Raw genomic sequence first — 115343 nt, 5'->3', positions numbered from 1 at the left:
CGACGTCGGCGATCAGCGGAGTCTTGGCCCCGGATTCGAGGTCGACCTGCCAGCCGCGCCGGTCGTCCGCCGGGCCTTCCAGAAAGGCGAGCGACTTGCCGTCCGGGGACCACACGGGGAGGATCGCTCCGCCGGTGACAAGCTCCCCGAGACCGTCGAGGAATCGGTCGAAACCCGGGTGACCGGTGGGCATCGGCATTCTCCTTACGTGGTGCGCCGGCAAGTCCGGGATGGACGGTCGGCGTTCGAGCTGTACCCGAACCTATCCGTCCCGGTGGCCGGTGCGGCACCGACAACGGTTGCGTGTTCCTCGCGCAGCGCCGGCACATCTGTCGCATGCGACAGATGTCGGGGCCCCTGCCCGGAATCGCGCGACGTTCGCCCAATTCCCATTCGCGACGCCGCCGCTCAAGCTGCTACGAGCTTCGACGTCGCCGGCAACGGCGCCCGCGTTCGTCGTCACCAGGAGGTATTCATGGCAGCACCGGAAGTACCCGGCACCACCGTGCCCCGCCCGATCGACCTCGTCACCCGCAACGTCGTCGAGATTGTCGCCGAGCCGGCCACGATCTGGCCGTTCCTGCTCGACACGGACAGCTGGAAGCAAGGCGCGAAACCGGTCCGGGAGTCCGGCGAGCCCGACTCAGTCGGGGAGATCCGGGTCGCCCGTCAGGTGGTCGACGGCGTCGAATACACCCTGACCATCGAGACCGTCGTGCTCGAACCGCCCACCCGTAAGGTCGTGAAGCTCCTGACCGGTTCCTCCGGCGATCCGGGGTGGGCGGCGTGGCAGCTCGTCCCGCTCGGGGCCTCGACGCTCGTGAGCTACGACGTCTACAGCCGGCACGACGCCGGTGGCACCGGGATGACTGCGGACGATTACCTTGCCGCGCAACGGAACCGCTTCGACGCCGAGCTCGCCGAGCTCAAGCGGCTGGCCGAGGCGGAGGTGCCGGTCCGATGAGCAACGAGACTGCGGTGAGTGCTCCGGCAGTGGTGCGGGGCCGCGCGCGTTCGGTGAGCGTGCTGCTGATCGGCTCGGTGATCGTCTACGGCCTCCTCGAATCGATGATCGCGCCCGCCCTGCCGCTCATCCAGCAGGGGATCGGTGCCTCGCCGGCGCAAGCCGGCTGGATCCTGTCGGCGATGGCGCTCGCGGGCGGGGTCGCCACGCCGGTGGTCGGCAGGCTCGCCGACGTCCGCGACCGCCGGATCGTGCTGCTCGGGGTCCTCGCGGTCACGTTCGTGGGGATCGCGATCGCCGGGCTGGCCTCCTCGGTGTGGATGTTCGCGATCGGCCAGGGCCTGCAGGGAGCCGGGGTCGGCCTCGTGCCGCTGGCCATCGGCATCGTCCGCGACACCGAGCCACCCGACCGGCTGCGGCGGACCAACGGCCTGCTCGTCGGCGGGATGGCCGTCGCGAACGCGGGCGGGGTGCTGCTGGCCGGGCCGATCCTCGCGGTGCTCTCGTACCCGTGGCTGTACTGGATCGCGCTGATCGTGCTCGTTCCGCTGGTCGTGCTCGCGATTTTCGTGATGCCGTCGTACCCGCCCGCGGCGCGGGGGAGGGTCGACTGGGCAGGCGCCGCACTGCTCAGCACCGGGCTGGTCGCGCTGCTGCTCGGCCTCACCCTGGTCGCGACGACCGGGTGGACCTCGGCTCCCGTACTGGGGCTCGGCGCGCTGACCGTCGTTGCGCTGGGCGCGTTCGTCCTGGTCGAGCGGCGGGTCGCGGACCCGCTGGTCGACCTGCGGATGGGCGGCCGGGCGGTGCTGATCGTCTACGTGGCCGCCTTCGTCGCCGGGATCTCCGCGGCGGTGCTGTCCATCGCCATCCCGACGATCGTCGCGGCACCGGCGATGACCGGGTACGGGCTGGGTTCGAGCCCGGCCGTCATCGGGCTCGTGATGTTCCCGCTCGGGGTGCTCGGCGCGATCGCCTCCCCGCTGACCGGCCGCTTGGAGAACCTGGTGGGGTCGCGGCTGGTGATGGTCCTGTCCGGGGTGCTGCTTCTCGTGGCGGGGCTGGTCATGATGGGCGGCCGGGCGAACGCGGTCGTCCTCGGCACCGGCGCCGGCCTGGTCGGCGTGGCGGTGGGTCTCGGGCTCACCCAAGGCATCAACATCATCGCGCTCACCCTTCCCGCGGACCGCGTCGCGAGTGTCTCCGGAGTCGCCTACGTCATGCGTGCCGTGGGTGGCGCGGTCGGCGTCCAGGTGGCGGCCACGGTGATGGCGCTCGATCTGGTACCCGGCATCCCGCTGCCGAGCTGGAACGCGATCACCTGGACGTTCCTCGGTGCGGCCGCCGTGGGGGCCCTCGTCGCCGTCGTGTCCTTCGGGCTCCCCGCCCGCCTGAACCGCGCCCACTGAACCAGCAAAGGAGCCGACCACTGTGCCGACCATCGCAACCCTCGCCGACCGGGTGTGGGACTACGTCCTCCGTACTCAGCCGTTCTACGCACTGCGCGCCGGGCAGGTCGTCGACCGGCTGCCGAGCGGGTCGCTCGCCGAGGCGGAAGAACGGGCCGCGCTGGGCCGGTCCGTGCGGGAGGCGCTGTCCGAGGCCGTCCCGCTCGACCAGGACGAGCGGGACACGGCCGCGTTGCTCCGCTTCATCGCCGACGACTGGGCGCGCGGCGATGAGTCGTGGTGGTGGCACTTTCCGGTGGCGCCGTACCAGATGTACGAGTTCAGCCTCACGGCGCCGCAGGCGTTCGGGGCGATTTCCTTTGCCGACCCCGCCGCCGACGTCGAGCGGTTCCATTCCCTCGCCGCGGACCTCGCGCGCCGGGTGCGGGGAGCAGAGGAAAAGCTTCGCGCCCAAGCCGAACGGGGCTGGGTGATGCCGCGGGAGGCGTTGCCGGGATTCGGGTCGACGGTCGAGGGCGTGCGCATTTCGATGCGCCGGTTGCTCACCCTCGACGAATCACGCCTCGAACCCCTGTCGCCTGCGTTGCGAGGCAAGCTGCAGGACGGGCTGCGGCGCATCGAAACGAACGAGCTGGCACCGGCGGTCGAATCGCTCATGCGTTACCTCGACGGCCCGGGCCGCGACACCGCGGCCGACGGCGCCGGGCTCGGCCAGTACCCCGGAGGTGAGCGGGCGTACCGGGAACTGGTGCGGCAGTACGCCTCGTTCGACATCTCGCCGGAGGAGGTGCACGAACTCGGGCTCGCCCAGGTCGCGGAGCTGACCGAGAAGATGGCGAAGGTCCGGGCGGAGGCCGGGTTCGACGGCGGCGAGGCTGCGTACCGGAAGGCACTCGAAGCGGACGAGCGGTTCCACGCCCGCTCCGCCGCCGACGTCGCCGCGACCTACCGGAAGCACCTCGCCGCCATCGAACCGGTGGTCGGGCAATGGTTCTCGGTGCTGCCCAAAGCCGGGTACGACATCGAGCGGCTCGATCCGGAGCTCGAAGCCGGACTGTCCTACGGCTACTACGAGGTGCCCGGCCCGGCCGGCCCGGTCGGCCGGTACCGCTACAACGGCTCCGGCCTCGACACCAGGTCGCAGATCAACGCGGCGAGCCTGATCTTCCACGAACTCGTGCCCGGGCACCATTTCCACCTCGCCCGCCAGGCGGAAGACGCGGCGCTGCACCCGGTCCGCGGCGTGTTCGCCCCGGAGCTGCTCGGGGCGTACACGGAGGGCTGGGCCGAGTACGCCGCGTCGCTCGGGATGGAGATGGGTCTCTACGAGGACCCGTGGGACCGGTACGGCCATTACGTCCACCAGCGTTTCACCGCGCAACGGCTGGTCGTCGACACCGGGCTCAACGCGCTCGGCTGGTCCGTGGGGAAAGCGGCCGCGTACATGGCGTCGACGACCATGGAGTCGCCGGAGCAGATCCGCACCGAAATCCTGCGCTACTCCACCGACATGCCCGGGCAGGCACTCGGCTACCGCCTGGGCTGCCTCAAGTTCCGGGAACTGCGCAACCGCGCCGCGGACGCGCTCGGCCCCGCTTTCGACCTCCGCGCCTTCCATGAGGTCGTGCTGGCGGCGGGCGCACTTCCGCTGACTGCTGTCGGAGAGAACGTGACGAGGTTTATCGGTTAGGCGGGTCTTCGCGCAGGGCCGCCTTCTGTACTTTTCCCGACGGCGTAAGGGGAAGGTGCGGCCGGAGCACGACCTCGCGGGGCACCTTGTAGTCGGCGAGCTTGCTTGCGCAGAAGGCTTTGAGGTCGTCGCCGGTGAGCTGGGCGTCCGGGGTGAGCACGACGTAGTAGCGGCCGATTTCGCCGAGTACCGGGTCCGGGACGCCGATGCCTGCCGCCATCACGACCTGGGGGTGCTCGGCGAGGACGTTTTCCACCTCGATCGGGTAGATGTTGAATCCGCCTTGGATGAACATGTCCTTGGCACGGCCGTGCAGGATGATGAAGCCGTCCTCGTCCAGCCAGGCCATGTCGCCGGTGTGCAGCCAGCCGTCCGGGTCGATGGCGGCGGCCGTTTCGGCGGGCAGGCCGTGATAGCCCGCCATCGTCGATGCGGTGCGGACGAGGAGTTCGCCGGTCTCCCCGGGGCCGGCGATCTTGACCTGCACGCCCGCCAGCGGTTTCCCGATCGAGCGTTCGGTCTGCTCGGTACCGGCGCCCCACGGGGTCATCACGACCGTGCCGGAAACCTCGCTGAGCCCGTACAGGTTCATCACCGCGGCATTCGGAAAGGCCGCGGTGAGCCGGTGCACCAAAGCCGGTTCCGCGTTGGCGCCGCCGGTGATCACGAGCCGGATCGCGGAAGTGCCGGCATCGGCGAAGCCGGGGTGGCCGAGCAGCAGCGTGTGCATGGTGGGCACCCCGGCCCACACGGTGAGCCCGGCGGTGCGGACCAGATCAGCGGCGGTACCCGCGTCGAAGGACGGCACCAGGACCGCCGGCGAGCGCGGCCAGTACGCAGCAGGTGATGCCGCTGACGTGGTTGAGCGGAACGGTGACCGGCAGCACGTCGCCGGGCCCGAGCCGCAGGTGCTCGGCTTGCGCGGTGGCCGCCGCGAGCTGGCCGCGATGGGTCAGCGTCGCGCCCTTGGGCAGTCCGGTGGTCCCGGACGTGTAGATGATCATGACCGGGTCGTCGCCGGTGACCGCTTTCCCGGCGCCGTCGAGCAGCCCGCCCTCCACCGGCTCGGACTCCAGTTCGGGAAGCGTGCCGTCCGCGGCGAAACTGACGACGGATTCCAGGTGTGGCAAGCGCTCCCGCAGGTCCGCCAGCAGCGCGAGGAAGTCGACGTCGTCCCCGGACGGCTCGGTCACCACGAGCCGGGCACCGGAATCGCGGAGCAGGTGGGCGAATTCGTGCTCCCGGTACCGCACACTCAGCCCCACCACGACCGCGCCGATCTTGGCCGCGGTGAAGTACACCGCAAGCCATCCGGGCGTCGTGCGGCCGTTGACCGCGATCCGGTCGCCGCGGCGGATGCCCCTCCGCAGGAGCCCGCAGGCGATCCGGTCCGAACGCTCGTCCATCTCCGCGAACCGGATGTCCCGGCCTTCGGCCGTCCAGCCCACCGCATCTGCCGCTGCCCGGCGGAGAACGTCATGTATGCGCACCGTCGGATCCTCTCACCGGCATTCCGGCCGGAAGGCTTGCGCATGGTGCCCTGTGGTGTCCGGAGGCAACGCCTCTGCACGACCGGCGCGGAGAAACCCGGCGCCCTGATGCCGGGTGAATTCCGCCCGTGCCGCCGGTACCCTGCGAGGTGCCCGAATGCGCGTCGCAACCTTATTTGCTCATCAAGTCCGGGCCGGGCCGGGGAACAGTCTGATAGAAGTTTTTCATGACCGGTTCCCTTCGGGTCGAGGATTGATTCTTTCCCCGGGAATCGGCTGGATTCTTATTTTCCGCGACCGCCGGTTCGGGTAATGATGATGAACGGAGATGGACGCATGCTGTCTGCTGAGATCGGCTCCCGCTCGGTCCGTAAGCGCAGGCTGAGATTACTGGCGTTGGCGTCGCTGGTCATGGTTGCGGTTGTCTGGGGTAGTACTTACGTCGTCGTCAAAGACGTGACCCGGGATGTGTCTCCGATGGACTTCCTGGCCGCGCGGTTTCTGATCGCGACTGCGGCGCTGGCAGTCCTGCGGCCCCGCGCAGTGTTCCGGCTGGACCGGAGTCAGCTGATCCGCGGGGTTCTTCTCGGGCTGGCCCTCGGTGCTGCCTACATCGTCATGACCTATGGCCAGCAGTACACGTCTTCCTCCATGTCGGGGTTCATCATCGGAATGGCGGTCGTGCTGACGCCGCTGGCCGCCGGATTGCTCTTGAAGCAGCGGATCACCCCGGCGACCTGGACCGCAGGCGCGATCGCGACGGCGGGCCTCGGTGTCATGTCGCTTCACGGTTTTTCGATCGGCCTCGGCGAGGGGCTGACTTTGCTCAGCGCGCTCTTGCTCGCGTTGCACATCGTCGCGGTCGGCGAATGGTCGACGAGCCGCGACGCGTACGGGCTCGCGGTGGTACAGCTGGGGGTGGTCGGCCTCCTGTGCCTTGTGCTGGGCGGGTCCGACGGCATCGTCCTCCCCGCGGAGCGGGAGTTCTGGCTTCCGGTGATCGGGCTTGCCGTGATCGCGACCGCTGCGGCGTATCTTCTGCAGACTTGGGCGCAGACCCGGGTATCGGCTTCGACGGTCGCCGTCGTACTGACGCTGGAACCTGTTTTCGCCGGTGTCTTCGGCATTCTCGTGGACGGCGACACCATGACCCCCCGCATCGTGATCGGTGCGATTCTGGTGGTCGGCGCGATGTATCTGACCGAATTGCGTTCTCCGGCACAGGATCCGGAACCGGCCGCCGAAATCCGTGCCGAAGAGCGCCGGTGCGTCCCTACTTGATCTCGGTGTTGCGGACGATCTTCCCGTTCTCGACCCGGTAGGTCCACACGGTGGTCCGGGTCAGCTCGCCCTTGTCGTCCCACTTGAACCTCTTGGTGAGGCCCGGCCCGTCGTAGGTGCGCACGAACTCGAGCAGGGCCGCCCGGTCGTGCTTGCCGCTGTCGATGCCTTTCAGCAGGATCGTGGCGAGGTCGTAGGCCTCCGGCGACGAGGTGCCGGGTTCCTTGCCGGTCAGCTCCCGGTAGGCGCCGGTGAACGCGGCGAACTGGTCGGACGGGACGCACGGGCAGGTGAAGAACGCCTTCGCCGCCGCGTCGCCGGCGCCCTTGACGAACTCGTCGTCTTTCACCCCGTCCGGTGCGATGAACCGGGCTTCGACGCCCCGATCGGCCAGCTGCTGGGCAAAGGGCGCGGCCTCGCGGTAGTAGCCGGAATAGAAAATGGCCTGCGGTGCCTTCCCCTTGATGGTGTTCACGACGGCCGAGAACTCGCTCTGCTTGGACTTGACCTTTTCGGTGCAGACGGCCTTCGGGCCGAGCGCCTGCTTGATCGCGGCCGCCAGGCCCACCCCGTACTCGGAATCGTCCTCGACGACGCAGACCCGGTCGGCCTTGAGCTGTTCGGTGATGAACTTCGCGGCGGCCGGGCCTTGGGTGTTGTCGTTGCCGAGGCCGCGGAAGAAGGTTTTCCAGCCGTTGGCCGACAGCGCCGGCCCGGTGGCGGACGGGGTCAGCTGGACCAGCCCGGCCTGGTCGCAGAGCTTGCCGGTCGCCTTGGACTCACCCGAGAACGGCAGGCCGACGACCCCGATGATCTCCGGCGTGGTGACGATCTGGGTGACGGCACCGGGGGCCCGGTCGGGCGAACCCTCGGTGTCGAACTCGCGTAGCCGCACCTGGCAGCCCGGGTTGGCCTGGTTGTGCTGCTGTACCGCCAGCTTCACACCGTTGAGCACATTGCGTCCGAGTGCCGCGTTGTCCCCGTTGATGGTGCCGGCGTAGGCGATTGCGGTGGCGGCGGGGCACTGCGCCTTACCGTCGCCGCGGGGGTCGGCGGCCTGGGCAGGAGCGGGCGCCGGTGGAACCGGCGTGGTGTTCCCGCCGGTGCCACCGCGCTCCGCGCACGCAGTCAGGAGCAGCATGGCTGCGGCCGCCGGCATCAGGAATTGGTTGATTCGTGTTCGTGACACTTGTTTCCTCCATTGCGCCGAATGGCAAGATTCCGGTATCGCCGGTGACGTGAGAGTTCGGCCGGATGGTGAGCCGACCGTCAACGTGGTGGAGATGATGGATCACGGGGCAGCGGTTGCTGAACGAACTGCTCCCGCACGTGCCCTTTCTGACCTCGACTGCTGCCCCGCACTCGGCCGGTGTCGAGGGGGATGAGCCAGGCAGCGACCTGAGCGATGGCACGAAAATCCGCCTCGAAACCAGGGGGTACGGGGGTTGTTTCCCTCAACGAGGAGATGAAAGAGGAATTCGATTCCGGCCTGGCCGAAACACGCCGAGCCTCCCGTGTTCCGGCTTCGCCGCACTCGGTAGGTACGCTTTCATGGTCCCGCCGACGCCGGAACTTTTCGAAGGCATTCCCGGCGGGCGATTCGAGGTTTACGAGCGGTCCGGGATTACTCGAAGTACCGGCGCGGGTTATCGACCAGGATCGTGTCGATGTCGTCTTCGCTGACGCCCGCTTCCCGCAATGCCGGGAGGACGTCTTCGCTGATGTGGCGGAAGTTCCAGTTTTCGCCGAGTGCCGTCGGGTCCTCGAAGAAATCGAGGTAACAGGACGCGTCGTGGGAGATGACGATTTTCCCGGCGTATCCGCGGCGGATCAGTTCCACGACGGTGTTCACGCGTGGTTCGAAGGGCAGGAATGCGTCCAGCCCGAAGCGGTCCATGCCCAGCAGCGAGCCGTTGTCGGCCAGTTCGGTGAGGTAGCCGAGGTCGGTGGAGTCCCCGGAGTGGCCGATGATGATCTTGGCCGGATCCACGCCCTCCTCGAGGAATAGACGCTGGGCCACGAGACCCGACCGGGACGCGGCATGGGTGTGGACGGTGATCGGGGCGCCGGTTGCCACGCTCGCCTGCGCCACCGCGCGCATGGTGCGTTCCACGCCGTGGGTGAGACCCGGTTCGTCGATGGCGCATTTCAGGAACGCGGCGCGGACGCCGGTGCCGCCGATGCCCTTGGTGAGGTCGTCGATGAAGAGTTCGGTGAGAGGTTCCGGGCCGTCCAGGGTTTCGCCGGGGCCGCGGTAGGCGAACTGGAACGGCAGGTCGTTGAAGGTGTACAGCCCGGTTGCGACGATGATGGTGAGGTCGGTGCGCCAGGCCACGGACTGGATCCGGGGAAGGTAGCGGCCGAGGCCCAGCACGGTGGGGTCCATGATCGAGTCGATCCCCAGTGCCTTGAGCCCGTTGAGGTCGGCCGCCGCCTTGGCGACCATTTCTTCCTCGTTCCATTCCGTGTAGTTGACGCGGTATTCCTCGCCGAGGCAGAAGACGTGCTCGTGGACGAGGGTGCGGCCCAGCTGTGCCGAATCGATGGCTCCCGCCGCGGTGGGGATCGTGCTCATGTCTTCTCCGGTTCCGAGGTCCACGGGGTGCCGCCCATCAGCCGGCTCGCCGTGGCGGCTGCTTCGGCCACGACGGCGACGAATTCGTCGTGCGACCGCTCCATCCGGAAGGTGGGGGTCACCAGGCCGATCGCCCCGTGGATCTCCCCGCTTGCGGCGAAGACCGGAGCTCCGATCCCGGTGACGCCCAGTACCGACTCCTGGTCGTCGACGGCCCATCCGCGGGCACGGATGGCCGCCTGCTCCTCCTCGAACTGCGCGCGCAGCTTCGCCCGCTCGCGAGCCGGGTGGTCGCGCAGGTTGCGGTTGATGATCTCGTCGCGGCGCGGTGCCGCCAGGTGGGCCAGGACCGCCTTGCCGGACGCGCGCCGCATTTCGTCCCCGGCCCGGCCGACGTGCAGCGCGCTGACCCGCAGCTGTTGCGTGCCTTCGACGCACGCCTTGACGATCACGTTGCTGCCGTCGAGGGTCGACAGGTAAGCGGTCTCCGAGGTGTCGGCGGCGATCCGGCGGACGATGCCGGCCAGTTCGCTGTCGACGTCCAGCGTGGACTGGTAGGCGTGGAACAGCGCCCCGACCGAGCTGCCCAGCGTGAGCGTGGCGTCCGGGCGGCGCTCGAGGTACCCGCGCGCGCTGAGCGTCCGCAGCAGGTGGTAGCCGGTGGCGAGGTTGATCCCCAATGCCTCCGCCACTTCCTTCACCGTCTGCGGCTGCGGTGCCGATGCGACGTGTTCGAGGAAGTTGAGCGCCCGCTCGACGGTCTGCAGCATGGTGGGCTTGGGTCCGTCATCCATGGACGGGAGACTACTCACCGTCGTCATCGGATCGCCGGGATCGGCAGCTCGAGGACGTTCGCGCCGCGCAGGGGCGGTACGGCGTCCGGGTCGACGTGGACATCGAGGACGGTGGTGGTGGCCGCGTCGAGCGCAGTCGCCAGTGCGTCGTGCAGATCGGCCGGCTCGGTGACGACCACCCCGATGGCTCCGGCCGCTTGCGCGACGGCGGCGTGGTCGACCGGAGCGAAGTCGACCGCAGTCGTCGTCTCGCCGAAGGTCAGCAGTTCGGTGTGCCGCTGGGCGCCGAGGACCGCGTTGTTGAGTACCACGACGGTCACCGCGATCTTCTCCCGCACTGCAGTTTCGATCTCGGACCACCCGTGCGCGAACCCGCCGTCGCCGACGAGAGCCAGCACCCGTTGCCCGGGCCGGGCGAGCTTGGCGCCCATGGCGAGCGGCAATCCCCAGCCGAGCCCGGCGATCCCGCGGGGAAGCAGGAAGCGCTGGCCCGCGCGACGGGCGGTGAGCAGCGCCGCCACCCAGGACGACGAGTAGCTGGCGTCCGCGGTGACGATGTCGTCGGGCCGCAGCAATGCGTCGATTTCCGCCAGCACTCGCTCCGGGGCGATCGGCGTGCCCTCCGGCTCGGCACTCCGGACGGCCGAGGTGCGGTGGAGCTCCCGGCCGATCTTGATCCGGGTCTCGAATGCCGTCGAGAATTCCTGCCTGCGGGTCAGATCGCGAAGCTGCAGCTCGTCGGTGAGGTCGGTCAGCGCCGACTGCGCGTCGCCGACGAGCCGGACTGCTTCGTAGTTGCGGCCGATCTCGACGCCGTCGACGTCGATGTGGAGGTACGTGGCATCCGCCGAAGTCAGGTCCCAGCCGTCGGTCCCGTTCTCATTGGTTCTGGTGCCGGCCAGGAGCACCACGTCGGCTTCGGCGAGAAGCCGCCGGTAGTGATGGGCTCGGCCACGCTCGCCCGTCAGGTTGGCCACGACGCCCAGGCTCAGCGGTCCGGTCTCGTCGACGGCGCCTTTGCCCATGCTGGTGGTCGCCACGGGAAGGCGCGCGACGTGCTGAAGCCGGGCCAGCGCCGTCGCCGCACCTGACGCGTGGATTCCGCCGCCGGCGATCACGACCGGAGCCCGGGCGGCGGCCAGCAGGTCGGCCGCGCGGGTGACGGCGGCGCGCGCCGGTCGCGGCCGGTCGAGGGGGAAGGTGCCGAGATCGGCCGTGCGGGGAAAGGCGTTCTGCTCCGCCGGGAGGTGGAGCACGTCCTTCGGCAGGAGCAGGACCACGGGCCCCGGACGTCCGCTGTTCGCGGCTGTGACAGCGAGGTCGACCGCGTCGGCGGCGCGGGATGGCGCGTCGATCCGCCGCGTCCACTTCGAAACCGCGGAGAACAGCGCGACGTGATCCATCTCCTGGAAAGCGTTGCGGTCACGGTGCGCCGCGGGCACGTCCTGGACCAGGACGAGCATGGGGATCGACGCCTTGAGCGCTTCGGCCATCGGGGCGACCGCGAGTGCTGCGGCAGGTCCATTTTGGACAGCGAGGACGGAAATCCGGTTGGCCGCCCTCGCATAGCCGTCGGCCATCACGCCACCGGCATTCTCGGTCCGGTACAGGATCTGGCGAATCCCCCGGCGCTCCGCGGCAAGCAGCAGCGCCGTGGGGTTGCTCTGCCCGAAGATCACCTCGGCGCCGTGGCGGCGCAAGGTGGCAGCGATGACGTCGGCGACCGTGTTGACCATGAGGCTCCCCTCGTGACTGACCCGCCCAGGCTATTCAGATTCCGAAACTCATGTCAAATATTGAATTTCGTTATTTGAAATCGATGTCAGATATTGACATCTCGCGGCGGCCTGGGTAGCTTGCCCGTCGGGTGGGCCGTCCTCCGCCGGAATGTCCTTGCCCCGACGACGAAGGAGACCTCGTGCTCGACACTGGTGAGCCACACCTCTTCCCGGTGCTGTGCCTGCACTCGCTGTTCCTCGACCCGCGTGCGTTCGACGGGCTGGCGGAAGCCGGGCGAGGTCGTTTCCGGTTCGTCGCCCCGGACCTGCCCGGTCAGGCGGGCCGGGTCGGGGAAGCCGATTCGACGATCACGATGGACGAGGTCGCCGAGGACGTGCTGGGGCTGGCCGGCGATCTCGGCCTCACCCGGATCGCGCTGGTCGGGCAGAGCATGGGGGGCGACGTCGCGGTCCGCATCGCGGCCCGCGTGCCCGGGCTCGTCGAACGCCTGGTGCTCATGGGGTCGTCGGCCTGCGCGGAGTCGCCGGACAACGCTGCCGCCTTCGGCGCGATGGCGGATTCCGTTGCGGCGCAAGGATTCGAGGATCAAACCGTCGACGAGCTGATGGGGATTCTCTTCGCCCGCTCCGTGCTCGACGACCCGGCGCGGCACGATGTGCACGTCGTCTGGCGCACCCGGCTCACCGAGCTCGAACCCCGGCTCGTGCACGCCGCCAGGGGAGTGGTGGAGCGCCCTGATGTGACGTCTCTGCTGCCCTTGATCAGCGCGCCGACCCTGATCGTGTCCGGGGTGGAGGATCTCGTCCGCCCGGCGGCGTGGTCGGACGAGATGTTCGACGCCATTCCCGATGCCGAGCTGTGGCGGATCAAGGGCGCGGGGCACAGTCCGCTGATCGAAGCCCCGGACCGGGTCATCGCCCGGGTGCTCGACTTCCTGCTCGGTGCCGGGCGGCCGGCCACCCCCGTGGAGGCGTGACCACCGGTGCCTGCGGTATTCGTCCACGGCAATCCCGAGACGGCGGCGATCTGGGATCCGCTGCTCCTCGAACTCGTCCACCTGGTGCCCGGGAACAAGCTGATCTGCTTGTCGCCACCGGGTTTCGGGGCCCGCTTGCCCGCCGGTTTCGGCGCGACCGTCCACGAGTACCGGGACTGGCTGATTGCCGCACTGGAGGCCATCGGGGAACCGGTCGACCTCGTCGGGCACGACTGGGGTGGCCTGCACGTGCTGAATGTGGCGCTGTCCCGGCCGGACCTCCTGCGGAGCTGGGCGAGTGACACGGTGGGGATCTTCCACCCGGACTACGTGTGGCACGAGCTGGCGCTGCGCTGGCAGACGCCGGGGGCAGGCGAAGCCGATGTCGCCGTGCGGTTCCACGCACCTGCCGGGTTGCGCGTCGCCCGTCTTGCCGCGGCCGGGATGAGCAAACGGGTGGCCGAGCAGGTCGTGCCGGCGCACGACGAAGCCATGGGCCGCGCCATTCTTGCGCTCTACCGTTCTGCCGCACAGCCGGTGATGGCGGAGCTCGGCCGGTCCCTGGAGCGCGCGGCACAGCGGCCGGGCCTGGCGTTTCTGGCCACCGAAGACCGGATGGTCGGGACCGATCGGCAGCGGCGGAGCGCGGCGCGGCAGGCCGGTGCCCGGGTCGAAGTCCTGGACGGGCTCGGGCATTGGTGGATGACCCAGGACCCGGCGGGGGCCGCCCGTGCGCTCGCCGCCTTCTGGCAGCAGGTCGGTTTTCTTCCATGACAAAGAATGGAGTACTTGAGATGTCCATTGCGCTGGTGAACCCGGATGGGCTGCCGGAGGTCGACGCCTATCGGCAGGTCGCGGTCGCGACCGGGTCACGGATGGTTTTCCTGGCCGGTCAGGTCGCCTGGGACGAGGACGGCAAGGTCGTCGGTGAAGGTGACCTGGCGGCGCAGATCGAGCAGTGTTACGTCAATGTCGGTGCGGCGCTGGCAGGTGTCGGCGCGAGCTTCGCGGACGTGGCGAAGATGACCCTTTACGTCGTCGGCTGGAGCCCGGAAAAGATGCCGTCGCTGATGGACGGGATCGGCCGGGCGGCGGCGAAACTGGGCTTCGCCGTGCCGGGGGCACCGGGCACGTTGATCGGGGTCGCGGCGCTGGACATCCCGGAGCACCTGGTCGAGGTGGAAGCGATCGCGGTACTGGACTGAGGTTGCAAAGATTAGGCGAGAGGGCGAGCGGCCCGGCGGGAGCGCTCGCGCTGCGGGTCGTGCTGGTCGCGGCCCGCAGCGCAGGGGACGGCGAGGCTGATCCCGATCAGTGCCGCGCACGTCGACAGCTGTCTCTACCACGGGCCGTCGAGTCTGGACTTCGTCCGGCGGTTCGCCTACCGGGGGCGTCCGGGTCCGGGTCCCGGACGACGCTCAACGTCGGCTTGATGGAGGCGTACACCGGGCTCGGTTGCCTGCCGACGTTGTCCCGGTGCACGTTCGGATGCACTGCCGCATCGACGAGGATCTCCTGCGTGCGCTGCTCGGGTACCACGTCAGCGGCAGGTGTGGCACTGCGATCCCGGCGCTGAACGCACTGCAGCCGATCCCGGTCGACGACGACAGGGGCAGAGCGTTCGGCGACTGCGTCAACCGGTACCCTTCTGGGCGGGGTCAGCCTCGGCACCCCGCACCTGTCCGCGGCCCAGCTGACCGTCCTCGCCGACGACCTGGCCGGGCGCACGATGAAGGTGCCGACTTACGCCACGACCAGCCGGTCCGCGGCGTCGGGCGTCACGGTTGTCCTCGACACCTGCATTCACGGCCCGGCAAAGGTGATCGACCCCGAGGGGCCGATGATGACCAACTCGGCGAAATGGGCTTACTACGCGCCCGCGCACCTCGGGTACGACGTCGTACTGGCCGGGCGGCGCGACTGCGTGGAAAGCGCGGTCCGCGGCACGATCGTCCTGGAGTCCGCGCATGGGTGACGCGCCATTGTGGGCGGCCGGGCAGCTGCTCGTCGGCGGACCGGCATCCGGCGACCTCGTCGCGCTGGCCGAACCGATCAGCTTCTGGGGCGGGGTCGACGAGAACACCGGCCGGATCATCGATCCGCACCACTCGCAGCGTGGCACGGAACTGGCGGACGTCGCGCTGCTTACCGGCGTGAGCCGCGGGTCCAGCTCGTCGGCGAGCACGCTGCTCGAATGCGTGCGCCGGCGCACCGCGCCGTCGATGCTGCTCCTCGACCCGGACCCGATCCTGATCATCGGCGCGGCCGCGGCGTGGGAACTGTACGGCCGTGGTCCGTCTGTGGTTCTGCTCGCCGAACGCCCGACCCGGGCCGGGGCGCTGCACCTGACGCTGAATTCCGACGGCCGCCTCTATGCCGGAGGCGGCTGGTGATGCCGGTGGCGAAACCCAGGCACAGTCCCTGAATTGCGTCCGGTGGGCGATCCCGGAGCACGGGCAGAGCGGCCGCACGAGGATCGCATCCGGTCCGACGTCGTGGGTGGCGCACCACCGGTGGTATCCGGCGATCGGGCGGGTCCACTCCCATGGCATATCCAGCACGGTCACCCGCGCGCACCGGCGGCGGCGAGGTGGTCGAGCAGATCGGTGACCGATGTGGTCGGTGTCCGGGGCGACCTGGCGGGGCAGGCAGCCGCTCGCGTCGCGGACGAGGGCGACTGCGGGGATTCCGGCTGTCTTCCTGGCGATCGAGGACCGACCCTCGTTGCGCCTGTGGATCGCCCGCTGGCGACCGGAAACTGCCTGAACCGCTGTCTCCCGCACCGGCAGCGAACATGATCCGGGGCGGGCTCCGGCTGCGACGCGCATCCGCAGGGCAGCCGGACTGACCCTGGCGCGGCCCGGCTGGCGGATCGCGGGCGGAGACCTGCACGATGGACCGATTCGCGCCAGGTGCCCCGGGAGGCCGACGATGGAACTGCACCAGCTGGAGTACTTTCTCGCCGTCGTCGACCACGGTGGGTTCAACCGGGCGGCCGAGGCGCTCCACCTGGCGCAGCCGTCGTTGTCGCAGGCGATCCGGCGGCTCGAATCGTCGGTGGGGACGCCGCTGTTCGAGCGCAGCAAGCGGGGGACGGTGCTCAACGACGCCGGGCGGTCCCTGGTCGACCCGGCGCGGCAGGTGCTCCGGAGCGTGGCGACCGCGCGGCAGGCGGTGTCCGCCGACGCGGCCGACCTCGCGGGCACCGTCGAGCTGGCCGGAAGCCCGGCGGCGACGCTGACTCCGCTGCCGCAGGTGATCCGGGAGCTGCAACGGCATCATCCGCGGGTCGTGGTGCGGATCCAGCAGTCCGTCACGACCGCCGAGGTCATCAAGAAAGTCCGGACCGGGCTGTGCGAGGTCGGCCTCGTCGCCGGGCCGGACGGCGGCGAGATTCCGGGGGTCCGGCGCATCCGGCTCGGCCGGACCGAGGTGATCCTGGCGATCCCGCCGCAGGTGGACCCACCGGCGGCGGGCCGCGTGCGGATGGAGACGCTGGACGGTGCCCGGTTCATCGTCGGGCCGGCCGGGAGCCAGGTCCGCGAGCTCTACGAAACTCTGGTGCAGAGCGGGATCGGGCTGGTCAAGGTGGTGGAGGCAGCGCACCGGGAGAGCGTTCTGCCGATGGTGCACGCCGGGGTTGGCTATGCCTTTCTGCCGCAGGCTTGGGCGCCCATCGCCGCCGGGGTCGGAGTGCAGGTGCGACGGCTCGACCCGCCGCAGCCGTACGGCATGTGGGCGATGGCCAGGACCGGGCCGATGACCCCGGCCGCACAGGCATTTCTCACTGCCGCCGAAAGGCTCGCGCTGCGCGCGGACGATGACGGCTGACAGTCTCCGCCTATGACCGGAGAGGAAACACCTCGTGGACGACGGTCTCCTCGGCTGAAAGGCTCGATGCGTGCGCAGGTCCGCCTGCACCGCGCAAGACCGCTCGAGGAGACGCACTATGCCGATGCGACCGAACATCCTGCTGATCACCGCGGATCAGCACCGGGCCGACGTACTGGGGGTGGAGGGGCGGAAAGTCTCGACGCCGCACCTCGACCGGCTCGCCGGGTCCGGGGCACGGTTCACCTCCTGCGTCACGCCGAGCCCGGTCTGCCAGCCCGCGCGGGCCTCCGTGCTGACCGGGTTGCTTCCGCTCACCCACGGGGTCTGGGACAACGGCGTCGAGCTCGACGAGGCGGTGGCCGACCGCGGGTTCGCCGGGGTGCTGGGGCGAGCCGGTTATCGCACCGGGCTGTTCGGCAAGGCGCATTTTTCGAACTACCTGCCTTTCGGTCCCTCGGACCGCCCCGAGGCGAAATCGGGGAGCGTGCACTACGGCGCAGAATGGTCCGGCCCGTACATGGGGTTCGAGCAGGTCGAGCTCGCGGTGATGCCGCACAACCTCGACGCGCCGTTGCGGCCGCCGGGCGGTTTGCATTACGAACGCTGGCTTGCCGCCCAAGCGGGGCAGCAGGAAATCGACGACCTGGTGTTCCGGAATCTCGACCCGGACGTCACGGCGGCGCAAACCTGGACGTCCGCCCTTCCCGCGGCGTGGCATTCCAGTACCTGGGTCGCCGACCGCACCATTTCCTTCCTCCGGGACTGCGCCGAGGAACCCTTCGCCGCCTGGGCTTCGTTCCCCGACCCGCACCACCCCTTCGACTGCCCCGAGCCGTGGAGCAGCCTGCACGACCCCGCCGAAGTCGACCTGCCGCCGCACCGCGGCCGGGATTTCGAGCGACGGCCGTGGTGGCACGAACAGTCGCAGCTGAACGAACCGGCGATGGACAACGCCGAACTGGTCGATCTCCGCAAGAACTACTCGCGGATCTCCGAACAGCCGGACGACCAGCTGCGGCAGCTGATCGCCAACTACTACGGCATGGTCTCGCTGATCGACCACAACGTGGGCCGGATCCTCGCCGAACTCGCCGCCACCGGTGCGCTGGAGAACACGTATGTCGTGTACACCTCGGACCACGGTGACTGGCTGGGCGACCACGGCTTGGTGCTCAAGGGGCCGATGCTGTACGAGGGGCTCTGGCGGGTCCCGCTGCTGATGTCCGGACCCACGGTTCCGGCCGGTGCGGTGGTCGAAGACCCGGTGTCGACCGTCGATCTCGCCGGGACCTTCCTGGACTGGGCCGCGGTACCGGCCCAACAGGCCCTGCATTCCCAGCCGCTTCAACCGGTTCTCGACGGCGCGGCCCGGTCCCACGCACTCGGCGAGTGGACCCTGCATCCGTCGCGCTGCGGAGTCGAGCTCGACCTGCGCGCGGTGCGGACCACGACGCACAAACTGGTCGTCGACCGCATTTCCGGCGCTGCGGAACTTTACGATCTCGCCGCCGACCCCCACGAGATGGTCAACCTGGCGGAGTCCCCGGAGCACAAACCCGTCCGCGAGGACCTGGAGAACCTCCTCGCGACCCGGCCCGGCGACCACCTCGACGAGCTTCCCGAACCCACCGGCACCGCCTGAGCCGGATCGAGCCCACGCAACGACGCGAGAGGACGACCACCGATGTCCGAACTTCCAGTGCCGCCCGGCGACCCGCTCGCCGGTCACTATGTCCGTGCCCTCGAACCGGTGGCGGTCCGGCCCGGCACCACCGCGCTGATCTGCATCGACCTGCAGAACTTCGACGCCGACCCGGCCGGCGGGCTTTTCGCGGGCGAACCCGATCCTTTTCCGGAGTACTTCGCCGCGCTCGAAACCACGGTGCTGCCCAACGTGCGCCGGCTGCAGGACGGGTTCCGGTCCGCCGGCGCCGAGGTGATCCACACCCGGATCCGCAGCCAGGTGGCCGACGGGCGCGACCGCGGGCTGCGGCACCGGCAGCGGGGCATGCTCATCCCGCCGGACAGCCGCGACGCCGAGTTCGTCGCCGCGGTGGCGCCGGTGCCGGGCGAGCTGGTGTTCGACAAGACCACGTCCGGCATGTTCGCGGGTACGGCGGTCGAGGCGACGCTCCGGCGGATCGGGGTCACGACACTGGTTTTCACCGGTGTCGCGCTGACCAACTGTGTCGAGACGTCGGTCCGCGAGGCGGCCGACCGGGACTTCGACTGCGTCCTCGTCCCCGACGCCACCGCTGCGTTCAGCAAGGAGATGTACGACGCGTCGTTGCGGGTGCTGGGTGATTCCTACGCCCGGCTCGCCACCACCGGCGAGATTCTCGGGCAGCTCGGCTCGCGGCCGGCGCCAGGACGAACGGCGGTACCGAAGTGACTGCCGGACACCACACCGACGACGGACGGTTCACGTCCCGGCAACGGTACATCGTCATCACCGCACTGCTCGGCCTCTTCATCGACGGCTTCGACATCCTCATCGTCTCCGGGGCCCTGCTCGGGCTCGTGCCGGCGATGGGACTGAGCCCGGGGCAGGTCGGACTGGTGAGTGCGGGCGCGTTCGCCGGCATGGTCGCCGGTTCCCTCGCGTCCGGGCCGCTGACCGACCGGTTCGGCCGCCGGATCGTCTTCTTCGGGGACATGCTGCTCTTCATCGTCAGCTCGGCGTTGATGTTCTTCGCCGAAACCCCTGCGCAGCTGATCGTTCTCCGGGTGCTCGCCGGGGTGGCGATCGGTGCCGACATGCCCGCGGCACTGGCCATGATCGCCGAATTCTCCCCGCGCGCCCGGCGGGGTACGGTGCTGGCGCTGGGCAACGCGTTCTGGCCGGCCGGATTCGTGGTCGCCGGGGCGCTCTCGATCGTGGTGTACCAGTTCGCCGACCCGGCGCAGGCCTGGCGCTACCTGCTGATGACCCCGCTCGTTCCCGCAGCGGTACTGGTCTTTCTCCGCCGCGAGGTCCCGGAGAGCCCGCGGTGGCTGCTCAGCCGGGGACGGACCGAGGAAGCCCACCGGGTCTTCGAGGAATGCGGTTTCCCTGCTGCGGTCGGGGAAACTCCGCCACCAACGGGGTCCCGGCCGGGTCTCTCTTCGCTGCTGCGCCGGGGACGGCCCCGGACCCTGCTCCTTCTGGTCTCGGCATTCTGGCTCGTCAGCAACATCGTCGGATCGGCGATCCTGATCTACACGCCGACCGTGATCAAGACCGTGGCGAAGGGCGGCGTCTTCACCCCGCTGGTTTTCGCGACGGTGGTGAATGTCGTGGTCGTCGTGGTGAATGTCGCGACGAGCCTGTGGGTGGTGGACCGGGCGGGCCGCCGTCCGCTGGCAATCGTCCCGAGCGTCGTGGTGGCCTTCGCGCTGATCGCGGTCGCGGCGGCGAGCGGGAACCCGATCGTGATCGCGACCGGGTTCGCCGTGGTGTCGATTGCGACGTCCGGCATGCTCGCCGGGGTCTACTACGCGTGGGGCAGCGAGCTGTTCGCCACCGGGATCCGGGGACGCTCGCTGGCCATCACCAACGCCATCGGCAAGCTCGGCAGCGTGGCCGGGGTCGCGCTCTTCCCGACGCTCTTCATCGCGGCGCCCGCGATTTCCTTTGCGGTGCTTGCCGTGGTCGTCTTCGCGGTCGTCGCCGCACTCATCCGGTGGGCACCCGAGACCAAGGGGCGGTCACTGGACGAACTTGAGTACCTCGGTGCCGGGGAGATACCGGTCGAACCAGCCGGTGATCCGTTCCAGCCGGTGGACCCGGGCCCTCGGCGGGCCGCTGGCCGAGAATGAGTGCGGCCCGCCGTCGAACACGAGCAGCTCGGTTTCGGTGCCGTGGGCGCGGAGGCCGTGGTAGTACCGCTGGGCCTGCTCGACCGGTGTCCGGAGGTCGTTGCGGTAGGCGATGATCAGCGACGGGGTCCGCACGTTCTTCGCCAGCCGCAGCGGCGAGCACCGCGCCCAGTCCTCGGGGTTCGCGCCGACGAGTTCGGTGATCTGGTGGCCGATGTCGCTCGTGGCGACCATCGAGTCCCAGGAATAGATACCGCACTCGGGGACGGCGGCGCGGAACAGCTCCGGGCGGGTGGCGCTGAGCCAGGCAGTCATGAACCCGCCGTACGACCGGCCGGTGACCCCGACCCTCGACCCGTCGACCTCCGGCCGGTCGGTGGCCATTCCGAGTGCGGTCAGCAGGTCGTCCACGTCGCAGGTGCCGAGGCGGCCGTTGATTGCGGTCGCGTGCGACTGTCCGTACCCCGCCGAGCCCCGCGGGTTGGCCATGAGCACCGCATATCCGCGTCCGCACAGCACTTGCGCGTCGATGTCGAGACAATGGCCGACCTGGGTGTCCGGGCCGCCGTGGACGAGCAGCACGAGCGGCACCGGGCCGCGGGCGGCTGGCGGCAGGTACAGCCAGCAGTGCACCTGCCCGGCCCACAGTTCTTCGGGAGCCACCGTGAGGTCGTGGTACGCGTCCGCGAAGTGGGTGATCCGTGCGGTGGTTCCGTTCTGGGCGCTCGCATAGAGGTCACCGGCGGAGATGGCGGTGGCCAGCACGGCGCTTACCGTGCCGTTGTGTGCGTCGTGCGAGAGGACCTGTGCTCCGTGCCGGGACGGGGCAACCGGCGTATCCGGATCGTGGGCCGCGGACACGAGCAGGGTGGAGCCGTGCCGGTGAGCGGCCACGAGCGGTTCGTCGGCCGGGGCCAGCGGGCGCAGCTGTGGATCGTCGAGGTCGACCGGCTCGGGGTCCGTCAGCGAGTGGAGCTGCGCATCCTCGGACAGCGGTACCTGGAGCAGCGAAACGTTGCGGCCACGGGTGCGGTAGCCGTGCGCCGGGTCCATGCCGAGGAAGTGCAGGATGGTGCCGTCGGAGCTGAAGGTGGGCAGGCTTGCGTGGGGCAGGCCGGTCGCCGGAACAGACTCGGAGCCATCGCCGAGGTGGTAGCGGACGAGTTCCTGCAGCATCGGGTCGCCCGCGCACGGCCGGACGGCAACCACGGAAGTGCCGTCGGGATGCCAGCTGGCATCCCAGTGGTCTCGGTGCCCGTCGCTGACCCGGACTGCTTCCGGCGAATGGGGGACGGTGAACAGGTGCACGGTCGCGTCGCTGAGGAACCCGCGTCCGTCCATGAGGTAATGCCCGCGGGCCGCCCGATGCCAGGCGCCGGGCTCGGTGTTCGGGACCAGCGCCGGGTACAGGATCCGGGTGCCGTCGGGGGACCAGGCCGGTGGGGTGGTGCCGCGCAGATGCCGGTCGCTGACGGCGAATCCCAGCGGGTACGGCTTCGAGTCGAGCACCTCGATGACTCCGCCGGGAAGGTCCGCGACACACAGCTCGGTCACCGCGGCCTGGTCACCGTTGCGGTAGAACGCGATCTTGGACCCGTCGGGGGAGAACGACGGTGCCCATGCGTCCGTGCCGGTGTCCAGGGGCGTCGCGTCGTGCGTTCCCGAAGCCGGGGCCAGCCACAGCCGCCGGTGGTAGCCGTGTTCGTGGGGCGTCCGGGTCTCGTAGCAGACCTGCGTCCCGTCGGGGCTCAGGGCGTGCGTGGAAATGTCGGTCACGAGCAGGAGATCGCTGGGCTGCATGGGGTTACGCCTCGGCGTTCATGGTTTCGGCCTGGTGCCAGCGGACCAGGGGAGCGGTGAGCAGGCGCATGGCTTGCACGGCCGCGGTCGAGATGAGCACGAGCAGCAGCAGGACCGCCAGGAACTTGTCGAGTTCGAACGCGTTGGAGTACGTCGTCAGCAAGACCCCGAGTCCTGCTTTCCCGCCGATGATCTCACCGGACACCGCCCCGAGGAAGGAGTAGACGAGCGAGAGTTCCAGCCCGGCCAGGAGGGTCGGCAGCGCCGCGGGAAGCATGAACCACAGCACCTGTTGCCGCCAGGAGACGCCGAGGCTCCCGGCGAGCAGTTCGAAGTCGGCGTTGGGCTGGGTGAATCCGGCGATGGTCGTGGTGAGCATGACGAAGAAGACGAAGCTGACGACCAGCGCGATCTTTCCGGACGGCCCGAGCCCGAACCAGAGGATGAAGAGCGGGGCCAGCGCAACGCGCGGCAGGCTGTTGGCGGCGGTGATGAGCGGGGAGACCGCCCGGTGCAGCGCACGGATGCGGCTCAGCACCACGCCCACGAGGAACCCGGACGTCACCGCCAGCGCGAACCCGACGATCGTCTCGACCAAGGTGGTGTACAGGTGGATGGTCACGGTCGAGGTGCCGAACTGGGCCACGAACTCGCGCAGCGTACCGCCGGGGGTGCCGACGAAGGTCGGGTCGACGAGTCCCCAGGAAACGGCCGCCTGCCAGACCGCGACGAACACCGCGACGAGGCCGATCCGCAACGCCCATACCCGTCCGGAACCGGCTGTCCGGCGGGCGCGCACCGAGCCGGGCTCTCGTGTCCTGACGTCACTCATGGCTTCATCTCCGCGGAAATGTCGGACCAGATCTCTTCGAACAGTTCGCCGAACCTGGGTTCGGCGCGCAGCTCCACAGCGTTGCGAGGGCGGGGGAAACCGACCGGGTACTCCTTGATGACGTGCCCGGGGCGCTGGGAGAAGACGACCACGCGGTCGGCGAGGGTGATGGCTTCGCCGATGTCATGGGTGACCACGAGCATGGTGCCGTCGAATTGTTCGAGGAGCTCCAGGAGGTGCTGCTGCATCAAGAGCCGGGTCTGCGCGTCGAGTGCGGCGAACGGTTCGTCCAGTAGCAGGAACGACGGCTCGGTCACCAGGGTCCGGGCCAGCGCCACGCGCTGCCGCATCCCTTGCGAGAGCTGGGATCGGTACCGGTCGGCGGCATCGCCGAGCCCGACGCGCTCCAGCGCCGCTTGGGCCCGCTCACGGCGTTCGGCCTTCTTCATCCCGCGCACTTGCAGGGCAAGCTCCACGTTGCCGCGCGCGGTCCGCCACGGCAGGAGTGCGTCCCGCGCCAGCGCGTACGCCGCGTCCGGGCGCCCCCGGCGGGGAGGTTCGCCGCGCACCAGCACCTCACCCGAGGTGTAGCCCTGCAGACCGGCGACGATGTTGAGGAACGTGGTCTTGCCGGACCCGCTGGGTCCGACGAGCGCGACGAACTCGCCCTTCCGCACGTCGAGCGACACGCCGCTGATAATGGGCAGGTCGTGGCCGGGCACGGTGAGCCCGACGTCGTGCGCGTGCACGGCAGGCTGCCCGGCGGTGTCCCGGGCAGTTTCCTTGGAGTGGCTGAGAAATTGCGTCATTTCTTGCCTGCCGATACTTGCGCACGGACATCCCCGGCGTTCTGCGCGACGCCGTCGGCCAGGAGCTTCGCCACGTCCAGGTGCTGCTTGGTGATGCCGTTGTCCGCGTCGAACCGGAGCCAGGTGGCGAGGTCGTTCCGCGGAAAGACCGAGGTGAGGACGTCGAGCTGGCTGCTTGCGTACTCCTCGCGCTCGGCGGCGGGCGCTCCGTCCCCGAGCTGGCGGCCGATGAACCCGACCGCCGCGGCGCGGTTCGCGGGATCGTGGACCCAGGCGTCGGCCCGCGCGATCGCTCCCTGGATCTTGGTGACCTGCTCGCCGTGCCCCTTCACCCACGACGCTTTGGCCCACATGCCGACCTGGGCGATCCCGCAGGGGGAAACACCCGCCGGACACGATTGCGGGGTCCGCAGGTCCACCACCGGGACCGTCCCGGGGCGCAGGACCCGCTGGATCTGCGGCCCGGTGACCAGCGCGGCGTCGACCCGGCCGGCCAGCAGCGCCTTGTCGACCGAGGCGCCGGCCGCGACGAAGTCGACGGAGTCCGGCGCCATCCCGGCCGCCTTCAGCAGCATTTCGACCAGCCGCTGGGTCGTCGAGCTGAGCGCGGTGACGGCGACCTTCTTGCCCTTCAACGCGCGAACGGACGCCGGGAATTTCTCCGATCCGATCACGTTCTTCGTGGCGGCCAGCATTCCCACCGTGCGGGTCTGGCCTGCCACGAGCTGGAGGTCGGTGCCCTTGTCCACCATCGGGGTGAACACCTCGGGTGCGTTGGTGGCCACGTCGACGCTGCCGGAAGCGAGTGCCGTCGCCGCGCCGGGCCCGGCCTCGACGGTGGTGAGCTCGACGTCGAGGCCGGCGTCGGTGAAGAACCCTTGCTGGGCCGCGATTTCGATGAGGGTGCTCACGCCGGTCCCGGGTTGTACGGAGAGGGTGACCGGGTCCTTTCCGGAGCTGCCTGCAGTGCAGCCGGACACCAGCACTGCGGTGGCGAGCGTTCCCGCGGCGAGCCGGAACGCGAAACGGCGGTGTCGGTTCATCGGGAACTCCCATCCGCGGAACGGAGGTCGACGAACAGGGGACTGCTCCAGGCGCGGTGCCCGTCCTCCTGGGTGACCCGGACCAGCCAGGCATTGCCGCCCGCGCGATGGCGGGACGGGGTGAGGGCAGTTTCGACGTCCGCCGGGGACGACGGCTCCGGGAGCCAGCACACCTCGACCGCGCGGTCGACCCCGCCGTCGAGTGCGTACTCCACCGGATCCGGTCCCAGCTCGGCCATCGGGACGGTCAGGTCGACGTCACCGGCGTGGAGACGGATGTCCTCGGGTACCTCGTCGAAGGTGAGGATCAGGCCGTCGTGGTCCCCGTTCGTCGAGCTGCGCCACGACACGGTTTCGTTGTCCTGCTTGACGATGCCGTGGTCGGGATGGTCGAAGGCCCATTCGGTGGCGCTCGTGATACGGGCACCGCGGACGTGCAGGGTGCCGTCCCAGTTCTGGACCCGGTTGCGGTAGCGGCTGCGGGCACCTCGCCAGGACACGCGCAGGCGCCCGCCGCGGATACCCGGGCCAGGCCGCCAGGTGTCCACGACCCCGCCGGCATCCATCAGGTCGATCCGTTCGATCCCGCTCGTGCCGTGCACGGTGACGTCGAACCGCGGCGGCTGGTCCGACGGCGCGTCCCAGGCGTCGCCCATGCGGTGGCCGCCGTGGCGGACGTCGAGGACGATCCGTTCTCCGGTGGTCGCATAGCAGTGCCGTTGTTCGAGTGCGCGGAGGATCCCGGTCCGGGTGAGGTCGCCGCCCCGGACGGCGGCGAGCCCGCTGCGGACGCCGAAGAGGGGCAGGCTCGGGAAGCTCGCCCCTGGCCGCCCGGAGTGGTCGTCACTCGCGCCCACGAACCCGACCCGGTGGCCCAGCCGGAGTGCGTCGAGTGCGAACCACTCGAACCAGCCGTGCACGGACACGATCTCCAGCACCGGGGTGACCGCGGGGTCGATCTGGGCCAGGTCCGCGACGCGGCCGCCGACGTGGGCGACACAGATGGCGTGGATCCCGTCGCGCCGCAGGGTTTTCGCGACGTCGCCGATGGTGCGGCGGTCGGTTCCGTCCTCCGGGCTGTCCTGGACCAGCGCCCGGCTGGACCGCAGCAGCGGCGCGTGCTGGTTGTCGGCGTAGAGCACGTTGTGGTCGCCGCCGACCGGCGTGTTGCCGGACCACTCGAATCCGGCGAAGGCCACGAACGTCCCAGCGGCGGTGAACCGGTCGGTGGTGCGCAGTACTTCGGCGTAGAAGGCGTCCTCGACCTGGAAGTCGTTCGCGCTGTGCGTGACGAAGTCCAGCGCGGCCGCATCCTTGGCGTAGTGGAAGAAGTCGTCCAGCGAGCCGGAGCCCACGGTTTCCCCGGTCTGTCCCTGGGTGTCTCCCCAGCGGAGGGGCATTTCGCGGCCGACCACCAGGGGATTGGTCTCGGTGGTCAGCCCCGAGCCGGGATGGTCGACCCGCAGGCGGAGCACCCCGCTCGCCGAGATCGGTACTTCGACGCGAGTCATGCCGTCCACGAGGGTGCCGGTGGCGACCACCGCACCGCCGGCACGGACCGTCAGCGCGCCGGAGACCTGGGCCGCCACATTGCCGTAACGGTCGATTGCCCGGACGGACACGGCGGCCGATTCCCCTTGGCGGGCTTGGGAAGGCGCGATCGCCACGAGGGCCGTGGCCGGACCGGCGACGACCGGGTGCCCGGTGCTGCCCGGGACGTCGTAGTAGACGTTGGTCGCGAACGGGTCGACCATCACCCTGATCGTGGCCGCCGGTTCGCGATAGCTCTGGACCGCCGCGCCGGGGCTGCCTTGGCCGGTGTCCCCGATGACGACCTCGATGATGTCGCCGGGAGCGAGCGGACCGTCCTCGACGTCCACCGCGATGCCTTTCACCCACGGCCGGGTGTGCAGTTTGGTGGCGTAGCGGGCGCGGACCCGGGCGGTGCCCGAAGTGCGGACGGTCGTGTAGTCCGGCCCCGAGGGGCGGGTGAACTGGGGGACTCCCCGGTCCGACGGGATCGGGAAGAGCAGTTTCAGCCCGCCACCGTCGTCCATCCCGTACGGACCCACTTCGTAGCGCACTGTCCACGTCGCGAACCCACCGGCCACGACCGGGTCGGCGGGGGTGAGCGCGACCCGTCCCACCTGCCCGGACGGCCAGGGCTGTGCTCGGCTCGTGGTGAGCGCGCGAGCCGCATCCACGCTGCTTGTCATTCGTGCCTCCTTGCAGTGGAGCCCAGTAGACAGCCGGTCCGGGATAACGTCTAATGCCGTTTGGTAGGCCTGTGCATAACCGGTGGGTATTACGAGAGGTGCGTCGTGGAGCGGTATCAGATGAGCTACCTGGTGGCGCTGGTGGAGCATCGCAACGTCACCAGGGCCGCGGCCGCGATGAAGGTGTCCCAGCCCGCGGTCACGCGAGCCATCCGGCGGCTCGAACGGGAATGCGGTTCGGCGCTCTTCCGCCGCACCAGCACGGGCCTGATCCCCACCGAGCTGGCCGAGGAAATGGCGGCGCGGTCCCGCGTCGTGCTGCGGGAGATCGAGGCACTGACGTCACTGGCGGCCGGCGTCCGCGGGGTCGCCGGACGGGTCTCGGTGGCGGTGACGTCCGCCCCGTCGATCGAACCGCTCGTCCCCATCATCAAGTCCTTGCAGCACCGCCATCCGGGAGTCACGGTCGAGGAGGTCAGCGCGGAGAACGCGCGGCAGGTGGTCACGCAGGTCCTCTCCCGCCGCTGCGATGCGGGCATCCTCGGCCACGAGGCCCGCCCGACCGGCAAGGATCTCGTGGCGACCCAGCTCGGGGACGCCGAGATGATGTTGTTGCTGCCCCCGGATTCCGACCTCGCAGGCACCGGCAGGGTCCCCGCCCCGATGCTCCGCGGGCGGCGCTTCGTGGTGGCGCCACCGGACACCCTGATGCGGGGTCTGTTCGACCGGTTCAGCGTCGAAGTGGGTGATCTGCAGGCAGCCGTGGAGGTCGGGCACCGGGAAGCGATCCTGCCACTCGTGGTGGAAGGAATCGGGGTGTCGTTTTTGCCCAAAGCCTGGCGAAGCCTGGCCACCGCCGCCGGCGCGCACATGGTCGGCCTCGACCCGCCGGTCCGGGTCCCGCTGTGGCTGGTGCACCACCAGACGACGAGCCCACCGGTGACCGCACTGGTGGACGAGGCTCTGCGGTGGGCGGAGGGGCTCTCGAGCTGACGATGACTCGCGCGGTGCCTCCTTGCGGGCGGACGTCGCGCGAGGACCCAGCCACGATCGTCGACGAGGCACGCGGTGTGATGGTCCACGCGCGGGCTGGGTGCCGGTCGGTCTTGCCATACGAAGCTCGGACGTCAGTCCGGAAGCCGCTGCGGCACAACGGTTCCCGCTCCGACGCGGTCAAGGCCACAGGCATCGTGTTAAACGATTTCGACATCAGCGCCGCATGACCGGAGACCGGAGAGATCCGGCGACCGGCGAGGGAGGCCGGAGCCGGGAAACCCGGGACCGGGGACCGGCGATGCGGCCGGTGTGGGAGACCCGGGACCGGGGACCCGAGGATGGACGCCGGGGGCGAGATTCGGGGGCCGATGGCCCCGAATCTGGCCCAGGGGAGGCGACGGTTCACGGCACCGTCACAGATCCTGGCCATGAACCGTGGCCATGAACCGTGGCCATGAACCGTGGCCACTAACCGTGGCCACCTAAGGCCCACCCGCCCAGCACTGCGCCAGCCGCCGCACCAGTCATCGCTCCGGCCGCCCCCGTCCGGCCCCCTAGCCGCCACCCATCCGGCTCCTCCCGCCACTCCTCCCGCCGCCCCTCCAGCCCACCTCTTCGGCCGCCTGCCCAGCACTGCTCCGGCTGCCCCTCCGGTCGCCTCTTCGGCCGCCTGCCCAGCACCGCTCCGGCCGCCCCTGCGGCCGCCCCTCCAGTCACTCCTCCAGCCGCCTGCCCAGCACTGCTCCCGCCGCCTCTTCGGCCGTCCGCCCAGCACCGCTCCGCCCGCCCGCTCAGCACCGCTCCGCCCGCCCTCCATTCGCCCGTCCGGTAACCGCCCCAACCCCATCATCGCCCTCGGCGGGTCTCTCCCCGGCCTCTTGCGCACCCAGCCTTAAACGATTACGGTCTGCGTCACCAACGAATGTCCCCCCAGCAAAGAGGCTGGTCATCATGAGACTCGTGTCCTGTTCGGCGGGTTCCGCCGTTTCCTTGCGCGTCCGCCGGAGGTTGTCTGCCGTCGGCGCGGTGATGTTGTTGTTCCTTGCCGCTGCCTGTTCGGGCAGTAGTGGTGCCGCTTCGGGTGGGGGCTCGACGTGGAAGATCGGGGCCATCGTCGACCAGACCGGGCCGGGGGCTGCCGCTTATGCCGGGACTGCCCAGGTTCTGCAGGCGTGGGTCAAGCACACGAACCAGCAGGGCGGGATCAACGGCCACCAGCTCGAACTGGTCCTCAAGGATTCCAAGAGCACGCCGGCCGGGGGGCTGCAGGCGGCGGGCGAATTGGTGCGGGACAAGGTCATCGCGCTGGTCCAGGGTGGTTCGCTGGTCGCGAGCGCGTGGGCGAAACCGCTGGCCCAGGCGGGAATCCCGGTGATCTGTGGCGCACCGGCCGCGTCGCCGCCCTACGGTACCGAGAAGAACTTCTACCCGTGTGTGCCGAGCGCTGCCACGTCGACCGGCCTGATCGCGAAGGCTGCACTGCAAAGCGGGTACCGGTCGATCGGTGTCGTGGCGTGTGTCGAGGCACCGGTGTGCGGGCAGACTGCGAAGGCGATGCAGGAGTCCGGCGAAAAGGCGGGTGTCCCGGTGGTCGTGCAGTCGACCTCGCTGAGTGCACCCAGCTTTGCCGCACCGTGTCTGGCGCTCAAAGACGCCCACGCCGAACTCGTTTTCGCCATCGCCCCACCGGATACCACGTTTTCGATCATCGACTCCTGCGGCCAGCAGAACTACCGGCCCGCGTACGTCGCAGGCCAGCTGTCGAACAAGTTCCTCACGAACAGCAATCTCGGCGGGTTCGTCGGGCTGACCGAAACTGCGCCGTATTTCGCCGATCTTCCGGCGCTCAAAACCTTCCGTGACGTGATGCAGGCCGAAGCACCAGACGCCTACACCGGGCACCCGGACACGAGCGCGACAGTGTGGGCCAGCGGTGAGCTGTTCAAGCGCGCGGCCGAGACGGGCAAGCTCGCCGACGCGCCCACTGCCACGGACGTCGCTGCCGCGCTCGACAAGCTGTCCGGGGAGACCGTCGACGGCCTCACCGCTCCGCTGACTTTCACCAACGGGAACCGGACCGTGTCGTGCGGTTTCGTGGTGTCCATCAAGGACGGCAAGTTCGCCGATCCGTTCGGCACCAAGCCGGTCTGCCCGCCGGCGTCCTGACGCCGTGGTTTCCCCGACCGGGATGAGGAGTTGACCCGTGAACGAACTGCTTCCGTACCTCATCGTGGGACTGGCGACGGGCTCGGTGTATTCATTGGCCGGGGTGGGCCTGGTCCTCACCTACAAGACCTCCGGCACGTTCAATTTCGCCCATGGCGCGCTCGGAACCGCTGCGGCGTATGTCTTCTACACCCTGCACGTCGAGAACGGGCTGCCATGGCCGCTCGCCGCCTTGGTCGCGGTCGCCCTGCTGGGCCCGGCACTCGGCTTCGGTTTCGAGAGGTTCAGCCGGGGCCTGTCGCGGACGCCGATGAAGTGGCGGATCGCGGCCACGGTCGGCATTCTCGTGTCGGTACAAGCACTGTTCTCGATCCTGCACGGACCGAATGTCCGCCCGTTCGGGCACTTCCTGCCGACCTCGACCTTCCGCGTGGCCGGCGCGAACATCACCTGGGAGCAGCTGATCGTCGCGGTCACCGCGCTCGTCGCGACCATCGGGCTGTGGGGCTACTTCCGGTTGACCAGAACGGGGATCGCGATGCGTGCGCTCGTGGACGACCCCGACACCCTGGCGACCACCGGGATCAGCCCCAACACGGTGCGCCGCAGCGCCTGGGTCATCGGCTGTGCTTTCGCGACACTGTCCGGCTTGCTGCTCGCCCCGAGCGTCAACCTCGACCCGGTGGTCTTGACATTGCTCGTGGTACAGGCGTTCGGCGCGGCGGCCGTCGGCGGGTTTTCCAGCCTGCCCCTGACCTACGCGGGCGGGCTCGTGATCGGTGTCGGGACGGCGATCGCGACGAAGTACAGCGGCGCACCGGGTTCAGTGCTCGGCGGCCTGCCCCCGAGTCTTCCGTTCATCGTGCTGTTCGCGGTGCTGCTGTTCTCGCCGCGGGCCCGGCTCGCGGTGAAGGAAATGGCGGTACACCGGCGCCCACTCGCCTGGCGGGCGCCGAACCGCGCACAGCTGCTGCTGGCGGTCGTCGTGGTGGCAGTGCTGGCGCTGGCCCCGCTGTACGCCGCGGACGCGATCGACCAGTGGACGCTCATGCTCACCCAGGTGATTCTGTTCCTGTCACTGGGATTGCTCGTCCGGTCGTCGGGACAGGTTTCCCTCTCGCAGGTCACGTTCGCCGCCATCGGCGCGGTGGTGTTCTCGCGGCTGACCGTCGATGCCGGGGTGCCGTGGCTGCTGGCGCTGCTGTTGTCCGGGATTGCCGTGGTCCCGGTGGGAATCGTGCTGGCCATCCCCGCGATCCGGCACTCCGGCCTGTACCTGGCGCTGGCCACGCTCGGCTTCGGGCTGCTGGTGCAGAGCATGTTCTTCCAGACCGACCTGATGTTCCACGCCGACGGCTCCGGCCTGCAGATACCCCTCCCCGGGATTGCTGCGCTGGCGACGCCGGAGGGGTACTACTACACCGTTCTCGGCATCACCGTCGCGTGTGCGGCGCTGGTCATCCTGGTGACCCGGACGCGGCTGGGCCGTCTGCTCGGCGGGATTGCCGACTCCCCGCTGGCCTTGCGTGCCCAGGGGACGAGCACGATCGTCACGCTGGTGCTCGTGTTCTGCCTGTCGGCGTTCCTGGCGGCGCTCTCGGGTGCGCTCGGCGGCGGGGTGCTGGGAATCGTGACCGGGGCGAACTTCGATCCGTTCCAGTCGCTGGTGGCGTTGGCAGTGCTGATGATCTCCGTCGGTGGTGCGCCGTGGTACGCCCTGGTGGCCGCCGTGCCGCTGGTGCTCGGACCGGTCTATGTGGACGCTCCGGGCACGCTGCAGTACCTGCAGTTGCTGTTCGGTGCCTCGGTTGTCTTCGTGGCGCTGAACGGGCAACCTTCCCTCGCCGCGGCCCAGCGGTGGATCGACCGGCGGTTCCGGCCGCGGCGCAAGCGGGAACGCCCGCTGGTCGCGGTGGTGGAGCCGGAAAGCGAAGCCGCGGCGCTCGAGGTGCGCGGCGTGGTCGTGCGGTACGGCGGGCTCGTCGCGAACGACCGCCTTTCCTTCCGCGTGGATCCTGGCCGGGTCACCGGTCTCATCGGTCCCAACGGAGCCGGGAAGACCTCGGCGCTCAACGTGTGTTCCGGGCTGGTGCGGCCGGACCGGGGGAGGGTCGTCTATGGCGGCCGTTCGCTCCGGCGTACGGCGCTGCCCGCGCGGGCCCGGCTCGGGATCGGGCGGACGTTCCAGCACATCGAGCTGTTCGAAACCCGCACGGTACGGGAAAACCTCGAGCTCGGGTGCGAAGGTGCCATGGCCGGTGCCGGGGTGCTCAGCCAGCTGATGGTGACGCCTGCGCAACGCCGCCGGATCGATGCGCGCGTCCGCGACACGGCCGACCGGGTGGGGTTGACCCACTTGCTCGATGCCCAGGTCGGGGCGTTGTCGACCGGGCAGCGGCGGCTCGTCGAGTTCGCCCGGTGCCTGGTGGGTCCCTACCGCACGCTGCTGCTGGACGAACCGTCGAGCGGACTGGACCACCACGAGACCGCGGAGTTCGGCCGGGTGCTGCGGGAAGCCGTGTGCGACCGGGGAATCGGCGTCCTGCTGGTCGAACACGACATGAACCTGGTGATGAACGTGTGCGACAAGATCTACGTGATGGAGTTCGGTTCGGTGCTCTTCGAAGGGACGCCGGAGGAGGTCCGCGCCAGCGAGCTCGTCCGGGCGGCCTACCTCGGCGGCGAGCACGAGGAGGACGGTCTGCCCCCGGACACGTCCGCGAGTGACCCGGAGTTCGCCCGATGAGCCGCGTACGGGCGGCCCTCGCGCTGGCGGGCGTGCACGCCGGATACGGGCGGACCGAGGTGCTTCGCGGCGTGAGCCTGACCGTTCCGCCGGGCAAGATCGTCGGACTGCTGGGCGCCAACGGCGTCGGCAAGACGACGTTGCTGCGGGTGGCGGCCGCGCTCGTGCGTCCGGCGGCGGGGGAGGTCAGCCTGGGCACGGCGGACGTGACCCGGCTCGGCGCACACCAGCGTGCGCGGTCCGGGGTCTGCCTGATTCCCGAGGGCCGCGGGATTTTCCGGTCGCTCAGCGTGCGGGACAACCTCAGGATGTTCCTGCGCTCGGGCGCGGAGGCGGACCTCGGGACCGCGGTGGACGCGTTTCCCGTTCTCGGCCGCCGGATGCACCAGCGCGCCGGGACGCTTTCCGGTGGGGAACAGCAAATGCTGGCCGTCGCGAAGGCGTTTCTCTGCCGTCCGGCCGTCGTGCTGGCCGACGAGCTGTCGCTGGGCCTGGCACCGAAGGTCATCGAGGAGATCTACGCCGCGTTGCGGCTGCTGAACGACCAGGGCGTGGGATTGCTCGTGGTGGAGCAGTACGTCCAGCGGATCGTCGAACTGGCCGACTCGCTTGCCGTGCTGTCCAAGGGGCAGGTCGCGTGGTCCGGGCCGGCCGGGGAGCTCGACGAGCAGGCGTTGCTCGACAGCTATCTGGGTACGCGGGCCGATTCCGCGGGCTAGCGGGCCCGGTTTTCAGGAGGGGTGGCATGGCACAGGGTTAAACGTCATAGGCAATCGGGCCGACGGGCCCGGGCAACACTCGAACTTTCGAAAGGACGTCGTCATGAAGGTGGGCGCCTTCTTCAACTGGCAGAACACGCTGGACTGGGACCGGTTCAAGGCCCGCAGTCCCGAGCCTCCCGCGGTCCCCGACGCGCAGATCTACGACGAGGAACTCCACCTCGCCGACCTCGTCGAGCCACTCGGCTTCGACTCGTACTGGGCGGTCGACCACTACGTCACGCCGTACGGCATGACCGGTGGCGTGTTGCAGCATCTGTCCCACATCGCCGGGCGGACCAAGCGCATCGACGTCGGGTCGATGGTGCTGGTGCTGCCCTGGTACCACCCGATGCACGTGGTGCACGCGATCAGCGCACTGGACAACCAGCTGCAGGGCCGACGGCTCACACTCGGCGTCGGCCGGGGCGCGGCGGTACGCGAGTTCGACACGTTCGGCATCCCGATGGGCGACGCCCGCGACCGCTACGACGAGACGCTCGAAGTGATCATGCTTGCGCTGAGCGAGGAGTTCTTTTCCTACCAGGGCAAGCATTTCACCATCCCGCCCACGTCGGTGCGGCCGCGACTGCGCAACCCGGAGCGCATCCTGGCCGGGATCAAGTCCGGCTGGGCCAGCCCGCAGAGCCTTCCGCTGGCGGCCAACGCCGGGGTCGGCATGCTGCTCACCAACCAGAAGAGCTGGGCCGACTACCGCAAGGACGTGAGCGACTTCAACCGGATCCGGCGGGACAACGGCTGGGTCCCGCAGCAGCCGACCGTGGTGGTACGGGCGACCTGCCTGGAGGACGCGGACGAGGCGTGGCGGGTGATGTCGAAGCACGTGCTCGAGGCGCAGTACGCGAGCACCAACCACTACCAGTTCGACGACGCCGAACGATTCCGCGCGACGAAGGGGTACGAACAGTACGCGGCGGCCGCCGAGGTCAAGATCACCGATGAGCAGATGATCGAGATGGCCGCGCGCCCGCAGGCATGGGGCACGCCGGACGACGTTTACCGGCAGCTGCTGCACATCCAGGAGATGACCGGTGCGGCGGAGTTCGTCCTGACGTTCCGCTTCGGCACGATGCCGGTGGAAACCGCGGAGCGGTCGATGCGGCTGTTCGCGCAGGAAGTACTGCCGCGCTTGCAGTCTTTCGACGCCCGGCTGACTGGTGCGACGGATGGGACGGCTGGCTGAGTTAGCGGAGACAGACCTGGCCCCGGCAGGGTGGACTGCCGGGGCCAGGCCCGTTTTTCCGTGGCTGGGGGATGATCGCTCGGGTGTGCGCCCGCGGATCGCCCGCGGCAAAGACTTTGTCACCTCGCAGCCGATCGGGGCGGGTGCGTGTCCGGCCGCGTCCGGCGATGCCAGGTTCCCCCATCGCCGGGCATCAGAGAACGGCCGCTCCCGTCTGCCAGTGTGAACCGGCAGCAAATCCTCGATCAACGCCGCTGCGCCTCTGGCAGCAAACGAAACCGCGACACGACCGACAACACACCACAGCTTTTGCCAGATCCGGCCCAGGGGACGAGCCCGAGACCGGACCCATCCCCGGAGACCGGAGCGGTCACAAGCACCGGAGGCGGCGGAACTGGCTGGCGTGGAAGACAAGCGGGGCGCGGTCCGGGTCCGGGTGTACGCGGTGGGTGTGCACGCGCAGGAGGACGATGTCGTGGTCACCGGCTTCGATCAGCTGCTCGACGGTGCAGTCCAGCCACGCGCTCGCCTCGCCGAGCAGGACTGCGCCGGTGCTGGTGGCGCACCACGGCACTCCGGCGAAGCGGTCGCCCGTTTTTGCGGCCAGCTGGCGGCAGAAGTCGCTCTGGTCGTCGCTCAGTACGCTCAGTCCGAGGTGCGCTGCCGTGCCGAGGTGGGGCCACGTGGTCGACGTGTGGGCGACACAGACGGACACCAGCGGCGGGTCGAGCGAGACCGAGGTGAACGAGCTCGCCGCCAGTCCGACGGGCTGGCCGTCCACCAGGGCCGCGAGGGCGGTGACGCCGCTCGGGAAGGCGCCGAAAAGGTGGCGCAGCTGTGCTGGTGCGAGGTCGGCGACGAGCTGGTCGTCGACCGGGACGGACTGGGTCGGCAATTCGCTCATCGGTGATCTCCTTCGTGGCGAAGCGGGTGCAGAGTTCACAGCCGGGCCCGGGCGACAATGCGGTCGAGTGCGGACAACGTCTCGGCCGGGGTCGGCGGTTTCCCCGTGCAGGCCTGCAAAGCTGCTTCGTAGTACTTGTCAGCGGGGACCGGATCACCGGGGTGGCCGTACAGCAGGGCGATGAGCCGATCCGCCCCCGCCTCCTCGTAGGCCTCGCGCAGGGCCGGGTCGAGTTCCCACACTCCGGCCGAAATCTCGATACCCGACGGGTCCCGCCCGATCTGCTCGCACGCCCGCGTCAGGCCTTGCCGGGCCGCGCGCACGTCGTCGACTCCCGCGCCCATCGCGATCCATCCGTCGCCATAGCGGGCAATGCGGTTCCACAGCCGGTCCGACGGCAGCCCGCCGAGAACGATCGGCGGATGCGGCTTCTGCGCGGGCAGCGGGTCGACGATGACTTCGGGGAAATTGACGTGGTCACCCTCGTAAGCCGCCGTCCCGTTGTTGGCCCACAACGCTTTCAGCGCTTCGATCGTTTCGCGGGTGAAGGACCAGCGTTGCGCGAAGTCCACGCCGAACAGCTCGATTTCCTCGCGCATCCAGCCGAGCCCGGCACCCAGCAGCAGCCTGCCGCGGGAGAAATTGTCGAGGGTGCCGATCATTTTTGCCAGCAGGAGCGGGTGCCGTTCCGGGATGATGCACACGCCGGTGCCCAGCTTGAGTTCCGTCGTCGCGGCAGCGACGAACGAAAGCAGCACGAACGGATCCGCCATCTCGCCGTAGAGCCGCGGCGTCTCCCCGCCGGTCATCGCGAACGGCGTCGTCGGATTGGTGGGCAGCACCGCGTGTTCGGGCACCCAGAAGGACTCGAACCCGGCCTCCTCCACCGCGCGTGCGATCGTGACCGGGTCGATCGTGTATCCCGTCACGTAGAAATGAACGCCAAGTTTCACCGCTGCTCCTCGTCGAACGTGCGCGGGGACTCCCGTGTGCGGTACCTTATACGTTTAAGGCTCCGAGCGGAACAGATTTCCCGGCCCGACGCGAAAGGTGCCACCTATGCCACTCGAACCCCTGCTTACCGGTCTCAGCTTCGCCGAGTGTCCGCGGTGGCACCGCGGACGGCTGTGGTTCTCTGACATCTTCGCCCGCCGGGTGATGACGGTGGACAGCCATGGCCAAGCCGACGTCGTAGTCCAGTTCGGCGAGGGGGATCTGCCCGCGGGGCTCGGCTTCCTCCCCGACGGGCGCCTGCTGATCGCCGATATGGCGCGGCCGGTGCTGCTGCGCGTCGAGCCCGACGGGTCGGTCGTGACCCACGCCGACCTCGCCGGGCTCGCGGTGGGCCCGCTCAACGACATGGTCGTGGACCCCGAAGGGCGGGCGTACGTCGGGGCGAGCGGCACCGACGAGATCACCGCCGCGCGGCCGCTGAGCGGGACGGGCAGCATCATCCGGGTCGATCCGGACGGTTCGGCGCGCATCGTGGCCGAGCGGATGGATGCGCCCAACGGCCCCGTCCTCTCGCCCGACGGCACCCAATACGTCGTCGCGTCGTTACCGGCCCAGGAGCTCACCGGGTTCGACGTGGCCTCCGACGGCACGCTGTCCGGGCGGCGGGTCTGGGCGGACCTGAGCCCGGCCGGACCCGACGGGATCACGATCGACGAGCAGAACGGCATCTGGGTGTGCGCACCGATGCAAGCCGAGGTGCGCCGGGTGGTCGCCGGGGGAGAGGTCACCGCCGTGATCCCCACTCCCGGCCGGATGCCGATCGCGCCGTGCCTCGGCGGAGACGACGGCCGTACCTTGTTCGTCTGCAGCGTCACCTCCGACCCGTCGACCCTCGCCACGATGACGAGCGATTCCGTGATCGAGACGGTGCGCGTCGACATCCCGGCCGCGGGCTGAGCGCGATCATGGACTTCGGCCTCCAGTTCACCCACCAGCTTCCGCGCCCGTGGCACGACGGCGCGGAGCACGACCTCTTCGCGGCCTCGCTCGACCAGGTGCAGCTCGCCGACGAGCTGGGGTTCGCCTATGCCTGGGTCGTCGAACAGCATTTTCTCGAGGAGTACTCGCATTCCTCGGCACCCGAGGTGTTCCTGGCGGCGGCGAGCCAGCGGACCCGGCGGATCCGGCTCGGCCATGCGATCGCGCTGCTCCCGCCCGGCTACACCCATCCCGCGCGGATGGCCGAACGCATTGCGGCGCTCGATCTCGTGTCCGGGGGCCGGATCGAGTTCGGCTTCGGCGACTCCAAGTCGCGGATGGAGCTGGAGGGCTTCGGGATCGATCCGGCGCTGCGCCGGGACATGACCCTCGAAGCCGCCGAGCAGATCGCGCACATGATGGCGGTGACGCCGTATCCCGGCCACCGCGGCCGGTTCTTCACGATGCCCGCCCGGAACGTGGTGCCGAAGCCGGTGCAGAAACCGCATCCGCCGCTGTGGATGGCCTGTTCCGACGACGCATCGGTACGCCTGGCCGCCCGGCTCGGGGTGGGCGCGCTCATCCACACCTTCTTCGACGCCGACGAGGCGCGGCAGGTCGTGACCGAGTACTACGAGACATTCAAGCGCGAATGTGTCCCGATCGGACATACGGTGAATCCCGCGGTCGCGACCCTCGAACCGTTCTACTGCCACGAATCGGCCGACATCGCGCGGCAGGTCGGGCGGGCTGCGCACGGGTTCTTCACCTACGCCGTCCGCCATTACTACGTGTTCGGCAGGCACCGCCCCGGCTACACGGACGTTTCCCGGAACAAGGAGCAGGTGGAGGCCGCGCTCGGCGGGGAAGTCCCGATCCGCGGCGGGCATTCGATCGGGACGCCCGAGGACATCGCGGTGCGGCTGGAGTCGCTCGCCGCCGCCGGAGTGGACCAGACCATCCTGCTGCACGCGGCCGGTGCGATGACCCATGAGCAGGTGACCGGCTCTCTGCGCCTGTTCGCCGAACGCGTGCTGCCCCGGTTCGAGTGCGAGGACCGGCGCCGGGCGAGGGCCGAGGAGCTGGCGCCGTACATCGAGGCGGCGCTGAAGAGAAAGCGCACGGTCTCCGCTCCGGCGGCCGACGAGGTGCCGGTGTGCGACGCGTACGGCCTGTCCCGGCCGGACCTCGAGTTGCCGACGATCGCGCAGATGCCCCCGGCAACGCAGGAAATCCTCCTCGAACTGCAGCGCCTCAAAGCCCTCGCCCGCGAGCTGGACGCGTGACACGTGCCAATCGACGACATGGGCAGGTTCTGTTGCTTGCGATGGACGGCCATCTGCAGACCCGGGTAGCGTGGCGATACGCAATCGAATTAAACGTGTAACCCCGAGTGGTGAGGAGGGAATGCCGGTGGCCGGGTGTTCACTGCCCCTGCAGGGCGTCCGCGTCCTGGAACTCGGGGGAGGCAAAGGCGAACTCGCCACGCGGTGCCTTGCCGATCTGGGCGCGGATGTCGTGCTGGTGGAGGACCCGGCGGGTTCCCCGGCCCGCCGGTCGGGGGATCTGCACACCTGCCACGAGACGTTCAACGCGAACAAACGGTCGGTGCTGCTCGATCTCAAGACGCCCGCCGAGCGGGACACGTTCGACCGGCTGCTGTCCCAAGTGGACATCCTGTTCTGCTCCCTCGAACCCGGCGAGCTGGCCGCGGCCGGGCTGGACCTGGGTGCGCTGCCGGAGCGTTTCCCGCACCTGGTGGTCACGGCGTTCACGCATTTCGGCCTCACCGGCCCGTGGCGGGACTGGACCGGGTCGGAATGGGTGCATTCGGCGCTCGGCACGGGGCTTTCGCGGTCCGGCGCGCCCGGGCGGGAACCGCTGGTACCGCCGATGGACATCGCCCTGCAGAACGCGGCGGTCCAGGCGGCCTGGGCCACCCTCGTCGGGTACGCGCAGCGGTTGGTCCACGGGCACGGCGATCTCGTCGACGTCGCCGTGCTGGAGGCAGTCGTGCAGGTGTCGGACCCGCCGTACGGGATGGCCGGTTCGGCGGCGGGCGGGCTGCCCACTGCGGGCGGGCCCCGGGGCCGGGTGGACTACTCGTTCCGGTACCCGTACTACGAAGCCGCTGACGGATGGGTCCGGATCGCCGTGCTGAGCCCGCGGCAGTGGGCCGGGATGTACGCATGGCTCGGCAAGCCGCCCGCCTTCGCCGACCCGGCTTGGTCCTTGCTGGCACACCGGTACGACCACTTCGAGCCGCTGCGGCAAGCGATCGCCGCGCTGGTCGGAAACCTCCCGCGCGAGCAGGTGATCACCGAAGCGGCTCGCTTCGGGGTACCGGCTGCGTCGGTCCTGACTCCGCCCGAAGTACTGGCCGAGCCGCATTTCGCGGCTCGCGGATTCTTCGTGCGGCGCACGATCGGACAGGGTGAACTGACCTGCCCCGACGGCGTGGTGGAACTCGACGAGCGGCGTGCGGGCATCCGGACGTGCGCACCGGCTCTCGGCGCGCACACCGAGGAGGTACTCTCCGAATTCTCTTCTCCGGCACCGGATCGGCACGAGAGCGGCACCGCGCTCGGGTCCGTCCCGGCCTCGGCACCACTCCCGCTGGCGGGGGTCCGCGTGCTCGACTTCGGGGTGATCGTGGCGGGCGGTGAAGCCGGGCGGCTGCTGGCCGACCTGGGCGCCGACGTCATCAAGGTCGAGAACAAAGCGATTCCGGACGGGTCGCGGCAGTCGCTCGACGGCTCCACCATCAACGTGCTTTTCGCCTGGGGCAACCGGAACAAGCGCAGTATCGGGATCGACGTGAAGTCCGGTACCGGGGCTGAGCTCATCCGCAGGCTGGTCAAGAATGCCGACGTCATTCTCTCGAACTTCAAACCGGGCACGCTCGGCAAGCTGGGCCTCACCTACGAACAGGTGCGTGAACTCAACCCGGGTATCGTCGTCGTCGAGTCCAGTGCATTCGGGCATACCGGTCCCTGGGCGCAGAATCCGGGTTACGGGCCGATCGTGCGCGCGGCGGTCGGGGTTTCGCACCTCTGGCGTTACCCCGACGACCCGTCGCGGTTCTGCGACGACGTCACTTCCTATCCCGATCACGCTGCCGCACGTGTGGTCGCGATTTCGGTCCTCGCGCGGCTCATCGCACGGCGGCGCACCGGGCTGGGCGGAAGCGTCCACGTGGCCCAGACCGAGGTCTCGCTGTGGCAACATTCGCACCTCTTCGCTGCGGCGGGGTCGGGTGAAAAGCTCTTGCGCTCCAAGGGAAACGGTCCGTTCGTCCGTGGCGTGTTCGCCGCGCGGGGTGACGACGAATGGGTGGTGGTCGATGTCCGGACACCTGACCAGCAGATCGCACTCGAACAGGCGACAGAGGCGGGTGGTGAAAACGCGGTGCGCGCATGGCTGGCCGAAACGGACCCTGATACCGCGATGGCCGTTCTGCAGGCAGCAGGGGTACCGGCCGCGAAGATGATCCGTGCCGAGGATCTGCTCGGCCTCCCGCAGCTCGTGGCCCGCGGGACCTTCCGGGTCGAACGGCATCCGCTGGTCCGCGATCCCATGCCGAGCGAGGGGGCACCGGCCTTGTTCCGGCGGTTGCCCCGGATCTCGGTGACCCCGGCGCCGGTACTCGGCCAGCACACCCGGGAGATCGCCCGCGACCTGCTGCAGCTGACCGGAACCGAGATCGACGCCCTGCTCGGACAGGGGGTCCTGCAAGAGGACACGGCCGGGCTCGCGGAGCTGGCCGCCCACGACCCGGCGAACTGGGATGAGGTGACCAGTGACGCAGAGCGGCGAAACCACGCGGCGAGCGGAGATCGTGCGTGAGCTGACCGGTCCGGGCGGCGAATTCGCCTTGCGGACGATCGAAGTCCGCGGGATCGAGCTGCCGGTGTACGACGCGGCGCCGGGCAGCCTGCGGGAAGTGTTCGCGCTCGGGGACCGCTGGGGCGACCGGCCCGCGATCACGTACGAGGACGAGCAGTACACCTGGGCGGAGCTCACGCGGGCGGTCGCCGCGTGCGCCGCCGCGCTTCACCACGGTTTCGGCGTCGGCAAAGGCGATCGCGTCGCCATCGCGATGCGCAACTATCCCGAGTGGATCATCGCCTTCACCGCGGCGGCCAGTATCGGCGCGATCTGCGTTCCCCTCAACTCCTGGTGGTCCGGCGAGGAACTCGGGCACGTGCTCGCCGACTGCGCGGCCAAGGTGCTCATCGCCGACCGCGAGCGCACCGAGAGCATCCTGCCCCGCCGGGCGGACCTGCCTGCATTGCAGTACGTCGTCGAGGTCCGGCCCGGGACGGCCACGCGGGGCGATGTCGCCTGGACCGCTCTGCTCGACCACGATTGCCCGGAGTTCGACCCGGCGTCGGTCCCGCTCGATCCGGACGACGACGTGACGATCCTGTACACCTCGGGGACCACCGGCAGTCCCAAGGGCGCGGTCGCGTCCCATCGCGCGCACCTCACGAATCTGGTCAACGTGCGGGTGCACGGCGTCGTCGAAGCGCGGATGGCGGAGTGGCGAGGTGAGCAGCCCGTGAAGCCACCCGCGCGGCCGGTGACGCTCATCCCGGGCCCGCTGTTCCACGTTTCCTACCTGCCGAAGGTGATCGGGGCAGCGGTGACGGGAGCCCAGCTCGTGCTGATGTACAAGTGGAATGCGGCGCGGGCAGTCGAGCTGATCGAGCGGGAGCGGGTCGACGGGCTGATCGCGGTGCCGACGGTCATGCGGCAGCTGCTCGACGAGATCGAACGCCGCGCAACCGTTCCGCCGTCCCTGCGCACCCTCAGCACGGGCGGAGCGCAGTCGACGGCGGCCCTGATCGACCGGATCCGCACCGAGGTGCCCACGGCCGTGGGCACCGGGTACGGGATGACCGAGACCTGCGGCCCGATGGTGATGATCGGCTCGCGGGACTACTTCGGGCGTCCGCTGTCGGTCGGCCGCCCGCTGCCGGCTTCGCAGGTACGCGTGGTTACCGCGGATGGACGTGAGGCCGCCACGAATGAGGTGGGGGAAGCGTGGTTCCGGGGCGCCAGCCTCGCGCGCGGGTACTGGAACCGATCCGGCGACGCCTTCACCGATGACGGGTGGCTGAAGACCGGCGACCTCGTGAAGCGCGACAGCGAAGGTTTTCTTTCGATCGTGGACCGGATCAAGGACATCGTCATCCGCGGTGGGGAGAACGTGTACTGCACCGAGGTCGAGGAGGCCTTGAGCGGGCATCCCGCGATCGAGGAGAGTGCCGTTTTCGGGATTCCGCACGAGTTGTGGGGGGAGGAGGTCGCGGCGGTCGTCCGGGTCCGGCCCGGCCGCGCGGTGACCGCAGCCGAACTGCGCGAGTACGCCGGAAACCGGCTGGCGCGGTTCAAGGTTCCGACCACGATCGCGCTGCAGACCGGTCCGCTGCCGCGGAATGCCGCGGGCAAGGTACTCAAGCGCGAACTCCGCCGCATTCATCCGAAAGAGACAGGAACGCCGACATGACCGAGCCGACCTACCAGGAAATTCAGTACTCGGTCGCCCACCGGGTCGCCACGATCACGCTCGATGTCCCCGAGAAGCGCAACCGCATCAGCTACCTGATGCGTCGGGAAATCATCCAGGCGTTGCGCAGCGCGGAGGAGGACGACGCCGTCACGGTCATCCTGATCCGCGGGAACGGGCCGTCCTTCAGCGCCGGGTACGACCTGACCACCGCCCCGAAAACGGACACCGGCGCGCGGTCGGGTGCGCACTACTACCGCGACGACGGCGTCCGGCCCGAGGGGTGGGTCAACGCTGCCGAGTTCAACGGCTGGACCGATCAGTGGGCCCGCAGCTGCGTGCGTGACTGGTACACGATCTGGAATCTCCTCAAACCCGTGGTGGCGATGGTGCACGGGCACTGCGTGGCCGGGGGCACCGAGCTCATGTCGATGTGCGACATCGTGTTCGTCGCCGACGACGCCCGGATCGGGTACCCGCCGGTCCGCGGCATGAGCACCCCGGACGTCCCGTATTTCCCGTGGAAGATGAGCATGGCGCACGCGAAGTACCTGCAGCTCACCGGGAATTCGGTGACCGGTGCGGAAGCCGCGCGCCTCGGCTGGGTGGTGAAGTCGTTCCCGGCCGACCGGCTCGAGGCGGAGACCGGACGCGAGCTGCGGGCGATCTCGTCCATCGCGCCGGCGTTGCTGGCGGCCAACAAGCACTGCGTCAACCAGGCTTACGAGATCCAGGGGATGAAGACCCATCTGGACCAGTCGTGGTCGTGGCGTTCGTTCAGCGGGAACGTGCGCCCTGGCGCGAGTGCGTTCCGGGAACAGCTCGAACAGGGCGGTCTGCCGAGCGCGCTCGAATGGCGGGACGGGGCCTTCCGCAAGGAAGGGTTCGCCTGATGACCGCCAAGCTCGTCGCCGACCGGACCGAGGACCTGCTCCGGACCCACCCGCCGGGCACTACGGGACGGCACGCGTTCCTGACCGCCCAGTACGAGGCCGGATTGGCGTGGGTGCACTTCCCGGAGGGCCTGGGCGGGCTGGGGATGGCCCGCGCCCTGCAGCGCGAGGTGGACACGCGGCTGGCCGCGGCGGGCGCGCCCGACGGTGCTTCGGCCAACCGCCTCGGGTACTCGATGGGGGCAGCCGTTCTGCTCGCCTACGGGACCCGCGAGCAGCAGGAACGCTTTCTCCGGCCGATCTTCACCGGCGACGAGCGGTGGTGCCAGCTGTTCTCCGAACCCGGCGCCGGATCGGACCTCGCCTCGGTGACGACCCGCGCGGTGCGGTCCGGTGACGAATGGGTGGTCAACGGGCAGAAGGTGTGGAGCTCGATGGCGAACATCTCCGCGGTCGGCATGCTGCTCGCCCGTACCGATCCGGACGCGCCGAAACACCACGGGCTGACCTACTTCCTGGTCGACATGCGGTCGCCGGGGGTGGACGTGCGCCCGTTGCGGCAGATGACCGGCGAGGCGGAGTTCAACGAGGTGTACCTGACCGACGTCCGCATTCCGGATTCGGCGCGGATCGGCCCGGTCTCGGCGGGCTGGCAGGTCGCGCTCGCGACGCTCATGAACGAGCGGGTCCTGTTCAACCGCGAACGCCCGGAAAAGGGGCCGGTCGACGAGGCGCTCGACCTGTACCGGCAGCGCGCGGTGCCCGATCCCGAACTGCGGACCCGGATGATCGACCTGTGGATCAGGGCCCGGGTGCAGCGGCTCGGCACCGCACGGGCGGCCGCCAACCTCGCCGCGGGCACGCCGGGTCCGGAGGGTTCCACCGGCAAGCTGGCCTACACGCACCTGATCCAGGAAGCCTACGAACTCTGCCTGGATCTGCTCGGGGACGAGAGCATGCTGTACGACTCCTACGCCATGACAGCGTATTCCGAGGAAACCTTCGCCGGACGGGTCGAACACGATGTCCGGCGCCGTTTTCTCCGGTCGCGCGCCACCACGATCGAGGGCGGCACGTCGGAGATCCTGCGGACCATCCTTGCCGAACGCACCCTGGGCCTGCCCCGAGCTTCCCACCCACCAAGGACGAACCGGTGAGCACGAACGACGAACGCGCCGAACTGCGGCGCACCTTGCGCACGTTCCTCGGCCGCCACTGCACCGAGGCCGACCTTCGCCGCCTGATGGACGACGAGCGCGGGTACGACCCCGCCGTCTGGTCGATCATGGCCGGGCAGCTCGGGCTCCCCGGGCTGGCGATCCCGGAGGAGTACGGCGGCATCGGCTTCGGGTACGAGGAACTGTGCATCGTGTTCGAGGAGATGGGCGCAGCGCTGGTCGCGTCGCCGTTCTTCGCCACCATCGCGCTGGCCGCGAATGCGCTTCTCGAAAGCGGCGACCGCGACGCGATGGGCCGGTATCTGCCCGCGATCGCCAGCGGAGACCTGCTCGCCACCCTGGCGGTGAGCGAGGAGCACGGCGGCTGGGACGCGTCGGAGAGCGAACTATTCGCGGACCAGCGTGCTGACCGATGGACGCTGACCGGCGCGAAGCGATTCGTGGTCGATGCGCACGTCAGTGATCTCATCCTGGTTGCCGGGCGCAGCGCTGATGGTATCTCGTTGTTCGCTGTTGAGCGCGGTGCACCGGGTTGTTCGGTGGAGGTCGAGCTCACGATGGACCTGACGCGCAAGCTCTCGCGGGTCCGCTTCGACGAAACCCCGGCCCTGTTGATCGGCGTGAGCGGGGAGGCTGCGCCAGGTCTACGCCGCGCGCTGCGGTTCGCCGCGGTCGCGCTGGCGGCCGAGCAGGTCGGTGGTGCGCAACACGTGCTGGAGATGACCGTCGAGTACGCGAAGCTGCGCCACCAGTTCGGCCGGGCGATCGGGTCTTTCCAGGCGGTGCAGCACCGGCTGGCCGATGTGCTGGTCGATATTGAGGCCGCGAAGTCCGCCGCCTACGACGCTGCGCGCGCGGTTGCGGAACGGGACCCGGACGTGGAACTGACGGCGAGCGTCGCGAAGGCGTTCTGCTCGCAGGTGTATTACCGGTCGGCTGCGGCGGCGATCCAGTTGCATGGGGGGATCGGATTTACCTGGGAGCATTCGGCGCATTTGTATTTCAAGAGGGCGAAGAGCAGTGAGTTTTTGCTGGGGAGCCCGCATTATCATCGGGACCTGGTCGGTCGCGCGCTCGGGATCTGACCTCCCGCTCCTCATTTGATGGCGAGCGGGTTGATCGGCGATCCGACGGCTTTGGCGAACTTGATCGGTGGTGCGGTGAAGAAGAACTCATACCGCCCATCGGCAGCGCAGTCCTCGGCGAGTTCTTCGAAGTCCAGCATCTCGCCCAGGGTCATGCCCAGGTCGCGGATCAGCACGCAATGTACCGCGAACTTCTGCGTTTCGTCCGCGGCCGGAACGGCTTCCACCGCCCAGTTGTCCGCGCACAGCGCTGCGACGTCGTGGTCGTGGAGCCATTCGGCGCACTCCAGGCCTATTCCCGGTTCGCCGTCCATGAACCTGTGGGCGTCGCCGGTGACTGTGTACATGCGGCGCCAGCCGGTGCGTAGCAGCACGATGTCTCCGGACCCGAGCCGTACCCGGTGTGCCTCGAGTGCCGCATCCAGGTCGGCCGGGGTGATCACCTGGCCTCGCTCCAGCCACTCGACATCTTGGCACCGCGCCAGGTCCAGCAGGACTCCGCGGCCCGCGATGCCCTTGCCCTGCTTGTCGATGGCGAGTTTCTCTGCACCGCCCGGGCCGACCGCCGACGCCGGATAGCCGTTGTACAGCCGGTCGTCGTAGTACACATGCGACAGTCCGTCCCATTGCGAGGCGCTCTGCAACGGCATGAAGATGTAGTCGTCGGCGTACCGGAATCCGCTGGCAAAGTCTTGTCCTGCCCCGGTTTCCCGCATCAGGTGGACCGGATTCGACCGCGGGTTGCCCAGCTGCGGGCCGTCGGCCGCGAACGGGATGCCCAGGTCGAAGATCCGTCCATCGTGGACTAACCGGGCCGCGGCGGCGACGGCGGCGGGCGTGATGAGGTTGGTGGTGCCCTTCTCGTCGGTGGCACCCCAGCGGCCCCAGTTGCTGAGGCGGGCACCGATTTCCCGGAACGTTTCCATCAGCGGACCCCGCTCCGCGCCAGGTATTCGACCTTCAGCTGGGTGAACTCCTCATAACCCCACCGGCCGCCCTCGCTGCCCACCCCACTCCACTTCGCGCCCCCGAACGGACGCGCCGGGGCGAGGGCGAGATGCGAGTTGACCCAGGTGGTCCCGCAGTCGAGCTTGGATGCCACCTCCGCGGCCCGCTCCACATCGTCGCCCCAGACGGATCCGGCCAGGCCGTAGTGCGAGGTGTTGGCCTGCTGCACGACCTCGTCGAGATCGTCATACGCGACGACGGGGAGAGCGGGACCGAACTGCTCCTCGTCGACGATGGGCATGCCGTCAGAAGCGCCCGCCAGCACGGTCGGCGCGAAGAAGTACCCGGCGCGGTCGAGCCGGGAGCCGCCAGCGGCCGCGACGGCACCGCGGCGCACCGCGTCCGCCACGAGGTCGGCGACGCGTTCGAGCTGCGGCCGGTTGTTGATCGGGCCGAGCAGCACATCCGGATCGCGCCCGTCACCCATTGTCGCCGTCGAGGCCTCGTGGACGAGCGCGTCGACGAGGTCGGAGTAGAGCCGCCGCGGCGCGTAGACGCGCTTGACCGCGGCACAGACCTGTCCGCTGTTCGCGAAGGCGGTCAGGAAGAGTTTGCGGGCGGTGCCAGGGAGGTCGGCGTCGTCGAGGACGATCGCCGGGTCGTTGCCGCCGAGTTCCAGCGTGACCCGTTTCAGGTCGTCCGCGGCGGCGGCGAACACTTTCCGGCCGGTGGCGGTGGAACCGGTGAACGTGATCTTGCGGGGTACCGGATGACGGGTCATCAGCGCACCGAGCGCGTCGCCGCCGCTGATCACATTGAGCACGCCGTCGGGCAGCACGCCCCGCAGCAACTCGCCGACCCGGAGCGTAGTGAGGGGTGTATAGGGCGAGGGCTTGACCACAACGGTGTTACCGGCGGCCAGCGCGGGCGCGATCTTCCACGCGGCGAGGCTGATCGGGTAGTTCCACGGCGTGATCGCGCCGACGACCCCGAGCGGGCGGCGGACCGCGACGGCATGGGCTTCGTCGTCGTCCTGGATGACCTCGGGCGGGGCCTCGTATCCCGCGAAATGGCGCAGCCACCGCACGGCCGTGCCGATCTCGGCCCGGGCCTGCGCGAGCGGCTTGCCCTGCTCGGTGGTGAGCAGGAGGGTCAGTTCGTCGGTGGCCTGTTCGAGGGTGCCGGCGGCCGCGGTCAGGCAGATGCCGCGCTCGGCGCTGCCCAGGCGGTGCCACGCCGGGAAAGCCGTGGCGGCGGCGGCAAAAGCCGCGTCGAGTTGTTCCGCGGAACAGTCGGGCGCCTGGCCGCAGACGCGCTCGGTGGCCGGATCGGTCACGTCCAGATGCGCCGGCGTGTCCACGGCCTGCCCGCCGATGGTCATGGTGACTCTCATCGCCCGGTTCTCCCTGTCTTACGGGCGTTCTGGGCGAACGCCTCGACGATCCGGCCGTGCAGCTCGACCGGGAATTCGTGCCCCATCCCGGGAAAGACCACCAGTTCGGCGCCGGGAATCGCGGCGGCGGTCGCCTCCCCGCCGCTGAGCTGAACGAGCGGGTCGTCGGCCCCGTGCACGACGACCACCGGGATCCGCAACCGGCCCAGTGCCGCCGTGCGATCGGTCGCGGACCGGACCGCTTGCTGCTGCCGAAGCCGTCCTTCCGGGTAGTACGAGCGGTCATACGCTTCCTGCGCGCGCTGGCGGGCGGCTTCCTCGTCGACCGGGTAGCCCCCGCCGGACACCAGGTGATGGTTTCGGACGGCTTGGTCCGCCACTTGCGCCCGGCTCGCCGGTACGGGGGCGGCCATCGCTTCGAGCACTCCGGGCCGAGGACTGCCGACCCCGGGTGCCCCGGTCGTGGACATGATGGAGCACAACGAAAGCACGACGTCAGGGTGCCGGATCGCCATGAGCTGTGCGATCATGCCGCCCATGGACGCGCCCAGCACATGCACCTGCGTGATGCCCAGGGCACGCACCAGACCGATCCCGTCGTCGGCCATGTCCTCCAGGCCGTACGAGAGTCCGTCGAGTTTCGCCGACAGCCCGGTGTCGCGATGGTCGTAGCGGATGACGTGGAACCCGGCATCGGCGAACGCCGCGACGAAAGCCCGGTCCCACTCCGTCATCTGCACCCCGAACCCCATCACCAGCAGCAAGGCCGGATCGCCGGGGTCGCCGAGAGTTTCGTAGCACAGTTCGAGCTCGCCCACCCGGGCCGTGGCGGTCATGCCCCGGCACCCGCCAAGCCGAGCGCAGGCGCGATCTGCACGAGATGGTCGACGCCCTCGGCGAAACCGGGGTCGATCGGGTCGAGCCGTACGTGGTCGGCACCGGCGGCGAGGTGGGCTTTCACCTGCCGGGCGATGTCGGCGGGAGTGCCGTGCGCGACGAGGTCTTCGGTGGCGATGGTATCCAGGTTGGCGGCGGAGTACCCGAGGCGTGCCAGCTTGGCCGCATAGGGCCCGTCGAGTGCCAGCAGCCGGCCGAGGAACGCGCGGGCCTGGTCCTCGGCCTGAGCGGGATCGTCGGCGAGCGCCACGGGAATACCCACCGCCAGCAGCTTGTCCGGCCCGAGGATCTCGCGGACTTGCGCGGTGAAGGACGGCGGGTGGATCACCGGCAGTGCCCCGTCGGCACCGTCCCGCGCGGCTTCGAGCATTTTCGGGCCGTTGGCGGCGAGGACGGTGGCGTACGGCGCGTCCAGGGCCGGGGTGATCGGCGGGACGACGGCCATCCCGTCGAGGTAGGTGCGGGCGGTCGCCACGGGCCGCCGGTACTCCCGGCCGACCGCCTCCGCCTGGAACGGGTACCCGATCCCGAGCCCGAGGACGAACCTGCCCGGGAAGGCGTCGGCGAGGAACGTGGCTGCGCCGTGCGCGGTCTCCGGCGGCCGGGCCCACATGTTCGCGACCCCGGTGGCGAACGTGAGGCGTTCGGTCGCCGCGAGCAGGATGGCCAGCTGGGTGAACACATCCCGGCCACCGACGCCTTCGTTCGTCCACACCGTGGGATAACCGGCTCGTTCGAGGCGGCGCACCGCCTCGCGTTGCGCACCGACGGCGGGCTGGGCCGCGAACGGGATGTTGAGCAGCAGTGCTCCGACGGGTCCGAGGGAGCGCTTCGCGGCCTCGACCGTCTCGGTGTCTGTCATGCCGGTCCTTGTCGTAAACGTTTAAGGTATCGTCACCCTAGCGCAGTCCGGACGCCACGTCACGCCGGTTCCCGGCCTGGGAACGAGGCATCCCGCGCCGGGAACACGTGCCAATCCGGGGCAGGTGTTTCCGTGGCGGCGGGGCACCGAAGACCACTGGAGAATGCGATGTACGCGCCGCGGGTTGCCGGTCAAGATGCGAAAAGACGTCCGGCTTTCGAGGAGACACGGTGACAGCTCTGGTGGAACGGGAGCCGATGGAGATCGGCGGGAACGGCGCGGTACTGGCCGAGAAGCGCGGGGCGGTCGTCCTGATCACCCTGAACCGCCCGGAAGTGCGCAACGCCGTGAACCCCGACGTCTGCGTGGGGATCGGCGAGGCACTGGACCTCGCCGACCAGGACGGCGAGGTCCGGGCAGTCATCCTCACCGGCGCGGGCGACCGGGCGTTCTGCGCCGGAGCCGACCTCAAGGCCGTGGCCCGCGACGAATTCGCCCGGCTGGACCCGCAAGTGCGCGGATGGGGGTTTGCAGGGTTCACCCGGCACTTCATCGGCAAACCGGTGATCGCGGCGGTCAACGGCTACGCACTCGGCGGCGGGACCGAACTGGTGCTGCAAGCCGATCTCGCGATTGCCGCTGAGGGGGCGAGGTTCGGTCTGCCCGAGGTGACCAACGGCGTCGTCGCCGGTGCGGGCGGCGCTTTCCGGCTCGGCAGGCAGATTCCGCCGAAGGTCGCGATGGAGATCCTGCTGACCGGCGAGATGGTCACGGCGCATCGTGCGCTCGCGCTGGGGCTGGTGAACGACGTCGTGCCGGATGGTGAGGTCGTACCCGCTGCGCTCGCGCTCGCCGGGCGGATCGCGGCCAATGCACCGTTGGCAGTACAGGCTTCCCGCCGGATTGCGCGCGGTATCTCGGAAGGACAGGCCCCGCAGGAGGACGGGGACTGGGTGCGGACGGCGGCGGAAACGGCGGTGGTGGCGCGGAGTGCGGACCTGCACGAAGGGCTGCGGGCGTTCGCCGAAAAGCGAGCGCCGGTCTGGAGCGGGCGATGACCGCGCCGCAGGTGGCAATCGCTGGTCTGGGCCTCACCGAACTCGGCAAGGTCTACGGCCGCACGGCGCCGGAGTTCGCGGCCGAAGCGGTGCGCCGGGCGGTTGCCGATGCCGGGCTTGCGCTCTCCGACCTCGACGGTCTCCTGCTCAGCGGCGGGCTCAGCGAACTGCTCGGCCCCGAACACGCGATGACCCCGGGTCTGGCTGCGGACCTCGATCTGCGGGACCTCAAGCTCCTCACCGTGATGCAGGGCTACGGGTCGACCGCGGTGCAGATGGTCCAGTACGCCGCCATGGCGATCGAGGCCGGTGCCGCAGAAACGATTGCGGTCGTATGGGCGGATGCGCCACTGAGAAACGACCGCGGCGCCGGAGCGGCCTACGCCCAGCATGCCCGGGAGGCCGGTGCGGGATGGCGGGCCATTACCCGGTCCGGTGGCTCGTTCACCGCGAACAACGACTACGCGCTGGCTGCCCGCAGGCACATGGACCGCTTCGGGACCACGAGCGAGCAGCTCGGCGCCATTGCGGTGGCACAGCGGGACTGGGCCGCGCTGAACCCGCTCGCGCAGATGCGGGCGCCGATCACGATCGAGGACCATCAGGCGTCGCGGATGATTTCGGAGCCATTGCGGCTGCTGGATTGCTGCCTGGTGTCGAACGGCGGTGCCGCGCTCGTCGTCACCAGTGCTGAACGGGCGGCGGACCTGCGGCAGCCGCCGGTCGGGGTTTACGGGTGGGCGCAGGCGCACCCCGGGCGCACGTTCCGCCGGAACGACGACTTCGGCATCGTCTCCGGCGCGGCGCAGGCCGGACCGCGGGCGCTGGCGATGGCCGGGCTGAGCGTGTCCGACATCGACGTCGTCGAGCTCTACGACTGCTACACCTTCACGGCCCTGATCACCTTGGAGGACTACGGTTTCTGCCCCAAAGGCGAGGGCGGCCCGTTCGTGGCGCAGCCCGGCGTGCTCGGCCCGTCGGGGTCGCTCAAGCTGAACACCGGCGGCGGCCAGCTTTCGTCGTACTACCTGTGGGGCATGACGCCGTTGTCGGAGGCGGTCCTGCAGGCGCGCGGGCAGGCCGGTGCGCGGCAGGCGGAGCGGCACGATCGCGTGCTGGTGTCGGGCAACGGCGGAACGCTCGACTACCACGGCACTCTCGTCGTCGGAACCCTCTAGGAGGCCGCAATGCCGTTGCTCCCGATCACGAGCACCCCGGAAACCGCGGACTACCTGGCCGGTGCGGCCCGCGGCGAACTGCGCATCACCCGGGACCTGCGGACGGGTGCCTGCTGCGAGCCGTCGGTCGACCCGCGGCAGGACCCGGCGCGGTACCTGCCCGGCCCGGCAGGCGGCGAGGCGACGATCGTGTCCTGGTCGGTGGCGCACCGCCGGGCCGCGGACGGGGTGGAGCGCACGTTGTTCGGCATCGTCGAGCTCGACGAGGGGCCGTGGCTGTGGGTCGAACTCCGGGGCCCGGAGCCGTGGACCGGTCTCTCCGGGCGGCGGGTGCGGGCGGCGTTCGTCAAATCCGGACCGCGGCCCGAGCACGCGACCCTGCCGGTGTTCGTCCTGCCGCAGCCGTGACTGTCATCCGACTGGTTCGAGGAGTGCCATGACCGACAACGAATCCGCCATCCCACCCACCCCCGGTGACACCCTGCTGTTCGAGAACGACCGGGTCCGCGTGTGGTCGATGACCCTCGGCCCGGACGGCGGCATGTTCGACTTCCACCAGCACCACCACGACCACCTGGTCATCTGGCCGGATCCCGGACGAGCACAAGGCCAGACCTACGGTGATGAGGACTGGGGGCTCACCCAGACCGCCGAGGCCGGTTTCGTCATGTTCAAGACGGTGGGCTCCGCCAAACCGCTGACGCCGCACCGGATCCGCAATCTCGAGGACCACGCCGTCACGCATTACATCGTCGAATTGCTCGAACCGTCGCCCAGCGTGGCGGAGCTGCCGTGGGAGACGAACGACCGCGGTCGCCTTGAGGCACAGTCGTGACCACGTTGACGGGCAGCGCTCGTGCCGTGCTTGAGGCGGTGCTGGAGTGCCTCCATCCTGCCGACGAGCTGGGGCCGGGGGCGACGGAGGTGGGCCTGCCGGGTTACCTGCTGGGCCAGCTGGAGGGGCCGCTGCGGCGGTTCGTGCCCTGGTACGTCACCGGCCTGTCCGCGCTCGATCGGCATGCCAGGACCACGACCGGGAAGCCGTTCGCCGACCTCGCCCCCAGCGGACAGGAAGCCGTGCTGAGCGAGTTCGAGGCCCTCGGCGCGGAACCCGAGTTCTTCGACCTCCTCATCGAGCACGCCTACGAAGGGCTTTTCGGCGACCCGGCCTACGGCGGCAATGCGCAGGGCGCCGGCTGGCGGCTCGTCGGCTATCCCGGCCCGCAGCCGGTAGTTTCGGCTCAGGAACAGCAATTCGGCCATGTCCGGCCATCCTCCGGTACCTCGATCTACGCGCTTACCCTGTTCGCCGCGGGCAGGCCCGCATGAGCGCGCGGCAGGCCGACGTCGTGGTGATCGGGCTGGGCGCGGCGGGCGGTCTCTGCGCATCACAGCTGGCCTTGGCCGGGCTGCACGTCGTGGGCCTCGAAGCGGGGGACTGGCACCACGCCGGGGAGTTCGCGATGGACGACATCGCCCAGCTCGGCCGGAACTCACTCGGCGCGGCGAAGGTCAACGGCGAAGTGCCGACGTTCCGCCAGGCGCCCGGCCAGGAGGCCGAACGCGCGCTGCTCAACGTCGGCAACCTGATGATGAACGGGGTCGGCGGCTCGAAAACGCATTCGACCAACATCAGCTGGCGGCTCTCGCCGTGGAACTTCCGGGCACGGTCCGAGACGATCGAGCGACACCAGGCGATCCCCGAGCGTTCGACCCTGGTGGACTGGCCGTTCGGCTACCACGATCTCGAACCGTATTACACGCGCGTCGAGCGGTGGTACGGCGTATCGGGCGTGGCCGGCAATGTCGGGGGAGTCCCGACCGGCGAGGGCAATCCGTTCGAAGGCAAGCGCAGCGAGGCCTACCCGAGCCCGCCGCTGCGCCGCTCGGGCTGGACGGAGCTGATGAAAGACGCGGCTACCTCGCTGGGCTGGTCGCCGTTCCCGACTCCGGCCTCGATCCGCAGCGTCGAGCGCGGCGGCAAGAAAGCTTGTCAGTACTGCGGATTCTGCACGTGGAACGGCTGCTGGGCCGACGCCAAAGCCGTGCCGTCGTCGATCGGGATCCCGGAAGCGGTCGAGACCGGACGCCTGGACGTGCGCACCGGCGCGCGCGCCGTCTCGATCGACGTGGACCGGCACGGCGCCGCGAGCGGGGTCACGTATGTCCGGAATGGACAGACTCACCGGATCGACGCGCGCCTGGTAATTCTCGCCACGTTCACCTACGAGAACGTCCGGCTGCTGCTGCTGTCGGAATCTGCGCGTTTCCCGCACGGGCTGTCCAACGGCTCGGGCCAGGTCGGCAAGCACTTCATGACCCACACCTTCCTCATGGGCTTCGGCCGGTTCCCCGGCAAACAGCTCAACGCCTGGTCGGGCTCGAATGCGCAGGGCACCGCGGTCGCCGACTTCGACGCGGCGAACGCGGACCACCCGGGTTTCGTCGGCGGTGGCGTGATCATGGCCGGGCACGAGATCCGCCCGATGCTGCACCACCGTTTCGCGCCGCCCGGGGTCCCGCGCTGGGGCCGCGAGCGCAAACGCTGGCTGGCCGAGAACCTCGGCTCGCTCGGCTGGACCTACACGCTGCCGGACGAACTGCCGTACGAGGACCACTACCTCGACCTCGACCCGCACGTGACCGACGAGCACGGCCTGCCGGTCGTCCGGGTCACCCAGTCGTTGCGCCCCAACGAGATCCGCCAGTACGAGTTCCTCCTCGCCCGGACCCGGGAGTGGTTCGAAGCAGCCGGTGCCGCGCAGTTCTGGCACTCGCCGATCGCCCATTCACCGGTCACCACGCATGCGTACGGCGGCACGCGGATGGGTGAGGATCCTGCCACGTCGGTGGTCGATCCCTACGGTTTCTCGCACGAGGTACCGGGGCTGGTGATCGCGGGCGCGTCGACGTTCCCGACCTCCGGCGGGGTCAACCCGACCGAAACCGTCGAGGCGCTGACCTGGCGGACTGCCGACCGCATTCTCGAAACCTGGAGCGGCGTATGACAGTGCTGGGCGTACACCATTTCGGGCTTTCGGTGGCCGACCTCGGCCGGGCCAGGGCCGGGCTGGCCGCGTGCGGGTTCACCGGCGGACCCGCGTTCGAGCTGACCGGCGCCGACGCCGCCCGGGGCAACGGCCTGGAGTCGGTCCGCATGCGGGTCGCGTTCGTCGGCAATGGCCCGAACACCCTCGAACTCATCGAGCATCTCGACGGCACCGGCACTCCCGGACCCGCCGAAGGAGACAGCGGGTTCCAGCGCTGGCCGATCCTGCCCGGCGGCGCCGATTGTCGGCTACCCGGAGTCTCGGCCGCGCCCATCGGGGAAGGCCCCGCGGTCACGGTGACCGCACGGGATATCGAGGGGACGTCTGCTCTGCTCCGGAGTATCGGCGTCCGCGAGCTGAGCGCGGGGAGGTTCACCGCACCCGGCGTGACGGTCGCGGTCGAGCGAGCCACGGCCGAGCAGGCGGCGCCACCGGTCACCGCGGTCGGGCGCAGCCACCTGGCGTTCCAGGTCGATGATGCGCAGGCGACCTACGCGCAGTTGGTCGCCGACGGTTTCGAATGCGTGTCGGAACCGATCGCGCACGGCGAGGCCGTCTGGTGGTTTTTCGTCCGGGATCCCGGCGGATCGGGCGAGATCGAAGTCGTCGAGGACATCACGAAGGGACCTGCGGATGCTCGAACTGACTGAGGAAGAACGGGCCATCGCCGAACTGGTCGAGGTCTGGGTCGACCGGGAAGTCCGTCCCGTCGTCCGGGAACTGGAGCACGCCAACACGTATCCCGCGGCGTTGTTCGAGCAGATGAAGGACATGGGGATCTTCGGCCTTGCGGTCCCCGGGCAATGGCAGGGCACGCCCGTCTCGGTGCCCTGCTGTGCCGCGGTATCGGAGGCACTGGCCCGCGGGTGGATGACGCTCTCCGGAGCCATGGGCGGGCACACCGTGGTGTCGCACCTCATCGCGACCTTCGGGACCCCGGAGCAGAAGGACCGGTATCTCCCGCGGCTCGCCACCGGCGAGATCCGGGTGGCCTTGGCACTCACCGAACCGGGTGGCGGGTCCGACCTGCAGGCCCTGCGGACGACCGCCCGGCGCGACGGCGGCGACTACGTCGTCAACGGCAGCAAGATGTGGATCACCAACGCCCGCCGCGCCCAGCTCACCGCGTTGCTGTGCCGCACCGATCCGGACGCCTCGCCTGCCCACCGCGGGATGAGCGTCCTGCTGATCGAACCGGGGCCGGGCTTCGAGGTCTCGCGCGAGCTGCCCAAGCTCGGCTACAAGGGCGTCGACAGCAGCGAACTGTCCTTTTCGGACTATCGCACCCCGCGGTCGGCGTTGCTCGGCGGGGAGGAAGGCCGGGGCTTCGCCCAGATGATGAACGCGCTCGAACTCGGCCGCATTCTCGTGGCGGCTTGCTCGGTGGGCCTCGGTCAGGCCGCCCTTGACGACGCCGTGCGGTACAGCAAGCAGCGCGAGGCCTTCGGCCGTCCGATCTGGCAGCACCAGTCCGTCGGCAATCATCTGGCCGACATGGCCACCCGCCTGCACGCGGCGCGGGCGCTCACGATGCAGGCTGCGCGCAGCCACGGCACGGGCGCGCGGTCGGACATGGAAGCAGGCATGGCCAAGCTCTTTGCCTCGGAGACGGCGATGAGTGTCGCGATCGACGCCCTGCGCGTGCACGGCGGCTACGGCTATTCGACCGAGTTCGACGTCGAGCGGTACTTCCGCGACGCGCCACTGCTCATCGTGGGCGAGGGCGCCAACGAGATCCAGAAGAACGTGATCGCGCGGCAGCTCGTTGCGCTCCAGCCTTAAACGTTTTACCCTCAGTGGTGACAAGCTTTTCCGGATAGACAGCGAGGTCTCGCCATGGACGGCGTTACGGGGGTCCGGGCCGGGGACGGCGTTGCGGCCGCCCTCGAGGAACTGCGACGGGGGCGGATGATCGTCGTCGCGGACGACGAGGGTCGCGAGAACGAGGGCGACCTCATCATGGCCGCCGAGTTCGCCACGCCGGAGGCGCTCGGCTTCATGATCCGCCACACGAGCGGGGTGGTGTGTGTTGCCATCACCGAGGAACGTGCCGACGAACTGGACCTTCCGCTCATGACCAATGCCGCCACCGACCCGCGGGGCACCGCATTCACCGTGTCGGTCGACAAGCGCGCCGGTACCACGACCGGCGTTTCGGGCGCCGATCGCGCGGCGACCGTACGGGCATTGGTCGATCCGGCCACCGAACCGGCGGACTTGACCCGCCCGGGGCACATTTTCCCGCTGCGGGCCCGGCGCGGGGGAGTGCTGCAGCGCCCGGGGCACACCGAGGCCGCGGCCGACCTGTGCCGGCTCGCCGGGCTCGCCCCGGCCGGGCTGCTGTCGGAACTCACGAACGACGACGGCACCATGATGCGCGAGCACGATCTGCGCTCGTTCGCGGCGGCACACGGACTCGTGATGATCACCGTTGCTGACCTGGTGGCGTACCGCAGGCGCAGTGAATCGCTCGTCCGCCGCGAATCGGCCGGACGGGTACCGCTGGCCGGTCGCGATTGGTGTGCGGTGGCGTACCAGTCCACTCCGGACGGATTGGAGCACGTCGCTTTCGTTCTCGGCGACGTGGATCAGCGCCGGGCCGACGGCTCACCGGTCCTCGTGCGCGTCCACTCCGAATGCCTGACCGGGGACGTGTTCGGCTCCCAGCGTTGTGACTGCGGGGAACAGCTGCGTGCTTCGCTCGAACGCATTGCCGAGGCAGGGCGCGGGGTGGTCGTCTACCTGAGGGGCCATGAGGGCCGGGGCATCGGGCTGGCGCAGAAGCTGCGGGCGTATGCGCTGCAAGACCGTGGCATGGACACTGTGGACGCCAACCTGGCTTTGGGGCTCCCGGTCGATGCGCGGGATTACGTTGCCGCCGCCTGGATTCTGCGGGACCTCGGAGTCCGCGAGGTATGCCTTCTGACCAACAACCCGGCCAAGCTGAGCGGATTGTCCGGCCCCGGTGTGGAGGTCGTGGCCCAGGAGCCGGTACCCGCCGCGCCCACCCCGGCCAACATCGCTTATCTCGTGGCGAAACGCGATCGCATGGACCACACGCTGCGGTTGTCCGGGACGTCATGACGGACACCACCTATTGGGATCCCGAATTGCGCGCTGCACTCGACCTGGCCCGGGCGGAACTGCCCGCGACGATCACCCCGGACCTCATTCCGCTCCTGCAGGAAACCTCCGCGCGGACTGAACAGGCGATGGCCGACCTCTCCGCGCGGTTCGGGGTGGGCCTGCGCGGCTACCCGGTCGAGGCTGGGCTCGAAGTCGTTGTCGCCCGTCCGCCCCAGGCGGGGCCGCGAGCGCCGGTGCTCTATTTCGTGCACGGCGGCGGGATGATCATGGGCAGTGCGGTGTTCGGCCTGGACCTCGTGCTGCCGTGGGCGGTCGAGCTGGGCGCGCTGGTGGTGTCGGTCGACTACCGCCTTGCACCGCAATTCCCCGATCCCATTCCCGCGCAGGACTGTTTTGCCGGTCTCCGCTGGGTGCTTGCCCATGCGGGTGAACTCGATGCCGACCCGAGCCGCATCGTGCTCGTAGGACACAGCGCGGGCGCGGGCCTGGCCGCCGGTCTGGCGCAGCGGGTCCGCGACACCGACGGTCCGGCTCTGCGCGGCCAGCTGCTGATGTGTCCCATGCTCGACGACCGGGAACGCACGCCCTCCAGCGTCGAGCTCGACGGCGATGGGGTGTGGGACCGCACGTCGAACCGGACCGGCTGGACCGCCCTCCTCGGCGACCGGCGCGGTGGACCGGACGTGCCTGCGTATGCGGCCCCGGCGCGCGCCCGCGACCTGGCCGGACTGCCACCGGCGTACCTCGATGTGGGTTCGGCCGAGGTGTTCCGCGACGAAGTCGCCGACTACGCGAGCCGCATCTGGCAAGCCGGGGGCGCCGCGGAACTGCACGTGTGGCCCGGGGCCTATCACTGCTTCGAAATCGTGGCGCCGGAGTCGCAGCTGGGCCGCGCCGCGCGAGCCGCTCGGATCGCCTGGCTCCGCCGCGTGATCGCGTAACGCCGACTTGCCCGCCGTCCCAACCGCCGAGGTCCCGGAGGAGCACATGAACCTGACCAACCCCGACGCTGTGCACGACGTCGTCATCATCGGAGCCGGTCCGGGTGGCATCTGCGCAGCGATCATGCTCGAACAGCGCGGTGTACGCGATGTGGTCGTCCTGGAGCGGTCCGCGGGGATCGGCGGGACCTGGTACAACAACCGTTACCCGGGACTGGCGTGCGACGTCCCGAGTGACCTCTATTCGTACAGTTTCTTCCAGGACTACGACTGGTCGCGGGCCTTCGCCCGGCGCAGTGAGATGTGCCGTTATGTGGAGGAAGCCGCACAGCGCTTCGGGGTTGCCGACCGCGTGGTGCTGAACGCCGGTGTCGAATCCGCGCGGTGGGATGAAGCTGCTGCGCAGTGGGTCGTGGTGAGTGCGGCCGGGACCTATCGGGCGCGCACGGTGATCGGCGCGGTGGGCATGTTCAACGAACCGTCCCGGCCGGAGATTCCCGGGCTGGACAGCTTCGGCGGGCCGCTCGTGCACACCGCGGAATGGCCCGGCGACGCGGACGTTTCGTTCCTGGAAGGCAAGAGCGTGGGCGTGATCGGCGCCGCGGCCTCCGCCGTGCAGCTGGTCCCGGCGATCGCGCCGGTCGTCGGCGAGCTGTCGGTGTTCCACCGGACCCCGCAGTGGGTGTTCCCGAAGGACGACCAGGTGTACGACGACGCGGTGCGGGCGGAGCGCCGGGCGGATCCGTCCATTGTGGCCGGACTCCGCGTGGCCAGTACCGACTTCGTCGACCGGTTGTGCGACTTCGGCAACGCCACGCTCATGGCCGAGCTGCGGGAGAAGGGGCTCGGCAACCTCGATGCGGTGAGTGATCCGCGCATGCGCGAGAAGCTGACGCCGGTGCTGCCGATCGGCGCTCAGCGCACGTTGCTGTCGTCGGAGTACTACCCGGCTTTCAACCAGGACCACGTCCGGCTCGTGACCGACCCGATCGCCGAGGTCCGGCCGGACGAGGTCGTCACGTCCGCCGGGGCACACCGGGTCGACGTGCTCCTCCTGGCGACCGGCTATGCCGCGCACCGCTTTCTGTCCGTGATCGACGTCGCCGGGCGAGACGGTACGGACCTGGCGAGCGTGTGGGAGGACGGCGCGTACGCCTACAAAGGCATCACGCTCGACCGGTTCCCCAACCTCTTCATGCTCTACGGCCCGAACACCAACGGCGGCTCCATCATCGACAAGCTGGAGAGCCAATCCCGTTACGCCGTCGGGAAAATCTGCCACCTCCTCGAACACGACCTGGCGGCGCTCGAGGTCAGCAGCGACGCGGTGACGGCGTACAACAAGCAGCTGGCGATCGATCTGGAGCGCGTCGAGGCGTGGCGGGTCGAGGGAAGCCGGTACTTCCGCGCCCCGTCGGGCCGCGTCGTGACGCAGTGCCCGTACCCGCCGACCGAGTACGACGCTTTGACGCTGGCCGACGACCTCGCGGATTACGTCACGACGGCCCGATGACGCGCGGGGGCGGGCCGCACGCCCGCCCCCGCGGTTCAGTCCAGTTCGGCGTCCGGGAGGCCGCCCCCTTCGTAGGGGTTGCCGGTGGCGCGGAGGAACCGCTGCCATTCCGCCGGATCGTGGCGCACGAGGTACCGCACCACCAGGCCGTTTTCGACCGTGTAAGTCGCCTCGCTGTGCAGGTGCAGTGGGCCGTCGGGCAGGGTGCCGGTGATGGTGTAGTCCGCCACGAGCGTCTCCTCCGTGCGGGCGGTGGCGGTTCCGGCGACGTCGATGTCCGGGATGGTGCGCCGGAGGAACGCGCCGTAGTTGCCGCTTCCGGCGACGCCGTCGTGGTCCAGTTCGAGGTACTGGTGCTGGTCCGGGGTCTGCTCCCAGTGCGCCAGCGCCACCTGGATCACCGGGGCGAACAGAGTGCGGTGCACGCTCGAGTACATCTCGAAACCGCTCCGTAGCGCGGTCCGGATGCGGTGCGCCATCTCGGTGGTGTTCTCGGGCGTGTTCATGGCTTCGGACGTCCACTTGGGAGCGTCGGCGGCCGGGTCCGTTGTCGTTGCGGTTGTCATTGCGGTGCCTCCTCGGGGCGGTGGCGGACCGGCGCGGGCGGGTGCCCGGCCGGTGAGTGGTCCGGGGCGACGGCGGCGAGCAGTTCGCGGGTGTAGGGGTGCCGGGGGAAGCGCAGCAGCTCCCCGGTCGCGCCCTCCTCCACCACGACGCCCTCTTTCATGACGAGCACGCGCCCGCACAGCTGGTTGATCACCCCGAGGTCGTGCGAGATGAAGAGCAGTGCGACGCGGAGGTCGCGGCGGAGCGCGTCGAAGAGTTCCAGGATCTGCGCCTGGATCGAGACGTCGAGGGCGGAAACCGGTTCGTCGCAGACGAGGATCTCCGGCTGCGGGCCCAGCGCGCGGGCGATCGCCACGCGCTGGCGCTGTCCGCCGGAAAGCTGGCTGCCCCGCCTGCCGAGCACCGTCCGGTCGAGCCCGACGCGGTGCAGCAGCTCGACGATCCGGGACCGGTGGGCGGCAGCACCGCGGCGGCCGGGACGGCCCAGCGCCTCGCCGATGATGCGCTCCACGGTGAACCGCGGATCGAAGGAGCCGAGCGGGTCCTGGTGGACCGGCTGGATGCGTGAGCGCTGCGCCCGGCGCTCGCGTTCCGGTAGCCGGGACCACGGGCCGCCGTCGAGCAGCACGTGTCCGTCGTCGGGCGGAAGCAGGCCGAGGACAAGCTGTGCCAGCGTCGACTTGCCGGAGCCGGACTCTCCGACGACGCCGAGAGCTTCGCCCGACCGCAGCGAAAACGAGACGTGGTCGACTGCTTGCCTGCTCCCGTCCGGGGTACGGAACCGCTTGGCGACGCTCTCGGCCTGGAGCACGACCGGACCGGGCGGCGTTGCGGCCGGGGGCAGTGGTACGAGCTCCGCTGGGCTTTCCTCCCCGGCGTGCCAGCATCGGGTGAGCGATGCTCCGTCGGCGTGCAGCGGCGGCAGCTCCTCGTGGCACCGGCTGTCGGCGATCGGGCACCGGCTGCGGTACGGGCAGCCGGGACCGGGCGCCGGTGGGGCGAGGAGACCGGCCGGGCGGGGCGCTGCCTGCGGTGCGTGGATGGTGGGCGCGGCGGCCAGCAGTGCCCGGGTGTAGGGGTGGACGGGCTTGTCCAGGACCTGCGCGGCGGGACCTTCCTCCACGATCAGCCCCGCGTACATGACGGCCACGTGGTCGGCCATGCGGGCGACGACGGTCAGGTCGTGGCTGATCAGCAGGACCCCGGTACCGGCGTCGCGCATGGCCGAGAGGAGGTCGAGCACCTGGGCCTGGATGGTGACGTCGAGGGCGGTGGTGGGCTCGTCGGCGATGACCAGCGACGGCCCCGCGGCAATGGCCGACGCGATGAGCGCGCGCTGCCGGAGCCCGCCGGACAGCTGGTGCGGATACTGGCGGGCCCGCTGTCCGGGATCGGGGATTCCGACGTCCCGGAGGAGGGTCCGGATCCGTTCGCTGCGCTCTTCGCGCCCGAGCCCGGTGTGGATGTCGATCGGTTCGGCCACCTCGTCCCCGACGCGCCGGAGCGGATTCAACGACGTCAGCGCGTCTTGCCCGACGAAACCGATGCGGGCACCGCGCAACCGGCGCCAGTGCCGTTCGTCGAGGGTGAGCAGCTGCCTGCCCTCGAAGGTCATCGACGAGGCCTCGACCGTCGCGTTCCGGCCGGCGAGGCCGAGCAGCGAACGGGCCGTCACGCTCTTGCCCGAGCCGGACTCGCCCACGATCGCGAGGCACTGGCCGGCCGGTACCCGCAAACTCACCCCGCGGACCGGCGTGACCGGCCCGTGGCGAGTGGTGAAGTGCACGGAGAGATCGCGTACGGACAGCAGTGCGGTCATCGGTCGTCTCGTCCTTCGAAGCGGGCCTGGACGGCCCGGCCGGCCACGCTGATACTGATCACGGTCAGCGTGATCGCCAGCCCGGGGAACACAGCAGGCGCCCACGCGTCCTGGAGGTAGTCACGGGCCTGCGCGAGCAGCGATCCCCATTCCTCCGACGATTGCTGCGGCCCGAGCCCGAGAAAGCTCAGCGACGCACCGGCGATGATGGACTGGCCGACGTTCATGGTGGCGAGCACCAGCATCGGCGGCAGCACGTTGGGCACGATGTGGCGCCCGATGATTTCCCGGCGGCGCAGGCCGAGCGCGGTGGCCGCCCGGACGTACCCGGCCTCCTTGACGACCAGCGTCTGCACCCGCACGATCCGGGCGAATCCCGGCGCGAGCGACACCGCAATGGCCACCGCGACGCTCGGCCCGCCCGCCCCGAGGATGGCGACGACCAAGAGCGCCAGGAGGACCGGGGGCACGGACATGAAGACGTCGGCGGCCCGCATGGCGGTCTCGTCGGCGAACCGCCCGCCGAGCCCCGCGACCAGCCCCCAGGCGATCCCCGCGGCCGCCGCCAGCGCGGTGGCGCCGATGCCCAGCGCGAGTGACGCGCGTGCTCCGTGGATCACGCGGGTGAAGATGTCGCGCCCCAGCTGGTCGGTACCGAAGAGATGACCGGCACCCGGGCCGCGCAAGGCGTTTAGCGGGTCTACCCCGTCGGCGTGGCCCGCCAAGAGGTCCGGGAAGGCGGCGGCCAGGACGACCAGTACGAGGAACAGGACGGCGAGTGCCGGGGCGAGGCGTCGCGCGCTGGTTGTCGGGGGGAGCCCGGTGGTGGCGGTCACGCTGGTCCCTCCCGGAGCCGGGGGTCGACGACGCGATACAGCGCATCAAGACCGGTGTTGATCACGACGAAGGCCGTGGTGGCGACCAGGACGACCCCCGTCACGACGGGGAGGTCGCGGCCGGTGACCGCTGTGACTGCGACCTGTCCGATGCCGCCGCGGGCGAATACCGTTTCGACTACGACCACGCCGCCGAGCAGGGTGCCCAGCGTCCAGCCGGACAGGGTGAGCACCGGCAGCAGCGCGTGCCGGAGGGCGTGCCGCAGCCGCAGCTTGGTTGCGGTGGCCCCGCGAGCGCGCACGGTCAGGGCGAACGGCTCGTCGAGCGCACGTTCGAGGCCGTCGCGCATGACGAGGGCGAGGGTGCCGGCGATGGGCAGGGCCAGCGTCACCCACGGGAGGATCAGCGCGCCGATGCCGTCGTTGCCCAGCACCGGAAACCAGTGCAGCCGGAACGAGAAGACGGTCAGCAGGAGCATGCCGATCCAGAAGCCGGGGGTCGAGACGAGCGCGAGTTCGAGCGTCGAGAAGATCGCCCGGGCTCGCGGGCGTCCCGCGGTGCTCACGGCCAGCGCGAGCGCCAGGCCGAAGCCGAGGACCGCGGCACCGGCCGCCAGGGAGACGGTCGGGCCGAGCTGCTCGGCGATGACCGTCGAGACCGGCTGGTTCCGCTGGTACGACGTGCCGAGGTCCCCGGTCACGAGCCGGCCGAGGAACCGGCCGTACTGGACGATCAGCGGCTGGTCGAATCCGTACTCCTTGCTGATCCGCGCCAGCAGCTGCGGGGACGCGCCGCTCAGCACGCCGGTGCCCGCGATGACCCGTGCCGGATCGCCCTTCACGAGATGCAGCCCGAGGAAGGACAGGGTGGCCGCGCCCCACAGGACGACGGCACCGAGCCCTGCCCGGCGCAGCCACCAGCGCAGCGGGGAGATCACTTGGCCAGCCAAGCGCCGGCGAACCGGGCGATGCCCTGCGCGTCGACGGTGAGGCCGGAAAGCTTCGCCGTCGTGCCCACGAGCGAGGTCTGGACGTAGCCGGGCAGGACGTAGCCGTTCTTCAGCACGTAAGCCTGGGCCTGCGCGTAGTCGCGCGTGGCGACCGCGGGATCGGCCGTCCCGGCCGCTTCGTCGAGCCAGCCGTCCAGCTCGGGGGAGGCGGCGAGGGAGAGGTTGGCCCCGCCGCGGGCGAAGGTCGCCTGCGAACCGAAACTGAAGCGCAGGATGTCGGCGTCGGCGCGGACGTTGCCGGTGTCGAGGATCTGGTACCCGCCGTTCAGCACCAGATCGGTGTAGGCACCGGCGTCGAGGTTCGGCCGGTCGATGCGGATCCCCGCCTTCTTCGCCTCGGCCTGGATGGCCTGCCCCAGCACGTCGCGCCGGTCGCGGTTGATGAGCCCGAGGTACGGCCAGGTGAGCGTCAGCTCCCGGCCGTCCTTGGTCCGGTAGCCCTCCGCGTTCCGCCCGGTCCAGCCTGCCCGGTCGAGCAGCTCCGCGGCTTTCGCCGGATCGAACTGCGGCAACGACCCCTCGGCGGCCCGGTCGTAGCCCGGGGTCGTCGGGGACAACACATTCTTGGCCGGCGCGTACTGCCCGGAGTAGATGTTCGCGACGAGTGCGGGAACATCGATCGCCCGCTGCACGGCCTCCCGCACCGACGGGTCGCTCGTCGGCCCCGTGCGGACGTTGAAGTAGAGGTTGTAGCCGGTGCCCGGCAGCTCGTTCTTGAGGACCCGGAACTTCCCGCCCGCCTGCAGGGAATCGACCCGGCCGGACGGCACCGCGGCGATGGCCTGTGCCTGACCGCTGGTGAGTGCGCCGTAACGGGTGGTTTCCTCGGCGACGTAGCCGAACTTCAGCGTCTGGAGGTAGGCCGGGCCCGGGTGCGGTGCACCGGCGGGCGCGGCGGCGTAGGCGGGATTGCGGGTGAGCGTGATGTCCTTCTGCTGTTCCCACGAGACGAACGAGAACGGTCCGGTGCCGACCGGCTTGTAGTCGGCCGCGGGAACGCGGAGCGCTTTCGGGCTCTGGATACCCAGATACGGCGTGGAAAGGGCCTGCAGGAACGGCCGGAAAGGCTTGCTCAGCCGTACTTTCGCGGTCAGATCGTCCACAATGGTCGTACTCTCGTAGGGCGCGATGAGCGACGCCGCGTACTGCGACTTGCTCGCCGGGTCCACCACGTGGTCGAGCGTCGCTTTGACGGCGGCGGCGTCGAACGGCGTGCCGTCGGTGAACGTTATACCACGTTTAAGGTGAAACGTGTAATCCCGGCCGTCGGCAGAGATTTCCCACTTCGTCGCCAGCCAGGGGCCGAAGGTCGTCGGCGAGGTCTGCTCGACGAGTGAATCGAAAATCGGGCGCGTGACCAGGCCGGTCACGGTCGCCGGGCTGACCGCGGGATCGAGGGTGAGCTGGGTCTGGTCGACGAGGTAGGTCAGTTCCCCGCCGGAGACCGGGGTGCCGGTGCCAGTGTTGGTGCCATCGGCTTCCCCGGCCGAGCAGGCGGCGAGAACCGGGACGAGGAGCAAGCCGGCCGCCACGACGGCGCGCCGGAAAGGGATGGGGTGAGCAGACATCTCGTGGTCCTTCATCGGGAGTTCCGCGACGCCGATCGTCCATTGTGCACAGACGGGGCGTACAGGCCGGAAGTGGGGGAGCGTCCCCGTGACTCAGGAGAGAGTAAGCGAGAACATCCCGATGCGAGGGTAGTTCCACCCGTTGAGACCAACGGGCCCAACGGGAATCAGCGCTTCGGCACCGGACCCGTGGAGGCGCGGGGAAGGTACTGCGCGGAGTCCTCGACGATGGCGTCCTCGACGGGCTTGCCGGCCAGCGCGTCGAGCATGGCGACGGCAGCGGCTTTGCCGAGCTTGTCGTAGTCGGTGCGGATGCTGCTGAGCGGAATGCGGAACAGCGAAGCGTCTTCCGGGTCGTAGTACGAGACGACCGAGAGGTCCTCCGGGATGCGCAGCCCCAGCTCGCCGGCCACGGCCAGCAGCTGGTTGGACACCGGAGGCGCGGCGAACACCGCGGTGGGCGCGCCGGGGCCGACGAGCCGCTCCTTCACGATCTCCCGCAGCTCGTCGCCGTGCTTGATGCGGATCTCGTGCCATTTCATGCCGCGCAGGCGCGGGTACATCGAGAACAGCGGTTCGGTGCGGTCGACGACGATCTCGGCGAGGTCGCGGTGCCCGAGCGACCTGAGGTCCCGGCAGGCCGCGGTGAACGCGGGCTCGGCGTTGACGGTGACCAGCGGCAGCTGAGCCACGGCCGAGTGCCGGAAAACGACGGCGATCACCGGGATTCCGGAGCGTTCGTACCACGCCAGCGACCGGATGGGGCGGGCGTTCCAGTAGAACAGCCCGTCGACCCGGTGCGCGAGGAAACGCTGCAGCAGCGTGTCGACGTCGACACCTTCGTTGCGCACCAAGGAGAGCAGCACGCTGTAGCCCTCGGTCTCCATCTGCGCGATGAGGTCCTGGAACGTGCTGAGCAGCTCGCTGTGCGGATGGCCCTCGAAGTTCACGACCATGCCGACGGTCATGGTCTTTTCGTTGCGCATCGCGCGCGCGGCGAGGTTCGGGACGTACTCGAGCTCCTCGGCGGCGGCGAATACGCGGCGCAGGTTCTCGGCGGAGACCGGCAGGCCGTTGAGTGCTTTCGACACCGTGGCCGTGGAACACCCGGCCAGCTCGGCGACGGCCCGCAGCGTTGCCGCCTTTTTGCGGGGGGTGGCGCGGGTCTTCCGGGTGGACGCTTCGCGAGCTGGCACGACGCCATCGTAGCAACGGAAACGCGCTGAGTGCGCTACGACATGGCGAACGCGCATGGCAATACGCGACCGGAGCGCTTGCCAACCGGTGGCGCAGGCAGTTCCCGGCGCTTGTGATGGACAGGCACGCGGTCCGGCGGTTATGGTCGTAGCCAGGCCTTAAACGTGTAAGGTCAGAGTTGTCCCCGGAGGCGGCCCGCGTGGCTGCCACGGCCGGTCCGGCCGCCGGGTGAAACGTTCTAGGGAGCTTCAGGTGGCCAAAGACGTCTTCCGGGAAGTCCTGCAGCATCGGATCGACGCCGGTGACTGGTCGGTCGGGCGGTGGTGGGACGAGTCCCGCATCCCGCTCGGCAGCATCGACCGGCGGCTGTCCGACCTGATCGATCTGCGCGGTAAGAAAGCGCTGGTCACCGGCGGGGCCGGGATCAACCTCGGGCAGGCCTGCGTCAACCGCCTGGCGGGTTCGGGCGCCGACGTCGCGGTGGTCGACCTGTCCGCCGCCGCGGTCAAGGCCGCCGGTCGCACGTACCACCGGGAGCCGCCGGACGCCGCGGCGGTCGCCGATGCCGCGGCGCGGAAGTGGGGGGCGAAGGTCATCGCCGTCGAGGGCGACGTGCTCGAATGGGACTCGCTCACCCAGGTGTACCGCGAAGTCGCGGAACGGCTCGGGGGCATCGACATCGTCGTGAACAATGCGATCGACGCCGCGGTGGGCGATTTCGAAACCCTCTCGGTGGAAGACATCGACCGCACGATCCGGGGCACGCTGCGAGGCACCCTGTATTCGTCGCGGATCGCCCTCGACTACCTGATTCCGCAGCGCAGCGGCCGGATCATCAACGTGGGCTCCGACGCCGGTGGCACGCACGTCCCCTGGCTCACGCTGTACGGCTCGCTGAAGGCCGGTGTCGCCCAGTTCACCCGGTTCCTCGGCCGGGAGGTCGGCCACCACGGGATCCAGGTCATGGGCGTCGCGCCGGGGTCGATGTGGGGGCCGGGACGGCCGCTGCCGCCGGAGGTACCCGAATCGCTCGCGCCGCTGGCCCGCACCGCGCTCGAACGGTTCCAGCTGCCGGAGGAGATCGCCAACATGGTGGCCTTCCTGGCGTCCGACGCGAGCAGCGCGATGAACGGCGTGATGATCGAAATGGGCGGCGGGCTGTCGGTCTAGCGGGTTCTCCCGCGGTTACGAAAGAACGGAGTGCACATGGCAGCCGGTAACCCCGATTCGTCGTGGGCGGCGGAGGGTTACGACGCCGAAGCCGTCCGGAGGAAGTACCGGGAGGAACGGGACAAGCGGGTCCGCGCGGACGGGCCGGACCAGTACCGCGTGGTCGCGGGCGATCCGGTAGTGGGCAAGTATGCCGAGGATCCCTACGCCGAGCGTGCCGAGCGGGCGCCGGTGACCGACGAGGTCGAGGTCGCGGTGATCGGGGCCGGGTTCGCGGGCATGCTGCTCGGCGCGCGGATGCGGCAGATCGGCGTCGAGCGGGTCCGGGTGGTCGAGGCAGGCGGGGATTTCGGCGGCACCTGGTACTGGAACCGTTATCCCGGCGTGGCCTGTGACGTCGAATCGTACGTGTACCTCCCGCTGCTGGAGGAGGTCGGCTACGTCCCGACGGAGAAATACGCCAAAGGGCCGGAGATTTTCGAGTACTGCCGCCGGTTCGCCCGGCACTTCGACCTCTACCGCGACGCGTTGCTGCACACCAGGGTCACCGACCTGCGGTGGAACGAGGAGGACGCGGTGTGGATCGTGTCGACCGACCGCGGCGACCGGTTCCGGGCCCGCTACGTCTGCATGACTTTCGGTACCTTCCTGCACCCGAAACTTCCCGGCATCCCCGGGATCGAGGACTTCAAAGGCAGGAGCTTCCACACCTCGCGCTGGGATTTCGGGTACACCGGCGGGGACAGCTACGGCAACCTGGAGCATCTCCGCGACAAACGGGTCGGCGTGATCGGCAGTGGCGCAACGGGTGTGCAGGTCGTGCCCATGGTCGCCAAGGACGCCAAGGAACTGGTGGTCTTCCAGCGCACGCCGGCCATCGTCGACGTCCGCGAAAACCGTCCCACCGACCCGGCATGGGCCGCGGCACTGGCGCCGGGCTGGCAGCGCGAGCGGATCGAGAACTTCTCCGCCTGCATCGCCGGGGAAAGCCCCGAGGTGGACCTGGTGGACGACGCCTGGACGCGGGTGTTCCACAACTTCCGCAAGACGAGGTCGGTGACCGAATCGGAAGCGGAGACGATGGAACTGATCGACTTCCGGCACATGGAGACGATCCGCGGCCGCATCGCGGGTCTCGTCGACGATCCGGCGACGGCGGAGGCGCTCAAGCCGTACTACCGTTTTCTGTGCAAGCGCCCGTGTTTCCACGACGAGTACCTGCAGGCCTTCAACCGGCCGAACGTGACCCTGGTGGACACTGCAGGCAAGGGCCCGGACGCGGTCAGCGAAAACGGGGTCGTCGTCGGCGGGAAGGAATACCCGCTCGACTGCCTGATCTTCGCCACGGGATTCGCGAGCATCCGGCAGAACCTGCGCGACCGCCTGGGTTACGACGTCCACGGCCCGAACGGGCAGGCGCTGAGCGACAAGTGGAAAGACGGGATTTCGACGCTTTTCGGCACGCAGACCCACGGATTCCCGAACTTCTTCATCGTTTCCTATTTCCAGTCCGGGATCGCGTCGAACCAGGCGCATACTTTGGATGTCTTGTCGCAGCACATTTCGACGGTGGTCCGTGAGGCTCGTGACCGCAATGCCCGCACGGTCGACATCACCGAGGACGCCGAGGACGACTGGGTCCGGACGGTGGTCGCATCGTCCACCGCTTCGGCGGAGTTCCTGGAGTCGTGCACGCCCTCGTACTACAACAACGAAGGCAGGCCGAACGTCGCGCTGTTCCGCCGCAATGGTCCTTATGCAGCAGGCATCCTGCCGTTCAGCCGGTTGCTCGAGAACTGGCGGTCCACCGGGGACTACGCCGGGCTCGTGTTCACGCTGTGACCACGGGGGAAGAGATCGACCGATGCGTGCGAGCCACTTACGCCGAGTATTTCGCCGCCTTCCAGCGCGATCCGCCCTCCGCCGGCCGGTACTTCACGGTGCCGGTTTTCCGGGTGGCGCAGGGTCGGGTCACGGTTTTCGCCACGCGGTGGGAATTGTGTTCTTGGCTGCGGAGTTTCGGGGAAAGCCTCGCCGTCCGTGGCTACCGTTCGTCTCTCATGGAGACGCTCGAGGTGACCGCGCTCGACGGGACTCTCGCGCAGGTACGAGCCCGGGGCACCCGGCATGATCAGGACGGGGTTGTCTTCGGGCGGTTCGATGTGCTGTACACCTTTGCCCGCCCGGATCCGGGTGGGGAATGGATGATCGCCGGCCTCACTTCGGCCGGCTCGAGCCGAGGTGACGGGCGGCCGGTCCGGCAGGGGGCCGGACGATGGCCGGGCTGACGTCGGTCGACGCGGGTCGAGGCGTTGGGGCAGGAGACGGTCAGCGGCCCCGGCCCGGCCGGGGATCCCCGGGTTCACTTCGGCCGACCAAGGCCGACGTTGTCGGATCGGACGACGGCGGGCCCCCGGCTCGGGCGGGGAATGGACTGTCACGGGGCTCATGCCGGTCGACGCGGGTCGAGGTCTTGGCTCAGGTGACGGGTGGGTGGTCCGGACCCGGCCCGGGATGGGGCGATCGCTGGGCTCACGCCGGCCGGTCCGGGTCGAGGTCGTCGGATCAGACGACGGCGGGTGCCCGGCCCGGCGGGGCGAGCGTGTCGGCGAGAGTCGTCAGGCACCCGGTCTTCGAGGCGTCCGTCGCCCGCCATGCGACGCCCAGTTGCATGCGCTCGCCGTGGTCGTCGAGTTCGGTGAATTCGAGTTCGTCGAGATCGAGCAGCGCGCCGGTCGCCGTGTCCTTCGCCTTCGGGATGACGAGGAGCTCGCCCGTCCGGCGCAGTCGCGATTGGACAGTCACGAGCTCGGCGAACTCGATCTGCCCGACGCGCCGGTGCCCGGCTTCGGTGAGGTGCCGCACCATCCGCTCCGTGGCGTCGGCGTTGAGCACCGCGGGCAGCACGAGCACCGGCCGGTCCTGCCGGTTTCGGTCCGGCAGCGGATATCCGGCGAGATAATGCCGGTACTCCGCGACCACCCGGCACTTGATCCCCGGCACATCGAGCGGCAGATGAACCAGCGCGAGATCCAGCTCCCCGAACTGCAGCCGGCGGATGAGCTCACTGGACATCGCCTCGTCGATCTCGAACTGCGTCTGCACCTCGGCCGCCGCCCTGCGCAGCCGATCGGCAAAACGCTGTGCGGCCCAAGGTGTACTGCCCAGCCGGAGCGGTTTCGGCTCCTCATCCCGCACGACGCCGGCAAGGCGAAGCATCTCGAGCGCAGTCGGGAGGATTTCTTCCGCGGCCCGGGTCATGACCAGCTCGTGGTACCGCCGCTCGAACAACACTTTCCCGAGCTCCCGCTCAAGCTCCCGCACAGTCCGGCTGACCGGTGAAGGAGTCAAGTCCAGCACTGCAGCGGCTTTGGTGACATTTTGCTCCCGCGCAACAGTGACGAAGACCTCGAGATGCCGAAGTTCCATCTGTAGATGATAGGCCGGATGCCACTGGGTAGCCCGTGTTTCCGGGAATCGTTGCGGTGAACACGATGTGGAGTCGGAGATGCCTGGGCGACGCGACGGTGGCTCGCCGCGTCGGCGGCAGGATTCGCAGTGGCGGCCGGGCGCGGGCAAGACCGTCCCGGTGCGATGGGCACCGGTGGCTGATGGCGGAAGCCTCCGGCAGCCGGCCGGAGCAGGAGGCGGAGGACAATGGCGATGGGGATGTACACGGGCGGTTCCGGGGGAGGAGCATGACGGCCCGGGCGGCGGCTGATCCGGCTATCCGGGTCCGGGGTCTCGAGAAGTCGTACGGGAAGCTGCCGGTCTTGCGGGGCGCGGGCAGCATTTTCGCGTTGCTCGGGTCCAAACGGGGCGGGCATGACCACGACGGTGCGGATTCTCGCGACGTTGCTCAACGCCGATGCGGGGACGGCCGGGGTCAACGGTTTCGAGGTCGCGACGCAGCCGGCGAAGGTGCGGGAGTCCATCAGCCTCCCCGGGCAATTCGCTGCGGTCGACGAGATCCTCAGCGGCCGGGAGAATCTCGTCCTGGTCGCCCGGCTGCGGTGCCTCGGGAATCCGGGCGCGGTCGCGGACACTCTGCGGCAGCGGTTCTCGCTGGCCGACGCGAGCGGGCGGCGGGTGGCGACCTGTTCGGGGGGCATGCGCAGGCGGCTGGACATCGCGATGAGCCTCATCGGGGGTTCGCCGGTGATCTTCCTGGACGAGCCGACCACCGGGCTCGATCCGGCGGCGCGGACCGGGTGTGGGACGTCGTGACGGGCCTCGCCGCGAGCGGGACCACGGTGCTGCTGACGACCCGGCACCTCGACGAGGCCGAGCAGCTCGCGATCCTGCATGAGGGCCGGATCATCGTGAACGGCACCCTCGCCGAGTTCGAGCGGCTGCTTCCTCCTGCCGAGGTCGAATACGTCGAAAAGCAGCCGACGCTGGAGGACGTCTTCTTCGCCGTCGTCGGCGCGGGCAAGAGCAAGGCGGGGGAAGAAGGATGACCACGTGACTGGGTCAAGCGGACGCTTGCCCCGGGCGCGACCATCGCCACCTTCGCCAACGGCGCGTTGTCCTACCGGGCTGGGGTCGGTATCACGGTTATCGACGTTCTGGGCTTGACCGACGAGCACATCGCCCGGAACGGCGTCCGGGGTGTGAACGCGGTCGGGCTTGCCGGGCACATCGCGAGTGATTACCGGTACGTCACGAAGGTCAGGAAACCCGCCATCGCCCTCGACACCGGTGCCGCCTAACACCGGACGTCTACGCCGATGACTACGAAACCGCGACGTTCCGACGAACCGGAACCGGCGGCTGGGTCTCGGTTCATGTCCGCCACTCACCGCATGCGCCACCGGCTCGGCACCTGCGACGAACTGAGCCGCATCACGGATGACGGCCGGGTAACCAATACTTCTTCAGCTGCTCGAACACCTCCACCACCTGCGGACGCCGATCGTCGCGAAGCCGCACCAGACCCACTTCCACCGGCTCCAGGTCCTCGATCGGCACGAACGCCAGGTCGGCGCGCTGGTAATGCTCGGCCAGCATTCCCGACGTGATCGCCATTCCCTTGCCCGCGGCCACGAACGCGCACATTTCCTCGACCGTCCGCACCGGGGGCCCCACCACGACCGGGCCGTCGCCGTGGTGGGGGCGGGGTTCGCCGAGCCAGTAGTCGCGGTTCATTTCCGGGGTGTCGCCGAATCCGGGGTCCAGGATGGGCTCACCGGCGATGTCGAGGACCGACACCGAGGGCCTCGTGGCGAGGGCGTGGCCGGCGGGCAGCAGGGCGACCCGCGGGGAAAGCGCCATTCCGACGGCGGCGTAGTCCGGCGCCGCGGCACCGACGGGGTATTGCATGAAGGCGACGTCCACCCGCCCCGATCGCAGCGCTGCGTGTTCCTCGCCCCACACCAGGTGCACCGGGAGTACCTCGACGCTGGGCACTTTCACCGCGGCGAGGGTCAGGTGGCTCGGGGTGCTCGAGGCGAAACCGATGGCCACCCGGATGCGTTCGACGTCGTGACCCGCTCGCCGGGCGCGGCCTTCGGCGCGGCGGGCGGCCTCGAGGATTCCTGCGGCGTCTTCGCGGAGGGACCGCCCGGCCGGGGTCAGCACCAGGCCGACGCCGGGGTTTTGCTTGTTGCGAAGGAAAAGGGTGCAGTCGAGTTCGTGTTCCAGGCGCAGAATGCTCTGGCTCAACGCGGGCTGCGACACGTGGAGCTCGAGTGCGGCAGCGGTGAAGCTGCGTGCCTCCGCGACCGCGGCGAAGTACCGCAACTGCCGAAGTTCCACCGTGCCATCACCTCTTCACCGGGGCCAGCGCAGGTTATTCAAGCATCTTATAACCACAGTCGCAAAGCGTATTTGCCGCCGGGTTCGGGCGCGGCTTACGGTCGGCAATGCAGGAAAGCACCGCCTGAATCCCGAGGAGTCCCGTGGACAACGAACGGTCGGCCGAGCACCCGGTAGCCGGGCGGGACCTCGTGGCGCTGCCCAAGGCGCACGTCCACGTGCACCTCGACGGCTCATATCCGCTGGCGGCCGTCCGCGCGCTCGCCGCGAAACGCGGGATCGACTTCGACGTGCCGCGGAGTTTTCCCGATGTGTGGTCTTTCTTCGCCGCGTACGTGACGATGCCCGCCTTGGTGGACCACTTGGCCGACCTTGCCGGCCTGTGCGCGGAGTTGGTTCGCGCCGAAGCGGCCAAGGGAGTCTGGTACCTGGAGCCGGCGATCGAGCCGCAGCTGTACGCGCCCCGGCTGGGCAGCCTGGCGGAGGTCACCCACGTGATGGTGACGGCCCTGCAGGATGCCGGGCGCGCAACGGGGATCGAGGTCGGGGCGAATCTCACCGTCAACACCGACCAGGATCTGCCGATCGCCGACGATCTCGCGCGGCTCGCGGCGCAGTACGCCGGCCACGGGGTGACTGCCTTCGGGACGGCGGGCTTCGAGGAGCCGGCCGGGCTCGGCAGGTTCGCGCGGGCGGCGGACATCGCGCGCGCCGCGGGACTCCAGGTCGTGGCGCACGCCGGGCAGACCGGCGGCCCGGACAGTGTCCTCGAAGCGCTGGACGAGCTCGGGGCGACGCGCCTGTCGCACGGAGTACGTGCGGTGTCCAGCGACGACTTGCTCAAGCGCCTGGCCGACCAGCAGATCGCGTGCGACGTGTGCCCGGTTTCCAACGTCGGTCTCGGGGTGAGCCGTTCGCTGCCGGAGCACGAGGCGCCCGCGCTCATCAGGGCCGGAGTTCCGGTGACCCTCAATGCGGACGACGAGCTCTGGTTCGGCGCGAGCGTCGTCGACCAGTACCGCGTCGCCCGGGAGCAGTGGGGGATGAGCGACGCCGACCTGGCCGGCATCGCCCGTAACGGCCTGCTGGTGGCCGGGATGAGCGACGCCACGAGGAGCCGGTATCAGGACGCACTCGCGGCGTGGCTGGCCGCGTCCCCGGGCTGATTTCGCCCGGGTACCAGCCATTCCCGCGCCGCCACCCACCAGCGCGTCCCTTCTCGTGCACGGAGAAACCATGAAACAGATCATTCTCGGGGCTTTCGAGATCAACGGGGTGAACCTGACCAGCCAAGGCGTCTGGGCGCACCCCGACCAGCACACGCACCGCTACAAGGACCTGTCCTACTGGATCGAGCTCGCCCGGCTGCTCGAACGCGGGTTCTTCGACTTCCTTTTCCTCGCGGATTCCTACGGTTATCCGTCGCTGGGCGGCGAAACGCCGGAGGTGGCGTTCCGGCAGGCGGTGGAAATCCCGAAAAACGACCCGATGCTGCTGATCCCGGCGCTGGCCGCGGCCACCGAGCACCTGTCCTTCGCCGTCACGTCGTCGTCGACGTTCGAGCAGCCCTACGCCAACGCCCGCCGCTTCGCGACGCTCGATCACCTGACCGGCGGCCGGATCGCCTGGAACGTCGTGACCACGAGCAGCGCGGTCGTGGCGGACTTGTTCGGCCGGGAGCCGGTCGCGCACGACGAGCGGTACGCGATGGCCCAGGATTTCCTGACGCTCAGCTACAAGCTCCTGGAAGGATCCTGGGAGGACGGGTCGGTGCTCGCCGACAAGGCGGCCCGGCGCTACGCGGACCCGGCGAAGATCCACCAGGTGGTGCACGAAGGGCCGTACTACCGGTCCACCGGGTACTTCAACTGCGAACCCTCGCCCCAGCGGGTTCCGGTGCTCGTCCAGGCCGGTGCGTCCGCGACCGGGCGGGCGTTCGCCGCGGCCAACGCGGAACTGGTTTTCCTGCAAGGGAAAGATGCGCCGATGCTGCGAGAGCAGGTGGCCGACCTCCGGCGCCGGGCGGGGGAGCAGGGGCGCGACCCGGATTCGGTCAAGACGATCTCCGGCCTGTCCGTGGTCACCGCGCCCACCCGGGAAGAGGCCGAACGCAAGCTCGACGATTATCTGTCCTATGTGGACCCCGAGGCGGCGCGCGTCTACTACGCGAGCATGACCGGCATCGACCTGGCCGCCCTCGATCCGGACGCGCATTTTTCCACCGTGCGCACCGAAGGCGGCCGGACCCAGGTGGAGCGGTACAAGGACAGCACCGTCCGCGAGGCCACCGCGGACTTCCTGCGCCGCGGAATGCGGGAGTTCATCCTCACCGGGACCCCGCAGGAACTGGCCGAAGAGATCGGCCGGCTGGTCGAGGACACCGGGCTCGACGGATTCAACTACACGCCGTTCGTGTCCCCGGGCTCGTATGCGGACCTGGTCGACGACGTCATCCCCGAGCTGCAGAAGCTCGGCCTGGTCCGCGAAAACTACGGCCGGGGCACGTTCCGGGAGCGCCTGTTCGGCTCGGCGCACCTGCCTGCCGACCATCCCGCGGCGCAGTTCCGGCCGGGCCGGGAAGCGGGCGCCTGATGCCCGCCTCCCTGGCCCGGTACGAGGGAAACGCCGCGGAGCTGCGACGGGTCTACTCGTCGTTCCCGTCCGGGATCGTCGCGCTGCTGGCGCGGGTCGAGGGGGAACCGCAGGGCATGGTGGCAGCGAGTTTCACGGTCGGGGTGTCGATGGATCCGCCGTTGGTGTCCTGTGCGGTACAACGGGTTTCGGCGACCTGGCCGGTGCTGAAATCCGCTGCGGTCATCGGGGTTTCCGTGCTGGCCGCGGACCACGGCGGGCTCGCCCGCCGGCTGGGGGCAGCCGACCGCGCCGAGCGGTTCACCGAGGTCCCGCTGCGCAGCGCCGGCACGTCGGCGCTGTTCGTCGCCGGGGCGCCTGCCTGGTTCGAATGCGCGGTGGCCGGTGAGTTCCCGGCCGGCGACCACACCGTCGCGCTGCTGGAAGTGCTCCGCTGCGGAGCGGATCCCCGGCCGGACCCGTTGGTGTTCCACGGCTCGTCGTTCCGGCGGCTCCGGCCCGCCGGCGACCGGCCCGCCCCTGCCGAGGAGGCCTGATGTCCACGAACCGGGACCCGAGTTTCAGCGTCGAGCTGAACGGGATCAACCAGATTGCCGAGGCGGAGCGGAAAGGCAAGCCGCGGGACCTGTTCTGGCCCTGGTTCGCCGGGAACCTGTCGGTCCTCGCGGTGAGCTACGGATCGTTCCTGCTGGGTTTCGGCATCTCGTGGTGGCAGGCCACCCTGGTCTCGCTGGCGGGAGTGGTCGCGTCGTACGTGCTGTGCGGGCTCGTCTCGATCGCCGGGAAGCGGGCGTCGGCACCGACCATGACCATCAGCCGGGCCGCGTTCGGCGTGCGCGGGAACCGGTTTCCCTCCACCGTGTCGTGGCTGCTCACGGTGGGCTGGGAAACCGCGCTCGTGGTCGTGGCCGTGCTGGCCACCGCCACGATCTTCGAACGGCTCGGCTGGAACGGCGGCGCCGGGACGAAGATCGTCGCGCTGGCGATCGTCGTGGGGCTGATCGTGTCCGGCGGGACCCTGGGGTTCGACCTCATCATGCGGATGCAGAAATGGATCACCTGGATCGCCGGCGCGTTGACCGTGCTGTACATCGCCTTCGCCGCCGGGCACATCGACTTCAGCAAGCTCGGCCAGCTGCCCTCGGCGGGAGCGCCGGCCGTGGTCGGGGCCCTGATCTTCACGATGACCGGGTTCGGCCTCGGCTGGGTCAACGCGGCCGCCGACTACTCGCGCTACCTGCCGCGTTCGGCTTCCGGCGCCGGGGTGGTCTGGTGGACCGTGCTCGGCTGCTCGCTCGGCCCGGCCGTGCTGCTGGTGTTCGGGATCCTGCTCGCGGGTTCGTCGGCGGACCTCAACACGGCCATCGCGCAGGACCCGGTCGGTGCCCTGACCACCATCCTGCCCACCTGGTTCCCGGTCCCGTTCGCCGTGGTGACCGTGCTCGGCCTGGCCAGTGGGGCGGTCATGGACATCTACTCGTCCGGGCTCGCGCTGCTCAACGTGGGCCTGCGGATGCCCCGGTGGGCCGCGGTCGGCGTCGACGGCTGCATCATGCTCGCCGGGTCGATCTACGTGATCTTCTTCGCCACCGGCTTTCTCGCGCCGTTCCAAGGGTTCCTGATCACCCTCGGCGTTCCCGTCGCAGCGTGGTGCGGGGTGTTTCTCGGCGACCTCCTGTTGCGCAAACGGCCTTACGTGGAAGCCGACCTCTTCACGAACCGCGGCCGGTACGGCAGCACCCGGTGGCTGGCCGTCGCACTCGTGGTCGTGCCGTCCGGCATCGGCTGGGGCCTGGTCACCAACAGCGTCGCACCGTGGCTGGCGTGGCAGGGCTACCTGCTGGGCCCGCTCGGCCTCGGCGGCACGTCCGGGCAGTGGGCGGCGGCCAACCTGGGGGTCGTGATCGCACTGGCGCTCGGTTTCGCCGGCTATGTGCTGCTCGGCCGGGCCACCGTCCGCACTCAGGAAACCGTCCCGGCCCAACCGGCCACCGAACCACAAGCAGAGGGCGTGAAATGACGGAATACCAGCCGGCACCCGCACGATACGAACAGCTGCCGTACCGGAGGGCCGGCCGCAGCGGGCTGTCCCTTCCGGCGATCTCGCTGGGGCTGTGGCAGAACTTCGGCGGCGAGACCCCGCTGGACACCCAGCGCGCCATCCTCCAGCGCGCCTTCGACCTCGGCGTCACCCACTTCGATCTCGCCAACAACTACGGCCCGCCGTACGGCAGCGCTGAGGAAAATTTCGGCCGGATCCTGGCCGAGGATCTCGCCCGGTACCGCGACGAGATCGTCGTCTCGACCAAGGCCGGGTACGACATGTGGCCGGGCCCCTACGGCGAATGGGGGTCGCGCAAGCACCTGCTGTCCAGCCTGGACCAGTCACTCGCCCGGACGGGACTGGACTATGTGGACATCTTCTACTCCCACCGGTCGGACCCGGATACCCCGCTGGAAGAGACGATGGGTGCACTGCACACCGCCGTCACCTCCGGCCGCGCCCTGTATGCCGGGATCTCCAGCTACTCCCCGAAACGCACCGCCGAGGCCGCCCGGATTCTCCGGGAGATGGGCACTCCGCTGCTCATCCACCAGCCGTCGTACTCTATGTTCAACCGCTGGATCGAGGACGAGCTGCTCGACACCCTGCGCGCACTGGGCACCGGGTGCATCGCCTTTTCCCCGCTCGCCCAGGGACTCCTGACCGACCGCTACCTCGACGGCATCCCGGCCGGTTCCCGCGCGTCCCGCAACGGTTCGGTGAAGTCGTCGATGCTGACCGACGACGCGTTGTCCCGGATCCGCAGCCTCGCCACGATCGCCGCCGAGCGCGGCCAATCCCTGGCGCAGCTGGCCCTGTCGTGGGCACTGCGGGACCCGAGGGTGACGTCGGTGCTCGTCGGAGTGTCCAGCGTGCGGCAACTGGAGGACAACCTCGCTGCGACGGCCAATCTGGAGTTCGACCCGGCCGAACTTGCGGCGATCGACAAGGAAGCTGTTGATCTGGGGATCAATCTGTGGCATCAGTCCAGTGTGGACTGATGCGGCTCAGCCGAATCGGGTCGTAACCCGGGAATCGTCAGCAGGCGGCGGGGATTGCCGATTGTCATCCGGTCGATCTGGTCCTGCGTCACGCCTCCCCGGCGCAGGTATTCGCTGAACCAGCCGGTAGCAGCCGCGGTCGGCGAGGGACCGCTGATAGTCCAGGGCCCGGCCGAACTCGAGGTCCGGATGCGCGAGCGACGGATCCTGGTGCCCGAGTACCACGCGGGTGAGGTCGGCGCCCGCGGAGTCCAGGAGGTCGAGGATCTCGTGCCCGGTGCGGCCGGGCGGGTGGACGTGCTCGGCCCGCCGAAGGCGCTCGCCTTCGCGTTCCTGGGGGTCGGCGCCTGGACGCAGAACTGGCTCGACCCGCGCGGTGAGCTCACGCCGCGGGAAGTCGGGGAGATGTTCGGCACCTTGGTTGTCGACGGCCTCAAAGACGGTTCTTTCCCGGCGAAAACCCGCAAGCGCTGAAGGCCCGTCCTCTTCGTTCTGCCGGGTACGGACAACTGAGAAGAGGGCAGCGGGCAAGCCACCGGTACTCGTTGACATGACGGCCGGTGCTTCACTACCTTGGTAACATACCAACTGGTCGGTCTCTGATCGATCCGGAACGTGGTGGCTACCGGTGAGGAGGTAAATGTGGTGAGCCGGGAACGGGTCGAGGCGGTCGCCGACGGCCTCGGTGTGCCAGGCATTCTGGTGAACAATGCCGGGACCATCCGAGACAATCTGCTGGCGAAAATGAGCGCCGGTGATGGGGACCAGGTGATGGGAGTCCATTTGCGTGGCGCATTCCTCAAGGCCCGGGCCACCCAAGCGCACACGAGCGAGCAGGGCTGGGGGCGGATCGTCACCATGTCCAGTGCGTCAGGGCTGGGCAACCGCGGGCACGCGGCGGCCAAGGCCGGATTGCGGGGGTTCACGAGGACGCCGATCGGGACTCCGGACGACGTCGCGGCGGTGGTCTCGTTCTTCGCCGGTGAGGAGTCGGGCCAAGTGCTTTACGTGGCCGGCGGGCCGAGGGGATGAGCGAGATGGGCGGAGATGTCACGCTTGAGCGCACGGGCGGGGTAGCCGTGCTCACCATCGACAACGTCGAGGTGAAGAATGCGCTCACCCCCGAACTGGGCGCGAAACTGTCCGACCTGTGCGACGAAATCGATGCCGACGCGTCGATCGGCGCGGCTGTGATCCGCGGAGCGGGCGGCACGTTCTGTTCCGGTGCGGATCGGCGCCGCTGGATTCCCGGTGCAGACCAGGCCGAGGACACGACGTTCAAGGAGTTCGGCCGCGTCTACTCCGCGTTCATGCGGGTGGGTTCCCTTCAGGTACCGACTGTTGCGGCCATTCGTGGTGCGGCCGTCGGCGCCGGAATGAACCTGGCGCTGGCGACCGATCTCCGGGTCGTCGGGCGCAACGCTCGCCTGCTGGCCGGGTTCTTGCGGATCGGCCTGCACCCCGGTGGCGGCTTCTTCACCATCGCCGCGCGGACGGCCGGGCGGGAGGCGACCGCGGCGATGGGCCTGTTCAGCGAGGAAATCGACGGGGAACACGCTGTACGTATCGGTTTCGCATGGACCGCCGTGGACGACGCGGACGTCGAAGAGGTCGCCCTGCGCCTGGCATCCCGCCCGGCCAAGGATCCCGAGCTGGCGCGCGAGGCGGTGCGTTCGTTCCGCACCGAGGCCGGACCGCCCGGAATCGGCTGGGAGGCGGCGCTGCATTTCGAGCGCGCGACCCAGATGTGGTCACAGCGCCGCCGCCAGACCTCATGACGGAGGAGAGTAGGAGTCCACGGTGGGAATGTGGTTCGAAGACTTCATTGTCGGCGAGATGTTCGAGACGGTTGCGCGCACCGTGACCGAAGCCGACGTCGTGACGTTCTCCGGCCTGTCCGGGGACATGCACCCCCTGCACACCGACGCCGAATACGCGAAGGCGACGCCGTTCGGGCAGCGGGTGGTGCACGGAGCCCTGGTGCTGTCGCTGGCGGTGGGTCTGCGCGGACGCACCGGACGCTTCGACGACACCCTCATCGCGTTCCTCGAAATCCGGTCGTGGCAGTTCCGCCGCCCGGTCTTCATCGGCGACACCGTCCACGCCCGCAACGAGGTGGTCGAGGCCCGGGCGAGCAGCAAGCCCGGCCGCGGTGTCGTCGTGCAGCGCGTCGAGGTGGTGAACCAGGAGGGCGAGGTCGTCCAGTCCGGTGACATGGTGACGCTGGTACGGCAACGTCCCTGAGCGAGTTCACCCGAACGGAGTGGGCCTCCTGCCGTAACGGAGATCAGCGGCGCCGCGACCCTTCATGGCGTAGGTCGCGCTGATCCGCGCGTGGCGAGCTCGAGGCAACTGCGGGACCGCCCGCAGGTGGGAGGCGGCTGCCATGACCTGTCCGGGGTGTGCCAGTGCCCGCCGCCGGTGGTGGCGGTGACCTTCGACGGCCGCCCGGGGCGGCTTGCTGCGGTGACGATGAACGGGCGCCGGCGCGATTTGTTCGCCCGTGCGCCGGACGACACCCTGGTGCACTGGTGGGAGGACGGTCCCGCGAGCGGGGTCGAAAGCCTCGGCGGCGTGCTGCGGTCCGATCCGGTCGCGGTTTCGCGCCGGGACGGGCGGGTCGACGTCTTTGCCCGGGGTGCCGGGAGCACATTGCTGCACTGGTGGTGGGACGCCGGTGCGGGGGCGATGGCCGGGCCGGAGCCGCCGAGGCCGGGGTGGCGGTGTGCCTTTGACCCGGTGGCGGTCGTGCTCGACCCGGCTCGTGTGGACGTGTTCGCGCGGGCGGTGGGCGATGGCATCCGGCGATGGTCGACGGTGGAGAACGACTGGGCGGTCCCGGAGGAGCTCGGGGTGGAGGCCGCCGGTCAGCCCTGGGTGATTCCCGGTGGGGAGCCCGAGTTCTTCGTCCGTGCACGCTCGGGTGAGCTGGCCGCGACGGGGACCTTTCACGCGGGGGAGGGCAGGCGGACGGAGTACCTGGGCGGCAGCGTGGCCGCCCGCCCGGTGGCCGAGCGGTGGGGCCCCGACCGCATCGACGTGTTCGCGGTCGGCGACGGCGGCGACATCAACCACTGGGGCTGGTCCGGGCGGGCGCAGTACTGGGACAACCCCGAGCACGACGGGCCGGTGCACCAGGGGCGGTGGTACTCCGACGGGCCGATCGTCACCGGACCGTTCACCGGCGCGCTGCACGTGACCGGGACCCAGGACCAGATCGGCCTGATCGCCACGCGGACCGACGGGACGGCGGAGTCGTGGAGCTGGGACGGTTCGCTGGGGTTCTCGCCGCACAACGTGTGGCGCAAGAGCGGCGACCTGGGGCGGGTCGCGTCGGAGATCGCGATGCTGACCGGGCTCGCCGGGCGCGGGCCGACCTTCCTTGCTTGGGGCGAGGACGGTTCGCTCCTCGAATGGTTCGACGGGACCCATGGCTGGAGCACACGAGCCTGGCCGGACACCAGCGCGGTGGTGGAGCCGGCGCCGGTTCCGGTGCCGCCGCCGGACTTCGTGGTGCGCCGCCCGCAGGATCTCGTCGTACTGGGGATCGACGGCGGCTCGGCGATTCTCGGCGTGACGCTGCCTCCGCAGCACGTCGGCGAGGAGGTCAACGCGTCGGGTACCGGCCTGGTCCCGGCGACCGAAGACGCCGGATTCCCGGTCTGGCGCAGCCGCCTGGCGGGTTCGAGCCGGCTGGCCGTCAAGGTCGCTGCCGAGGTCGACCTGTCGGTCGCCGGGGTGCTGGCCGCGTGGGCGGCGGGTGCCGTACCCGAGGACGGCGAGGACCGGAGCGTCGTCGAGCTGACCACCGGCCTGGTGTCCGAAGTGGACGGTGCACCGGTCGCGGTCCACGAGACCGAACCGCTCGGGCAGGGTGACGTGGTCGGGTTGTGGCGTACCCGGCTGGTCGCCGCGCCCGGCACGGAGCTGGGGTTGCGCGGGCTCGCGTCCGGCGAGGACGACGGCTTTTCGTCGGCGCTGGGCCTTTCCCGGCGGCGGCTGATCGTCGCGCAGGGCTCGCCCGCCGCGATCGGCAGGCTGGAGCTGAGCGCGCTCGGCGGGTCGGTCACCGTCGCGGGCCGGTGGGAGTCGTTCGAATGGGACCACGAGACGACGCTCGGCCGCGACATGAAGGTCCGGACCCTGCAGCGCGGGCTGCTGTACCCGACCGGGCACCGGGCCGAATACGTCGAGATCACCGAACGCATCCCGGGCCCGGCCGAGGACACGCCGATCGCGGTGCTGCGCACGAACCGGTACCTGCTCGTCACCGAGCCGGTGCGTTCGCGCGCCGCCGACGAGCGCCTGGCCCGCGTGCTGCCCTTCGACGAACTGGAGATCACCACCACCGTCCAGCTTTCGCTCGACGACCCGGATGCCGGACCGGAGGACGCGCCAGGGCACTGGCACTCCTACGACCGCCTGCCGCTGGACCCGGACGAGCTGACGTCCGCTTTGGACAGTGCACAGGCCGAACTTGACGGCTTGCCGCAGATGCCGGGGGACTGGGTGGGCAGCCCGCCGATCGTGGAGGACCTCGCGGACCAGCCGGAGGTGGACGAGCTGTCGGCCGAGCAGGCCCGGCAAGCCGCCCGGACGCTGGAGCTCTTCGAGCGGATCACCGCGCTGCGCCAGCAGATCGCCGCCGTCCGGGAAGCCGGTACCCAGCCGGTTCCGAGCCATTTCGTGCCGTGCCGGAGCGGGCAGCCGGTCACCTTCTCGGTCCGCGGCCGGACCGCCGACGGCGAGGTCGCCTTCGAGCTGCCGATGATCTTCGTCGCTGACGCGCGGTTCCCGGAAACCGGCACGATGCGCGCGTTCGATTCGCTCGACCGCGCCGACGTGGCCGACGACCTCATCGCGCGCTGGGCCACGCTCCGGGCGGGGATCGTCGACCTCCAGGGCGCCGTGCTCGACATGGTGCGAAGCCCGGCACCGATGGCGAAGGACCGGAAAGTGGTGCGCCGCCTCAACCTCGTCGGCGTGCGCGACGGCCGTGGGTACCGGGCTCGTCTCGGTCCGCCGCCGGACGGGAACCCGGGCCACTACGCGGCGTCGTGGGCGTTCGAGGCGGAGCTGCCCGAGATGCGTTCGCTGCTGCCGGACCGGCCGGACACGCATACCGCCTTGGTCCGGTTCGCGGACGGGTTCGCCGAGCCGGGCGGCAGCGACCTCGCGGTGCCGTTCCTCATCGAGGGCCACGTCGACGTCAACTTCCACGACGACACCGGCCGGTCGGGTGGCCTGATCGCGCCGGTGATCGAGGCGACCGGGCTGGGGCGCGAAACCGGACTGGTCAATGTGGACGGTCTGGCCGACCCGCTGCGGATGGTGACCGAGGAGGCCACCATCCTCGGCGTGGGGCTTCGGTCGTTGCTGGCCGGGGTGTCCACGCCACCGGCGATCGTCTCGGAGCTGTCGGCCACCGGCGTGCCGCTGGTCAGCATGGAATGGCCGGACGTCGAACTCACCCCGCCCGGCGATCAGCCGCTGCAGGCGATCGACGGGCGGCCGAAGCCACGCCTGACGATGCGGGTCACGTCGGGCACCGTCGCCGAGACCACCTGCACGGTGTCGGACTTCGCTTTGGCGCTGCCGTGGAAGTCGCCGGTGCTGCGGCTGCTGTTCGACCGCGTCGAGTACCTCCAGCGGGCCGGTGAGCCACCGGATCTGAAGATCAGCGGGCTGCGGGCGGAGTTCCTCGGTGCGCTAGATCTGTTGCAGGGACTGCAGGAGAAGGTGGGCTTGGGCGAGTCGCTGCCCGAGGTCCGGGTGACCGGCAGCGCCATCGTCGCGCGCTACGTGCTGCCAGTGCCCGACCTGGCGGTGGGCGCCTTCGTCATCCGCAACGCCGCGTTCACGGCTCAGGTGAGGGTGCCGTTCCGGGGCGGGGCCGTTGCGGTCGCGATCGGATTCGCCAGCCGTGAGAAGCCGTTCAACCTCAGCGTGCTGATGTTCGGCGGAGGCGGGTACGTCGACGTCGAGTTCACCGACGGTGCCCTCAGCCGCTTGGAAATTGTTCTGGAGTTCGGGGCCGCAGTGGCCATCGACTTCGTCGTCGCGCGCGGTGAGGCGCACGTGCTCGGCGGCATCCGGTACGAGCTCGAAGCCGGTGGCGGGGTCACCCTCGCCGGATTCCTGCGCATCGGCGGCTCGCTGGAGATCCTCGGCCTGGTCTCGGTGTCGGTCGAGCTGTTCGTCCAGCTGGGTTACCAGACGTCGGGCAACCGCCTGGTCGGGCGCGCGACCCTGGTCCTCGAACTGGACCTGACCCTGTGGTCGGACTCGGTCGAGCTGGACAGCGGCGAATGGGTGATCAGCGGCGGCGAGGAAGCCACCCCGGCGCAGCTGGCCGTCGAGGAGGCGGACCTGCTGCCCGTCCCGTCGATCTCGGAGATCGAGGAAGCCGAGCAGTACCGGAAGGTGTTCCGCTCATGAGCCAGTTGCTCGTCGTCGCGGTCCCGGGCGGGTCCACCCGGGACGGGACAGTCGTGCGCGCGGTGCTCGTGCCGCGGCTGGACGGGGCCGCCACGCTCGAGTCCCACGGCCTCGCGGACTGGCCGGACCTGCTGCGCCGGTCGACGATCACGCTCCGGCACTCCGCCGATGCCGCCGCGCCGGAGACCGAGCTGGCGGTGTCCCTGCGCCCGCAGGCGGATTCGGCCTTGTGGTCGCGCATGTTCACCGGGGTGCCGGTGCGGCCGTGGCGTACTCCGGCGGCTTATCCGGACCCCACGGTGGCGCCGACCGCGGCACAGGTGACGACGGTGCAAGGGATCTACGCGAACGCGGCGCTCGCGGGCGGCGGTGCGGACACCGTGGCGGCGCAGCTGGACGCGGTACCGGACGCTGCACCGGAACCGCCGAGGGTTCCGCCCGGACCCGCCCGCCGGGGCGAGGAACCGGACTTCCACCGGCTGGTCACGCTCTTCCGGGAGCATCCGGCCGTGCTGCGGGCCCTGGGGCTGATCCTCGAACTGGACATTCCCGACCCGGCACCGTTGCGCGCGGCGGCTGCCGGAGTGATCCGGCTGGACCTGGCACTCCCCGCGGACGCGCCGCCGGATTTGACGGTGGACAGCCCGCGAACCCATTTCGCCTACGCGGGCAACCGATTCGTGCCGGCCCCGCGGGAGGGGTCGGACCTCCGGCTGGGCCTGGTCGATCTCGCCGCGGACCCCTGGAAGGTGGCGACCTTCGACGCCGTGGGCAGCATGGACCGGCTGCGGCTGGCGAAGGCGAAAACCGCGTCCGGCGGCGCCGCGACCCTGCCTGCGCTGCGCTCCACCGGGCTGTCTCTGCTCCAAGCCGGGCGGGAAACGGTGCTGCGTGCGCGGAACCAGGCAGCGTCGGTGAACGCGACCGTGCCGTCGGCCGCCGATCTCGAGCTGTGGGCTGACGACCTGGTCCTCGGGTATCGCGTCGATGTGCGTGCGGCCGACGGCAACTGGACGAGCGTGTGCCGCCGCGTCGCGACGTACCGGACGGGGGACAGGCAGGTCCAGATCGGGGTCACCGGCGAGGAAGAGGGCCACGTCAAGGCGAATGGTGCGTCCGTACGGGGCGTTCGCGAGGACGACGGGACGTTCGACCTCGTCGCCGACGAGACCGTGGTCCGCTGGGACGGGTGGAGCATGGTCTGCCCGCAACCCCGGCTGCTGACCCGCCGGGCGCCCGCACCGGCCGGTGCCGAGGCAGGTCTGCTGTCCTGGGATTTCGCCCCGGTGGAGCTGCCCCGGCTCCGGTTCGGCACCAGCTACCGGATGCGGTTGCGGGTGGCGGACCTGGCCGGTGGTGGCCTGACGCCCGATGATCCGGACCAGACCGAAGCCGCCACCCCGCCGGCCTTCTACGGCCGCCACGATCCGGTGCCGCCGCCCGAACTGCCGCCGCCCCCGGGGCTGGTCGCCGACCCGGGGGACGCGCTCGGCCCGGGTGGCCTGCTGGACGTCGTCGTGATCCGCAGCGATCCCGGCGAGCCGGATGCGCTCGACGTCGAGCAGTACGCGGCCGCGCACCCTTATCCGGCCAACGACACCCGCATGCTGCTTCCGCCACCGGCCGCGTTCGTGCTGTGCCGGGAAAGCGGGGCGCTCGATCGCCTTCACGACGGCGAGCACCGCGTCGATCCTGACGCCGAAGTGCCGGGTTCCACGTACACGCAATGGATCCGGCGCGGCACGAGCCCGCCTGCGTACACCCCGGACGGCCGCTACAGCTGGCTCCCGGACCCCTCGGCCCAGGGCGTGACGCTTTACGGCCGACCGGACCCCGCTGGCCCCGCGCCGGGCGAACCGGCCAGCGAAGCGTGGCGCGTGCCCACCGGGGCGTGGCCCGACTTCCTGCCCAAGACGGTACGGCTGGTCGCTCGGCTGGAGGGCGAGAAACCGGTCGACTGGAAGGACGCGCAGACCGCTTTCGTCCGCCTCGCCCCGGCGGAATCGCTGACCGTGGAGGTCAGCAGCAGCGTGGCGGACGAAGGGCTCTTCGCCATGACGAACTGGCTCGGCACCGGGGCCGGCCTGGCGCACCCGCTCGACCCGGCCAACGCCGATGTGCTGGACAAGCTGCGGGATCTCGTGCGCGCCGGGCGGCATCCGCTGGTCAGCCCGGCCCGGACGGTCCGGTTCGTGCACGCGGTGCAACATCCGCTCACCGCGCCCGGCGGAACCCTCGTCGCCGGGCGCCAGGAAGGCGAGACGAGCGCCCTGCTGGCCGACCCCGATCCGCGCAACGCGTTGCTCGGGCTGCATGCACCCAGCACTGCCCAGGTCGATGTCGAGGCCACCTGGCCGGAGTGGGACCCGATGGGCGCCGACGCACCCGCCGGGCAGCGAACGCACAAAATCGGGACCTACGCCCTCGACGCCGCCGCGCGCGGGCTGCCGGAGATCCGGCACGAGTTCGGCGACACCCGGCACCGCATCGTCGACTACACGCTGACCGCTAACAGCCGCTTCCGGGCGTACTTCCAGCCCGGCGAGAACAGCGCTTTCCAACGGCAGAGCCATTTTTCCGTCTCCGTGCCCAGTTCCGCGCGCCCCGCCCCGCCGCTCGTCCGGGCTGCGCTGCCTGCCTTCCGCTGGGAGGACCAGAGCGAAGGCACCCGCTACCGCAAGGTCAGGCACGGTGGCCTGATCCGGGTCGAGCTGGCCAAACCGTGGCATACCACCGGTGAAGGCGAACAGCTCGGCGTGCTCGTCTTCAGCGAGGCGCCCACTCCGGTACCGGTGGACGCCCGCCCGTACGTCTCGGACGTCCGCCGCGACCCGATCCACGCGACCCCGCTGCCGCCCGCCGGGCTGGTGGCAGGCATGGTCACCCGGGCCGCCGGGAAGCAGCCGATCACCTCCCACCAGGTCCCGTATCCGTTCGTGCTCCTCGCCCACGACGTCCATCACCAGCCCGAGAGCGGGCAGGCCGGTTACTGGTACGCGGACGTCGGCCTCGACCTCGCTTCGGACTCGTACAGCCCGTTCGTGCAGCTGGCCGTCGTACGTTTCCAGCGCGCGAGCGTGGCCGGGCTCGAGGCGTCCTCCGTCGTCCGCACCGAACCGATCCCGCTGATGCCCGACCGCACTCTCACCTGCTCCGCGGATGCCTCGGGCATCAAGGTCGAGGTCACCGGAACCGGCCCGGCCGGGTCCCGGCCGAACCTGGTCCGCGCGACCATCGAACGGGTCTCCCCGGGCGCCGACCCCGATGTCGTCGAGGCCACCGCACTTCACGACGGCCCCGACGCGCGGCCTGCCTGGCGCACCGTGCACACCGTCACCGGCCAGCTCGGCACCGCACTGACCCTCCCTGCGGTCGAGGACCCCGGCCGGTGCCGCCTGGTCGTCGAAGAGATCGAGCAGTTCAATGACCGGCCAGCCACCTCGCCGCTGGCAGAACGCACGGTGTTCCTCGATGTCGTGCGCCTGCCCCAGCTCGGCCTTTAGGTGCGAACGAAAGGGAAGATGCGATGAGCGCACTGGTCTCGTCACTGTTCGCGGGCAACGGCGACCTGGGTACCGTGGCCGACGGCGGGCGCACGATCCAGGCACCGGAGTCCTCGGACTCGGTGTCGCTGATCCAGCAGGCGTTGGCGTCCCTCGGGTTCGAGCTGCCCGAGGCCGGTGCCGACGGCATCTTCGGCGCCGAGACCGGCACCGCGGTCAGCGCGTTCAAAGCCGACCGCGTGATCCTCCCGAGCAACCCGATCGTCGGCCGGGGCACGATCGGCGGTCTCGACCGCGAACTGTCCTTTTTGGAGGGTGTGGACGACCCCGCGTTCGCCGGCGACCGGGCGTTGCTCGCGCGGGAACCGTTCACGGCCGGGGTGCTCGACGCCCTCCACCCGGACCTGGGGATCGCCCAGAAGGTGCTGGAGATCCTCGAACTCGGCGACGAGTTCTGCTTCTCCATGTCGATGGCCGTGCTCGACGCCCCGCTGCTGGCGAGCTTCGTCGGCCGCTACGTGGAGCCCCGGATCGCCGCCGACTTCTGCCTCAGCGCAGGACCGTGCAGCCCAGTCGACGACTTCTTCGACCTGGCCAACAGCGCCGGGCCGTACACCACGTTCCTCGCCGCCCACAACCCGGCGATCCCCGGCCCCGTCATCGACGCCGTCGGCGCCGGGCAGCGGCCGGACATCATCAGCCACCGGCCCGGCGCCACCCCGGAGTGGTACGAGATCAAGCCGCTTTCCCCGGCCGGGGTCGCCGCGGGGCTGACCAAGGGCAACACCCTCGTCACGACCTATGCCGCCAACGGCCTGCCCTACCGGCCGGGCAAGACGTACCGGCCCAGCGGCGCGATCTCGCTCGGCAAGTTCGTCACCCCGGAAGGCGAGCGGCTCGAACTCGTCTGCGAAGTGCGGCGCCTCTTGCCCGGCCTGCTCTTCTACCGGCTGTGCCTGCGCGGCGACTACGTCCGCTACTTCAACCGGGTCCGGCTGGTGGCCGGCATCCTGGCGATCATCGCGGCGCTGGCCCCCGAACTGCTGGCCCTCGGCGCCGCGGCGGAAGAAGTGGCCGAGTTCGGCGCGGCGGTCCGCGCCGCAGCGGAGGCACTCGGGGTCGGTGCCCTTCCCGCCGTCACCGCGACTCCATGAGCATCCGTCCATTCTGGCGGCCGTACAACTCGTTCCAGGTGCTCAGTGCCGCTCCGCTGAGGTCGCGTCCAGCGAGACCCGGATAGCCGGGTTGGTACCGGTGCGCGCGGAAGATCGCGTTGCTGCGGCCGTAGAACTCCGAGTCGTGGAAGAACGGTACGACGTATTCCCAGACCCGTTCGCCCGCCGCGGTGATTTCGAAGATTCCGCCGAGGGCGGCTTCACACACCATCGTGTTGCCGTTCGGCAGCCGTTGCGCGCTGCCCATGTATGTGTTGTAGAAGTCGACCGGGTTGGTTTCCTTGTATTCCCAGACGATTTCCTTCGATTCGGGGTCCACCTCGATGAGGCGGCTGTAGTCCGGCGGCATCCAGCGGGTGTTGAAGCGCTGGTTGTCGAACAGCAGGATGTTGCCGTTGGGCAGCCAGGTCGGGTTGTGCTGGAACGAAATCTGGCCTTTGCCCCAGCGCCAGCGGACGTCCTCGGTGGCGCGGTCGACGATCACGACGGTGGACGTGTTGTAGGAGCTGAGCATCAGGTCGCCGCCGGGAAGTTCCTCGATGGCGTTCCAGCCGGGCCAGATCGCGCGGATGCCGACCGGGTCGATGGCGTCCAGCACCGGGTCCATGTGCTCGTGCGCGACCCATTCCCAGACCACTTTCCCGGCCGGGGTGATTTCCTGGATCACGTAGGACAGCATGGTGCCGTCCTCCTCGGTACCCGGCAGTCCGCCTTGGACGGTGGCGGCGATCTTCGGCGGTACCTCGGTGTACTTCAGCACGATCAGGTTCCCGTTGTCCCGGCGGACCCAGTCGTGCAGGTCGAGGCGGTCGTCGAGGTAGCTCCAGACGGTCTCGCCGTCCCAGCCGATCTCGGCGATTTCGCCGCCGGAGAAGGGGAGATGGGCGTACCCGGACTTGTGCGCGAGCCCGGTCAGGATGGTGCCGCCGGTGAGCAGCTCGGACCGCAGCCGCACCTGGGCGGGCAGTTCCCAGCGGTGCACCAGCCTGCCGTGCATGTCGATCAGCCAGGTGACGCCGGGGTCGGCGGCGAGCGGGGTGAACATGGTGAACCCGTGGTTTGCCTTCTCCGGGACGAACAACGTGGTCGACACCGGCCGTTGGTTCGTGACTGTCATCGTGGAACCTCCTCATTCTCGGGCTGGACGGCCTGCTGCGCCGGGGTGGCGCGGCGGCGGTTCGGGACGCATCCGACGACGGCCGCGCCGAGCAGGGCGGGTACCGCGAAGGCGTAGAAGTTGGCCGCGAATCCCCAGCCGGACGTGAGCACCAGACCGCCGTACAGCGGGCCGAGGATGGCGCCGGTCCGGCCGGCCGTCATCGCCCAGCTCAGCGCGACCGGTGCCGCGGCCGGGCCGGCGCGGCGGCCGACGAAGGTGCAGACCTGGATCTGGGTGCCGATGGTGCCGCCGCCCGCGACGGCGACCAGGAGCAGCAGCACCGGCAGGGGCAGCCGGAAGCTCAGCAGGAAGATCCCCGCCGCGGCGGCGGCGAACATGCCCGCCGTCACGACCCGGTCGCCGAACCGGTCGGCCAGTGCACCGCCGGTCATTGCGCCCGCGATGGCGCCGAGGTTGAGCACCAGCAGGAACACCAGCGCCGAGCCGAGGGAGTAACCGGCGTCCCGCATGATCTGCGCGAGCCAGGTGTTCAGGCCGAAAATCAGCAGGAACCCGAGCAGCATCGCGCACCAGAGCAGGATCGTGGCCAGCCGCTCGCCCCGGGGGAACACCGTGCGAAGTCCCCACCAGCCGTCGCGCACGCGGTCGGCGGGCTGCTCGGTGAGCTGGATTCCGAACCGGGTGGCGAGCTGCCGGGCGCGTTCGGGATCGCCGCGGCGGAGCAGGAAATGCGGTGATTCGGGCAGGTAGCGCAGGGCGACCGGCAGGATCAGCACGAGCGGCAGGGCACCGATCCAGAACATCGCGCGCCAGCCGAGCGCGGGCAGCACCGGAACCGCGATCAGCGAGGCGAGCAAGCCGCCCGCGGCGAACCCGCAGTACATCATCGCGTTGGTGAGGCCGCGGCGGGCCGGGTGGGCGAATTCCAAGGTCAGCGCCATCGTGGCGGGGGCGATGGCGCCGAGGCCGAGACCGGTGACCAGCCGCAGGATTCCGAGCACCTCCGCCGACGGCGCCAGCGCGCACAGCACCATCGCCGAGGAGAACCAGGTGACGGCGCCGAGCAAGGTCCGGCGGATTCCGGCGAGACGCGAGACGGTACCGGCGATGAGGGTGCCGCCGAGCATGCCGATGAACGTCATCGAGCCGATCCAGCCGACGTCGCCCGGGGTCAGCACCCAGTCGTGACCGGCGAGCAGGACGGGGACGACGGTGCCGTAGGAGACGAGGTCGTACCCGTCGAAAACGATGCACAGAAAGCAGATCGCGACCACGAGGTGGGCGCGGCGGCGCGGTGGGGTCATGCTTTCACCCTCACAAGTCGGAGGTCGGGCGCAGCGGGGATCGGCTGTATCAAGGGAACCTAGGTTCCGGCCGGGGAGCTTGCCAGCCGCCCGGCGTCGCGCCTATACATATTCCGAACCTGCCGGAGGTGCCATGGCCGAAACAGCGCTGCCGCTCGCGGCACACCAGCTCGTGCGGACCGAGGACGTCCAGGAGGTCCGGCGGTCGGTGGGGCGGGTGCTGTGCCCGCATTCGCTGGAGGTCGTCGGCGGCCGGTTCTCCGCACGGCACCACTCGTTCCACCTGTCACAGGTGGGGCTGAACTACCTCGACTACGGGACCGAGGTACGGATTTCCGTCGCGGAGATCTCGACGTTCTTCGCGGTGCAGATGCCGCTGGCCGGGTCGGCGGAGGTGGCACAGGGCCGCGAACGCGTGGTCGCGAGCCGTGCGACGGCGTCTGTGGTCTCCCCGGCGCGCCCGATGGTGACCCGGTGGACGGCAGGCTCTCCGCGGCTGATCGTGTGGATCGACCGCACCGGGCTGGAACAGCAGGTCGCCGCGCTGCTGGGGAGGCCGATCCGCCGTCCGGTGTCGTTCGCGCTGGGGATGGATCTCGCGCTGGCTCAGCCGTGGGTCACGCTGGTCAGGTTGTTCGCGGACGACGCAGAACGAGCGGACGGCCTGCTCGCGCAGCCCCTACCGGCCGCCCAGTTCCAGCGGCTCTTGATGACGCAGCTGCTGACCAGCCAGCCCAACAACTACTCCGCGGCCCTGCGGGGCGCAGCGCACGCCGTGGCGCCGCGGTCGGTCCGGCGGGCGGTCGAGCTGATGGAAGAGCATGCGGGAGAACCCATCACGGTCGAGGACGTTGCCGAGGCCGTGGGGCTGGGGGTACGCGCGTTGCAGGCGGCGTTCCGCAAACACCTCGGCACCACGCCGACGGCCCACCTGCGCGAGATCCGGCTGCGCCGGGTCCACGAGGCGTTGCGGGCCGCCGAACCGGCCGAGTGCACGGTCACGGATGTGGCGCTGCGGTGGGGATTCGCCCACCTGGGGCGGTTTTCGGCCAGTTATCGCCAGTGTTATGGGGAGTTGCCGTCGGAGACGTTGCGTCGGTAGCTGGCGGCTCCTTTCGCCGGATCGAAACGTTCCGGCGGCCGCCGTCTCAGCGCCGGGCGGGCATTGCTGCCTGGATTGCCTGTTCCGTGGGAAACTCCGCCGGATCGAAGCGCTCCAGCCGATAGCTCCCCGGATCGACCCACTCCGTCCCGGTGAGAAGACCGGCCACCACACGCCCCAGCCCGGGCCCGTGAGTGACCCCCGCTTCGTTGTCCCCGGCCAGCACTGACAGGCCGGGGGCACCCGGGACCGGGCCCGCCAGGAAGCGGCGATCCGGGGTCATGCACGGGATTCCCTGCAGCCAATACCCGGCCGAGATGTCGGCGTCCGGCAGGAGTTTCCGCAGCCGGGGGACCAGCTTCGTGCCGAGGCGGTCGATCAGCTCGGGGAAGACGGGACGGCGGCCGGTCGGCTGAGCGCGTCCGGACAGGTCGGACAGTGGCGCGTAACCGTCGCCGTTGCCGTACGTCAGGCCGCCGCGGTGTTCGCGGACCCACAGGCCGAAGTGGTCCGGCACCATGATCGTCGGCAAGCGGGCACTCACTCCCGACCGCGGGGACACCACCCGGCTCGCGACGATTCGCAGCAGTGGCACCCGGTAGCCGACCTCGGCGAGCAGGTCGTTGGTCCAGGCGCCGCTGGCGAGGACGACCTGGTCGGCGGGCAGGTCGCCGTGCTCGGTGCGGATGCCGGTGACTGCACCGTCGGACGTGAGCAGGCCGGTGACGCGGGTATGCGGGCGCAGTTCCGCGCCGAGTGCCCGAGCCTGTGCGGCCATCGCCCGGGTGGCCCGTCCGGCGCTGATCTGGATTCCGCCCGGGTGGAGGACTCCGCCGACCACGGCTCCGGTCGCGACGGCGCCGTCGGTGACCCGGGTGACGTCCGCGGCGTCGAGGGTGCGGGTTTCCGGTGGGGCGAAAGGATGGTCCGGGATCGGGGCGATCCAGCGCCGCCAGCCGTCGTCGTCGGTGGCGAGGTACAGGTTTCCGTTGGTCCGGCAGCCGATGTCCGCCCCTTCGGCGAGCTGCCGGTAGAAGTCGATGCCGTACTGCTCCAGCGCCAGGTCCGTCGCGGTGAAGAAATCCGCGTACCCGGCGGCCCAGAGCCCGACGAAGCCCGCCCCGGCTCCGGTGGTGGCGTCCGCCGGGTTCGCGGCGTCGACCACCACGACCCGGTCATTTCCCTGCCGCAGCAGGTGCACGGCCACGGACAGGCCGAGGATTCCCGCGCCGACGACGATGGTGGTCATGAAGGTCCTTCCGTCACAGGCCCGCAGCCGCGAGCAGTTCGGTGTACGCGTGGTGGAAACCGGCCACGGACGGTTCGTCGCCGGACAGTGGGCCGGGCTCGAAAAGCCGCGACCGGACCCCGCGCTGGGTGCGTTCGCAGAGGTCCCAGTCCTGCCGGTTGGTCTCGTCCCAGACCTTGATCAGGGTGTCGAGGTCGTAGTCCTCGCCCGGCTCGGCGTCGGCGCGGACGAGCCACGTCGTGCGCACCCGGGTGTGGTCGAGGGCGACCGGATGCTCGTCGACGACGACGGCGTAATCGGGCGAGGCGACGATGGCGAAGGTCGGCTTCAGGTGCAGCGCCGCGGTGTACGGGTCGGCGCCGCGGCCGAAGTCGCCCATCAGCTTCGCGGACGCGGGCCTGCCGTCGAGGGTCAGCGAGACTGCGTTGCCCCGCAACGGCATCCGGGTGTACTGCATCCGCATGTCCGCGCTGCGGATCAGATCGCACGTCGCTTCCGGCTCACTCAGCGGGGCGAGGCTGAGCGTCTTGATCAGCTCGGGATGGTTGGCCGAGCAGTGGTAACACTCCTGCGCGTTCTCCCACACGATCTTCCAGTTCGCGGCCACGTCGTAGGTGATGGTGTGCGCGACCACGGCGCCCGCCAGGTCGAACGGCGCCATCCGCTCGCCGCCCGCGCCGAGCAGCCCGGCCAGCGGGGCCGGTTCCGCGGCCAGGTGCACGAAAACGAGGCCGTGCCAGCTGGCCACCGGCACCGGGCGCAGCGGAAACCCGGCCGGGTCGAAGCCGGACGGCATTTTCGGCGCCCCCCGCAGCGTTCCGTCGCGCCGGTAGGTCCATTGGTGGTACGGGCAGACGAATTGCCGCACGTGCCCGCAGCCCGCGTCCACCAGCCGGGCGCCGCGATGGCGGCAGAGGTTGTGGAATGCGGTGAGGGCACCCGCGTCGGTCCGGCTGACGACCACGCTTTCCGCGCCGACGTCGACCGTGACGAAGTCACCCGGCCGGCTCAGCTGCGATTCGTGCCCGGCGAACAGCCAGCTGCGGTGGAAGATCGCCTCGACCTCGCGGTCGAACAAGTCCTGCGACAGGTACAGCTCACGTGGGATGCCCACCTGCCGGTCCATCTGGCCGCGCATGATTTCACTGGGCAGCGGGGTCGTCATCCGGTCTCCTCCTTGTCGTTCCATCCGTCGAGGAATGCGCCGAGGATCGCGAGGTACGCGCCGACGCACGGTTCGTCGACCAGGTCGTGGCCGCCGCGCTGCAGGGTGATCCATTCACAGTCCGGGATACCTTCGGCCATCACCCGATTGACGTCCACTGTGGACATATCGCGGCCGCCGTGGATCACCAGCGCCGGTACGGCGATCTCGCCGAGCCGGTCCTCGACGTCCCAGTCGCGCAGCGCAGCCGTCGCGAACCACAGCCGGTCGCCCCACAATCCGGTGCCTGCGGGGCCGGAGTCGAGCACCTCGGCGGTCTCCTCACCCGCGGTGGCATAGGCCGCGAGCCATCGCGTGACTGCAGTGGTGAACTGCGGATTTCCGTGGTCCCCGAGCAGGTCCGCAGTGAGCGCTGCCGCGGCGTCGCGCGGCGGCAGGAGGTCGATCAGCTGCCGGAAGTACTCGGTGACCACCCGGGGAACGCTCGCCCCGGTGTTGGACAGCACGAGCCGGCTGACCCGGCCGGGGAACGTCAGCGCGTACTCCAGCGCCAGCATGCCGCCCCAGGAATGCCCGAGCAGTTCGACCTGGTCCACGCCGTAGTGCGCGCGCACGGCTTCCACGTCCGCGGCCGCTTTTTCCACCGTCCACTGGTAATCCGGGGGCGGGACGGTGGACTCGCCGGTGCCGAGCTGGTCGAAGGTGACCACCGTGCGGTCGTCCCCGGCGAGCCGGTGCAGGGGTTCGAGATACCCGCCCCCGCCGCCACCCGGGCCACCGTGCAGACCGAGCAGGAGCGAATCGCCCTTGCCGGTGCGCGTGCAGCTCAGCCCGAACCCTTCCGCTGTCGTGACGATCTCGCTCACGCGGTCCTCACCTGCCGGTTCAACGTCGGGGCGGCCTCGACGAGCCGCCGGGTGTAGGCGTCTTCCGGGTCGCGCAGGATCTGCGCGACCGGTCCCGATTCGCGGACCACGCCCTGTTCGAGCACGAGCACCCGGTCCGCGGCCACCGACACCACGCCGAGGTCGTGCGTGATGAGCACGACGGACAGTCCCAGCTGTTCCCGCATTTCCTCGAGCAGGTGCAGGATCGCCGCCTGCACCGACACGTCGAGTGCCGAGGTGATCTCGTCGCACACCAGGACTTCCGGTTCGGCGGCGAGGGCACGGGCGATCGCGACGCGCTGGCGTTCGCCGCCGGAAAGCTGCCGCGGGTACCGCGGCGCGACGCTCGCGGGCAGCCGCGTCCGGTCGAGCAGCGAGAAGACCTCGGCGCGGGCGTCGGCGGCGGACAGTCCGCGCAGGACCTGGGCCGGCCGCGCGAGCTGGTCGGCGATGGACCGGCGCGGGTTCAGCGATTCGTATGGGTTCTGGAAGACGTACTGGATCCGGCGGCGCTCCTCGACACTGCGGCGCCGGATCCGGTGGTCCAGCGGGGCGCCGTCGAGGGTGATCCGCCCGCCGTCGGGCCAGTGCAGGCCGACCAGGCAGCGGGCGATCGTCGTCTTGCCGCTGCCGGACTGTCCCACCAGGGCAACGCATTCCCCGGTCCGCACCTCGAACGAAACGTGGTCGGCCGCGACCACCCGCCTGCCCTGGCTGCGGTGCCCGGCGACGAGGTCCCGGACCTCGAGCAGTGGTGCGCCGGTCCCGGCCGAAGCCGGTCGTGGTTCGACGGCGACCGGCGGCCACGTCGCCGTGGCATGCACACAGCGGACCTGGTGCGCCGCGCCGACTTGCACGAGCGCGGGTGTCTCGCGTTCGCATTCCTCGGTGCGCTGGTCGCAGCGTGGGGCGAATGCGCACCCGGCAGGCCGGTCGCCGACCCCGACGGCGGTGCCCGGCATGGCGGCCGGGCGGGTGGGGCGGCGCAGGTCGGGCACCGACCGCACCAGGCCGCGGGTGTAGGGATGCCGGGGCCGGTCCAGCAATTCCGCCGTCGGGCCCTCTTCGACCACCCGGCCCGCGTACAGCACCGTGACCCGGTCCGCGAGCTGGGAAACCACCGCGAGGTCGTGCGAGACGTACACCAGCGCCGCGTCCTGTTCGTCGCGCAGCCGCCGGATTTCGCCGAGGATGCCGGACTGGGTGATCACGTCGAGCCCGGTGGTGGGCTCGTCCATGACGATCACCGGGGGACCGCACGAAACCGCCATCGCGATGGTGACCCGCTGCTGCTGCCCACCGGAAAGCTGGTGCGGCAGCCGGCGGGCGAAGGCCTCGGTCGCGGGCAGGTCGACGGCCGCGAGCAGCTGGAGCACATCAGTGTCGCGGCTGCCGCGGACGTCGGTGATCGACGCGCCGATCCGCAGCGACGGGTTCAGCGCCTGCCCGGGCTCCTGCGGCACATAGGAAACGACGTTGCCGCGCAGTGCCCGCCTGCCGCGGTCGTCGAGCGCGAGCACCTCGTGCCCGTCGACCGTGATGTCCCCGGCCACGATCGACGCGCCCGGGCGGGTGAACCCGAGCAGCGCGAGCGCGGTCGTCGTCTTCCCGCTGCCGGACTCGCCGACCAGGCCGAGAATCTCCTTCGGCCGCAAGCCCAGTGAGAGCCCGTCGACGATCGGCGCGCCCGAGGCCAGCTCGACGCGCAGGCCCCGGACGTCAAGGACGTGCTCCTCCGGCGGCCGCATGCTCAGGCACCCGCACGCAGGATCTCGCGCGGCAGCGTGCACAGGAACCGCGTGCCGGACTCCTGGAACACCACCGTGTCGATCAATGCGACGAACGCGCAGCTCTCGAAGTTCGACACGAGCCCGTCCGGAATGAGCTCGTCGGTGTCCGCGTCGTGCGTGCCCCACAGGAATTCGCCGACGAAATCGGGCGGGAACGACAGCCCGAGCTCGTACCCGCCGCCGAAGGAGAGCTCCTTGTCGAGCCCGTACCGGTCGAAGTAGTCCAGCAGCGCGTGGTTCAGCTCCCGGAACGGCCTGCCGACCGTGCCGTATTCGAGCACGACGTCGTACGCGCCGGCCGCGAGCGACACGAACCGGCGTAGCTCGGCGGGCGGCGGGCCGAAGGAGAACACCCGGGTGCCGCGGGCGTGATACTGGTGGACCGCGGCCGAGGCGTCCGCGTGGAAGTACTCGCCGTCGAGGATCGGGCGGTGCGAGCTGAGCGAGTGGCCGAACGCGTCCGGCGGCCCGGCGAACACCGTCTCGTGGATCGCGGACGGGCTCCCGCCTGCTTCGATCACCCCGCCCATGTACGTGTACCACGCCTGCAGCCCGGTCATTCCCGGCCGCGCGGCGTGCTGGAGGGCGCGCAGGCCCGAGTCCACCGCAGCCTGGGCTTTCTCCATGACCGCGAGCTCCTCGGCCGACTTGAGCCGCCGTGCACCGCGGATGCTCGCGGGCACGTCGACCACTTTCGCCCCGGCCTCCCGCAGCCCGTTTTCGAAGTACCCGCTGCCCGAGGCCAGCGGCACCCCGTTCCAGCGCTCGACGCCGATCGTGCCGCCGAGCCAGCCTTCCGCCCGCAGCTGCTCGACGGTGAAGCTCAGGACGTCGTCCTCTCCGGCGAACTCGCTGAGCCCGGTCGACGGGAGCACCCGGAGGTCGGGGACGCACGAGGTGGTGCGCACCAGCCGGAGGTGCAGGCCGCTGTCGATGTGGAACATCGGATCTTCGCTGACGTGCACGACCGTGACGGTTTCCGGGATCGGCCGCCACTCGTACACGCGGGCGGTGAGGCCGTGCAGCCAGCCCAGCATGTCCGGCGAGGTGACGATGAGCACGTCGAGGCCTGCCGCGGCCATTGCGGCGCGGACCGTGCGCAGGCGGCGGGCGTATTCCGTAGCGGAGAACGGAAGCTCCACTTCGGACTGATCTACTTTGGCCAGTTCGTCCGCCGAGAAGGCGTAGAGGGCTTCGGCACTCGGTTCCGGCATCGGATCTCCTTTTCCTGGTGTGGGTTCATCGTTCGGTCTCGGCGAGTGAGTCGCCGAAGAGGTTGATGGCGACGGTGAGCAGGCCGAGCAGGGCGGCCGGGATCAGCATTGCCAGCGGGTTGGTGTCGACGCCCGGCCGGTTCTCCGACACCATGAGCCCCCAGTCCGCGATGGGCGGCTGCAGCCCGAGCCCGAGGAAGTTCACGCCCGCGATGAGCAGCACCGACGACGTGAACCGCAGCCCGGCGTCCGCCGCGATCGGCCGGGCGAGGTTGGGCAGGATCTCCCGGCGCAGCACGGAAAACGTGCTTTCCCCACGGGCCAGTGCCGCTTCGACGAAGCCGCGCACGGTCTGCTCCAGCGTGGCGGTCCGGATCACCCGGGCGATCGAGGGTACCTGGATGATCGCGGTCGCCAGCACCACCGGCCCGATGTCGCGGCCCACCCCCGCCGCGACGAGCAGGACGAAGACCATCATCGGGAACGCCAGCAGCATGTCGGCCGTGCGCATCAGCACCTGGTCGATCCACGAACCGCAGTAGCCCGCCACCAGCCCGATGACGAACGCCGCGGCGTAGGCCAGCACGGTGGCGATCCCGGCGTACAGCAGCACGCTCCGGCCGCCGCTCAGCAGCCGCGACAGCACATCGCGGCCGAGGAAATCGGTGCCCAGCAGGAAATGCGCGTCCGGTGGGGCGAAGGGGGTGCCGAACGTGCGGTCCGGGTCGAAGGGCGTGACGAAGGGCCCGAACAGTGCCACGGCCAGCACCAGTACGGCGAGCACGAGGCCGATCCGGCCGGAAACCGTGGCGGGAAGGGCGATGCGGCGCACTGTCCTGATCGGACGGACGGAAGTGGTCATGGCGCACCGGTCCTCAGTTTCGGCACGAGCACCACCACGATCAGGTCGGCGACGATGGTGACGCCGACGTAGATCGCGGCGAGCAGCATCGACACCGACTGGACCTCGCTGGTGTCGTGGATGGTGATGGCGTCGACGAGTTCCTTGCCGATGCCCGGGTAGCCGAAGAGGTACTCGACGATGAGCATGCCCCCGATGAGGTACTGCACGACCAGCGCGAGGACCTGGATGCTGGGCGCGAGTGCGTTGCGGACCGCGTACCGGAGCACGACCTTGCGCTCGCGGACGCCGTTCAGCCGGGCCGCCGCGACGTAGTCGGACTCCAGCGTCTCGATCACCCCGGCCCGGACCATCCGCGCGCCCGGACCCGCGGTGACGCCGACCAGGGTCAGCACGGGCAGCACCAGGAGCTCGGGTTTGGCCAGCGGGCTTTCCCCCGGCTGGACGAGCGATACTGGCGGCAGCACCTTCAGCCAGCCGAAGAACACCACCAGCAGGACCGCGCCGAGCACGAACTCCGGGACCGCCGCGGGCACGATCGTGAGCGCCGAGATGAGGTGGTCGGTCCAGCGTCCGGCACGCAGCGCGGAGAGGATGCCCAGCGCGACCGAGACGACGACGATCGGGATGAACGCCACGAGCGCGAGCTGGGCCGAAGCCGCCAATGGCCCGCTGATCTGGCTCCACACGGTGACTTCGCCGCCCGCGGCGAACCCGGCGGCGGACCGGCCGAAGTCGCCGTGCAGCAGGCCGCCGAGCCAGTCGCCGTACTGTTGCAGCAGCGGCTGGTCGAGACCCATTTCGTGGCGCAGCAAGGCCAATGCCTCGCCGGACGCGTTCTTGCCGAGCAGCGAGCTGGCCGCGTCGCCGGGAAGGATCGACGTCGCGAAGAACACCACCGCGGACAGCACGAACAGCGTGACCACCCCGGCGACGATCCGCCGGGCCGCGTACCAGAGCACGGGGTGGCGTAGCCGCAGCGGTACGGCCGGAGCCTCGGCCGCCGTCATGACACGAAGTACGCGTCGGCGAACCCGGTCGGCGGACCGAGCCGGTTCGGGACGATCCCGGCGACCCGGGTGGAGACGGCGTCGAGGTTGTCGACCGTGCCCCACCACAGGTATCCGCCCTCGTCCCACTGCTCGCGCTGCACCGCGGCCCAGGCCGAAGCCGCAGCGGCCGGGGTCGTCGCCGTCGTCGCCTGGTCGATCAGCTCGGTGGTGCGGGGGCTGTTCCAGTGGGTTTCGTTGCCCGCGGCGTCCGGCTGGAGCATGTACGGGTAGAAGTTCGAGAGCGTGGCGTAGCCGGACCAGACGGTTTGCGCGAAGGGCATGCGCAGGTAGTTGCGCGTGGGATCGAAGTACGCGGCCGTGTCCACTTGGGACACTTCGACCTCGACTCCGGCGTCCTTGGCCTGCTGCTGGAAGAGGGTCGCGGCCTCGACGGTACCGGGGGCGATCGCGGCGGTCTGCAGCTCCAGCTTGAGCCCCGACCCGTGACCGGCCTCCCGCAGCAGCATCTTGGCCCGCTCCACGTCGCGGTGCCGCTGCGGGAGATCGGCGGCGTAACCGGGCAGGCCCTTGCCGAACAAGTCGTTGGCGACACTGCCGAAGCCGTACAGCGCCACGTCGACGAGCTGCTGCCGGTCCATGAGCAACCGCAAGGCCTGCCGGACCCGGACGTCGTCGAACGGTGGCTGATCCACGGCCAGGTAGAAGGCGTACGCGCCGAGACCGCTGGCGCGCAGCAGCCGGACGTTGTCACCGAGCCCGGCTTTGGCGCTGTGGAAGGGAACCTGGGCCATCACGTCGATCTCGCCGCCGGTGAGCGCGTTGAGCCGGGCGGTGTCGTCGTTGAGGGAGCGGATCACCAGTTCGTCCACGTACGGCTTGCCCTCCTCCCAGTAGTCCGGGTTGCGGCGGCACGTGCTCTGGCGCCCCGGTTCGAAGGCGTGGAACACGAAGGGACCGGTGCCGACCGGGGTGGTGAAGTCCTCGGCACCGTCCTGCACGAGGAACGCGGCCGCGGCGAGCACGACCGGGAATTCGAGGTACGGATGCTTGAGCGGGACGACCACGCGATGCGGGCCGTCCTTGCGCACGTTCGCGAGGTCGACGGAGCGCACCGTGTCCTCCATCCGGTTGCCGGGCGTGCCCATCCACCGCAGCGAGTAGATGACGTCCTCGGCGGTGAACGGTTTCCCGTCGTGCCAGGTGACGTCCGGGCGCAAGGTGAACGTCCATTCCGTCGCCGCCGGGTCCGGCGTCCACTCGGTGAACAGGCCGGGCTGCAGGCTGAGATCGGCGGCGATCCGGATCGGCGGGTCGAACACCGCCTGCACCATGGCGATGTTGATGAGGGCGTACGCGGTGCCCGCCGGATTGAACGACTCGGCTTTGCCGCCGCCGACCATGCCCACGCGCAGCTGCCCGCCGCGCCGGGGCGGACCGGCTTCCGGGGCGGCGGGGGCCGGGCTGCGGGGTGCACAGGCAGTGAGTGCGGCTGCTGCTCCCGCGCCGAGCAGAAAGGTGCGCCGGGTGAATGTCCGCGTATCGCAGTCGGGCATTTCGCCTCCTGGCGGATCTCGGTTGCCGTCTTCATTGAGGACACTGACGACCCGGGACGAGTATCACACGTGCCGTCCGGCAGCTCAGCAGACAATCGTTGCGAGTTTCGCTCCGGCGCTCCGACCGATGTCAAAGCGGCGGTGTCGCAGAAATGTTTCCGAATGGATCTGGAGAGCTTTTCCGCCGCATTTGCCGTCCATTTCGGACAGGCCGGATCAGGCGTCCGCTGATCGGCCCAATGCGTTGCAGTGCCGGGAAAGTCAGCTGTCGAAGCCCATGCCGATACTGTCCAGGGTGCGCAGCCACAGATTGCGTTTACCGCCGTCGCGATCCGCGCGGGACAATGACTTGCGGGTCAGTTCCACGCCGAGCCAGCGAAGGGGTTCGGGCGGGAAGGGAATCGGCTTCTTCCGCACCATTTCCAATTCGGTGCGTTCGGTGCGGACCCCGGCGAGCCGGTCGAGGATCACCTGTGCGGCGAATCGGGTTGCCGCCACTCCGAGACCGGTGAATCCGAGCGCATAGGCGATGCGATTCCGTGCGGCAGTTCCGTAGAAGGCGGAGAACCGGCTGCAGGTGTCGATCACCCCGCCCCAGGTGTGGGTGAAGCGGAGGCCTTCCAGCTGCGGGAAGGTGCGGAAGAAGTTCTCGGCGAGCACCCGGAAGGTCGCGGGCCGCTGGTCGAGGTCGGCGGCGAGGCGCGCGCCGTAGTGGTAGATCGCGTCGTACCCGCCCCATACGATCCGGTCGTCGGCGGTGAGCCGGTAGTAGTGGAACTGGTTGCCTGCATCGGACACCCCGCTCCGGCTGGTCCAGCCGATCGACGCGAGCTGCCCGGCTGACAGCGGTTCGGTCACCATCACATAGTCGTAGACCGGGATCACGAAGGTCCGTACGCGGCGCAGCAGCGAGGGGAACGCGTTCGTCGCGAGCGCCGCCTGCCGTGCGACGACCCGGCCGTACCCGGTGGACACGGCAATGCCTGCGCCGCGCGGGTGGAGGCCGGTCGCGGGGGTGCGTTCGAAGATCCGGACCCCGGCGCGTTCGCACGCTGCACGCAGGCCCCAGGCGAGTTTGGCGGGGTTGACCAGCGCCGTGCCGTGCGGCTCGCGCAGCCCGGCGAGATAGGTGGGGGAGGAGACCTCGGCGCGGATCTCTTCGGTGCCGAGGAAATCGGCGGCGACGCCGAACTTCTTGCCGATCTCCGCGGCTTCCCGCAGCTCGGCGATCTGGTGCGGCCGGGTGGCGACGGTGAGCGAACCGGTGCGTTCCCATTCGCAGGAGATGCCGTACCGCGCAATCGTCTCCTCGATCTCGTCGAGGTTGCGCATGCCGAGGCGTTCCAGCTCGGCGAGCTCGTCCGGCCAGCGGGCCAGCCCGTTGCCGAACCCGTGCGTGAGGCTGGCACCGCAGAAGCCCCCGTTGCGCCCGGATGCGGCCCAGCCGACCTCGTGGGCTTCGAGCAGCACGACGTCCCGGCCGGGATCGCGCTCTTTGGCCAGCAGCGCGGTCCACAGGCCGCAGTACCCGCCGCCGATCACCACCAGGTCGCAGTGCACCTCCCCGCCGAGCGCGGGCAGCGGCGCCGGGCGGGCCGGGTCCGCCAGCCAGAACGGCGCGGGCTCCGCGTCGACCAGCGAGCGCACTGGATCAGTGGCGACCGGGAGACTCATGCCACTAATATAGTGATGAACTCGCCGATGTCCACTGTTTTAGTGCTCTGGACGTCCGGGATGACGGATCCAGTAGTGCGCGGCTCAGTCCTCGCTGCGCCGCGTGCCCCACCGGTAGGAGTCCTTGCGCAGCCGCAGGTAGACGAAGGTTTCGGTGCTCACGACCCCCGGGAGCTCCCGCATCCGCCGGGAGAGCAGGTCGGCGAGATGCGGGTCGTCGTCGCACACGACCTCGCAGATGAGGTCGTACTGCCCGGCGGTTTCGACGACGTAGACGGCCTCGGGCATCGCTTCGAGCGCTTCGGCGACGGGCCCGACCGGCCCGGCGACCTTGATCCCCACCATCGCCTGCCGGTGCGCGCCGACCTGCATCGGGTCGGTCACGGCCACGATCTGCATCAGGCCCGCACCGATCATCCGCTGGACCCGTTGCCGTACCCCGGCTTCCGACAGGCCGACGACCTTCGCGATCGCGCCGTACGAGCGCCGCCCGTCCTCCTGCAGCTGCTCGATGATCTGCCACGACAGGTCGTCGAGCTCGGCACCCGGCTGGTTCTTCTTCTCCACCGGGGCATCATCGCAGGGGCCGCGCCGCACGGCAGGGACACCGGCCTCACCCGGCGAGGCGGACCCCGATTTCCTCGGCGGCTTCCCGGATCCGGGGCGGCGAGGACTCGGCTTGTTCCCGGTGGTACGTGATCAAGTTCAGACAAGCTGCGGGCGTGCATCCGGGGACCCTCGCCGCGACGGCGTAAGCGTTGGGGTCGATCTCGCCGTGGCTGCTGGCGTAACCCCGTCGGCGTGCCTCGACCGCCTCGGCCACGTCGCCGGGTCCCGCGTCCTCGGCGGACAGGAGTGCGTAACCCGCGGCGCCGCGGTCGATCGGGGTGCGCATGCCGGGCCGGAACGCGAGATGGTGGGAAACTGTCGTCGGCTCGACGATCTCGATCGCCACGGCTTCCCGGCCTTCCCGGACGAATAGGGAGATCGTGGCGCCCAGCTCGTCCGCCAGTGTCCGCATCACCGGCACCGCGAGGTGGCGGAGGCGGTGGAGATAGCTGCCGGACAGCGCGGCCAGCTGCGCGCCCGAATGGTAGAGCCCGTCGTCGGTGCGGGTGACGAACCCGAACTCGCCCAGGGTCTGCAGGATCCGGTACGCGATGGAGCGGTGGACGCCCAGCGCCGCCGCCAGTGCGGTGCTCGAAATGCCGGTGGGCGAGGCCGAGACGGTGAGCAGGGCGTGCAGGCCGCGCGCCAGGGTCTGGCTGCCCGGCTGCCGGGTGCCGCCGGTCATGCGGCCGGTCCGGGAAGGTGGCGGATCACGGGATTCACGGAATTCACTGTGGCCGCTCGTCTCTCGGCCCCGATGCGGTCGTTCGGGTATGCCGAACGACGGTCCGGGGTGGCCCTCGCCGGTTCGTAGAGTGCGACGGTCATTGTGGTTGTCGTGCGGACCCGTCAGCGCGGTCGGGAACACCCTGGAGTGCACATGAAAACACGAAGGCTCGCGGGCGTCGTTGCCGCCGGTGCGCTGGTCGCCGGCGCGGCCGCCGGATGCGGCAGCGGAAGCAGCGCGGCGAAGGACGAGATCGTCATCGGCAACATCGGCACGTATTCCGGCGCGCTCTCGTCGAGTCTCGGACCTGCCCGTGGCGTCATCGAGGCCTGGGCGGCCGGGGTGAACAAGGCCGGGGGAATCAACGGCCGCACGGTCAAGCTGGTCGTCAAGGACGACGGCGGGAACGCCACGACGGCGCTCACCGCGGCGCGCGAGCTGATCAGCAAGGACAAGGTCGTCGCGATCGTGGGGCAGATCAGCGTGAACGCCGACACCTGGGCGCCGGTCGCGGCGCAGGCCGGGGTTCCGGTGATCGGCGGGATGACCTCGTCGAGCTCGATGATGACCGATCCGAACTTCTTCCCGATCGGCACGAACAACGTCGCGCAGACCTACGGCAAGGTCGCGACCGCCGCCAAGCTCGGGAAGAAGATGGGCGACCTGTACTGCGCCGAAGCGCCGGTCTGTGCGACCGCGGCGGGCACGTACCGCAATTACGCGCCGGTGGTGGGCATCGAGGTGCCGGTGATCCAGAAGATCCTGGCCTCCGCGCCCAACTACACCGCGCCGTGCCAGGCGATCAAGGACGCGGGCGTCCAGTCCTACATGATCGACCAGGCCGCGCAGGTCGCGGTCCGGGTCGCCGACGAATGCGCCGCGCAAGGGGTGAAGGCCAAGGTCATCGGGAGTGCCGGGACGGTGTCGACGGAATGGCTCAAGCATCCGAGCGTCGACGGAACCCTGAGTGTCGAGACCGCTTTCCCGTTCTTCGACACCTCGACCCCGGCCACCAAGGCGTACCAGCAACTGCTCAAGGACAACGGCCTCGGCGACGCGGGCGGCGGCAACGGCACCTATGCGTATCTCGGCGGCAAGCTCTTCACCGCCGCAGTGGAGCAGATCGGCTCCGCGGCGGTGACCAAGGAGAGCGTCAAGAAGGGGCTGTACGCGCTGAAGGGCGAGACGTTGGGCGGGCTGGTGCCGTCGCCGCTCACCTTCACGGAAGGCAAGCCGACGCATCTCAACTGCTGGTTCACGATCGCCATCCGCGGCGGTGCTTTCGTGACCCCAGAGGGGCTGAAGACCAACTGCGCGCCGGCCGATCTGGTCGAGGCCGCGATCGCCAAGCTCCGCTGAGCCGGCTGCATTCTTCCGGGAAGGGTGTCCTCCATGCTTCCGTTCCTCATCGCCGGCATCGTGACGGGCTCGGTCTACGGGCTCGCCGGTGCCGGGCTGATCCTCACGTACAAAACCTCCGGGATCTTCAACTTCGCGCACGGGGCGCTCGCGACGGTGGCGGCGTTTCTCTTCTACCAGCTGTCCGTGCTGAACGGACTGCCGCCGCTGGTGGCGGGAGTGGTGTGCGTCGGCGTCGTCGCGCCGCTGCTGGCGCTGGGCTTCGAACGCGTGGCGCGGGCACTGGCCGACGCCAGCCTCGTCATGCGGACGCTGGCCACGGTCGGGATTCTGCTGATCGTGCAGTCGGTCATCGTGATCGTCTACGGCGAGACGGAAACTCGGACTGTTCCGCAGTATTTCCCTGACCACGCCGTGGAAATCGCGGGTACGCCGGTCAAGGTGAGCGACCTGATCGTCGCGGCGATCGGCTTGTGTGCCACGACGGCGTTGTACGTCTTCTTCAAGACGACGCGGACCGGCGTCGCGATGAAGGCGGTGGTCAACGATTCCGAGCTGCTGGGCCTCGCCGGGACGAACCCGGTCCGGATCCGGCGGTATGCCTGGATGATCGGCGTCTGCTTCGCGACGCTGTCCGGCATCCTGATCGCGCCGATGATCCGGCTCGACGCCACCGTGCTGACCCTGCTGGTGGCACAGGCGTTCGGGGCGGCGGCGATCGGCCGGTTCGCGAGCCTGCCGATGACCTACCTCGGCGGGCTGGCCATCGGGGTGGTGTCGTCGCTGGCCACCAAGTACTTCTCCAGTGGCCTGCTTGCCGGGCTGCCCGCCGCCCTGCCGTTCGTGACGTTGTTCGTCGTGCTCCTCGTCTCCCGCCGGGAACGCCTGGCGGACAAGGCATCGGCGAGTCCGTCGGCATCCGGGGCCTGGCGCGCGCCCTGGCAGCTGCAAGCGGTCTTCGGGGTGGTGTTGTTCGCCGCGCTGTACCTGGTTCCGGACCTGGTCGGGTACTACGTGAACGACTGGACGCTCTTCCTGGCGACCTCGATCGTGTTCCTCTCGCTGGGGCTTCTCGTCCGGACGTCGGGCCAGGTTTCGCTGGCGCAGGTCGGGTTCATGGCGGTCGGCGCGGCGGCGTTCTCCCACTTCGCGGTGGACTTCGGGCTGCCGTGGGTGGTCGCGCTCCTCCTGGCGGGCGCTGTTGCCGTCCCGATCGGTGCGCTGCTCGCGATCCCCGCGATCCGGCTGTCGGGGTTGTATCTCGCACTGGCCACGCTGGGGTTCGGGATCGTGCTGGCGTACATGTTCTACACCGAGCCGTATCTGTTCGGCAGTTCGGGACTCGGGCTGGAAGAACCCCGTCCGGGCGCGGATTTCCTGGCGACCGATGCGGGCTTCTACCGTCTGGTGCTCGTGCTTGCCGCGCTCTGCACCCTCGTCGTGGTCTGGCTGAATCGCAGCCGTCTCGGCCGCCTGCTGCAGGCACTCAGCGACAGTCCACGGGGACTCGCGACGGTGGGTACGTCCGTGAATGTCACCCGCGTGCTGGTGTTCTGCCTGTCCGCGTTTCTCGCGGCCATCGGCGGGGCACTTGCCGGTGCGGCGCAAGGCGTCGTCACCGCCGACTCCTATGCACCCCTGCTGTCCTTGACGTACTTCGCCGTGGTCGTGATCCAGCCCGGCCGCGAACCGTGGTACGCGCTTCTCGGCGCAGGCGGCCTGACGCTCATCCCGGCGTACTTTCCCAGCACCAACACGAGTTACTGGCTGGAGCTCCTGTTCGGCGTATTCGCAGTCGGGTACGCACTGATGCCCGCAGACCGCCGAGGGGGAGTACCGGGGGCGATCAGCCGCCGCGTCGACCGGCTGGTTCCCCGTCGCAGCCGCAGCGGCGACCGGGTACCACCGCGTGAGCCGGAGAACGTGGTACCCGCCCAGCTTCGGGTGGACGACGTCCGGGTGCGGTTCGGCGGCGTGGTCGCGGTGGACGGGCTTTCCCTGTCCGTGCCCACCGGCCGGATCACCGGGCTGATCGGGCCCAACGGCGCGGGCAAGACGACCACGTTCGACGTCATCTCGGGTCTCAACCGGTCGTTCGACGGACAGGTCACGCTCGACGGGCACCGGCTGTCGGCAATGGGTCCCGCGGCTCGTGCCCGCATGGGACTCGGCCGGACGTTCCAGAAGATGGAGCTTTTCGACTCCGCTTCGGTACTTCGGAATGTCGAGCTCGGCTTCGAAGGCAGCCGAGCAGGCCGAAATCCCTTGACCCACCTTGCCGCGACCCGGTCGGCCCGGCGGGAGGCGTCCGCGGTGGCCGAGGCAGTGCTGCGTACCTGCGGCATCAGCCACCTCCGCGACCATCCGGTGTCAGCGTTGTCCACCGGGCAGCGGCGGCTCGTCGAACTGGCGCGCTGCCTCGCCGGTCCGCACCGGCTTCTGCTCCTCGACGAGCCGTCGTCCGGCCTGGACCGCGAAGAGACGCGGCGCTTCGGCGAGGTGCTGCGGGCCGCCGTCGAGCAGCGTGGCATCGGGATTCTGCTGGTGGAACACGACATGGCTCTGGTCCAGATGGTCTGCGAGTACGTCTATGTCCTCGATTTCGGGCGGTTGATCTTCGAGGGGTCCGCGGCCGAGGTGATGGGCTCGCCGATCGTGCGAGCGGCTTATCTCGGCGACGACGTGTCCAGCGACGAGCCGGACTCCACTTTTGTCACGAAGGGGTGAGGCGCTTGACTGCACCATCGGCCGCGTTGGCCCTCACGGATGTCACCGCGGGGTACCGCGGAACCACCGTTCTCCGGGACGTCTCGCTGACGGTCCCGCACAGTTCCATCGTCGCGCTGCTCGGCCCGAACGGCGCAGGCAAGACGACGGTGATGCGGGTGGCTTCCGGAACCGTTCCCGCCACACACGGCGCAGTGTCCATCGATGGCGGCGTAGTGACCACGGAACCGCCACACCGGCGCGCCGAAGCGGGCCTGTGCCTCATCCCGGAGGGACGGGGCATATTCGCGGGCCTCACCGTCCGGGAGAACCTGACCCTCTACCTGCCACCCGGGGCACCAGCTTCCCTCGACCGCGCGCTCGGCACGTTCCCCGAAGTGGGCAAGCGCTTCGGCCAGATCGCGGGCACGATGTCCGGCGGGCAGCAGCAGATGCTGGCCCTGTGCCGGGCGTGGATTGCGCGGCCCCGGGTGGTACTGCTCGATGAAGTGTCGATGGGCCTGGCGCCGAAGATCGTCGACGACATCTTCGGGCGGCTGCACGAGCTGGCCGCGGACGGGGTCGCGCTGGTGATCGTGGAGCAGTACGTGCGTCGGGCGCTTGACATCGCGGATGTGGTGTACCTGCTGGACAAGGGACGGGTGCGGTTCTCGGGTGCGCCGTCGGAACTTGACCAGGAAGCGCTGATCGGCGGGTATTTCGGCCACGAGAGCTGATTCCCGCCGGTTCCGGGGGATGCGCAAAGGGCGGCGGCTGGGTGACCCGGCCGCCGCCCTTTGGCGACCCTGGCTGCAGGTATTCCTGCCGTGAGAACCGAACCAGACCTCACCTCTTCGAAGAGATTGTTACACAGTTCCACAATCTATTGACACGCCGCCCGGGCGCTTGCGACGATGACCAGCGCAGTTATCGCAACGCCCCGCGCGTTATCTACACACCGAGGTGAAGATGCAGAGCCAAGAGCGGGTGGACGTCCTCATCGTCGGAGCCGGTCCGGTGGGCCTGACGCTCGCGAACATGCTCGGCCAGCGCGGCGTCCGGACCGCGGTCGCCGAGGAGCGGGCCACCCTCATCGACTACCCGCGCGGCGTCGGGCTCGACGACGAAGCGCTCCGGACCTTCCAGTCCATCGGCCTGGCCGACCGCGTTCTTCCGCACACCGTGCCGAACCAGATCATGCGGTTCGTCAACCACCGGCGGCGGCTGATCGCGGAGATCGCGCCCGCCGTGCAGCCGTTCGGCTGGCCGCGCCGCAACGGTTTCGTGCAGCCGCTGGTCGACGCCGAACTGGTCGCCGGTACCGAACGGTTTCCCGGCGTTTCGGTGTCCTGGGGGCACGCACTGGTCGGCTTCACCCAGCACGCGGACGGCGTCGATGTGGTGCTCCGCAAGGAAACCGGCGAACTGGTCGAGATGCGGGCCTCGTACGTGGTCGGCTGCGACGGCGGCCGCAGCATCACGCGGCGGCTGCTGGACGTCACGTTCGACGGCACGACCTCGCCCACCCGCTGGCTGGTCGTGGACATCGCGAACGATCCGGTGGGGACGCCGAACATCTACGTCGGCGCGGATCCGCTCCGGCCCTTCGTGTCCGTCTCCATCGCGCACGGCATCCGCCGCTTCGAATTCATGGTCAAGGACGGCGAAAGCACCGACGAGGCAACGACTCCGGAGTTCCTCGCCGCCCGCCTCGGGCCCTTCCTGCCCGACCCGTCCGCCGTCGAGATCATGCGCAGCCGGGTCTACACCCATCACTCCCGGATTGCCGGGGTCTTCCGCAAAGGCCGGGTCCTGCTGGCCGGAGACGCCGCGCACCTCATGCCGGTCTGGCAGGGACAGGGCTACAACAGCGGAATCCGCGACGCGATGAACCTCGGGTGGAAGCTGTCCGCGGTCGTCACGGGTCTCGCTGCCGACGGCCTCCTGGACACCTATGACGAAGAGCGGCGCGCGCACGCCCTCGCGATGATCAAGCTGTCGACCGCCGTCGGCCGGGTGATCTCGCCGACCAACCGGCTCGTCGCCGGGGTGCGCGATGCACTCCTGCTCGCCGCTTCGCGATTGCCTTCGCTCAAGCGGTACGTCGTCGAAATGCGGTTCAAGCCCATGCCGCGTTACGACCGGGGCGCCGTCGTGCACGATCCGCGCAGCGACCGGGAACGTTCGCCGGTCGGCACGTTGTTCATCCAGCCGACGGTCGCCCTGCGGGACGGCCGCAGCGTGCCGCTCGACGAGGTGCTCGGTACCTGGTTCGCCGTGCTCGCCTGGAACAACTCGCCGCTTCGCGTGCTCGGCAAGCAGGTTGCCGACACCTGGCGTGCCATGGGCGCAACCCTCATCGACGCGCGGCCGCAGCCGCAGCTCGCGTGGCACGGTTCCGACGATCCCTCGGTGACAGTCATCGGCGACGTCAAGGGAGAGCTCAAAGCGTGGTTCGACACGCATGAGGAGTCGGTGCTCTTCCTCCGTCCGGACCGCTGTGTGGCTGCCGCGTCCGTGGCGCAGTCGGTCACGCTGACGTCGGACCGGCTCGTCCAGGCGTTGCGGCTGCTCCCGCAGGACCAGCCGGTGGCGGAAGTGGTGGCCTGACATGCTCGGAACAGTCTGCAAAGCGGGCGACGTGATGAACCTGTTCACCCCGGGTACGCCGGAATGGGGAGTCAGCGAGGTCGCCGAGCGGATGCACGTGCCCAAGTCGAGTGCCCACGCGTTACTGTCCACTTTGGTGGAAATCGGGCTGATCCGCCGGACCGGCTCGG

At 69.8% G+C, this 115343-nt stretch carries 97 protein-coding genes and 3 pseudogenes (2 of these 100 cut by a window edge); 60 read left to right on the top strand and 40 right to left on the bottom strand.

Translation table 11 applies throughout. The annotated features are described in order from the left end of the window. On the bottom strand, positions 1–193 hold the 5' end (the start) of the coding sequence (locus OO71_RS01295) for an alpha/beta fold hydrolase (RefSeq protein WP_033287678.1). 2030 nt of this gene lie to the left of the window's left edge; only the first 193 of its 2223 coding nucleotides appear in the window; its start codon is at positions 191–193; the stop codon falls past the left edge of the window. A 282-nt stretch (positions 194–475) separates the two neighbouring features. Between OO71_RS01295 and OO71_RS01290 the strand changes: the two genes are divergently transcribed. The 3 genes from OO71_RS01290 to OO71_RS01280 are packed head-to-tail and all read left to right on the top strand — an operon-like array spanning position 476 to position 4063. Then, on the top strand, positions 476–964 hold the full coding sequence (locus tag OO71_RS01290; RefSeq protein WP_033287677.1) for an SRPBCC family protein: 489 nt from the start codon (positions 476–478) through the stop codon (positions 962–964). Next, positions 961–2373, top strand: coding sequence for an MFS transporter (locus OO71_RS01285; RefSeq protein WP_051790888.1), 1413 nt, complete (start codon positions 961–963; stop codon positions 2371–2373). The genes OO71_RS01290 and OO71_RS01285 overlap by 4 nt, the downstream gene beginning before the upstream one ends. A gap of 22 nt (positions 2374–2395) precedes the next feature. Then, entirely contained in the window at positions 2396–4063 is a 1668-nt protein-coding gene (locus tag OO71_RS01280) for a DUF885 domain-containing protein (RefSeq protein ID WP_051790887.1), read from the top strand. Here the strand turns inward: OO71_RS01280 and OO71_RS51870 are convergent. Together OO71_RS51870 and OO71_RS46090 are read right to left on the bottom strand one after the other, a co-directional pair. Further along, on the bottom strand, positions 4053–4283 hold the full coding sequence (locus OO71_RS51870) for an AMP-binding enzyme (protein WP_245633538.1): 231 nt from the start codon (positions 4281–4283) through the stop codon (positions 4053–4055). The two genes, OO71_RS01280 and OO71_RS51870, sit on opposite strands and share 11 nt — an antisense overlap. 249 nt (positions 4284–4532) lie before the next feature. Further along, positions 4533–5469: pseudogene (locus OO71_RS46090) on the bottom strand (AMP-binding protein); the annotation flags it as partial. A gap of 420 nt (positions 5470–5889) precedes the next feature. Here OO71_RS46090 and OO71_RS01270 point away from each other — a divergent pair. Beyond that, a complete protein-coding gene (locus OO71_RS01270; RefSeq protein WP_051790886.1) occupies positions 5890–6834 on the top strand; it encodes a DMT family transporter in 945 nt (314 codons plus the stop codon). Here OO71_RS01270 and OO71_RS01265 read toward each other — a convergent pair. The 4 genes and pseudogenes from OO71_RS01265 to OO71_RS01250 all read right to left on the bottom strand — a co-directional run. Continuing rightward, on the bottom strand, positions 6827–7993 hold the full coding sequence (locus OO71_RS01265; RefSeq protein ID WP_033287676.1) for a branched-chain amino acid ABC transporter substrate-binding protein: 1167 nt from the start codon (positions 7991–7993) through the stop codon (positions 6827–6829). The genes OO71_RS01270 and OO71_RS01265 overlap by 8 nt on opposite strands. A 465-nt stretch (positions 7994–8458) precedes the next feature. Beyond that, entirely contained in the window at positions 8459–9409 is a 951-nt protein-coding gene (locus tag OO71_RS01260; protein WP_033287675.1) for a phosphotriesterase family protein, read from the bottom strand. Further along, positions 9406–10203 (bottom strand): IclR family transcriptional regulator, encoded by a 798-nt coding sequence (locus OO71_RS01255; RefSeq protein ID WP_162186016.1) that lies wholly within the window; start codon positions 10201–10203, stop codon positions 9406–9408. The genes OO71_RS01260 and OO71_RS01255 overlap by 4 nt, the downstream gene beginning before the upstream one ends. A gap of 23 nt (positions 10204–10226) precedes the next feature. Next, positions 10227–11945 (bottom strand): annotated as a pseudogene (locus OO71_RS01250) (acetolactate synthase catalytic subunit); the annotation flags it as partial. A gap of 176 nt (positions 11946–12121) precedes the next feature. Between OO71_RS01250 and OO71_RS01245 the strand changes: the two are divergent. The 9 genes from OO71_RS01245 (at position 12122) to OO71_RS46925 (ending at position 20551) form a co-directional block, all read left to right on the top strand. Beyond that, on the top strand, positions 12122–12919 hold the full coding sequence (locus OO71_RS01245; RefSeq protein WP_051790884.1) for an alpha/beta fold hydrolase: 798 nt from the start codon (positions 12122–12124) through the stop codon (positions 12917–12919). A 6-nt stretch (positions 12920–12925) separates the two neighbouring features. After that, a complete protein-coding gene (locus OO71_RS01240) occupies positions 12926–13693 on the top strand; it encodes an alpha/beta fold hydrolase (RefSeq protein WP_033287673.1) in 768 nt (255 codons plus the stop codon). A 20-nt stretch (positions 13694–13713) separates the two neighbouring features. Continuing rightward, positions 13714–14124 (top strand): RidA family protein, encoded by a 411-nt coding sequence (locus OO71_RS01235; protein WP_033287672.1) that lies wholly within the window; start codon positions 13714–13716, stop codon positions 14122–14124. Positions 14125–14567: 443 nt separating this feature from the next. After that, positions 14568–14894 (top strand): aconitase X, encoded by a 327-nt coding sequence (locus OO71_RS01230; protein ID WP_084144630.1) that lies wholly within the window; start codon positions 14568–14570, stop codon positions 14892–14894. Beyond that, on the top strand, positions 14887–15312 hold the full coding sequence (locus OO71_RS01225; RefSeq protein ID WP_051790883.1) for an aconitase X swivel domain-containing protein: 426 nt from the start codon (positions 14887–14889) through the stop codon (positions 15310–15312). The genes OO71_RS01230 and OO71_RS01225 overlap by 8 nt, the downstream gene beginning before the upstream one ends. A 538-nt stretch (positions 15313–15850) precedes the next feature. Further along, entirely contained in the window at positions 15851–16750 is a 900-nt protein-coding gene (locus OO71_RS01220) for a LysR family transcriptional regulator (RefSeq protein WP_033287670.1), read from the top strand. Between the two features lie 118 nt (positions 16751–16868). Next, a complete protein-coding gene (locus OO71_RS01215; protein WP_211260416.1) occupies positions 16869–18395 on the top strand; it encodes a sulfatase family protein in 1527 nt (508 codons plus the stop codon). A gap of 42 nt (positions 18396–18437) precedes the next feature. Then, entirely contained in the window at positions 18438–19145 is a 708-nt protein-coding gene (locus OO71_RS01210) for a cysteine hydrolase family protein (protein ID WP_051790882.1), read from the top strand. Beyond that, complete coding sequence (locus OO71_RS46925; protein ID WP_051790881.1) at positions 19142–20551, top strand: MFS transporter; 1410 nt, start codon at positions 19142–19144, stop codon at positions 20549–20551. Before OO71_RS01210 ends, OO71_RS46925 begins: the two co-directional genes overlap by 4 nt. Here the strand turns inward: OO71_RS46925 and OO71_RS01200 are convergent. The 5 genes from OO71_RS01200 to OO71_RS01180 are packed head-to-tail and all read right to left on the bottom strand — an operon-like array spanning position 20441 to position 27251. Then, on the bottom strand, positions 20441–22351 hold the full coding sequence (locus OO71_RS01200; RefSeq protein ID WP_033287669.1) for a S9 family peptidase: 1911 nt from the start codon (positions 22349–22351) through the stop codon (positions 20441–20443). The genes OO71_RS46925 and OO71_RS01200 overlap by 111 nt on opposite strands. 4 nt (positions 22352–22355) lie before the next feature. Beyond that, a complete protein-coding gene (locus OO71_RS01195; RefSeq protein WP_084144629.1) occupies positions 22356–23183 on the bottom strand; it encodes an ABC transporter permease in 828 nt (275 codons plus the stop codon). Further along, positions 23180–23992, bottom strand: coding sequence for an ABC transporter ATP-binding protein (locus OO71_RS01190; protein WP_063739985.1), 813 nt, complete (start codon positions 23990–23992; stop codon positions 23180–23182). Before OO71_RS01190 ends, OO71_RS01195 begins: the two co-directional genes overlap by 4 nt. Further along, on the bottom strand, positions 23989–25035 hold the full coding sequence (locus tag OO71_RS01185) for an ABC transporter substrate-binding protein (RefSeq protein ID WP_033287668.1): 1047 nt from the start codon (positions 25033–25035) through the stop codon (positions 23989–23991). The genes OO71_RS01190 and OO71_RS01185 overlap by 4 nt, the downstream gene beginning before the upstream one ends. Then, positions 25032–27251 carry a CehA/McbA family metallohydrolase domain-containing protein gene (locus tag OO71_RS01180; protein ID WP_033287667.1) on the bottom strand — a complete coding sequence of 740 codons (2220 nt, stop codon included), beginning with the start codon at positions 27249–27251 and terminating at the stop codon, positions 25032–25034. The genes OO71_RS01185 and OO71_RS01180 overlap by 4 nt, the downstream gene beginning before the upstream one ends. A 105-nt stretch (positions 27252–27356) precedes the next feature. Here OO71_RS01180 and OO71_RS01175 point away from each other — a divergent pair, with 105 nt between their 5' ends. The 5 genes from OO71_RS01175 to OO71_RS01150 all read left to right on the top strand — a co-directional run bounded on the left by OO71_RS01175 (position 27357) and on the right by OO71_RS01150 (position 35121). After that, a complete protein-coding gene (locus tag OO71_RS01175; protein ID WP_063739984.1) occupies positions 27357–28244 on the top strand; it encodes a LysR family transcriptional regulator in 888 nt (295 codons plus the stop codon). A 954-nt stretch (positions 28245–29198) separates the two neighbouring features. Continuing rightward, entirely contained in the window at positions 29199–30413 is a 1215-nt protein-coding gene (locus tag OO71_RS01165) for an ABC transporter substrate-binding protein (protein WP_084144628.1), read from the top strand. A 37-nt stretch (positions 30414–30450) separates the two neighbouring features. Then, a complete protein-coding gene (locus OO71_RS01160; protein WP_051790878.1) occupies positions 30451–33159 on the top strand; it encodes a branched-chain amino acid ABC transporter permease/ATP-binding protein in 2709 nt (902 codons plus the stop codon). Beyond that, on the top strand, positions 33156–33878 hold the full coding sequence (locus OO71_RS01155; RefSeq protein ID WP_033287664.1) for an ABC transporter ATP-binding protein: 723 nt from the start codon (positions 33156–33158) through the stop codon (positions 33876–33878). The genes OO71_RS01160 and OO71_RS01155 overlap by 4 nt, the downstream gene beginning before the upstream one ends. Positions 33879–33981: 103 nt before the next feature. Then, entirely contained in the window at positions 33982–35121 is a 1140-nt protein-coding gene (locus tag OO71_RS01150) for an LLM class flavin-dependent oxidoreductase (RefSeq protein ID WP_033287663.1), read from the top strand. Between the two features lie 370 nt (positions 35122–35491). Here OO71_RS01150 and OO71_RS01145 read toward each other — a convergent pair whose 3' ends face one another. Beyond that, the gene (locus OO71_RS01145; protein WP_033287662.1) at positions 35492–36025 is read right to left on the bottom strand and encodes a flavin reductase family protein; all 534 of its coding nucleotides are present in this window, start codon (positions 36023–36025) and stop codon (positions 35492–35494) included. A 35-nt stretch (positions 36026–36060) separates the two neighbouring features. After that, positions 36061–36978 (bottom strand): TIGR03619 family F420-dependent LLM class oxidoreductase, encoded by a 918-nt coding sequence (locus tag OO71_RS01140; RefSeq protein ID WP_033287661.1) that lies wholly within the window; start codon positions 36976–36978, stop codon positions 36061–36063. Between the two features lie 106 nt (positions 36979–37084). Between OO71_RS01140 and OO71_RS01135 the strand changes: the two genes are divergently transcribed. The 7 genes from OO71_RS01135 to OO71_RS01105 all read left to right on the top strand — a co-directional run bounded on the left by OO71_RS01135 (position 37085) and on the right by OO71_RS01105 (position 46625). After that, positions 37085–37936, top strand: a complete 852-nt coding sequence (locus OO71_RS01135; RefSeq protein WP_033287660.1) for an SMP-30/gluconolactonase/LRE family protein — start codon at positions 37085–37087, stop codon at positions 37934–37936. An 8-nt stretch (positions 37937–37944) separates the two neighbouring features. Then, positions 37945–39243, top strand: a complete 1299-nt coding sequence (locus OO71_RS01130; protein WP_033287659.1) for an LLM class flavin-dependent oxidoreductase — start codon at positions 37945–37947, stop codon at positions 39241–39243. Positions 39244–39370: 127 nt separating this feature from the next. Continuing rightward, positions 39371–41803, top strand: coding sequence for a CaiB/BaiF CoA transferase family protein (locus OO71_RS01125; protein WP_211260415.1), 2433 nt, complete (start codon positions 39371–39373; stop codon positions 41801–41803). Next, positions 41757–43469 (top strand): class I adenylate-forming enzyme family protein, encoded by a 1713-nt coding sequence (locus OO71_RS01120; protein WP_033287658.1) that lies wholly within the window; start codon positions 41757–41759, stop codon positions 43467–43469. Before OO71_RS01125 ends, OO71_RS01120 begins: the two co-directional genes overlap by 47 nt. Next, positions 43466–44362 carry an enoyl-CoA hydratase-related protein gene (locus tag OO71_RS01115; protein ID WP_033287657.1) on the top strand — a complete coding sequence of 299 codons (897 nt, stop codon included), beginning with the start codon at positions 43466–43468 and terminating at the stop codon, positions 44360–44362. The genes OO71_RS01120 and OO71_RS01115 overlap by 4 nt, the downstream gene beginning before the upstream one ends. Then, positions 44362–45519 carry an acyl-CoA dehydrogenase family protein gene (locus tag OO71_RS01110; protein WP_033287656.1) on the top strand — a complete coding sequence of 386 codons (1158 nt, stop codon included), beginning with the start codon at positions 44362–44364 and terminating at the stop codon, positions 45517–45519. Before OO71_RS01115 ends, OO71_RS01110 begins: the two co-directional genes overlap by 1 nt. Continuing rightward, positions 45516–46625 carry an acyl-CoA dehydrogenase family protein gene (locus OO71_RS01105; protein ID WP_033287655.1) on the top strand — a complete coding sequence of 370 codons (1110 nt, stop codon included), beginning with the start codon at positions 45516–45518 and terminating at the stop codon, positions 46623–46625. The genes OO71_RS01110 and OO71_RS01105 overlap by 4 nt, the downstream gene beginning before the upstream one ends. Positions 46626–46636: 11 nt before the next feature. On the opposite strand, the gene OO71_RS01100 is transcribed toward OO71_RS01105, so the two are convergent. The 4 genes from OO71_RS01100 to OO71_RS01085 are packed head-to-tail and all read right to left on the bottom strand — an operon-like array spanning position 46637 to position 50725. After that, complete coding sequence (locus OO71_RS01100) at positions 46637–47551, bottom strand: cyclase family protein (protein ID WP_033287654.1); 915 nt, start codon at positions 47549–47551, stop codon at positions 46637–46639. Continuing rightward, the gene (locus tag OO71_RS01095) at positions 47551–48966 is read right to left on the bottom strand and encodes an aldehyde dehydrogenase family protein (RefSeq protein WP_211260414.1); all 1416 of its coding nucleotides are present in this window, start codon (positions 48964–48966) and stop codon (positions 47551–47553) included. The genes OO71_RS01100 and OO71_RS01095 overlap by 1 nt, the downstream gene beginning before the upstream one ends. Next, on the bottom strand, positions 48963–49802 hold the full coding sequence (locus OO71_RS01090; protein WP_033287652.1) for an alpha/beta fold hydrolase: 840 nt from the start codon (positions 49800–49802) through the stop codon (positions 48963–48965). The genes OO71_RS01095 and OO71_RS01090 overlap by 4 nt, the downstream gene beginning before the upstream one ends. Further along, positions 49799–50725, bottom strand: a complete 927-nt coding sequence (locus OO71_RS01085) for an LLM class flavin-dependent oxidoreductase (RefSeq protein WP_033287651.1) — start codon at positions 50723–50725, stop codon at positions 49799–49801. The genes OO71_RS01090 and OO71_RS01085 overlap by 4 nt, the downstream gene beginning before the upstream one ends. A gap of 230 nt (positions 50726–50955) precedes the next feature. Here OO71_RS01085 and OO71_RS01080 point away from each other — a divergent pair, with 230 nt between their 5' ends. From OO71_RS01080 to OO71_RS01030, 11 genes are read left to right on the top strand one after another with little or no spacing between them, the layout of a single operon-like run. Then, positions 50956–51783, top strand: a complete 828-nt coding sequence (locus OO71_RS01080; protein ID WP_425388637.1) for a crotonase/enoyl-CoA hydratase family protein — start codon at positions 50956–50958, stop codon at positions 51781–51783. Further along, positions 51780–52961, top strand: a complete 1182-nt coding sequence (locus OO71_RS01075) for a thiolase family protein (protein ID WP_033287650.1) — start codon at positions 51780–51782, stop codon at positions 52959–52961. The genes OO71_RS01080 and OO71_RS01075 overlap by 4 nt, the downstream gene beginning before the upstream one ends. Positions 52962–52970: 9 nt before the next feature. Next, the gene (locus OO71_RS01070; RefSeq protein WP_051790876.1) at positions 52971–53369 is read left to right on the top strand and encodes an OB-fold domain-containing protein; all 399 of its coding nucleotides are present in this window, start codon (positions 52971–52973) and stop codon (positions 53367–53369) included. A 28-nt stretch (positions 53370–53397) separates the two neighbouring features. Further along, entirely contained in the window at positions 53398–53796 is a 399-nt protein-coding gene (locus OO71_RS01065; RefSeq protein ID WP_033287649.1) for a hypothetical protein, read from the top strand. Then, positions 53793–54290: a gluconate 2-dehydrogenase subunit 3 family protein gene (locus OO71_RS01060; RefSeq protein ID WP_033287648.1), complete on the top strand. Its 498-nt coding sequence runs from the start codon at positions 53793–53795 to the stop codon at positions 54288–54290. The genes OO71_RS01065 and OO71_RS01060 overlap by 4 nt, the downstream gene beginning before the upstream one ends. Next, positions 54287–55969, top strand: a complete 1683-nt coding sequence (locus OO71_RS01055) for a GMC family oxidoreductase (protein ID WP_033287647.1) — start codon at positions 54287–54289, stop codon at positions 55967–55969. The genes OO71_RS01060 and OO71_RS01055 overlap by 4 nt, the downstream gene beginning before the upstream one ends. Then, complete coding sequence (locus OO71_RS01050) at positions 55966–56661, top strand: VOC family protein (RefSeq protein ID WP_033287646.1); 696 nt, start codon at positions 55966–55968, stop codon at positions 56659–56661. The genes OO71_RS01055 and OO71_RS01050 overlap by 4 nt, the downstream gene beginning before the upstream one ends. Beyond that, entirely contained in the window at positions 56645–57793 is a 1149-nt protein-coding gene (locus tag OO71_RS01045) for an acyl-CoA dehydrogenase family protein (protein ID WP_033287645.1), read from the top strand. Before OO71_RS01050 ends, OO71_RS01045 begins: the two co-directional genes overlap by 17 nt. A 54-nt stretch (positions 57794–57847) precedes the next feature. Continuing rightward, on the top strand, positions 57848–59095 hold the full coding sequence (locus tag OO71_RS01040; protein ID WP_033287644.1) for a bifunctional 3,4-dihydroxy-2-butanone-4-phosphate synthase/GTP cyclohydrolase II: 1248 nt from the start codon (positions 57848–57850) through the stop codon (positions 59093–59095). Continuing rightward, the gene (locus OO71_RS01035; protein ID WP_033287643.1) at positions 59092–60039 is read left to right on the top strand and encodes an alpha/beta hydrolase; all 948 of its coding nucleotides are present in this window, start codon (positions 59092–59094) and stop codon (positions 60037–60039) included. The genes OO71_RS01040 and OO71_RS01035 overlap by 4 nt, the downstream gene beginning before the upstream one ends. A gap of 46 nt (positions 60040–60085) precedes the next feature. Next, on the top strand, positions 60086–61552 hold the full coding sequence (locus tag OO71_RS01030; protein WP_033287642.1) for a flavin-containing monooxygenase: 1467 nt from the start codon (positions 60086–60088) through the stop codon (positions 61550–61552). A gap of 35 nt (positions 61553–61587) precedes the next feature. Here OO71_RS01030 and OO71_RS01025 read toward each other — a convergent pair whose 3' ends face one another. The 6 genes from OO71_RS01025 to OO71_RS46920 form a co-directional block, all read right to left on the bottom strand. Next, the gene (locus OO71_RS01025; RefSeq protein WP_033287641.1) at positions 61588–62118 is read right to left on the bottom strand and encodes a hypothetical protein; all 531 of its coding nucleotides are present in this window, start codon (positions 62116–62118) and stop codon (positions 61588–61590) included. After that, positions 62115–63938: a dipeptide ABC transporter ATP-binding protein gene (locus tag OO71_RS01020; RefSeq protein ID WP_051790875.1), complete on the bottom strand. Its 1824-nt coding sequence runs from the start codon at positions 63936–63938 to the stop codon at positions 62115–62117. Before OO71_RS01020 ends, OO71_RS01025 begins: the two co-directional genes overlap by 4 nt. After that, positions 63935–64774 (bottom strand): ABC transporter permease, encoded by an 840-nt coding sequence (locus tag OO71_RS01015; protein ID WP_033287640.1) that lies wholly within the window; start codon positions 64772–64774, stop codon positions 63935–63937. Before OO71_RS01015 ends, OO71_RS01020 begins: the two co-directional genes overlap by 4 nt. After that, entirely contained in the window at positions 64771–65712 is a 942-nt protein-coding gene (locus OO71_RS01010) for an ABC transporter permease (RefSeq protein ID WP_245633532.1), read from the bottom strand. Before OO71_RS01010 ends, OO71_RS01015 begins: the two co-directional genes overlap by 4 nt. Next, positions 65709–67352, bottom strand: a complete 1644-nt coding sequence (locus OO71_RS01005) for an ABC transporter substrate-binding protein (RefSeq protein ID WP_033287756.1) — start codon at positions 67350–67352, stop codon at positions 65709–65711. The genes OO71_RS01010 and OO71_RS01005 overlap by 4 nt, the downstream gene beginning before the upstream one ends. Before the next feature lie 167 nt (positions 67353–67519). Continuing rightward, entirely contained in the window at positions 67520–68548 is a 1029-nt protein-coding gene (locus OO71_RS46920) for a LacI family DNA-binding transcriptional regulator (protein ID WP_051790873.1), read from the bottom strand. Positions 68549–68801: 253 nt separating this feature from the next. Between OO71_RS46920 and OO71_RS00995 the strand changes: the two genes are divergently transcribed. Genes OO71_RS00995 through OO71_RS00985 form a run of 3 tightly spaced genes read left to right on the top strand, consistent with a single transcriptional unit; the run spans position 68802 to position 72007 of the window. Beyond that, positions 68802–69719: an SDR family NAD(P)-dependent oxidoreductase gene (locus OO71_RS00995; protein ID WP_033287639.1), complete on the top strand. Its 918-nt coding sequence runs from the start codon at positions 68802–68804 to the stop codon at positions 69717–69719. A gap of 36 nt (positions 69720–69755) precedes the next feature. Then, positions 69756–71561, top strand: a complete 1806-nt coding sequence (locus OO71_RS00990; RefSeq protein WP_033287638.1) for a flavin-containing monooxygenase — start codon at positions 69756–69758, stop codon at positions 71559–71561. Beyond that, on the top strand, positions 71558–72007 hold the full coding sequence (locus OO71_RS00985; RefSeq protein WP_033287637.1) for a DUF6841 family protein: 450 nt from the start codon (positions 71558–71560) through the stop codon (positions 72005–72007). Before OO71_RS00990 ends, OO71_RS00985 begins: the two co-directional genes overlap by 4 nt. A 277-nt stretch (positions 72008–72284) precedes the next feature. Here OO71_RS00985 and OO71_RS00980 read toward each other — a convergent pair whose 3' ends face one another. Continuing rightward, positions 72285–73148, bottom strand: coding sequence for a LysR family transcriptional regulator (locus tag OO71_RS00980; protein WP_033287636.1), 864 nt, complete (start codon positions 73146–73148; stop codon positions 72285–72287). Positions 73149–73544: 396 nt separating this feature from the next. Here OO71_RS00980 and OO71_RS53195 point away from each other — a divergent pair, with 396 nt between their 5' ends. From OO71_RS53195 to OO71_RS49830, 3 genes are all read left to right on the top strand, one after another. Then, a complete protein-coding gene (locus tag OO71_RS53195; RefSeq protein ID WP_425388636.1) occupies positions 73545–73946 on the top strand; it encodes an ATP-binding cassette domain-containing protein in 402 nt (133 codons plus the stop codon). After that, positions 73943–74179 (top strand): ATP-binding cassette domain-containing protein, encoded by a 237-nt coding sequence (locus OO71_RS53190; protein WP_425388635.1) that lies wholly within the window; start codon positions 73943–73945, stop codon positions 74177–74179. Before OO71_RS53195 ends, OO71_RS53190 begins: the two co-directional genes overlap by 4 nt. Before the next feature lie 114 nt (positions 74180–74293). Continuing rightward, positions 74294–74431 (top strand): hypothetical protein, encoded by a 138-nt coding sequence (locus OO71_RS49830; protein WP_156096108.1) that lies wholly within the window; start codon positions 74294–74296, stop codon positions 74429–74431. Between the two features lie 133 nt (positions 74432–74564). On the opposite strand, the gene OO71_RS00970 is transcribed toward OO71_RS49830, so the two are convergent. Next, positions 74565–75476 carry a LysR family transcriptional regulator gene (locus tag OO71_RS00970; RefSeq protein WP_033287635.1) on the bottom strand — a complete coding sequence of 304 codons (912 nt, stop codon included), beginning with the start codon at positions 75474–75476 and terminating at the stop codon, positions 74565–74567. A gap of 143 nt (positions 75477–75619) precedes the next feature. Between OO71_RS00970 and add the strand changes: the two genes are divergently transcribed. From add to mgrA, 5 genes are all read left to right on the top strand, one after another. After that, positions 75620–76642 (top strand): adenosine deaminase, encoded by a 1023-nt coding sequence (gene add / locus OO71_RS00965; protein ID WP_051790872.1) that lies wholly within the window; start codon positions 75620–75622, stop codon positions 76640–76642. 70 nt (positions 76643–76712) lie between these two features. Then, positions 76713–78068, top strand: coding sequence for an NtaA/DmoA family FMN-dependent monooxygenase (locus OO71_RS00960; RefSeq protein ID WP_033287634.1), 1356 nt, complete (start codon positions 76713–76715; stop codon positions 78066–78068). Beyond that, complete coding sequence (locus OO71_RS00955; RefSeq protein ID WP_051790871.1) at positions 78068–78604, top strand: flavin reductase family protein; 537 nt, start codon at positions 78068–78070, stop codon at positions 78602–78604. Before OO71_RS00960 ends, OO71_RS00955 begins: the two co-directional genes overlap by 1 nt. Further along, on the top strand, positions 78604–80088 hold the full coding sequence (locus tag OO71_RS00950; RefSeq protein ID WP_033287633.1) for a purine-cytosine permease family protein: 1485 nt from the start codon (positions 78604–78606) through the stop codon (positions 80086–80088). Before OO71_RS00955 ends, OO71_RS00950 begins: the two co-directional genes overlap by 1 nt. Then, positions 80085–81113 (top strand): L-glyceraldehyde 3-phosphate reductase, encoded by a 1029-nt coding sequence (gene mgrA / locus OO71_RS00945; protein WP_033287632.1) that lies wholly within the window; start codon positions 80085–80087, stop codon positions 81111–81113. The genes OO71_RS00950 and mgrA overlap by 4 nt, the downstream gene beginning before the upstream one ends. 6 nt (positions 81114–81119) lie before the next feature. Here the strand turns inward: mgrA and OO71_RS53185 are convergent, their stop codons facing one another. Continuing rightward, positions 81120–81470: an amidohydrolase family protein gene (locus OO71_RS53185; protein ID WP_425388641.1), complete on the bottom strand. Its 351-nt coding sequence runs from the start codon at positions 81468–81470 to the stop codon at positions 81120–81122. Here OO71_RS53185 and OO71_RS53180 point away from each other — a divergent pair. From OO71_RS53180 to OO71_RS00910, 7 genes and pseudogenes are all read left to right on the top strand, one after another. Next, positions 81384–81587: a TetR-type transcription factor C-terminal domain-containing protein gene (locus OO71_RS53180; protein ID WP_425388640.1), complete on the top strand. Its 204-nt coding sequence runs from the start codon at positions 81384–81386 to the stop codon at positions 81585–81587. The two genes, OO71_RS53185 and OO71_RS53180, sit on opposite strands and share 87 nt — an antisense overlap. Before the next feature lie 186 nt (positions 81588–81773). Beyond that, a pseudogene (locus OO71_RS00935) lies at positions 81774–82145 on the top strand (SDR family NAD(P)-dependent oxidoreductase); the annotation flags it as partial. 5 nt (positions 82146–82150) lie between these two features. Beyond that, positions 82151–82891, top strand: coding sequence for an enoyl-CoA hydratase-related protein (locus OO71_RS00930; RefSeq protein ID WP_033287631.1), 741 nt, complete (start codon positions 82151–82153; stop codon positions 82889–82891). 28 nt (positions 82892–82919) lie between these two features. Next, on the top strand, positions 82920–83357 hold the full coding sequence (locus OO71_RS00925; RefSeq protein ID WP_033287630.1) for a MaoC/PaaZ C-terminal domain-containing protein: 438 nt from the start codon (positions 82920–82922) through the stop codon (positions 83355–83357). A gap of 90 nt (positions 83358–83447) precedes the next feature. Further along, positions 83448–87551 (top strand): DUF8189 domain-containing protein, encoded by a 4104-nt coding sequence (locus OO71_RS00920; RefSeq protein ID WP_156096105.1) that lies wholly within the window; start codon positions 83448–83450, stop codon positions 87549–87551. Then, positions 87548–91054, top strand: coding sequence for a hypothetical protein (locus tag OO71_RS00915; protein ID WP_033287628.1), 3507 nt, complete (start codon positions 87548–87550; stop codon positions 91052–91054). Before OO71_RS00920 ends, OO71_RS00915 begins: the two co-directional genes overlap by 4 nt. 23 nt (positions 91055–91077) lie before the next feature. Further along, positions 91078–92208 carry a peptidoglycan-binding domain-containing protein gene (locus OO71_RS00910; RefSeq protein WP_033287627.1) on the top strand — a complete coding sequence of 377 codons (1131 nt, stop codon included), beginning with the start codon at positions 91078–91080 and terminating at the stop codon, positions 92206–92208. On the opposite strand, the gene OO71_RS00905 is transcribed toward OO71_RS00910, so the two are convergent. Both OO71_RS00905 and OO71_RS00900 read right to left on the bottom strand, forming a co-directional pair. Beyond that, positions 92192–93346 (bottom strand): arylsulfotransferase family protein, encoded by a 1155-nt coding sequence (locus OO71_RS00905; RefSeq protein ID WP_051790867.1) that lies wholly within the window; start codon positions 93344–93346, stop codon positions 92192–92194. The two genes, OO71_RS00910 and OO71_RS00905, sit on opposite strands and share 17 nt — an antisense overlap. Further along, complete coding sequence (locus OO71_RS00900; RefSeq protein WP_033287626.1) at positions 93343–94653, bottom strand: MFS transporter; 1311 nt, start codon at positions 94651–94653, stop codon at positions 93343–93345. The genes OO71_RS00905 and OO71_RS00900 overlap by 4 nt, the downstream gene beginning before the upstream one ends. A 133-nt stretch (positions 94654–94786) precedes the next feature. Between OO71_RS00900 and OO71_RS00895 the strand changes: the two genes are divergently transcribed. Beyond that, positions 94787–95755 carry an AraC family transcriptional regulator gene (locus OO71_RS00895; RefSeq protein ID WP_033287625.1) on the top strand — a complete coding sequence of 323 codons (969 nt, stop codon included), beginning with the start codon at positions 94787–94789 and terminating at the stop codon, positions 95753–95755. A gap of 46 nt (positions 95756–95801) precedes the next feature. On the opposite strand, the gene OO71_RS00890 is transcribed toward OO71_RS00895, so the two are convergent. From OO71_RS00890 to OO71_RS00840, 11 genes are all read right to left on the bottom strand, one after another. Next, positions 95802–97004, bottom strand: a complete 1203-nt coding sequence (locus tag OO71_RS00890) for an NAD(P)/FAD-dependent oxidoreductase (RefSeq protein ID WP_033287624.1) — start codon at positions 97002–97004, stop codon at positions 95802–95804. Positions 97005–97017: 13 nt separating this feature from the next. Next, entirely contained in the window at positions 97018–98169 is a 1152-nt protein-coding gene (locus OO71_RS00885) for an aromatic ring-hydroxylating oxygenase subunit alpha (RefSeq protein WP_051790866.1), read from the bottom strand. Next, positions 98166–99035 carry an alpha/beta fold hydrolase gene (locus OO71_RS46910; protein ID WP_051790865.1) on the bottom strand — a complete coding sequence of 290 codons (870 nt, stop codon included), beginning with the start codon at positions 99033–99035 and terminating at the stop codon, positions 98166–98168. The genes OO71_RS00885 and OO71_RS46910 overlap by 4 nt, the downstream gene beginning before the upstream one ends. Then, positions 99032–100804, bottom strand: coding sequence for an ABC transporter ATP-binding protein (locus tag OO71_RS00875; RefSeq protein WP_033287623.1), 1773 nt, complete (start codon positions 100802–100804; stop codon positions 99032–99034). Before OO71_RS00875 ends, OO71_RS46910 begins: the two co-directional genes overlap by 4 nt. Positions 100805–100806: 2 nt before the next feature. Further along, positions 100807–102060: a M24 family metallopeptidase gene (locus OO71_RS00870; protein ID WP_033287622.1), complete on the bottom strand. Its 1254-nt coding sequence runs from the start codon at positions 102058–102060 to the stop codon at positions 100807–100809. A 25-nt stretch (positions 102061–102085) separates the two neighbouring features. Further along, on the bottom strand, positions 102086–102922 hold the full coding sequence (locus tag OO71_RS00865) for an ABC transporter permease (protein WP_033287621.1): 837 nt from the start codon (positions 102920–102922) through the stop codon (positions 102086–102088). Continuing rightward, entirely contained in the window at positions 102919–103932 is a 1014-nt protein-coding gene (locus OO71_RS00860; protein ID WP_051790864.1) for an ABC transporter permease, read from the bottom strand. The genes OO71_RS00865 and OO71_RS00860 overlap by 4 nt, the downstream gene beginning before the upstream one ends. Beyond that, positions 103929–105488 (bottom strand): ABC transporter substrate-binding protein, encoded by a 1560-nt coding sequence (locus tag OO71_RS00855; protein ID WP_033287620.1) that lies wholly within the window; start codon positions 105486–105488, stop codon positions 103929–103931. Before OO71_RS00855 ends, OO71_RS00860 begins: the two co-directional genes overlap by 4 nt. A gap of 261 nt (positions 105489–105749) precedes the next feature. After that, entirely contained in the window at positions 105750–107162 is a 1413-nt protein-coding gene (locus OO71_RS00850; protein WP_033287619.1) for an NAD(P)/FAD-dependent oxidoreductase, read from the bottom strand. Between the two features lie 84 nt (positions 107163–107246). Next, positions 107247–107729: an Lrp/AsnC family transcriptional regulator gene (locus tag OO71_RS00845; RefSeq protein ID WP_033287618.1), complete on the bottom strand. Its 483-nt coding sequence runs from the start codon at positions 107727–107729 to the stop codon at positions 107247–107249. Between the two features lie 46 nt (positions 107730–107775). After that, positions 107776–108456, bottom strand: a complete 681-nt coding sequence (locus OO71_RS00840) for an IclR family transcriptional regulator (RefSeq protein WP_033287617.1) — start codon at positions 108454–108456, stop codon at positions 107776–107778. Between the two features lie 195 nt (positions 108457–108651). Between OO71_RS00840 and OO71_RS00835 the strand changes: the two genes are divergently transcribed. The 5 genes from OO71_RS00835 to OO71_RS00815 all read left to right on the top strand — a co-directional run. Further along, positions 108652–109857, top strand: coding sequence for an ABC transporter substrate-binding protein (locus OO71_RS00835; RefSeq protein WP_051790862.1), 1206 nt, complete (start codon positions 108652–108654; stop codon positions 109855–109857). 33 nt (positions 109858–109890) lie between these two features. Next, a complete protein-coding gene (locus tag OO71_RS00830; RefSeq protein WP_033287616.1) occupies positions 109891–112584 on the top strand; it encodes a branched-chain amino acid ABC transporter permease/ATP-binding protein in 2694 nt (897 codons plus the stop codon). Beyond that, the gene (locus tag OO71_RS00825) at positions 112581–113300 is read left to right on the top strand and encodes an ABC transporter ATP-binding protein (RefSeq protein WP_425388634.1); all 720 of its coding nucleotides are present in this window, start codon (positions 112581–112583) and stop codon (positions 113298–113300) included. Before OO71_RS00830 ends, OO71_RS00825 begins: the two co-directional genes overlap by 4 nt. A 232-nt stretch (positions 113301–113532) precedes the next feature. Beyond that, a complete protein-coding gene (locus OO71_RS00820) occupies positions 113533–115173 on the top strand; it encodes a bifunctional 3-(3-hydroxy-phenyl)propionate/3-hydroxycinnamic acid hydroxylase (protein ID WP_033287614.1) in 1641 nt (546 codons plus the stop codon). Between the two features lies 1 nt (position 115174). Further along, on the top strand, positions 115175–115343 hold the start of the coding sequence (locus OO71_RS00815; RefSeq protein WP_033287613.1) for an IclR family transcriptional regulator. Its footprint extends 614 nt past the window's final position; the window shows 169 of its 783 coding nt (coding positions 1–169); the start codon lies at positions 115175–115177; its stop codon lies off the right edge, out of view.

The organism is Amycolatopsis jejuensis (genome assembly GCF_000717335.1).
GTDB classification, from domain to species: Bacteria; Actinomycetota; Actinomycetes; order Mycobacteriales; family Pseudonocardiaceae; genus Amycolatopsis; species Amycolatopsis jejuensis.
Note: the sequence above shows the minus strand (reverse complement) of the source record. Positions and strands in the feature narration are given on the sequence as shown.

What these genes read in the sequence shown, in the direction of transcription:
- OO71_RS01290 (WP_033287677.1), top strand. Translation starts at nt 476, where the DNA reads ATGGCAGCACCGGAAGTACCCGGCACCACCGTGCCCCGCCCGATCGAC.
- OO71_RS01285 (WP_051790888.1), top strand. Translation starts at nt 961, where the DNA reads ATGAGCAACGAGACTGCGGTGAGTGCTCCGGCAGTGGTGCGGGGCCGC.
- OO71_RS51870 (WP_245633538.1), bottom strand. Translation starts at nt 4,283, where the DNA reads ATGGCGGCAGGCATCGGCGTCCCGGACCCGGTACTCGGCGAAATCGGC.
- OO71_RS01270 (WP_051790886.1), top strand. Translation starts at nt 5,890, where the DNA reads ATGCTGTCTGCTGAGATCGGCTCCCGCTCGGTCCGTAAGCGCAGGCTG.
- OO71_RS01265 (WP_033287676.1), bottom strand. Translation starts at nt 7,993, where the DNA reads ATGCCGGCGGCCGCAGCCATGCTGCTCCTGACTGCGTGCGCGGAGCGC.
- OO71_RS01260 (WP_033287675.1), bottom strand. Translation starts at nt 9,409, where the DNA reads ATGAGCACGATCCCCACCGCGGCGGGAGCCATCGATTCGGCACAGCTG.
- OO71_RS01255 (WP_162186016.1), bottom strand. Translation starts at nt 10,203, where the DNA reads ATGGATGACGGACCCAAGCCCACCATGCTGCAGACCGTCGAGCGGGCG.
- OO71_RS01235 (WP_033287672.1), top strand. Translation starts at nt 13,714, where the DNA reads ATGTCCATTGCGCTGGTGAACCCGGATGGGCTGCCGGAGGTCGACGCC.
- OO71_RS01225 (WP_051790883.1), top strand. Translation starts at nt 14,887, where the DNA reads ATGGGTGACGCGCCATTGTGGGCGGCCGGGCAGCTGCTCGTCGGCGGA.
- OO71_RS01220 (WP_033287670.1), top strand. Translation starts at nt 15,851, where the DNA reads ATGGAACTGCACCAGCTGGAGTACTTTCTCGCCGTCGTCGACCACGGT.
- OO71_RS01215 (WP_211260416.1), top strand. Translation starts at nt 16,869, where the DNA reads ATGCCGATGCGACCGAACATCCTGCTGATCACCGCGGATCAGCACCGG.
- OO71_RS01210 (WP_051790882.1), top strand. Translation starts at nt 18,438, where the DNA reads ATGTCCGAACTTCCAGTGCCGCCCGGCGACCCGCTCGCCGGTCACTAT.
- OO71_RS01200 (WP_033287669.1), bottom strand. Translation starts at nt 22,351, where the DNA reads ATGCAGCCCAGCGATCTCCTGCTCGTGACCGACATTTCCACGCACGCC.
- OO71_RS01195 (WP_084144629.1), bottom strand. Translation starts at nt 23,183, where the DNA reads ATGAGTGACGTCAGGACACGAGAGCCCGGCTCGGTGCGCGCCCGCCGG.
- OO71_RS01190 (WP_063739985.1), bottom strand. Translation starts at nt 23,992, where the DNA reads ATGACGCAATTTCTCAGCCACTCCAAGGAAACTGCCCGGGACACCGCC.
- OO71_RS01185 (WP_033287668.1), bottom strand. Translation starts at nt 25,035, where the DNA reads ATGAACCGACACCGCCGTTTCGCGTTCCGGCTCGCCGCGGGAACGCTC.
- OO71_RS01180 (WP_033287667.1), bottom strand. Translation starts at nt 27,251, where the DNA reads ATGACAAGCAGCGTGGATGCGGCTCGCGCGCTCACCACGAGCCGAGCA.
- OO71_RS01165 (WP_084144628.1), top strand. Translation starts at nt 29,199, where the DNA reads ATGAGACTCGTGTCCTGTTCGGCGGGTTCCGCCGTTTCCTTGCGCGTC.
- OO71_RS01155 (WP_033287664.1), top strand. Translation starts at nt 33,156, where the DNA reads ATGAGCCGCGTACGGGCGGCCCTCGCGCTGGCGGGCGTGCACGCCGGA.
- OO71_RS01150 (WP_033287663.1), top strand. Translation starts at nt 33,982, where the DNA reads ATGAAGGTGGGCGCCTTCTTCAACTGGCAGAACACGCTGGACTGGGAC.
- OO71_RS01145 (WP_033287662.1), bottom strand. Translation starts at nt 36,025, where the DNA reads ATGAGCGAATTGCCGACCCAGTCCGTCCCGGTCGACGACCAGCTCGTC.
- OO71_RS01135 (WP_033287660.1), top strand. Translation starts at nt 37,085, where the DNA reads ATGCCACTCGAACCCCTGCTTACCGGTCTCAGCTTCGCCGAGTGTCCG.
- OO71_RS01130 (WP_033287659.1), top strand. Translation starts at nt 37,945, where the DNA reads ATGGACTTCGGCCTCCAGTTCACCCACCAGCTTCCGCGCCCGTGGCAC.
- OO71_RS01115 (WP_033287657.1), top strand. Translation starts at nt 43,466, where the DNA reads ATGACCGAGCCGACCTACCAGGAAATTCAGTACTCGGTCGCCCACCGG.
- OO71_RS01110 (WP_033287656.1), top strand. Translation starts at nt 44,362, where the DNA reads ATGACCGCCAAGCTCGTCGCCGACCGGACCGAGGACCTGCTCCGGACC.
- OO71_RS01100 (WP_033287654.1), bottom strand. Translation starts at nt 47,551, where the DNA reads ATGGAAACGTTCCGGGAAATCGGTGCCCGCCTCAGCAACTGGGGCCGC.
- OO71_RS01095 (WP_211260414.1), bottom strand. Translation starts at nt 48,966, where the DNA reads ATGAGAGTCACCATGACCATCGGCGGGCAGGCCGTGGACACGCCGGCG.
- OO71_RS01090 (WP_033287652.1), bottom strand. Translation starts at nt 49,802, where the DNA reads ATGACCGCCACGGCCCGGGTGGGCGAGCTCGAACTGTGCTACGAAACT.
- OO71_RS01085 (WP_033287651.1), bottom strand. Translation starts at nt 50,725, where the DNA reads ATGACAGACACCGAGACGGTCGAGGCCGCGAAGCGCTCCCTCGGACCC.
- OO71_RS01075 (WP_033287650.1), top strand. Translation starts at nt 51,780, where the DNA reads ATGACCGCGCCGCAGGTGGCAATCGCTGGTCTGGGCCTCACCGAACTC.
- OO71_RS01070 (WP_051790876.1), top strand. Translation starts at nt 52,971, where the DNA reads ATGCCGTTGCTCCCGATCACGAGCACCCCGGAAACCGCGGACTACCTG.
- OO71_RS01065 (WP_033287649.1), top strand. Translation starts at nt 53,398, where the DNA reads ATGACCGACAACGAATCCGCCATCCCACCCACCCCCGGTGACACCCTG.
- OO71_RS01055 (WP_033287647.1), top strand. Translation starts at nt 54,287, where the DNA reads ATGAGCGCGCGGCAGGCCGACGTCGTGGTGATCGGGCTGGGCGCGGCG.
- OO71_RS01050 (WP_033287646.1), top strand. Translation starts at nt 55,966, where the DNA reads ATGACAGTGCTGGGCGTACACCATTTCGGGCTTTCGGTGGCCGACCTC.
- OO71_RS01045 (WP_033287645.1), top strand. Translation starts at nt 56,645, where the DNA reads ATGCTCGAACTGACTGAGGAAGAACGGGCCATCGCCGAACTGGTCGAG.
- OO71_RS01040 (WP_033287644.1), top strand. Translation starts at nt 57,848, where the DNA reads ATGGACGGCGTTACGGGGGTCCGGGCCGGGGACGGCGTTGCGGCCGCC.
- OO71_RS01035 (WP_033287643.1), top strand. Translation starts at nt 59,092, where the DNA reads ATGACGGACACCACCTATTGGGATCCCGAATTGCGCGCTGCACTCGAC.
- OO71_RS01030 (WP_033287642.1), top strand. Translation starts at nt 60,086, where the DNA reads ATGAACCTGACCAACCCCGACGCTGTGCACGACGTCGTCATCATCGGA.
- OO71_RS01025 (WP_033287641.1), bottom strand. Translation starts at nt 62,118, where the DNA reads ATGACAACCGCAACGACAACGGACCCGGCCGCCGACGCTCCCAAGTGG.
- OO71_RS01020 (WP_051790875.1), bottom strand. Translation starts at nt 63,938, where the DNA reads ATGACCGCACTGCTGTCCGTACGCGATCTCTCCGTGCACTTCACCACT.
- OO71_RS01005 (WP_033287756.1), bottom strand. Translation starts at nt 67,352, where the DNA reads ATGTCTGCTCACCCCATCCCTTTCCGGCGCGCCGTCGTGGCGGCCGGC.
- OO71_RS00990 (WP_033287638.1), top strand. Translation starts at nt 69,756, where the DNA reads ATGGCAGCCGGTAACCCCGATTCGTCGTGGGCGGCGGAGGGTTACGAC.
- OO71_RS00980 (WP_033287636.1), bottom strand. Translation starts at nt 73,148, where the DNA reads ATGGAACTTCGGCATCTCGAGGTCTTCGTCACTGTTGCGCGGGAGCAA.
- OO71_RS53195 (WP_425388636.1), top strand. Translation starts at nt 73,545, where the DNA reads ATGACCACGACGGTGCGGATTCTCGCGACGTTGCTCAACGCCGATGCG.
- OO71_RS00960 (WP_033287634.1), top strand. Translation starts at nt 76,713, where the DNA reads ATGAAACAGATCATTCTCGGGGCTTTCGAGATCAACGGGGTGAACCTG.
- OO71_RS00955 (WP_051790871.1), top strand. Translation starts at nt 78,068, where the DNA reads ATGCCCGCCTCCCTGGCCCGGTACGAGGGAAACGCCGCGGAGCTGCGA.
- OO71_RS00950 (WP_033287633.1), top strand. Translation starts at nt 78,604, where the DNA reads ATGTCCACGAACCGGGACCCGAGTTTCAGCGTCGAGCTGAACGGGATC.
- mgrA (WP_033287632.1), top strand. Translation starts at nt 80,085, where the DNA reads ATGACGGAATACCAGCCGGCACCCGCACGATACGAACAGCTGCCGTAC.
- OO71_RS00930 (WP_033287631.1), top strand. Translation starts at nt 82,151, where the DNA reads ATGGGCGGAGATGTCACGCTTGAGCGCACGGGCGGGGTAGCCGTGCTC.
- OO71_RS00925 (WP_033287630.1), top strand. Translation starts at nt 82,920, where the DNA reads ATGTGGTTCGAAGACTTCATTGTCGGCGAGATGTTCGAGACGGTTGCG.
- OO71_RS00915 (WP_033287628.1), top strand. Translation starts at nt 87,548, where the DNA reads ATGAGCCAGTTGCTCGTCGTCGCGGTCCCGGGCGGGTCCACCCGGGAC.
- OO71_RS00910 (WP_033287627.1), top strand. Translation starts at nt 91,078, where the DNA reads ATGAGCGCACTGGTCTCGTCACTGTTCGCGGGCAACGGCGACCTGGGT.
- OO71_RS00905 (WP_051790867.1), bottom strand. Translation starts at nt 93,346, where the DNA reads ATGACAGTCACGAACCAACGGCCGGTGTCGACCACGTTGTTCGTCCCG.
- OO71_RS00900 (WP_033287626.1), bottom strand. Translation starts at nt 94,653, where the DNA reads ATGACCCCACCGCGCCGCCGCGCCCACCTCGTGGTCGCGATCTGCTTT.
- OO71_RS00895 (WP_033287625.1), top strand. Translation starts at nt 94,787, where the DNA reads ATGGCCGAAACAGCGCTGCCGCTCGCGGCACACCAGCTCGTGCGGACC.
- OO71_RS00890 (WP_033287624.1), bottom strand. Translation starts at nt 97,004, where the DNA reads ATGACCACCATCGTCGTCGGCGCGGGAATCCTCGGCCTGTCCGTGGCC.
- OO71_RS00885 (WP_051790866.1), bottom strand. Translation starts at nt 98,169, where the DNA reads ATGACGACCCCGCTGCCCAGTGAAATCATGCGCGGCCAGATGGACCGG.
- OO71_RS00875 (WP_033287623.1), bottom strand. Translation starts at nt 100,804, where the DNA reads ATGCGGCCGCCGGAGGAGCACGTCCTTGACGTCCGGGGCCTGCGCGTC.
- OO71_RS00870 (WP_033287622.1), bottom strand. Translation starts at nt 102,060, where the DNA reads ATGCCGGAACCGAGTGCCGAAGCCCTCTACGCCTTCTCGGCGGACGAA.
- OO71_RS00865 (WP_033287621.1), bottom strand. Translation starts at nt 102,922, where the DNA reads ATGACCACTTCCGTCCGTCCGATCAGGACAGTGCGCCGCATCGCCCTT.
- OO71_RS00860 (WP_051790864.1), bottom strand. Translation starts at nt 103,932, where the DNA reads ATGACGGCGGCCGAGGCTCCGGCCGTACCGCTGCGGCTACGCCACCCC.
- OO71_RS00855 (WP_033287620.1), bottom strand. Translation starts at nt 105,488, where the DNA reads ATGCCCGACTGCGATACGCGGACATTCACCCGGCGCACCTTTCTGCTC.
- OO71_RS00850 (WP_033287619.1), bottom strand. Translation starts at nt 107,162, where the DNA reads ATGAGTCTCCCGGTCGCCACTGATCCAGTGCGCTCGCTGGTCGACGCG.
- OO71_RS00840 (WP_033287617.1), bottom strand. Translation starts at nt 108,456, where the DNA reads ATGACCGGCGGCACCCGGCAGCCGGGCAGCCAGACCCTGGCGCGCGGC.
- OO71_RS00835 (WP_051790862.1), top strand. Translation starts at nt 108,652, where the DNA reads ATGAAAACACGAAGGCTCGCGGGCGTCGTTGCCGCCGGTGCGCTGGTC.
- OO71_RS00830 (WP_033287616.1), top strand. Translation starts at nt 109,891, where the DNA reads ATGCTTCCGTTCCTCATCGCCGGCATCGTGACGGGCTCGGTCTACGGG.
- OO71_RS00820 (WP_033287614.1), top strand. Translation starts at nt 113,533, where the DNA reads ATGCAGAGCCAAGAGCGGGTGGACGTCCTCATCGTCGGAGCCGGTCCG.